The organism is Cupriavidus sp. JZ107, assembly GCF_053903255.1.
Genome location: NZ_CP096481.1, coordinates 1,837,501 through 1,950,969, shown reverse-complemented (window position 1 = coordinate 1,950,969; position 113,469 = coordinate 1,837,501). Strand labels below are relative to the sequence as shown.

The 113,469-nt window shown below is 67.2% G+C and carries 102 protein-coding genes (2 of these 102 cut by a window edge); 59 read left to right on the top strand and 43 right to left on the bottom strand.

What is annotated here, in order from left to right; genetic code table 11:
• From smc to def, 5 genes are all read left to right on the top strand, one after another.
• Window positions 1–1,478 carry the final stretch of a chromosome segregation protein SMC gene (gene smc / locus M1D55_RS18235; RefSeq protein ID WP_456281476.1) on the top strand. Its footprint begins 2,038 nt before the window's first position, so only the last 1,478 of its 3,516 coding nucleotides appear in the window; its start codon lies beyond the left edge, outside the window; the stop codon is at window positions 1,476–1,478.
• 73 nt (window positions 1,479–1,551) lie between these two features.
• A complete protein-coding gene (locus M1D55_RS18230; protein WP_456281475.1) occupies window positions 1,552–2,904 on the top strand; it encodes a cell division protein ZipA C-terminal FtsZ-binding domain-containing protein in 1,353 nt (450 codons plus the stop codon).
• 77 nt (window positions 2,905–2,981) lie between these two features.
• Window positions 2,982–5,156, top strand: coding sequence for an NAD-dependent DNA ligase LigA (gene ligA, locus M1D55_RS18225; protein WP_456281474.1), 2,175 nt, complete (start codon window positions 2,982–2,984; stop codon window positions 5,154–5,156).
• Between the two features lie 141 nt (window positions 5,157–5,297).
• Window positions 5,298–5,765, top strand: a complete 468-nt coding sequence (locus tag M1D55_RS18220) for a hypothetical protein (RefSeq protein ID WP_064577114.1) — start codon at window positions 5,298–5,300, stop codon at window positions 5,763–5,765.
• A 178-nt stretch (window positions 5,766–5,943) separates the two neighbouring features.
• Entirely contained in the window at window positions 5,944–6,480 is a 537-nt protein-coding gene (gene def / locus M1D55_RS18215) for a peptide deformylase (protein ID WP_006579164.1), read from the top strand.
• Window positions 6,481–6,546: 66 nt separating this feature from the next.
• Here the strand turns inward: def and M1D55_RS18210 are convergent, their stop codons facing one another.
• The 3 genes from M1D55_RS18210 to map form a co-directional block, all read right to left on the bottom strand.
• Entirely contained in the window at window positions 6,547–8,187 is a 1,641-nt protein-coding gene (locus M1D55_RS18210; protein WP_456281473.1) for a pseudouridine synthase, read from the bottom strand.
• A gap of 20 nt (window positions 8,188–8,207) precedes the next feature.
• A complete protein-coding gene (locus M1D55_RS18205) occupies window positions 8,208–10,793 on the bottom strand; it encodes a [protein-PII] uridylyltransferase (protein WP_456281472.1) in 2,586 nt (861 codons plus the stop codon).
• Window positions 10,794–10,933: 140 nt separating this feature from the next.
• On the bottom strand, window positions 10,934–11,752 hold the full coding sequence (gene map, locus M1D55_RS18200) for a type I methionyl aminopeptidase (RefSeq protein WP_006578104.1): 819 nt from the start codon (window positions 11,750–11,752) through the stop codon (window positions 10,934–10,936).
• A gap of 304 nt (window positions 11,753–12,056) precedes the next feature.
• Here map and rpsB point away from each other — a divergent pair, with 304 nt between their 5' ends.
• The 16 genes from rpsB (at window position 12,057) to M1D55_RS18120 (ending at window position 28,470) form a co-directional block, all read left to right on the top strand.
• The gene (gene rpsB, locus M1D55_RS18195; protein WP_006578103.1) at window positions 12,057–12,800 is read left to right on the top strand and encodes a 30S ribosomal protein S2; all 744 of its coding nucleotides are present in this window, start codon (window positions 12,057–12,059) and stop codon (window positions 12,798–12,800) included.
• A gap of 290 nt (window positions 12,801–13,090) precedes the next feature.
• On the top strand, window positions 13,091–13,969 hold the full coding sequence (gene tsf, locus M1D55_RS18190) for a translation elongation factor Ts (protein ID WP_064577112.1): 879 nt from the start codon (window positions 13,091–13,093) through the stop codon (window positions 13,967–13,969).
• 318 nt (window positions 13,970–14,287) lie between these two features.
• On the top strand, window positions 14,288–14,998 hold the full coding sequence (gene pyrH, locus M1D55_RS18185) for a UMP kinase (RefSeq protein WP_006578101.1): 711 nt from the start codon (window positions 14,288–14,290) through the stop codon (window positions 14,996–14,998).
• Window positions 14,999–15,108: 110 nt separating this feature from the next.
• Window positions 15,109–15,669 carry a ribosome recycling factor gene (gene frr / locus M1D55_RS18180; RefSeq protein WP_006578100.1) on the top strand — a complete coding sequence of 187 codons (561 nt, stop codon included), beginning with the start codon at window positions 15,109–15,111 and terminating at the stop codon, window positions 15,667–15,669.
• Window positions 15,670–15,738: 69 nt separating this feature from the next.
• Window positions 15,739–16,509 carry an isoprenyl transferase gene (locus M1D55_RS18175; protein ID WP_006578099.1) on the top strand — a complete coding sequence of 257 codons (771 nt, stop codon included), beginning with the start codon at window positions 15,739–15,741 and terminating at the stop codon, window positions 16,507–16,509.
• Window positions 16,510–16,553: 44 nt separating this feature from the next.
• Entirely contained in the window at window positions 16,554–17,375 is an 822-nt protein-coding gene (locus M1D55_RS18170; protein ID WP_064577111.1) for a phosphatidate cytidylyltransferase, read from the top strand.
• A gap of 19 nt (window positions 17,376–17,394) precedes the next feature.
• Window positions 17,395–18,609: a 1-deoxy-D-xylulose-5-phosphate reductoisomerase gene (gene ispC, locus M1D55_RS18165; protein ID WP_456281471.1), complete on the top strand. Its 1,215-nt coding sequence runs from the start codon at window positions 17,395–17,397 to the stop codon at window positions 18,607–18,609.
• Between the two features lie 14 nt (window positions 18,610–18,623).
• Window positions 18,624–20,039, top strand: coding sequence for an RIP metalloprotease RseP (gene rseP, locus M1D55_RS18160; protein WP_064577109.1), 1,416 nt, complete (start codon window positions 18,624–18,626; stop codon window positions 20,037–20,039).
• 129 nt (window positions 20,040–20,168) lie between these two features.
• Complete coding sequence (gene bamA, locus M1D55_RS18155) at window positions 20,169–22,469, top strand: outer membrane protein assembly factor BamA (RefSeq protein ID WP_043438778.1); 2,301 nt, start codon at window positions 20,169–20,171, stop codon at window positions 22,467–22,469.
• Window positions 22,470–22,482: 13 nt separating this feature from the next.
• Entirely contained in the window at window positions 22,483–23,010 is a 528-nt protein-coding gene (locus M1D55_RS18150; RefSeq protein ID WP_006577559.1) for an OmpH family outer membrane protein, read from the top strand.
• Between the two features lie 34 nt (window positions 23,011–23,044).
• A complete protein-coding gene (lpxD, locus tag M1D55_RS18145) occupies window positions 23,045–24,151 on the top strand; it encodes a UDP-3-O-(3-hydroxymyristoyl)glucosamine N-acyltransferase (RefSeq protein ID WP_456281470.1) in 1,107 nt (368 codons plus the stop codon).
• On the top strand, window positions 24,148–24,600 hold the full coding sequence (gene fabZ / locus M1D55_RS18140; RefSeq protein ID WP_006577561.1) for a 3-hydroxyacyl-ACP dehydratase FabZ: 453 nt from the start codon (window positions 24,148–24,150) through the stop codon (window positions 24,598–24,600). Before lpxD ends, fabZ begins: the two co-directional genes overlap by 4 nt.
• Window positions 24,601–24,696: 96 nt before the next feature.
• Window positions 24,697–25,500, top strand: a complete 804-nt coding sequence (gene lpxA, locus M1D55_RS18135) for an acyl-ACP--UDP-N-acetylglucosamine O-acyltransferase (protein ID WP_023264058.1) — start codon at window positions 24,697–24,699, stop codon at window positions 25,498–25,500.
• A gap of 107 nt (window positions 25,501–25,607) precedes the next feature.
• Window positions 25,608–26,741: a lipid-A-disaccharide synthase gene (lpxB, locus tag M1D55_RS18130; RefSeq protein ID WP_231906596.1), complete on the top strand. Its 1,134-nt coding sequence runs from the start codon at window positions 25,608–25,610 to the stop codon at window positions 26,739–26,741.
• A gap of 158 nt (window positions 26,742–26,899) precedes the next feature.
• A complete protein-coding gene (rnhB, locus tag M1D55_RS18125; RefSeq protein ID WP_083492605.1) occupies window positions 26,900–27,646 on the top strand; it encodes a ribonuclease HII in 747 nt (248 codons plus the stop codon).
• 44 nt (window positions 27,647–27,690) lie between these two features.
• The gene (locus tag M1D55_RS18120) at window positions 27,691–28,470 is read left to right on the top strand and encodes a TrmH family RNA methyltransferase (RefSeq protein WP_006576532.1); all 780 of its coding nucleotides are present in this window, start codon (window positions 27,691–27,693) and stop codon (window positions 28,468–28,470) included.
• A gap of 105 nt (window positions 28,471–28,575) precedes the next feature.
• On the opposite strand, the gene ppsR is transcribed toward M1D55_RS18120, so the two are convergent.
• Window positions 28,576–29,427 (bottom strand): posphoenolpyruvate synthetase regulatory kinase/phosphorylase PpsR, encoded by an 852-nt coding sequence (gene ppsR / locus M1D55_RS18115; RefSeq protein WP_064577108.1) that lies wholly within the window; start codon window positions 29,425–29,427, stop codon window positions 28,576–28,578.
• A gap of 259 nt (window positions 29,428–29,686) precedes the next feature.
• Here ppsR and ppsA point away from each other — a divergent pair, with 259 nt between their 5' ends.
• From ppsA to M1D55_RS18100, 3 genes are all read left to right on the top strand, one after another.
• Window positions 29,687–32,071 carry a phosphoenolpyruvate synthase gene (ppsA, locus tag M1D55_RS18110; RefSeq protein WP_006576530.1) on the top strand — a complete coding sequence of 795 codons (2,385 nt, stop codon included), beginning with the start codon at window positions 29,687–29,689 and terminating at the stop codon, window positions 32,069–32,071.
• A gap of 190 nt (window positions 32,072–32,261) precedes the next feature.
• The gene (locus M1D55_RS18105; RefSeq protein WP_064577107.1) at window positions 32,262–32,687 is read left to right on the top strand and encodes an NfeD family protein; all 426 of its coding nucleotides are present in this window, start codon (window positions 32,262–32,264) and stop codon (window positions 32,685–32,687) included.
• 129 nt (window positions 32,688–32,816) lie between these two features.
• Window positions 32,817–33,749 (top strand): SPFH domain-containing protein, encoded by a 933-nt coding sequence (locus M1D55_RS18100; protein WP_064577106.1) that lies wholly within the window; start codon window positions 32,817–32,819, stop codon window positions 33,747–33,749.
• A 120-nt stretch (window positions 33,750–33,869) separates the two neighbouring features.
• Here the strand turns inward: M1D55_RS18100 and smpB are convergent, their stop codons facing one another.
• Window positions 33,870–34,322, bottom strand: coding sequence for an SsrA-binding protein SmpB (smpB, locus tag M1D55_RS18095; RefSeq protein ID WP_006579356.1), 453 nt, complete (start codon window positions 34,320–34,322; stop codon window positions 33,870–33,872).
• Window positions 34,323–34,548: 226 nt separating this feature from the next.
• Between smpB and M1D55_RS18090 the strand changes: the two genes are divergently transcribed.
• Together M1D55_RS18090 and M1D55_RS18085 are read left to right on the top strand one after the other, a co-directional pair.
• Window positions 34,549–34,986, top strand: a complete 438-nt coding sequence (locus M1D55_RS18090) for a type II toxin-antitoxin system RatA family toxin (protein ID WP_006579355.1) — start codon at window positions 34,549–34,551, stop codon at window positions 34,984–34,986.
• Window positions 34,973–35,359: an RnfH family protein gene (locus M1D55_RS18085; protein WP_064577105.1), complete on the top strand. Its 387-nt coding sequence runs from the start codon at window positions 34,973–34,975 to the stop codon at window positions 35,357–35,359. The genes M1D55_RS18090 and M1D55_RS18085 overlap by 14 nt, the downstream gene beginning before the upstream one ends.
• A 16-nt stretch (window positions 35,360–35,375) precedes the next feature.
• Here M1D55_RS18085 and M1D55_RS18080 read toward each other — a convergent pair whose 3' ends face one another.
• On the bottom strand, window positions 35,376–36,434 hold the full coding sequence (locus tag M1D55_RS18080; protein ID WP_082928687.1) for a DMT family transporter: 1,059 nt from the start codon (window positions 36,432–36,434) through the stop codon (window positions 35,376–35,378).
• A gap of 136 nt (window positions 36,435–36,570) precedes the next feature.
• Between M1D55_RS18080 and guaB the strand changes: the two genes are divergently transcribed.
• The 3 genes from guaB (at window position 36,571) to guaA (ending at window position 40,392) form a co-directional block, all read left to right on the top strand.
• A complete protein-coding gene (gene guaB, locus M1D55_RS18075; protein WP_006575929.1) occupies window positions 36,571–38,034 on the top strand; it encodes an IMP dehydrogenase in 1,464 nt (487 codons plus the stop codon).
• A 149-nt stretch (window positions 38,035–38,183) separates the two neighbouring features.
• A complete protein-coding gene (locus tag M1D55_RS18070) occupies window positions 38,184–38,798 on the top strand; it encodes a hypothetical protein (RefSeq protein WP_064577104.1) in 615 nt (204 codons plus the stop codon).
• Window positions 38,773–40,392: a glutamine-hydrolyzing GMP synthase gene (gene guaA / locus M1D55_RS18065; protein WP_064577103.1), complete on the top strand. Its 1,620-nt coding sequence runs from the start codon at window positions 38,773–38,775 to the stop codon at window positions 40,390–40,392. The genes M1D55_RS18070 and guaA overlap by 26 nt, the downstream gene beginning before the upstream one ends.
• A 160-nt stretch (window positions 40,393–40,552) precedes the next feature.
• Here guaA and M1D55_RS18060 read toward each other — a convergent pair whose 3' ends face one another.
• The gene (locus M1D55_RS18060; RefSeq protein ID WP_456281469.1) at window positions 40,553–41,275 is read right to left on the bottom strand and encodes a PA1136 family autoinducer-binding transcriptional regulator; all 723 of its coding nucleotides are present in this window, start codon (window positions 41,273–41,275) and stop codon (window positions 40,553–40,555) included.
• The gene (gene hchA / locus M1D55_RS18055) at window positions 41,275–42,117 is read right to left on the bottom strand and encodes a glyoxalase III HchA (RefSeq protein WP_064577101.1); all 843 of its coding nucleotides are present in this window, start codon (window positions 42,115–42,117) and stop codon (window positions 41,275–41,277) included. Before hchA ends, M1D55_RS18060 begins: the two co-directional genes overlap by 1 nt.
• Before the next feature lie 271 nt (window positions 42,118–42,388).
• On the opposite strand from hchA, the gene M1D55_RS18050 reads away from it, so the two are divergent.
• Window positions 42,389–43,294 carry an arginase family protein gene (locus M1D55_RS18050; RefSeq protein ID WP_064577100.1) on the top strand — a complete coding sequence of 302 codons (906 nt, stop codon included), beginning with the start codon at window positions 42,389–42,391 and terminating at the stop codon, window positions 43,292–43,294.
• A gap of 42 nt (window positions 43,295–43,336) precedes the next feature.
• Here M1D55_RS18050 and M1D55_RS18045 read toward each other — a convergent pair whose 3' ends face one another.
• From M1D55_RS18045 to M1D55_RS18025, 5 genes are all read right to left on the bottom strand, one after another.
• Entirely contained in the window at window positions 43,337–44,323 is a 987-nt protein-coding gene (locus tag M1D55_RS18045) for a Bug family tripartite tricarboxylate transporter substrate binding protein (protein WP_064577099.1), read from the bottom strand.
• Between the two features lie 88 nt (window positions 44,324–44,411).
• Entirely contained in the window at window positions 44,412–45,239 is an 828-nt protein-coding gene (locus M1D55_RS18040) for an enoyl-CoA hydratase-related protein (protein ID WP_456282734.1), read from the bottom strand.
• A gap of 38 nt (window positions 45,240–45,277) precedes the next feature.
• Window positions 45,278–46,495, bottom strand: coding sequence for a CaiB/BaiF CoA transferase family protein (locus M1D55_RS18035; RefSeq protein ID WP_456281468.1), 1,218 nt, complete (start codon window positions 46,493–46,495; stop codon window positions 45,278–45,280).
• Window positions 46,496–46,641: 146 nt separating this feature from the next.
• Complete coding sequence (locus tag M1D55_RS18030; protein ID WP_456282733.1) at window positions 46,642–47,526, bottom strand: LysR substrate-binding domain-containing protein; 885 nt, start codon at window positions 47,524–47,526, stop codon at window positions 46,642–46,644.
• 60 nt (window positions 47,527–47,586) lie between these two features.
• On the bottom strand, window positions 47,587–48,966 hold the full coding sequence (locus tag M1D55_RS18025) for an NAD-dependent succinate-semialdehyde dehydrogenase (protein ID WP_456281467.1): 1,380 nt from the start codon (window positions 48,964–48,966) through the stop codon (window positions 47,587–47,589).
• Between the two features lie 239 nt (window positions 48,967–49,205).
• Here M1D55_RS18025 and M1D55_RS18020 point away from each other — a divergent pair, with 239 nt between their 5' ends.
• Window positions 49,206–50,129 (top strand): AraC family transcriptional regulator, encoded by a 924-nt coding sequence (locus tag M1D55_RS18020; protein ID WP_064577095.1) that lies wholly within the window; start codon window positions 49,206–49,208, stop codon window positions 50,127–50,129.
• On the opposite strand, the gene M1D55_RS18015 is transcribed toward M1D55_RS18020, so the two are convergent.
• The 4 genes from M1D55_RS18015 to M1D55_RS18000 form a co-directional block, all read right to left on the bottom strand.
• Window positions 50,118–50,384: a hypothetical protein gene (locus tag M1D55_RS18015; protein WP_456281466.1), complete on the bottom strand. Its 267-nt coding sequence runs from the start codon at window positions 50,382–50,384 to the stop codon at window positions 50,118–50,120. The two genes, M1D55_RS18020 and M1D55_RS18015, sit on opposite strands and share 12 nt — an antisense overlap.
• Window positions 50,385–50,466: 82 nt before the next feature.
• Window positions 50,467–50,970 (bottom strand): hypothetical protein, encoded by a 504-nt coding sequence (locus M1D55_RS18010; protein ID WP_064577094.1) that lies wholly within the window; start codon window positions 50,968–50,970, stop codon window positions 50,467–50,469.
• A 119-nt stretch (window positions 50,971–51,089) separates the two neighbouring features.
• On the bottom strand, window positions 51,090–51,671 hold the full coding sequence (locus M1D55_RS18005; RefSeq protein WP_006575943.1) for a TetR/AcrR family transcriptional regulator: 582 nt from the start codon (window positions 51,669–51,671) through the stop codon (window positions 51,090–51,092).
• A 172-nt stretch (window positions 51,672–51,843) separates the two neighbouring features.
• Window positions 51,844–52,785: a LysR family transcriptional regulator gene (locus tag M1D55_RS18000; protein ID WP_064577093.1), complete on the bottom strand. Its 942-nt coding sequence runs from the start codon at window positions 52,783–52,785 to the stop codon at window positions 51,844–51,846.
• Between the two features lie 113 nt (window positions 52,786–52,898).
• On the opposite strand from M1D55_RS18000, the gene M1D55_RS17995 reads away from it, so the two are divergent.
• On the top strand, window positions 52,899–53,219 hold the full coding sequence (locus M1D55_RS17995; protein WP_023264349.1) for a nuclear transport factor 2 family protein: 321 nt from the start codon (window positions 52,899–52,901) through the stop codon (window positions 53,217–53,219).
• On the opposite strand, the gene M1D55_RS17990 is transcribed toward M1D55_RS17995, so the two are convergent.
• A complete protein-coding gene (locus tag M1D55_RS17990; RefSeq protein ID WP_006575945.1) occupies window positions 53,216–54,184 on the bottom strand; it encodes a LysR family transcriptional regulator in 969 nt (322 codons plus the stop codon). The two genes, M1D55_RS17995 and M1D55_RS17990, sit on opposite strands and share 4 nt — an antisense overlap.
• A gap of 137 nt (window positions 54,185–54,321) precedes the next feature.
• Here M1D55_RS17990 and M1D55_RS17985 point away from each other — a divergent pair, with 137 nt between their 5' ends.
• Together M1D55_RS17985 and M1D55_RS17980 are read left to right on the top strand one after the other, a co-directional pair.
• The gene (locus tag M1D55_RS17985; protein WP_023264350.1) at window positions 54,322–55,512 is read left to right on the top strand and encodes a serine hydrolase domain-containing protein; all 1,191 of its coding nucleotides are present in this window, start codon (window positions 54,322–54,324) and stop codon (window positions 55,510–55,512) included.
• On the top strand, window positions 55,509–56,723 hold the full coding sequence (locus M1D55_RS17980; protein ID WP_232206959.1) for an MFS transporter: 1,215 nt from the start codon (window positions 55,509–55,511) through the stop codon (window positions 56,721–56,723). The genes M1D55_RS17985 and M1D55_RS17980 overlap by 4 nt, the downstream gene beginning before the upstream one ends.
• Window positions 56,724–56,738: 15 nt before the next feature.
• Here the strand turns inward: M1D55_RS17980 and M1D55_RS17975 are convergent, their stop codons facing one another.
• Window positions 56,739–57,185, bottom strand: a complete 447-nt coding sequence (locus tag M1D55_RS17975; RefSeq protein WP_232206958.1) for a winged helix-turn-helix transcriptional regulator — start codon at window positions 57,183–57,185, stop codon at window positions 56,739–56,741.
• Window positions 57,186–57,368: 183 nt separating this feature from the next.
• Here M1D55_RS17975 and M1D55_RS17970 point away from each other — a divergent pair, with 183 nt between their 5' ends.
• Both M1D55_RS17970 and M1D55_RS17965 read left to right on the top strand, forming a co-directional pair.
• A complete protein-coding gene (locus M1D55_RS17970) occupies window positions 57,369–58,562 on the top strand; it encodes an MFS transporter (RefSeq protein ID WP_064577090.1) in 1,194 nt (397 codons plus the stop codon).
• 43 nt (window positions 58,563–58,605) lie between these two features.
• Window positions 58,606–58,875, top strand: coding sequence for a hypothetical protein (locus tag M1D55_RS17965; protein WP_006579182.1), 270 nt, complete (start codon window positions 58,606–58,608; stop codon window positions 58,873–58,875).
• A 19-nt stretch (window positions 58,876–58,894) separates the two neighbouring features.
• Here M1D55_RS17965 and M1D55_RS17960 read toward each other — a convergent pair whose 3' ends face one another.
• A complete protein-coding gene (locus M1D55_RS17960) occupies window positions 58,895–59,512 on the bottom strand; it encodes a LysE family translocator (protein WP_456281465.1) in 618 nt (205 codons plus the stop codon).
• Window positions 59,513–59,591: 79 nt separating this feature from the next.
• On the opposite strand from M1D55_RS17960, the gene M1D55_RS17955 reads away from it, so the two are divergent.
• The gene (locus M1D55_RS17955; RefSeq protein ID WP_064577088.1) at window positions 59,592–60,539 is read left to right on the top strand and encodes a LysR family transcriptional regulator; all 948 of its coding nucleotides are present in this window, start codon (window positions 59,592–59,594) and stop codon (window positions 60,537–60,539) included.
• Window positions 60,540–60,595: 56 nt separating this feature from the next.
• Here M1D55_RS17955 and M1D55_RS17950 read toward each other — a convergent pair whose 3' ends face one another.
• From M1D55_RS17950 to M1D55_RS17930, 5 genes are all read right to left on the bottom strand, one after another.
• Window positions 60,596–61,432: an alpha/beta fold hydrolase gene (locus M1D55_RS17950; protein WP_064577087.1), complete on the bottom strand. Its 837-nt coding sequence runs from the start codon at window positions 61,430–61,432 to the stop codon at window positions 60,596–60,598.
• 29 nt (window positions 61,433–61,461) lie between these two features.
• Window positions 61,462–63,573, bottom strand: coding sequence for an acetate--CoA ligase family protein (locus M1D55_RS17945; protein ID WP_064577086.1), 2,112 nt, complete (start codon window positions 63,571–63,573; stop codon window positions 61,462–61,464).
• Window positions 63,574–63,635: 62 nt separating this feature from the next.
• Complete coding sequence (locus M1D55_RS17940) at window positions 63,636–64,799, bottom strand: acyl-CoA dehydrogenase family protein (RefSeq protein WP_456281464.1); 1,164 nt, start codon at window positions 64,797–64,799, stop codon at window positions 63,636–63,638.
• A 124-nt stretch (window positions 64,800–64,923) separates the two neighbouring features.
• A complete protein-coding gene (gene gcvA / locus M1D55_RS17935) occupies window positions 64,924–65,838 on the bottom strand; it encodes a transcriptional regulator GcvA (protein ID WP_456281463.1) in 915 nt (304 codons plus the stop codon).
• 58 nt (window positions 65,839–65,896) lie between these two features.
• Entirely contained in the window at window positions 65,897–67,222 is a 1,326-nt protein-coding gene (locus M1D55_RS17930; RefSeq protein ID WP_456281462.1) for an MmgE/PrpD family protein, read from the bottom strand.
• 273 nt (window positions 67,223–67,495) lie between these two features.
• Between M1D55_RS17930 and M1D55_RS17925 the strand changes: the two genes are divergently transcribed.
• Window positions 67,496–68,479 (top strand): tripartite tricarboxylate transporter substrate binding protein, encoded by a 984-nt coding sequence (locus tag M1D55_RS17925; protein WP_456281461.1) that lies wholly within the window; start codon window positions 67,496–67,498, stop codon window positions 68,477–68,479.
• On the opposite strand, the gene M1D55_RS17920 is transcribed toward M1D55_RS17925, so the two are convergent.
• The 4 genes from M1D55_RS17920 to M1D55_RS17905 all read right to left on the bottom strand — a co-directional run bounded on the left by M1D55_RS17920 (window position 68,406) and on the right by M1D55_RS17905 (window position 70,850).
• The gene (locus tag M1D55_RS17920; protein ID WP_456281460.1) at window positions 68,406–69,110 is read right to left on the bottom strand and encodes an FMN-dependent NADH-azoreductase; all 705 of its coding nucleotides are present in this window, start codon (window positions 69,108–69,110) and stop codon (window positions 68,406–68,408) included. The genes M1D55_RS17925 and M1D55_RS17920 overlap by 74 nt on opposite strands.
• Window positions 69,107–69,685, bottom strand: a complete 579-nt coding sequence (locus M1D55_RS17915; protein ID WP_456281459.1) for an HD domain-containing protein — start codon at window positions 69,683–69,685, stop codon at window positions 69,107–69,109. The genes M1D55_RS17920 and M1D55_RS17915 overlap by 4 nt, the downstream gene beginning before the upstream one ends.
• Before the next feature lie 139 nt (window positions 69,686–69,824).
• The gene (locus M1D55_RS17910) at window positions 69,825–70,148 is read right to left on the bottom strand and encodes a DMT family transporter (protein ID WP_456281458.1); all 324 of its coding nucleotides are present in this window, start codon (window positions 70,146–70,148) and stop codon (window positions 69,825–69,827) included.
• Between the two features lie 3 nt (window positions 70,149–70,151).
• Window positions 70,152–70,850 (bottom strand): glutathione S-transferase family protein, encoded by a 699-nt coding sequence (locus tag M1D55_RS17905; RefSeq protein ID WP_456281457.1) that lies wholly within the window; start codon window positions 70,848–70,850, stop codon window positions 70,152–70,154.
• Window positions 70,851–70,961: 111 nt separating this feature from the next.
• On the opposite strand from M1D55_RS17905, the gene M1D55_RS17900 reads away from it, so the two are divergent.
• Complete coding sequence (locus M1D55_RS17900; RefSeq protein WP_456281456.1) at window positions 70,962–72,137, top strand: transketolase-like TK C-terminal-containing protein; 1,176 nt, start codon at window positions 70,962–70,964, stop codon at window positions 72,135–72,137.
• A 16-nt stretch (window positions 72,138–72,153) separates the two neighbouring features.
• Here M1D55_RS17900 and M1D55_RS17895 read toward each other — a convergent pair whose 3' ends face one another.
• Window positions 72,154–72,615, bottom strand: a complete 462-nt coding sequence (locus M1D55_RS17895; RefSeq protein ID WP_456281455.1) for a MarR family winged helix-turn-helix transcriptional regulator — start codon at window positions 72,613–72,615, stop codon at window positions 72,154–72,156.
• Between the two features lie 168 nt (window positions 72,616–72,783).
• Here M1D55_RS17895 and aceE point away from each other — a divergent pair, with 168 nt between their 5' ends.
• A complete protein-coding gene (gene aceE, locus M1D55_RS17890) occupies window positions 72,784–75,456 on the top strand; it encodes a pyruvate dehydrogenase (acetyl-transferring), homodimeric type (RefSeq protein WP_456281454.1) in 2,673 nt (890 codons plus the stop codon).
• Window positions 75,457–75,504: 48 nt separating this feature from the next.
• On the opposite strand, the gene M1D55_RS17885 is transcribed toward aceE, so the two are convergent.
• Complete coding sequence (locus M1D55_RS17885) at window positions 75,505–77,748, bottom strand: TonB-dependent receptor (RefSeq protein WP_456281453.1); 2,244 nt, start codon at window positions 77,746–77,748, stop codon at window positions 75,505–75,507.
• Between the two features lie 122 nt (window positions 77,749–77,870).
• Window positions 77,871–78,782: a LysR family transcriptional regulator gene (locus M1D55_RS17880; RefSeq protein WP_064577076.1), complete on the bottom strand. Its 912-nt coding sequence runs from the start codon at window positions 78,780–78,782 to the stop codon at window positions 77,871–77,873.
• A 247-nt stretch (window positions 78,783–79,029) separates the two neighbouring features.
• On the opposite strand from M1D55_RS17880, the gene M1D55_RS17875 reads away from it, so the two are divergent.
• The gene (locus M1D55_RS17875) at window positions 79,030–80,232 is read left to right on the top strand and encodes an MFS transporter (protein WP_456281452.1); all 1,203 of its coding nucleotides are present in this window, start codon (window positions 79,030–79,032) and stop codon (window positions 80,230–80,232) included.
• 43 nt (window positions 80,233–80,275) lie between these two features.
• On the opposite strand, the gene M1D55_RS17870 is transcribed toward M1D55_RS17875, so the two are convergent.
• The 3 genes from M1D55_RS17870 to M1D55_RS17860 all read right to left on the bottom strand — a co-directional run bounded on the left by M1D55_RS17870 (window position 80,276) and on the right by M1D55_RS17860 (window position 82,676).
• The gene (locus M1D55_RS17870; protein ID WP_064577074.1) at window positions 80,276–81,322 is read right to left on the bottom strand and encodes a nucleotidyl transferase AbiEii/AbiGii toxin family protein; all 1,047 of its coding nucleotides are present in this window, start codon (window positions 81,320–81,322) and stop codon (window positions 80,276–80,278) included.
• A gap of 6 nt (window positions 81,323–81,328) precedes the next feature.
• A complete protein-coding gene (locus tag M1D55_RS17865; RefSeq protein ID WP_053821699.1) occupies window positions 81,329–81,922 on the bottom strand; it encodes a DUF6088 family protein in 594 nt (197 codons plus the stop codon).
• A gap of 121 nt (window positions 81,923–82,043) precedes the next feature.
• Window positions 82,044–82,676, bottom strand: coding sequence for a TetR/AcrR family transcriptional regulator (locus M1D55_RS17860; protein ID WP_456281451.1), 633 nt, complete (start codon window positions 82,674–82,676; stop codon window positions 82,044–82,046).
• Window positions 82,677–82,885: 209 nt separating this feature from the next.
• On the opposite strand from M1D55_RS17860, the gene M1D55_RS17855 reads away from it, so the two are divergent.
• The 6 genes from M1D55_RS17855 to M1D55_RS17830 all read left to right on the top strand — a co-directional run bounded on the left by M1D55_RS17855 (window position 82,886) and on the right by M1D55_RS17830 (window position 89,085).
• Window positions 82,886–83,629, top strand: coding sequence for an SDR family NAD(P)-dependent oxidoreductase (locus M1D55_RS17855; RefSeq protein ID WP_456281450.1), 744 nt, complete (start codon window positions 82,886–82,888; stop codon window positions 83,627–83,629).
• 317 nt (window positions 83,630–83,946) lie between these two features.
• Window positions 83,947–84,849 carry an amidohydrolase family protein gene (locus M1D55_RS17850; RefSeq protein ID WP_006578676.1) on the top strand — a complete coding sequence of 301 codons (903 nt, stop codon included), beginning with the start codon at window positions 83,947–83,949 and terminating at the stop codon, window positions 84,847–84,849.
• 55 nt (window positions 84,850–84,904) lie between these two features.
• Complete coding sequence (locus tag M1D55_RS17845) at window positions 84,905–85,819, top strand: amidohydrolase family protein (RefSeq protein ID WP_006578677.1); 915 nt, start codon at window positions 84,905–84,907, stop codon at window positions 85,817–85,819.
• A 76-nt stretch (window positions 85,820–85,895) separates the two neighbouring features.
• On the top strand, window positions 85,896–87,320 hold the full coding sequence (locus tag M1D55_RS17840) for a UbiD family decarboxylase (protein WP_456281449.1): 1,425 nt from the start codon (window positions 85,896–85,898) through the stop codon (window positions 87,318–87,320).
• Window positions 87,317–87,940 (top strand): UbiX family flavin prenyltransferase, encoded by a 624-nt coding sequence (locus M1D55_RS17835; protein ID WP_456281448.1) that lies wholly within the window; start codon window positions 87,317–87,319, stop codon window positions 87,938–87,940. Before M1D55_RS17840 ends, M1D55_RS17835 begins: the two co-directional genes overlap by 4 nt.
• 83 nt (window positions 87,941–88,023) lie before the next feature.
• Window positions 88,024–89,085 carry a CobW family GTP-binding protein gene (locus M1D55_RS17830; protein ID WP_456282732.1) on the top strand — a complete coding sequence of 354 codons (1,062 nt, stop codon included), beginning with the start codon at window positions 88,024–88,026 and terminating at the stop codon, window positions 89,083–89,085.
• A 96-nt stretch (window positions 89,086–89,181) separates the two neighbouring features.
• On the opposite strand, the gene M1D55_RS17825 is transcribed toward M1D55_RS17830, so the two are convergent.
• Window positions 89,182–90,231, bottom strand: coding sequence for an AraC family transcriptional regulator (locus M1D55_RS17825; protein WP_064577068.1), 1,050 nt, complete (start codon window positions 90,229–90,231; stop codon window positions 89,182–89,184).
• Between the two features lie 295 nt (window positions 90,232–90,526).
• Here M1D55_RS17825 and M1D55_RS17820 point away from each other — a divergent pair, with 295 nt between their 5' ends.
• Both M1D55_RS17820 and M1D55_RS17815 read left to right on the top strand, forming a co-directional pair.
• Complete coding sequence (locus M1D55_RS17820) at window positions 90,527–91,873, top strand: nucleobase:cation symporter-2 family protein (protein ID WP_064577067.1); 1,347 nt, start codon at window positions 90,527–90,529, stop codon at window positions 91,871–91,873.
• 83 nt (window positions 91,874–91,956) lie between these two features.
• Window positions 91,957–93,300: an amidohydrolase family protein gene (locus M1D55_RS17815; protein WP_064577143.1), complete on the top strand. Its 1,344-nt coding sequence runs from the start codon at window positions 91,957–91,959 to the stop codon at window positions 93,298–93,300.
• 85 nt (window positions 93,301–93,385) lie between these two features.
• Here M1D55_RS17815 and M1D55_RS17810 read toward each other — a convergent pair whose 3' ends face one another.
• Together M1D55_RS17810 and M1D55_RS17805 are read right to left on the bottom strand one after the other, a co-directional pair.
• The gene (locus M1D55_RS17810) at window positions 93,386–93,883 is read right to left on the bottom strand and encodes a hypothetical protein (RefSeq protein WP_156526604.1); all 498 of its coding nucleotides are present in this window, start codon (window positions 93,881–93,883) and stop codon (window positions 93,386–93,388) included.
• 221 nt (window positions 93,884–94,104) lie between these two features.
• Complete coding sequence (locus M1D55_RS17805) at window positions 94,105–95,310, bottom strand: MFS transporter (protein ID WP_064577065.1); 1,206 nt, start codon at window positions 95,308–95,310, stop codon at window positions 94,105–94,107.
• A gap of 183 nt (window positions 95,311–95,493) precedes the next feature.
• Here M1D55_RS17805 and M1D55_RS17800 point away from each other — a divergent pair, with 183 nt between their 5' ends.
• From M1D55_RS17800 to M1D55_RS17765, 8 genes are all read left to right on the top strand, one after another.
• Window positions 95,494–96,432, top strand: a complete 939-nt coding sequence (locus tag M1D55_RS17800; RefSeq protein WP_456281447.1) for a LysR substrate-binding domain-containing protein — start codon at window positions 95,494–95,496, stop codon at window positions 96,430–96,432.
• 180 nt (window positions 96,433–96,612) lie between these two features.
• Window positions 96,613–97,248: a 7-carboxy-7-deazaguanine synthase gene (gene queE / locus M1D55_RS17795; RefSeq protein ID WP_064577063.1), complete on the top strand. Its 636-nt coding sequence runs from the start codon at window positions 96,613–96,615 to the stop codon at window positions 97,246–97,248.
• Window positions 97,249–97,281: 33 nt separating this feature from the next.
• Entirely contained in the window at window positions 97,282–97,758 is a 477-nt protein-coding gene (gene queD / locus M1D55_RS17790; protein WP_064577062.1) for a 6-carboxytetrahydropterin synthase QueD, read from the top strand.
• Window positions 97,759–97,824: 66 nt separating this feature from the next.
• The gene (tadA, locus tag M1D55_RS17785; protein WP_456281446.1) at window positions 97,825–98,454 is read left to right on the top strand and encodes a tRNA adenosine(34) deaminase TadA; all 630 of its coding nucleotides are present in this window, start codon (window positions 97,825–97,827) and stop codon (window positions 98,452–98,454) included.
• Entirely contained in the window at window positions 98,451–99,392 is a 942-nt protein-coding gene (gene ldcA, locus M1D55_RS17780; protein ID WP_456281445.1) for a muramoyltetrapeptide carboxypeptidase, read from the top strand. The genes tadA and ldcA overlap by 4 nt, the downstream gene beginning before the upstream one ends.
• A gap of 290 nt (window positions 99,393–99,682) precedes the next feature.
• Entirely contained in the window at window positions 99,683–101,305 is a 1,623-nt protein-coding gene (locus tag M1D55_RS17775; protein WP_232206936.1) for an ABC-F family ATPase, read from the top strand.
• 307 nt (window positions 101,306–101,612) lie between these two features.
• Complete coding sequence (locus M1D55_RS17770) at window positions 101,613–103,046, top strand: aldehyde dehydrogenase family protein (RefSeq protein ID WP_006578737.1); 1,434 nt, start codon at window positions 101,613–101,615, stop codon at window positions 103,044–103,046.
• A gap of 136 nt (window positions 103,047–103,182) precedes the next feature.
• A complete protein-coding gene (locus M1D55_RS17765; RefSeq protein ID WP_456281444.1) occupies window positions 103,183–105,675 on the top strand; it encodes a penicillin acylase family protein in 2,493 nt (830 codons plus the stop codon).
• Between the two features lie 23 nt (window positions 105,676–105,698).
• Here the strand turns inward: M1D55_RS17765 and M1D55_RS17760 are convergent, their stop codons facing one another.
• Window positions 105,699–105,968: a DUF1289 domain-containing protein gene (locus M1D55_RS17760; RefSeq protein ID WP_456281443.1), complete on the bottom strand. Its 270-nt coding sequence runs from the start codon at window positions 105,966–105,968 to the stop codon at window positions 105,699–105,701.
• A 186-nt stretch (window positions 105,969–106,154) separates the two neighbouring features.
• On the opposite strand from M1D55_RS17760, the gene M1D55_RS17755 reads away from it, so the two are divergent.
• Entirely contained in the window at window positions 106,155–106,625 is a 471-nt protein-coding gene (locus tag M1D55_RS17755; protein ID WP_064577058.1) for a PaaI family thioesterase, read from the top strand.
• A gap of 149 nt (window positions 106,626–106,774) precedes the next feature.
• Here the strand turns inward: M1D55_RS17755 and prpF are convergent, their stop codons facing one another.
• From prpF to prpB, 4 genes are all read right to left on the bottom strand, one after another.
• Window positions 106,775–107,974, bottom strand: a complete 1,200-nt coding sequence (gene prpF, locus M1D55_RS17750; RefSeq protein ID WP_456281442.1) for a 2-methylaconitate cis-trans isomerase PrpF — start codon at window positions 107,972–107,974, stop codon at window positions 106,775–106,777.
• Between the two features lie 41 nt (window positions 107,975–108,015).
• The gene (gene acnD, locus M1D55_RS17745; protein ID WP_456281441.1) at window positions 108,016–110,637 is read right to left on the bottom strand and encodes a Fe/S-dependent 2-methylisocitrate dehydratase AcnD; all 2,622 of its coding nucleotides are present in this window, start codon (window positions 110,635–110,637) and stop codon (window positions 108,016–108,018) included.
• Between the two features lie 106 nt (window positions 110,638–110,743).
• Window positions 110,744–111,904 carry a bifunctional 2-methylcitrate synthase/citrate synthase gene (gene prpC / locus M1D55_RS17740; RefSeq protein WP_023263919.1) on the bottom strand — a complete coding sequence of 387 codons (1,161 nt, stop codon included), beginning with the start codon at window positions 111,902–111,904 and terminating at the stop codon, window positions 110,744–110,746.
• Window positions 111,905–111,932: 28 nt separating this feature from the next.
• Window positions 111,933–112,841 carry a methylisocitrate lyase gene (gene prpB, locus M1D55_RS17735; RefSeq protein ID WP_456281440.1) on the bottom strand — a complete coding sequence of 303 codons (909 nt, stop codon included), beginning with the start codon at window positions 112,839–112,841 and terminating at the stop codon, window positions 111,933–111,935.
• A gap of 295 nt (window positions 112,842–113,136) precedes the next feature.
• On the opposite strand from prpB, the gene prpR reads away from it, so the two are divergent.
• Window positions 113,137–113,469, top strand: partial view of a propionate catabolism operon regulatory protein PrpR gene (gene prpR / locus M1D55_RS17730; RefSeq protein ID WP_456281439.1) — the start only. It continues 1,638 nt past the right edge of the window; 333 of the gene's 1,971 nt are visible here — the first part of the coding sequence; the start codon lies at window positions 113,137–113,139; its stop codon lies beyond the right edge, outside the window.

The window sequence follows — 113,469 nt, the reverse complement described above, 5'->3', positions numbered from 1 at the left end:
CCGACGAGGCCAAGGCGCAGGCGGTACGTGCCGAGGCCGCCTATACCGAGGGCAGCCGCAAGCTGGTGGAAGCGCGCGCCGACAGCGAGCGCGTCACGCGGCGCGTCCACGGGCTGCAGATGGACGTGCTCAAGCTGTCGCAGGCGATGGAGCGCTACGCCGCGCGCAGCAGCCAGATCCGCGAGGAACTGGAGGAGATCGCCGCGCAGATCGACGAACAGCGCGCGCTGAAGGCCGAATCCGAGGCGAACTTCGAGCGGCACGATACCGAGCTGGCCGAGATGCAGGCCGCGCACGAAGACCACCAGATGGCCTACGAAGCGCTGGATGCGAAGCTGTCCGACGCGCGCCAGCAGCTGCGCGACCTGGAACGCGCCGCGCAGGAGGCCGTGTTCGCCGAGCGCAATCTGGCGGCCCGCATCGACGAGCTGCGCCGCAATATCCAGGTCGCCGGCGACCAGAGCGAGCGCATCGCCGAATCGCTGGAGAACGCGCGCGCCGAGCTGGAAACGATCAACGAGCAGACCGCGCATACCGGCCTGCAGGAAGCGCTGGAGCTGCGTGCCGAACGCGAGCAGAAGCTGGCCGCGGCCCGCATCGAGCTCGACGCGCTGTCGGGGCAGCTGCGCCAGTCCGACGAGCAGCGGCTGGCCGCCGAGCGCAGCCTGCAACCGCTGCGCGACCGCATCACCGAACTGCAGCTGAAGGAGCAGGCGGCACGCCTGGCGCAGGAGCAGTTCGCCGAGCAGCTGGCCGCGGCCGAGGTCGACGAGGCCGCGCTGGTCGGCAAGCTCAACGGCGACATGAAGCCCTCGTATCTGCAGGGCGAAGTCACGCGGATCAACAACGCGATCAACGCGCTGGGCCCGGTCAACATGGCCGCGCTCGAGGAACTGGCGGCCGCGCGCGAGCGCAAGACCTTCCTCGACGCGCAGTCGGCCGACCTGAACGACGCGATCCAGACGCTGGAAGACGCGATCCACAAGATCGATCAGGAAACGCGCGCGCTGCTGCAAGGCACGTTCGACCAGGTCAATCATCATTTCGGCGAGCTGTTCCCGCAGCTGTTCGGCGGCGGCCAGGCCAGGTTGATCATGACCGGCGAGGAGATCCTCGATGCCGGCGTGCAGGTGATGGCCCAGCCCCCGGGCAAGAAGAACTCGACGATCCACCTGCTGTCGGGCGGCGAAAAGGCGCTGACCGCGATCGCGCTGGTGTTCGCGATGTTCCAGCTGAATCCGGCGCCGTTCTGTCTGCTGGACGAGGTCGACGCGCCGCTGGACGACGCCAATACCGAGCGCTACGCCAATATGGTCGCGCGCATGTCCGACAAGACGCAGTTCGTCTTCATCTCACACAACAAGATCGCAATGGAAATGGCGCACCAGCTGATCGGCGTCACGATGCAGGAGCAGGGGGTGTCGCGGATCGTTGCCGTCGACATGGATGCGGCCGTTTCGATGGCGGAGGCGGCATGAGCGGATCGATTCGATTGACGCATGGGGTCAAGTCCCGGCAGGCGTTTCCGCTGAACCGTGGAGGGCGCGCGTAATGGATCTGCAAACCGCGCTGGTCGTCGCCGGCATCGTGCTGCTGCTGCTGGTGGTGGCCTACAACCAATGGCAGATCCGCAAGTCGCGCCGGCCACGCGCGCTGCAACCGGAGGACGACCTGCCGCCGATGCGCGAGCCGGTCGTCGGCGAGGACATCAAGCCCGAGGTCAGTGCCAAGCTGCACGAGCCGCCGCGTCCCGAAACGATCCAGCGCAAGGAGCCGAAGCTGTCGGTGCCGCCGCTCGATGACGATGCGCAGGCCGCCCAGGCCGCGTCGCCGCTGGTGGCCGGCAGCGCCGATGCCGACGAGCTGCTGGCCGAGGAGGTCGCCGACGGCATCGCGCGCAGCGCGCCGTCCGTCCGCGTTCCCGGCGCGCACGCCGCCCCGCACACCGGCCAGGATACGCAGGCCGACGCCGGCGCGGCGCCCACACCGGCTCCGGCACGGGCTTCCGCAGCGGCCGCGGCGCCGCAGCCCGAACCGGCGGCCGAGCCGATCGTGGCCGACGGCCAGCCCAGGCCCGCGGTCATCGATCCGCTGATCGACTGCATCGTGCCGCTGCATCTGGAGCGCAAGGCCTCGGGTGACCGCATCCTGCCGCTGACCGGCCGCCTGCGCCGCGCCGGCACCAAGCAGGTCCATATCGAGGGCCTGTACGAGCCGGCCAACGCCTGGGAGCCGGTGACCGCCGGCCATCAGTACGAGGACCTGCAGGTCGCGGTGCAGCTGGCCAATCGCGGCGGCCCGCTGAACGCGCTGGAGTTCTCCGAGTTCGTCAACGCGGTCGAGGCGCTGGCCGAATCGCTGGACGCATCGGCCGAACTGCCGGACATGACCGAGACCGTCGCCAACGCGCGCGAGCTCGACAGCTTCGCGGCCGCCTGCGACGTGCAGCTGGGCGTCAATGTGGTGTCCGATGGCGCGCCGTGGTCGGCCGCCTATGTGCAGAACGTCGCCACCCAGGACGGCCTGGTGCTGTCGCGCGACGGCACCCGCTTCACCCGTTACCAGGCCGGCCCCGACGGCATCCAGCGTGCGCTGTTCACGCTGCAGTTCGGCGATACCAACTTCCTGCGCGACGACCTGACGGTCAAGGCGGGCAGCCAGATCACGCTGCTGCTGGACGTGCCGCAGGCCTCGCAGGCGGTCAAGCCTCTGAAGACGATGTGCGAATACGGTGACAGCCTGGCGCAGCGGATGGGCGCGAGGCTGGTCGACGACAATCACCGGCCGCTGACCGAGACCTCGTTCGTCGCGATCTTCCAGCAGCTGCAGGCGCTGTACGACAAGCTCGAGGCGCGCGGCATGCCGGCCGGGTCGCCGGTGGCATTGCGCCTGTTCAGCAGCTGACGGGCGGATCTGCGCCGTTCTTGCGGTCCGCTTTCGCCGTCAGCCTTCCCGCCCGCTTTTTCGTACCGCCCACGCCCATGCCAGCAAAGAAACACGGCGCTCCCACTCCGGCCGGCGCGCCGCGGACCGCTGCGGCCAATGCAGCCGACGCAGCCGAAGCCGCGCGTCCCGACAATTCCGCCGACAAGCCCGATGCCCCCGCCGCGCGCGCCGACTGGCTGCGCGAGCAGATCGAGCACCACAACTACCAGTATTACGTGCTCGACGCGCCGGCCATCCCGGACGCCGAGTACGACGCGCTGTTCCGCGAGCTGCAGGAGCTCGAGGCCGCGCATCCCGAACTCTTGAGTCCCGAATCGCCGACCCAGCGCGTCGGCGGCCAGCCGCTGACGGCGTTCGCGACGGTGCGGCATCGGTTGCCGATGCTGTCGCTGAACAATGCGTTCGACGACGACGACGTGATCGGTTTCGATCGCCGCTGCGCGCAGGGCCTGGGCCGCACGGTGGCCGCCGAGGGCACCGCCGACCTGTTCTCGGCCGCCGATGCGGTCGAATACGCCTGCGAGCTGAAGTTCGACGGGCTGGCGATGTCGCTGCGCTACGAGAACGGCCGGCTGGTACAGGCCGCCACGCGCGGCGATGGCGAGACCGGCGAGGACGTGACCGCCAATGTGCGCACGATCAAGGCGATTCCGTTGAAGCTGAAGGCCGGCGCGCCGGCGGTGATCGAGGTGCGCGGCGAGGTCTTCATGTACCGGCGCGATTTCGACAAGCTCAATGCGCGCCAGGCCGAGGCCGGCGAAAAGACCTTCGTCAATCCGCGCAATGCCGCGGCCGGCAGCCTGCGCCAGCTCGATCCGCGCATCACCGCGCGCCGTCCGCTGTCGTTCTTCGCCTATGGCCTGGGCGAGCTGGATGGCGAGCCGCGTCCGGCCACCCATGAGGCGCTGCTGAAACGCTTCGCCGCGCTGGGCCTGCCGGTCTGCGCCGAGCGCGACGTGGTCAAGGGCGCGCAGGGGTTGCTCGGCTTCTATCGCGGCGTCGGCGCCAAGCGCGACAGCCTGCCGTACGACATCGACGGCGTGGTCTACAAGGTCAATGCGGTCGAGGAGCAGGAGCGGCTGGGCTTCGTTTCGCGCGCGCCGCGCTTTGCGCTCGCGCACAAGTTTCCGGCGCAGGAAATGACCACCGTGGTCGAGGACATCGAGGTCCAGGTGGGCCGCACCGGCGCCATCACGCCGGTGGCGCGGCTCTCGCCGGTGTTCGTCGGCGGCGTCACGGTGACCAATGCCACGCTGCACAACGAGGACGAGGTCCGCCGCAAGGACGTGCACATCGGCGACACCGTGATCGTGCGCCGCGCCGGCGACGTGATTCCCGAAGTGGTCGCGGTGGTGCCCGAGCGCCGGCCGGCCGATGCGCGGCCGTTCAGGATGCCGACTGCGTGCCCGGTGTGCGGCTCCAATATCGAGCGGCTCGAGGACGAGGCGATCGCGCGCTGCACCGGCGGGCTGATCTGTGCCGCGCAGCGCAAGCAGGCGCTGCTGCATTTCGCGCAGCGCCGCGCGATGGATATCGAAGGGCTCGGCGAAAAGGTGGTCGACCAGCTGGTCGAGCAGGGCATCGTCCGTACGCCGGCCGACCTGTACAAGCTCGGCGTGGCCAAGCTGGCGGCGCTGGACCGCATGGCCGACAAGTCGGCCGGCAATCTGGTTGCCGCGATCGACGCGTCGCGCGCCACCACGCTGAACCGCTTCATCTTCGCGCTGGGCATCCGCCATGTCGGCGAGGCGACCGCCAAGGACCTGGCGCGGCATTTCGGCAAGCTCGACGGGCTGATGGCGGCCGACGAGGCCGCCCTGCTGGAGGTCAACGACGTCGGTCCGGTGGTCGCGCAGTCGATCGCGCATTTCTTTGCCGAGGCGCACAACGTCGAGGTCATCGAGCAGCTGCGCGCCGCCGGCGTGCACTGGCCCGAGAGCGAGCCGGCCGCGCGCGCGCCGGCGCCGCTGGCGGGCAAGACCTTCGTGCTGACCGGCACCCTGCCGACGCTGTCGCGCGAGGAGGCCAAGGAGAGGCTGGAAGCGGCCGGCGCCAAGGTCGCGGGCTCGGTGTCGAAGAAGACCGATTACGTGGTGGCCGGCGAAGAGGCGGGCAGCAAGCTGGCCAAGGCGCAGGAGCTCGGCGTGCCGGTACTGGACGAGGCCGGCATGATGGCGCTGCTCCAGCAGCACGGGGTGGCGGGACGCTGAGGCCGAAGCGGCCGCCGGCGCCGTCCAGTGAGACGCCGGAGCGCCGGTCAGCAAAGCAAAGGGGCACGGCCGATTCCGGAAGAACCGGCCTCTGCCGCGCGGCTAACCTCGCCGGGTTCTTCCCACCACCAGGAGAGACCCATGGCTTCGATCGCAGCAAGCCACCCATCATGCGCCGATTGGCTGGCCGTCCGCGTCAAGCTCGACGGCTTGCGCGAGCGTTTCCGGCAGCAGCCGTCGCAGCGGCACGAGCAGGCCTTCGTGTTTCGCGGCCAGACGTTCCGGCTCGCGTATTTCGCCGCCGCGGATACCGGCATCCTGCACACCATCAAGTCTCGCCGGGGCAGCGTCGAGCGGCCCGCCGGACGTCTCGCGTGCCGCGTGTCGTCCGCGCCGTCGCAGGCGTCGTGGCTCGATCGCATCCGGCAGATCGTCGCGAACCTGTTTTCGCCGCTGCTGGACATGTGGGACGGCGACAAGCAGTGGACGTTCGGTTGTCCGGCGCTGGAGTCGCGCGGGCAAACGATGCTGCGCTATCTGGCGCCGCATGTGCCGCGCGAGCGTTTGCGCTCGATCGACGTCGACGTGGACCGCATCTTTGCGGCGTGAGCGCGGATCCCCGGGGGCGGGCGCCCGTGCGGCCCAATCGCCCCGATCTGCCCCATCGGTCCCATCGGTCCCATCGGCCGCCGGCAGCAGCGCTGGCTATAATCGACCGGATTCCGGTGGACCACCACCGCATGCGGCAGCCGGTACGACCCCCGGCCGCCCGAGCAGAGGACAAGCAATGATTCGCGACATTCTGAAAATGGGCGACCCCCGGCTGCTGCAGGCCGCCCGCCCGGTCCAGCGCTTCAATACCCCAGAACTCCGCACGCTGATCGAGGACATGTTCGACACGATGGACCACGCCAATGGCGCCGGGCTGGCCGCGCCGCAGATCGGCGTGGACCTGCAGGTCGTGATCTTCGGCTTCGAGCGCAACCCGCGCTATCCCGATGCGCCGCAGGTGCCCAAGACGGTGCTGATCAATCCGGAACTGACGCCGCTGTCCGACGAGATGGAGGACGGCTGGGAGGGTTGCCTGTCGGTGCCCGGCCTGCGCGGCATGGTGCCGCGCCATACCAGCCTGCGCTATACCGGCTTCGACCTGATGGGGCAGCGCATCGAGCGCGTTGCCGAGGGCTTCCATGCGCGCGTGGTGCAGCACGAATGCGACCACCTGCGCGGCATCCTGTATCCGATGCGGGTCAAGGACTTCAGCAAGTTCGGCTTTACCGAAGTGCTGTTTCCCGAGCTGAACGGAGTGCAGTCGGACGATTGACGGCGGTCGTCGCCGGGCCGGCGTTGGCGCCGGTCCCGCCGGTCCCGCCGGTCCCGGTATTGGCCGTCAGAACTTCTCGAACGGCCCGAGGAAGCGCCACTGGCCGACCGGCAGGTCGCCCAGCACGATGCGGCCCATGCGGACGCGCTTCAGTCCGACCACCTTCAGGCCGACCTGCTCGCACATCCGGCGGATCTGCCGCTTCTTGCCTTCGCGCAGCACGAAACGCAGCTGTTCCTCGTTCTGCCAGCTGACCTTGGCGGGCTTCAGCGGCTCGCCGTCGAGCGACAGGCCGTGGCGCAGCCTGTCCAGCCGCTCGGCGGGGAAGACGGCCGAGACATTGCGCTCGACCGGACCATCGGGCGCATCCTCCCAGACCACCCGCACCAGGTATTCCTTCTCGATGTTCGAGTCCTCGCCGATCAGCTGGCGGGCGATGCGGCCGTCCTGTGTCAGCACCAGCAGGCCGGTCGAATCGATGTCCAGGCGTCCGGCCGGGGCCAGGCCCTTGTGTTGCCAAGGCGCATAGCGCTTGCGGGTCGGATCGCTTTCCCACTGGTTCTCGGCGGTGAACAGCGTGGCCGCCGGCTGATAGCCTTCCTCGGCCTGGCCGGACACATAGCCGACCGGCTTGTGCAGCAGCACCGTGACACGCTCTCCTTGCTCCGAGCGGGCGGCCTGATGGATCTCGATCGTCGCGTCCGGGCGGATGCGCGTGCCGAGCTCGGTCACGGGCTTGCCGTCGACCAGCACCCAGCCGCGCGGGATCCATTCGTCGGCCTCGCGGCGCGAGCACAGGCCCAGTTCTGACATCCGCTTGGACAGGCGCACCAGGCCATCGGGCTCGTGCGCCGAGCCGGCGGCATGCGCGTTCGACGGCGGGCGGGCCGGGCTGCGCGTTGGAGCGGGGCGCCGCGCGTCGTCTCGCACACGGTCGCTGCCGGGTTTGGGCGCGCGCCCGGTGCCGGCGCCGAAGCCTGAGCGGGCCGGGCGCATGTCGCCGGCCTCGGCCTGCGGGCGGCGGGGACGATCGCGCGATTCGGCTGCGGCGAAGCGCGGCGGACGTTCGCCGCGCTCGCCCGGACGGGCACGCTGACCACGGCCGTCCCGCTCGGCGCCGAATTCGCGACGCGGGCCGGCGGCGCGCTCGGTACGCTCACCACGCTCGAAGCGCTGCGGCCGCTCGGTACGTTCGCTGCGCTCGAAGCGCTGCGGCCGCTCGGTACGCTCACCACGCTCGAAACGCTGCGGCCGCTCGGTACGTTCGCCGCGCTCGAAACGCGGTGGCCGTTCGGTGCGCTCGCCGCGCTCGAAGCGCGGTGGCCGTTCGGTGCGCTCGCCACGCTCGAAACGCTGCGGCCGTTCGGTACGCTCCCCGCGCTCGCTGCGTTCTCCCCAACGTGCCGGCCGTTCGCGCGCTTCGTCGCCGAAACGGCGCGGGCCGCGTTCGTCGCCACCGGGCCGGCGCAGGCCGCGTCCTTCCGGCGTGGGGCGGCCGGCGCCTTCCTTGCGCGGCTTGCCGCCGGCCTCGGCGCGTTGCTGCGCGGCGCGCACGCCTTCGGCGACCGTCTGGACGCGGCGCCGGTTCAGATCGGACACGCGTACCGGCCGGGTGGCGCCGCTCTTGCGGGCCGCGCCGGCACCCGTGCTGGCCGCGGCGGATTTCAGTCCCAAGGTCTTGCGCTTGGGGGAGGGTTGATCGCTCATGGTTTCAATGGTGTCGCGGCTCAGATGTCGAGCGCCGCGAGCAGGTCCTGTTCAAGCTGGATTTCGAGCCGATTGTCGGCGGCGAGGCGGCTGCCGTCGACCAGGAACATGTCCTCGACCCGTTCGCCCAGCGTGTTGATGCGTGCGGTATGCACGGAGATATGGTGGCGGCCCAGCACGCGTGCGATCGCGTACAGCAGGCCGGTGCGGTCGTTGGCCGACAGCTCCAGCAGGAAGTACTGCCCGCGCTCGTCGGGCCGCAGGTCGACCCGCGGCTTGATCGGAAAGCTGCGCGACTGGCGCGACAGCCGGCCCTGGGTCGGCTCGGGCAGCGGCGCCTGATGCGTCAGCCGCTCGCACAGCTCGTGCTCGACCAGCGCGATGATGTCGCGATAGGTGTCGCGCCCGCCGCCGACCACGCCCGGATCGAAGACCTGGAAGGTATCGAGCGCGTAGCCATGCCGCGTGGTGTGGATCTTCGCCTCCTGGATCGAGAAGCCCTTGCGCTCGAAATAGCCGCAGATGCGCGCGAACAGGTCGGGCTGGTCCTTGGCGTAGACCGCGACCTGCAGCCCTTCGCCGGCCGGCGACACGCGCGCCTTGACCACCGGCTGCTCGCTGTCGACGCGGTGGGCCAGATGGCGTGTCAGCCAGGCGATGTCGCGCGCGTCGTGGCGCAGGAAGAAGGCCACGTCGAGCCGTTCCCACAGCGCCTCGGCGCGGGCCGGATCGAATGCCTGCAGCCGCAGCGCCGCGATCGTTTCGTCACGCCGCTGCGCCCACAGCGAATGCGGATCGACGCGGGCGCCGCCGAGCACGCGCAGCGTGATGCGGTACAGGTCCTCCAGCAGCTTGCCTTTCCACGCGTTCCAGACCTTGGGGCTGGTGCCGCGGATATCGGCCACGGTCAGCAGATACAGCGCGGTCAGGTAGCGCTCGTTGCCGACCACGCGGGCGAAGGCATGGACGACCTCGGGATCGGTCATGTCCTGCTTCTGCGCGACGTGGCTCATCGTCAGGTGGTGCTCGACCAGCCAGGCGATCAGGTTGGCGTCCTCGCGCGCGATGCCGTGCTGGCGGCAGAAGCGGCGCGCATCGGCGGTGCCGAGCTTCGAGTGGTCGCCGCCGCGGCCCTTGGCGATATCGTGGAACAGCGCGGCCAGCCACAGCACCCACGGCTTGTCGAAGTTCGCCATCAGCTGGCTGCAGAACGGGAACTCGTGGGTGTGCTCGACGATCGCGAAACGGCGCATGTTGCGCACGACCATCAGGATGTGCTGGTCCACCGTATAGACGTGGAACAGGTCGTGCTGCATCTGCCCGACGATGCGGCGGAAGTTGATCAGGTAGCGGCCCAGCACGCTGGTCTGGTTCATCAGCCGCAGCGCATGCGTGATGCCCTGCGGCTCCTGGATGATGGCCAGGAACTGCTGGCGGTTGACCGGATCGTTGCGCCAGCGCGCGTCCATGACCGTGCGCGCGTTGTACAGCCCGCGCAGCGTGCGCGGCGACAGGCCCTTGACGCCCGGGGTGCGCTCGTACAGCAGGAACGTTTCGAGGATCGCGTGCGGATTGCGCTCGTACAGGTCGTCGCTGGTGATCTCGAGCATGCCCTGGCGCTCGACGAAACGCTCGTTCAGTACGCGCGTGACCTTCGACTCGCTGGGAAACAGCATCGCCTCGATATTGAGCAGCAGCACGCTGTTGAGCTGCGTCACCGCCTTGGCGGCCCAGTAGTAGCGCCGCATCAGCTGCTCGCTGGCGCGCTTGTTGGCGTTCTGCCGATAGCCGAAGGCCTCCGCCAGCGCGGTCTGCAGATCGAACACCAGCACGTCCTGGCGGCGGCCGGCCAGCAGGTGCAGGCGCGCGCGGATGGTCTTGAGCAGGCGCTCGTTGCGCGTCAGCTCCTGTGCCTCGCGCTCGGTCAGCAGGCCCTTGTCGCGCAGCTCCTTCCAGCTGTCGCCGGAGCCCGCCGCCTGCGTCATCCACAGGATCACCTGCAGGTCGCGCAGGCCGCCCGGACTCTCCTTGCAGTTCGGCTCGAGCGCGTAGGGCGTGTCCTGGTACTTGGCGTGGCGCTGGCGCAGTTCGAGCAGCTTGGCCTGGAAGAAGGCGCGCGGGTCGAGCTCGGCGCGATAGCGTGCCTGCAGCTCGGCGAACAGCGTGCGGTTGCCGGTCACCAGCCGGGCCTCGAGCAGCGCGGTGCGGATCGTCACATCCGCGCGCGCCTCGCGCATGCAGTCGTCGACGGTGCGCACCGACGAGCCGATCTCCAGCCCCAGGTCCCAGCACAGGCCGATGAACTTCTCCATGCGGCCGACGGTGTCCGCGTCCGGCTCGGCCGGCAACAGCAGCAGCACGTCGACGTCCGAATGCGGGAACAGCTCGCCGCGGCCATAGCCGCCGACGGCCACCAGCGCCATGCCGGCCGGCAGGCCGAGGCCGCGCCAGCACTCGACCAGCGCGTGGTCGACCGCCTGGCGCAGCCGCGTCAGCAGCGAGCCGACCTGGCCGCCGCCGGTGAAGGCATCGAACAGCGCCTGCTTGTCGGCCTTGAGCCGGTCGCGCACGCGCGTGGCGAGCAGCAGTTCCGGAGAGGTATCCATGGCTGGGACGGGTTGGGTCGACATGGGGGGCAGGGTGGGCGGCGAGAAGCTGCGAGGGCTGCGAGGGTGCGGTCAGTCGGCGAACGGGCGCGATCGGCGCGGCCCCAAACGACAGGGGCGCCTCCCGGCGCCCCCTGCGATCAGGCCGCGAGCGTGTCGGTGATGAAGGCGGGCGGCGCCTGCGTGCCGGCCGACACCGTCAGCACCTCGTAGCCGGTGTCGGTCACCAGCACCGTGTGTTCCCATTGCGCCGACAGGCTGCGGTCGCGCGTCTTGACGGTCCACTGGTCGGGCATCGTGCGGATGTCGCGCTTGCCCGCGTTGATCATCGGCTCGATCGTGAAGATCATGCCGGCCTGCAGTTCCATGCCGGTGCCGGGGCGGCCGTAGTGCAGGATCTGGGGATCCTCGTGGAAGTTCTTGCCGATGCCGTGGCCGCAGTATTCGCGCACCACGCTGTAGCCGGCCGCTTCCGCATGCTGCTGGATCACGTGGCCGATGTCGCCGAGCTTGGCGCCCGGGCGGACCTGGGCGATGCCCTTCCACATGCATTCGAAGGTCACCTGGGCCAGGCGCTTGGCCAGGATCGAGCCCTCGCCGACGATGAACATGCGGCTGGTGTCGCCGTAATAGCCTTCCTTGGTGATCACGGTGATGTCCAGGTTCACCGCGTCGCCGTTCTTCAGCACGCGGTCGCCCGGGATGCCGTGGCAGATCACGTCGTTGACCGAGGTGCAGATCGCGCCGGGGAAGGGCGGGTAACCCGGGGGCGCATAATTCAGCGGCGCAGGGACCGTGCCTTGTACGTCACGCATATAGGCGTGGCACAGACGGTCCAGCTCGCCGGTGGTGACGCCGGGCTTCACGAACGGCGTGATGTAGTCGAGGACTTCGCTGGCCAGCCGGCAGGCGACGCGCATCTGGGCGATGTCTTCGGCGGTCTTCAAATGGATGCTCATGCTGCGACGCGGAAAAAGTGTAACGAGCGGCACGTGGGGCCGGCGCCCGTTTCTGGATTGGCAAACCGGGATTATCGCACCATCGGCAGCCTGCCGCACCCCGCCGCGGCGACAAGCCCGCGCCGCACCGGGACGGTGCCCCCCGAACGGCCGGCCTGCGGCGGGCTTGAGCGATGGCCGGGATGTTGCTACAATCGCAGGCTCGCTTGGTTTTGCCTTGCGAAATCGCGAGTCCGCCCATCCGGGGTGTTCCTGTTCAGGAATGTCGGGGCGGACTTCAGACCGAACCCTTTTGGAGAATTCAATGTCCGTCACCATGCGTGAAATGCTGGAAGCCGGTTGCCACTTTGGCCACCAGACCCGCTTCTGGAACCCCAAGATGGCCCCGTTCATCTTCGGCCATCGCAACAAGATCCACATCATCAACCTGGAAAAGACGCTGCCGATGTTCCAGGACGCGCTGAAGTATGTGCGTCAGCTGGCAGCGAATCGCGGCACCATCCTGTTCGTCGGCACCAAGCGCCAGTCGCGCGAGATCCTGGCCGAGGAAGCGGGCCGCGCCGGCATGCCCTACGTCGACGCCCGCTGGCTCGGCGGCATGCTGACCAACTTCAAGACGGTCAAGATCTCGATCAAGCGCCTGAAGGACATGGAAGCCGCCAAGGAAGCCGGCGCGCTGGACACCATGAGCAAGAAGGAAGCGCTGATGTTCGAGCGCGAGATGGAAAAGCTCGAGAAGTCGATCGGCGGCATCAAGGACATGGGCGGCATTCCTGACGCGATCTTCGTGGTCGACGTCGGCTACCACAAGATTGCCGTGACCGAAGCCAACAAGCTGGGCATTCCGGTGATCGGCGTGGTCGATACCAACCACTCGCCGGACGGCATCGACTATGTGATCCCGGGTAACGACGACTCGAGCAAGGCGGTTGCGCTGTACGTGCGCGGCGTCGCCGACGCGATCCTGGAAGGCCGCGCCAACGCGGTGCAGGACGTGGTCGAAGCGGTCCGCGGCAGCGACGACTTCGTCGAAGTCGAGGAAGCCTGAGGCCAGCCCCGCCCGCAGGCGGGACGGCCCGGACGGCCCTGACAGACCCGTGGCGCGCGCCGGCATCGCCGGCCGCGTGACCACCAGAAAAGGGGGCGACATGGTACGCCCCCTTTTTTGAATGCGCGCGGTGCGCGCGCAGCAAGCAGAGAAGAAGCAAGCAGGAATGATTGTCATCCGATGTGGCTACGATCACGGCGGGTGAGTCTTTGAACACCACGCGGCTGGCCGCGGCGCGGGACACCCAGGTCCGGCGGGCGGCGGTGCGTGAACCAATCAAGGAGTGACAAATGGCGGCAATTACCGCAAGCATGGTGGCTGAACTGCGCGCGAAGACCGACGCGCCGATGATGGAGTGCAAGAAGGCCCTGACCGAAGCGGACGGCGACCTGGCCAAGGCCGAGGAGCTGCTGCGCGTCAAGCTGGGCAACAAGGCCAGCAAGGCCGCCTCGCGCGTGACCGCCGAAGGCGTGGTCGCCGCCTTTATCGACGGCACCACCGGCGCGCTGGTCGAGCTGAACTGCGAGACCGATTTCGTCTCGAAGAACGACGACTTCCTGGGCTTCTCGGCCAAGGTCGCCGAGCTCGTTGCCAAGCAGAACCCGGCCGACGTGGCCGCGCTGTCGGCGCTGCCGCTGGACGGCCAGACCGTCGACCAGGTCCGTGCCGCGCTGATCGGCAAGATCGGCGAGAACATGACGATCCGCCGTTTCGCCCGCTATGCCGGCGGCGGCAAGCTGGTCTCGTACCTGCACGGCACCCGCATCGGCGTGATGGTCGAGTTCGACGGCGATGAAGTCGCCGCCAAGGACGTCGCCATGCACATCGCCGCGATGAAGCCGGTTGCGCTGTCGTCGGCCGACGTGCCGGCCGACCTGATCGCCAAGGAGCGCAGCATCGCCGAGCAGAAGGCCGCCGAGTCGGGCAAGCCGGCCGAGATCACCGCCAAGATGGTCGAAGGCTCGGTGCAGAAGTACCTGAAGGAAGTCTCGCTGCTGAACCAGCCGTTCGTGAAGAACGACAAGCAGACCGTCGAGCAGATGCTCAAGGCCGCCAACACCACGGTCAAGGGCTTCACGCTGTACGTGGTCGGCGAGGGCATCGAGAAGCGCCAGGACGACTTCGCCGCCGAAGTGGCCGCGCAGGTCGCCGCCGCGCAGAAGGGCTGATATCCCGGGCGGGAGGCAGGCGCCGGTCTGGCGCGATGACGGCCCGCCGTATAATCCCGAGGGGCACCGCGAGGTGCCCCTCGGCACAAGAAGAGAGAACAATGGCGCGTGCCGCCCGAACGGCCGGTGCATGCGTCCAGCGTGCCGGCCCGCGAGCCGGACGCGGAGCCCGTTTTCGCCGTCGCCCGTTTTGACTGGCATCGCCCTCCGGGCCCTGCCGACGCGCCCGGGCCACGGGGAAAGCCGGCTTGGTCCCGGCGGCATCCGCCCTCCGGGGCGAGGCCCAGATCGAAGACTCGAACCAGCCCGAGGGTGAATATGCCAGCCTACAAGCGCGTCCTTCTGAAACTGTCCGGTGAGGCCCTGATGGGCGATGATGCCTTCGGCATCAACCGGTCCACGATCGAAGGCATGGTCAATGATATTGCCGAGATCGTGAAGCTCGGCGTGCAGGTGGCAGTGGTGATCGGCGGCGGCAACATCTTCCGCGGCGTCGCCGGGGGCGCCGCCGGCATGGACCGCGCGACCGCCGACTACATGGGCATGCTGGCCACGATGATGAACGCGCTGGCGCTGCAGGACGCGATGCGGCACGCCAATATCGAAGGCCGGGTGCAATCGGCGCTGCGCATGGACCAGGTGGTCGAGCCCTATATCCGCCCGCGCGCGATCCGCCAGCTGGAAGAAGGCAAGGTCGTGATCTTCGCCGCCGGCACCGGCAACCCGTTCTTCACCACCGATACCGCGGCCGCGCTGCGCGGCTCCGAGATCGGCGCCGAGGTGGTGCTCAAGGCCACCAAGGTCGACGGCGTCTATACCGCCGATCCGAAGAAGGATCCCAGCGCCACGCGCTACACCACGATCAGCTTCGACGAGGCGATCTCCCGCAATCTGCAGGTGATGGACGCCACGGCCTTCGCGCTGTGCCGCGACCAGAAGCTGCCGATCAAGGTGTTCTCCATCGTCAAGCCGGGCGCGCTCAAGCGCGTGATCCTGGGCGAGGACGAGGGTACGCTGGTCCACGTTTGAGGCGCCGGGCGGGCCCGCCGCGAGGTGGCGCACGCAACGGCACAGAGTAGAATGATTCGTTTTCGGCCCCGTCCGCCGGGGTCATGGCAGCCAGTTTTCCGGAGGTTATGATGAGCGTCGCCGACATCAAGAAGAGCGCCGAGCAGAAGATGCAGAAGACCATCGAAGCGTTCAAGGCCGATCTGGCCAAGATCCGCACGGGTCGTGCGCACACCGGTCTGCTCGACCATGTCCAGGTCGAATACTATGGCTCGCCGGTGCCCATCAGCCAGGTCGCCAATATCGGCCTGGCCGATGCCCGCACCATCAGCGTGCAGCCGTGGGAAAAGAAGATGGTCGGCGCGGTCGAGAAGGCCATCCGCGACGCCGACCTGGGCCTGAACCCCGCCACCATCGGCGAGGTGATCCGCGTGCCGATGCCCCCGCTGACCGAGGAGCGCCGCAAGGAGCTAACCAAGGTGGTCAAGGGCGAGGGCGAGAGCGCCAAGGTGGCGGTGCGCAATCTGCGCCGCGACGCGAACGAACAGTTCAAGAAGCTGGTCAAGGACAAGAGCATCTCGGAAGACGACGAGCGTCGCGGACAGGACGAGGTGCAGAAGCTGACCGACCGCTATGTCGCCGAGATCGACAAGCTGGTCGCCGAGAAGGACAAGGAGATCATGACGGTCTGAGCCGCGGCGCCGCTCGCCGGTCCCGCTGCGGACTGGCGCGATGACGCCGCCGGGGACCCGTCCACCATCATGCACATCAGTTCCACACTCGCCATCCCCGAGACCGGTTACGTACCGGCCCACGTCGCCATCATCATGGATGGCAACGGGCGCTGGGCCACGCAGCGGCATCTGCCGCGGGTCGCCGGCCATAGCCGCGGCCTGGATGCGGTACGTACCGTGGTGGAGGCGTGCGCGGTGCGAGGGGTCAAGTACCTGACGCTGTTCGCCTTCAGTTCGGAGAACTGGCGGCGGCCGGCCGACGAGGTCACCTTCCTGATGCGGCTGTTCATGATGTCGCTGCGGCGCGAAGTGGTGAAGATGCACGCCAACAATATCCGCCTGAAGGTGGTTGGCGACCTGACGCGCTTCAGCCCGCGCATCCAGCAACTGATTGCCGACGCCGAACGCCGCACCGCGGGCAATACCGGCCTGACGGTGACCATCGCCGCCAACTATGGTGGCCGCTGGGACCTGCTGCAGGCGGTGCGCAAGATGCTGCTGCAGCAGCCGATGCTCGACCCCTCGACGATCGAGGAATCGACGCTGGCGCCGCACCTGGCGATGGCCTACGCGCCGGAGCCGGACCTGTTCATCCGCACCGGGGGCGAGCAGCGCATCAGCAATTTCCTGCTGTGGCAGCTCGCCTATTCCGAGCTCTATTTCACCGACGTGTTCTGGCCCGACTTCGACGCGGCCGAACTGGACAAGGCGTTCGCCTCGTACCGGCAGCGCGAACGGCGTTTCGGCCGCACCAGCGCGCAGGTCGTGGCGCCGTCCGGCCTGTCCGGCACCGCTTGAACGCGCCGGCCGCTCGCCATCGAACCAACCCGGACTCGCAGCGCATGCTTCTTACCCGTGTCATCACCGCCCTGTGCCTGTTGCTGCTGATCCTGCCGATCCTGTTCCTGGCGCCGCCCGCGGCGCTGGCCGGCCTGATGGCGGTGATCGTGGCGCTGGCCGCCTGGGAATTCGGCCGTCTGCTCGGCCTGCGCGGCGCGGGCCCGTGGATCTACGCGATCGCCTGCGTGGTCGCGATGATCGCCTGGCATGACCTGCCGGCGCGCGGCGCGATGCTGTGGCTGCTGCAGGCCTCGGTGGTCGCCTGGGGCGTCGCCATCGTGCTGCTGGCGCGCGGCGTGCGCAAGGCCACGCCGGCCTTCGCGATCGTCGCCGGCCTGGTCGGCCTGGTGATCCTGCCGGCGTTCGGCCACGCCGCGATGCTGCTGCGCGGCCTCGGCGTCGGCGTGCTGCTGTCCGCCGCGGCGCTCGTCTGGGCCGCCGATATCGGCGCCTATTTCGTCGGCAAGGCGATCGGCCGCCGCAAGCTGGCGCCCAGCATCAGCCCCGGCAAGTCATGGGAAGGCGCGATCGGCGGCTGGCTGTTCGCGCTGGCCGTGGCGCTGTCGCTGGCGGCCACCCATGCGTTCGCGCCGACCTGGTTCGACCGGGTGGCGGACCGCAACGGCCTGCTGATGGTGGCGCTGCTGACCACGCTGATGGTGATCGCCAGCGTGGTCGGCGACCTGTTCGAATCGCTGCTCAAGCGGCAGGTCGGCAAGAAGGACAGCAGCCGGCTGCTGCCCGGCCACGGCGGCGTGCTGGACCGCATCGATGCGCTGCTGCCGGTGTTGCCGCTGGCCGCGCTGCTGATCCTGTATCTCTGATTTTCCCCAGGCCTTTTTCATGCGTCGCATTACCGTCCTTGGCGCCACCGGCTCGATCGGCGACAGCACGCTGGACGTGATCCGGCGCCATCCCGAGCGCTACGCCGTGCATGCGCTGACCGCGCATCGCCAGATCGACAAGCTGGCCGAGCGCTGCGCCGAGTTCCGTCCAGCGCGGGCGGTGGTCGGCAGCGACAGCGCCGCGGCCGAGCTGCGCGAGCGGCTGCGCGTGGCCGGCGTCGGTACCGAGGTGCTGCACGGCGACGCCGCGCTGGCCGAGGTCGCCACGGACGCCGAGGCCGATACGGTGATGGCGGCGATCGTCGGCGCCGCCGGACTGCGGCCGACGCTCGCCGCGGCGCAAGCCGGCAAGCGCGTGCTGCTGGCCAACAAGGAGGCGCTGGTGATGTCCGGCGCCATCTTCATGGACGCGGTGCGCGAGCACGGCGCGACGCTGCTGCCGATCGACAGCGAGCACAACGCGATCTTCCAGTGCCTGCCGTTCGACGATCCGCGCTATCGAGCCGGCGTCGCCCGCGTGGTGCTGACAGCGTCCGGCGGGCCGTTCCGCACGCGCGATCCGGCCTCGCTGCACGACATATCCCCGGACGAGGCCTGCGCCCATCCGAACTGGGTGATGGGGCGCAAGATCTCGGTCGATTCGGCCACGATGATGAACAAGGGCCTGGAGGTCATCGAGGCCCACTGGCTGTTCGGCGCGCCCGCCGAGCGCATCGACGTGCTGATCCACCCGCAGAGCATCGTCCATTCGATGGTCGCGTATGCCGACGGCTCGGTACTGGCGCAACTGGGCAACCCCGACATGCGCACGCCGATCGCTTACGGTCTCGCCTATCCCGAACGGATCGATGCCGGCGTCTCGCCGCTCGATCTGGTCGCGGCCGGCACGCTGGCCTTCGAGACGCCGGACCTGCAGCGCTTCCCATGCCTGGCGCTCGCCTTCGACGCGCTGCGCGCCGGCGGCGTCGCGCCCGCGGTGCTGAACGCCGCCAACGAGATCGCGGTCGACAGCTTCCTGCACGGCGCGATCCGTTTCACCGATATCGCCAACGTGGTCGCGCGCGTGCTCGAGCAGGGCCCGCGCCATGCGGCCGACTCGCTCGACGCGGTGCTGCAGGCCGACCAGCAGGCCCGCGCGCTGGCCCGGACGCTGGTGCAAGCGGGCAGCCAGGCAAGCGCCGGCGCCAGCGCCGGCGCGGCCACGCCAAGCTGAACCTGACCGCCGCCATGCAGACCATTCTCGCCTTCATCGTTGCGCTCGGCATCCTGATCTACGTGCACGAGATGGGCCACTACCTGGCCGCGCGCGCGTGCGGCGTCAAGGTGCTGCGCTTCTCGATCGGCTTCGGCCGTCCGCTGCTGCGCTGGGTATCGCGCCACCGAGATCGCACCGAATGGACGCTCGCGGCGATTCCGCTGGGCGGCTACGTCAAGATGCTCGACGAGCGCGAACGCGATCCCGAGCGCGACCCTCCCTACGACCCCGCCGACCTGCCGCGCGCCTTCAACCGGCAGCCGGTCGGCAAGCGCATCGCCATCGTCGCGGCCGGGCCGGTCGCCAACTTCCTGCTGGCGATCGTGCTGTATTTCACGCTGTTCGCCGGCGGCATGCAGGAGCCAGCGCCGGTGCTGGCAACCCCGGTGGCCGGTACCGCCGCGGCCCAGGCCGGCGTGCGCGACGGCGACCGCGTACTCTCGCTGACCGCCAACGACGAGACCGAGACGGTGCGCTCGTGGAACGACCTGCGCATGGCCGTGATGGCGCAGGGATTCGACGGCGCCGGCGCGGTGCTGCGCGTGCGCGGTGCCGACGGCGCCGAACGCGACCTGACCATCGCGCGGCTGCCCAGCACCGGCGGCGATCCCGAGCGCGATCCGCTGGCCACGCTGGGGCTCGCGCTCAAGGGCGGGCCGGTGACGATCCGCGAGGTGCTGCCCGATTCGGCCGCCGAACGCGCCGGCCTGCGCGCCGGCGACCGTGTGCTGGCGTGGCAGGGCGAGCCGATCCGCCAGGCCGATCAGCTGATCCGCGCGGTGCGCGCCAATCCGGGCGCGCAGGCGACGCTGTCGATCGAGCGCGAAGGCAGCACGCTGCAGGTGCCGGTCAAGGTCGACGCGGTGCCGGACGACAGCGAAGGGGCGCAGCAGAAGACGAAGGAGGGCGGCGGCAAGGCGGCGACCGCCGGCAAGCTCGGCGCGGCGCTGACGCAGGCCGTGCAGATGGAGACCGTGCGCGATGCCCCGCTGCAGGCGCTGGCCCGTGCCGGACAGCAGGTATGGGACACCAGCGTGCTGTCGCTCAAGCTGCTCGGCCGCATGCTGATCGGCCAGGCTTCGCTGCAGAACCTCAGCGGTCCGCTGACCGTCGCCGATTACGCGGGCAAGGCCGCGAACCTCGGCTGGCAACCGTTCGTCGGCTTCCTGGCGCTGGTCAGCGTCAGCCTCGGCGTATTGAATTTGTTACCCATTCCGGTATTGGACGGGGGGCATTTGCTGTATTATTGCGTTGAATTTTTGACTGGCAGGCCCGTTCCAGACCACTGGCAGGCTGTGCTGCAGAAGGTCGGCATTGCCTGCATCTTGCTCCTGACTTCGCTCGCCTTGTTCAACGACGTCAGCCGCCTGTTTCTCGCGCGCAGCTAGAATCCGGTGCGCAACGACGTAGCGGCGTGCCGCGGCACCGGCCACGGCGACCGTTGCGGACCTCGTCGCGAGGCCGCCCGGCGAAGCATCAGAGCCCAATCCTGCATGGAATCAAAGAGGGGATCAAGATTGATCAGACATAAGCGCATCTCGCTTAGCATGCTGGCGAGTGCCATCATCGCGGCCTGGGCACCGGCGGGCTGGGCCGCGGATCCGTTTGTGGTCAGGGATATTCGGGTAGAAGGGCTGCAACGGGTCGAACCCGGTACGGTCTTCGGCTATCTGCCAGTCAAGGTAGGCGAGACCTTCACCGACGACAAGGGCGCCGACGCGATCCGCGCGCTCTACAACACCGGCTTCTTCAAGGACGTACAGATCCGCGCCGAGGACGGCGTGCTGGTGGTCCATGTCGAGGAACGCCCGGCCATCTCGCAGCTCGAGTTCGTTGGCATCAAGGAATTCGACAAGGACACGCTGCGCCGTTCGCTGCGGGCCGTCGGCGTGGCCGAGGCGCGCTACTACGACCGCGCGCTGATCGACAAGGCCGAGCAGGAACTGAAGCGCCAGTACGTCGCGCGCGGTTACTACGCGGCCGAGGTGCAGACGACGATCACGCCGGTGGACCGCAATCGCGTCTCGGTCGTGTTCAACGTCGACGAAGGCCCGATCGCCAAGATCCGGCAGATCAATATCGTCGGCAACAAGGCCTTCAAGGAAGGCACGCTGCGCGACGAGATGCAGCTGTCGACGCCGAACTGGCTGTCCTGGTACACCAAGAACGACCTGTACTCGAAGCAGAAGCTGACGGCCGACCTCGAGGCGCTGCGCTCGTTCTACCTGAACCGCGGCTATCTCGAGTTCGCGATCGAATCGACCCAGGTGTCGATCACGCCGGACAAGAAGGACATCTACCTGACGCTGAACATCAAGGAAGGCGACCAGTACAAGGTGTCCGACATCCGCCTGGCGGGCGAGCTGCTCGGCAAGCAGGAAGAAATGGAGAAGCTGCTGACCCTGAAGAAGGGCGACATCTTCTCGTCGGAAAAGCTGACGCAGAGCACCAAGGCCATCACCGACCTGATGGGCACCTACGGCTATGCGTTCACGACGATCAATCCGCAGCCGCAGATCGACCGCGAGAAGCGCGAGGTCGCGCTGACGCTGATGGTCGACCCGGGCCGCCGCGTCTACGTGCGCCGCGTCAACGTGGTCGGCAACAGCAAGACGCGTGACGAGGTGGTGCGCCGCGAGATGCGCCAGATGGAAAGCTCGTGGTTCGACAGCGAGAAGCTGACGCAATCGCAGGCCCGCATCAACCGCACCGGCTACTTCACCGACACCAACATCACCACCGAGGACGTGCCCGGCGCGCCCGACCAGGTCGATGTGAACGTCAACGTCACCGAGAAGCCGACCGGCCAGATCAGCCTGGGCATGGGCTTCTCGTCGACCGACAAGCTCGTGCTGCAGGCCGGCCTGCGCCAGGACAACGTGTTCGGTTCGGGTACCAGTCTGGGCCTGGACGTCAACACCGCGAAGTCGTTCCGCACGATTGCCCTGACGCAGTACGACCCGTATTTCACCGTCGACGGCATCAGCCGCTCCACCGACATCTACTACCGGACCTCGCGCCCGCTGTACTACATCGGCGACCAGGACTACCGGATCGTGTCGACCGGCGGCGGCTTCAAGTTCGGCGTGCCGTTCTCCGAGAACGACACGGTGTTCTTCGGCATCGGCTACGAGCGGACCGAGCTGACGGTGTCGAACAACACGCCGATCCAGTACCAGCGCTGGGTGCGCGAGAACGGCGACGTCACCAACAACTTCCCGTTCACGATCGGCTGGGCGCGCGACCGCCGCGACAGCGCGCTGATCCCGACCAAGGGCCCGTACACGCAGGCCAACCTTGAAGTCGGCCTGCCCGGCATCGGCGACACGCAGTACTACCGCGCCACGCTGCAGCAGCAGTACTACTATCCGCTGTCGAAGGCGTTCACGCTGGCGTTCAACGGCGAAATCGCCTACGGTCACGGCTATGCCGGCAAGGACTTCCCGGTCTTCAAGTACTTCTACGCCGGCGGTATCGGCTCGGTGCGCGGCTACCAGACCAGCACGCTGGGCCCGAAGGACCAGAACGGCAACCCGATCGGTGGCGCGTCGAAGGTGATCGGCAACGTCGAGTTCATCTTCCCGCTGCCGGGCTCCGGCGTGGACCGCACGCTGCGGCTCTTTACGTTCTTTGATTTCGGTAACGTGTACCAGGAAGGCGAGGCGCCGCGCTTCAGCGACCTGCGGTATTCGACCGGTCTCGGCCTGTCGTGGCTGTCGCCGATCGGTCCGCTGAAGGTCAGCGTGGGCTTCCCGCTCAAGCGCGAAGAGGGCGACCGCACCCAGCGCTTCCAGTTCCAGATCGGTACCGCGTTCTGACAGAGGTCGATTCATGAAAAATACAACCCGCATCATCCAGTCGTTCGCCGTCGCCGCCGCAGCGGCGGCCGCGCTGACGGTGGCCGCGCCCGCCGGCGCGCAGGAAACCCGCATTGCCGCCGTCAATTCCGAACGCATCCTGCGCGATTCGCAGCCGGCCAAGCAGGCCCAGGTCAAGCTGGAGCAGGAGTTCTCCAAGCGCGACCGCGAGCTGCAGGACATGGCCCAGAAGATCAAGGGCATGGCCGACCGGCTCGACAAGGACACCGCCGTGCTGGCGGACGCCGACCGCCAGCGCCGCCAGCGCGAGCTGGCCGACCTGGACCGCGAATTCCAGCGCAAGCAGCGCGAATTCCGCGAGGACCTGAACCAGCGCCGCAACGAGGAACTGGCGCAGGTGCTCGAGCGCGCCAACCGCGTGATCCGGCAACTGGCCGAGCAGCGCAAGTACGACCTGATCGTGCAGGAAGCCGTCTACGTCAATCCGCGCATCGACATCACCGACGATGTGATGAAGGCCCTGAACGCCGGCGGCAAGTAAGCCGTCCGCGTTCGTCGTTCCAGGAAGTACCGCGATGAAGACACCCACACTGGGTCAGCTCGCCACGGACACCGGCGCGCAAGTTGTGGGTGATCCCACGCTGGCCGTGCGCGGCCTCGCGCCGCTCGATCAGGCAGGGGAAGGGCAGCTGTCCTTCCTGTCCAATCCGCTGTATCTGCCGCAGGCACTGACCTCGTCGGCCACCGCGGTGATCGTCTCGCCGGCCGACCTCGACCGCATTCGCGAGCAGGGCCGCGCCGACGGCCGCAACTGGCTGGTCGCGCGCAATCCCTATGTCTGCTTCGCGCGCATCGCGCAGCAATTCGACCGCGCCGCCAACCACGACCCGCGCACCGGCATCGATCCGCGCGCCAGCGTCGCGGATGATGCGGTGGTGCCCGCCTCCTGCTATATCGGCCCCAATGTCGTGATCGAAGCCGGCGCCCGGCTCGGCGAGCGCGTGCGCGTGCTGGCCAATACCTATATCGGCGCGGGCGCGCAGGTCGGCGACGATACGCTGCTGTACGCCAACGTGTCGATCTACCACGGCTGCGTGGTCGGGCAGCGCTGCATCGTCCACAGCGGCGCGGTGATCGGGGCCGACGGTTTCGGTTTTGCGCCGGACATTCGCCCCGACGGCGTCGAATACGTCAAGATTCCGCAGACCGGCCGCGCCGTGCTCGGCGACGATGTCGAGATCGGCGCCAACACCGCGATCGACCGCGGCGCGATGGGCGATACCGTGGTCGAGGACGGCTGCAAGATCGATAATCAGGTCCAGATCGCGCATAACGTGCGCGTCGGCGCCCATACCGTGATCGCCGGCTGCGCCGCGATCGCGGGCAGCACCAAGGTAGGCCGCTTCTGCGTGATCGGCGGCTCGGCCAATTTCGCCGGCCATCTGCAGATCGCCGATCGCACCACGGTATCGGGCGGGACCTCGATCACCAAATCGATCGCGAAGCCGGGCCAGCATTTCACCAGCGTGTTTCCCTTCCTGCCGCATGGCGACTGGGAGCGCAACGCCGCCATCGTGCGGGGGCTGTCGAAGCTGCGCGAACGTGTGGTGCAGCTGGAGAAGCGCCTGCGCGGGCAGGGCCCGGACGCCACGACAAAGAATACGGAAGAGAAATCATCATGACCGCCACCGACATCGACATCCGCCAGATCCTGAAGCTGTTGCCGCATCGCTATCCGATCCTGCTGGTGGATCGCGTGCTCGAATTCGAACCGCAGAAACGGATCAAGACGCTGAAGAACGTCACCATCAACGAGCCGTACTTCCAGGGCCATTTCCCCGGCGCGCCGGTGATGCCGGGCGTGATGATCCTGGAGGCGCTGGCGCAGTCGGCCGGCCTGCTGACCTTCGGCGCGGACATGGAGCGCAAGGAAGGCTCGCTGTACTACTTCGTCGGCATCGACGGCGCCCGCTTCAAGCAGGTCGTCTACCCCGGCGACCAGCTGCATATGCATGTCTCGGTCGAACGCTATATCCGCGGCATCTGGAAATTCAAGGCCCACGCGACCGTCGACGACAAGGTCGCCTGCGAGGCCGAGCTGATGTGCACCGTCAAGCAGGCCGACGCCTGACGCCACGGCGCCAGGCGCCGTCTTGACGCGGCGCCCGCGAACGTAGAAGCGAACGCGGGCGCGCCGCCCACCACAAGATCGATAGGACTTTCACGCATGACGCAAATCCATCCCACCGCCCTGGTCGACCCGAAGGCCGAACTGGCGGCCGACGTCAGCGTCGGACCGTTTTCCATCGTCGGTCCCCATGTACGGATCGGCAGCGGTACCGTGATCGGTTCGCACACCACGATCGAAGGCCACACCACCGTCGGCGCGGACAACCGCATCGGACCGTACGCGTCGGTCGGCGGCGCGCCGCAGGACATGAAGTACCGCGACGAGCCGACCCGGCTGGTGATCGGCGACCGCAACCGCATCCGCGAATTCACGACGATCCATACCGGCACGGTGCAGGACGAGGGCCTGACCAGCATCGGCAACGACAACTGGATCATGGCGTACGTGCATATCGCGCACGATTGCCGCGTCGGCAACCACACCGTGTTCTCGAGCAATGCGCAGATCGCCGGCCACGTGCAGGTCGGCGACTGGGCCATCCTCGGCGGCATGAGCGGGGTGCACCAGTTCGTGCGCATCGGCGACCACGCGATGCTGGGCGGCGCCTCGGCGCTGGTGCAGGACGTGCCGCCGTTCGTGATCGCGGCCAGCGACAAGAACGGCAACAAGGCCACGCCGCACGGCATCAACGTCGAAGGGCTGCGCCGGCGCGGTTTCGATGCCGGCCAGATCGCCGCGCTGCGCCAGGCCTACAAGCTGCTGTACAAGTCGGACCTGGGCTTTGACCAGGCCCAGGCCGAGATCGGCCAGATGCTGGCCCAGGCCGACGCGAGCACCGCCGTGCCGCTGCGCGCCTTCCTCGAATTCATCGCCGCGACCAAGCGCGGCATCGTGCGCTGAAGCCCGGCGTCGCCATGGCCGACGCGAAAATGCAGCCGATTCCGGTCATCGAACCCCAGGCCGCCGCCGCGCCGTCGGCGCTGCCCGGATTGCGTGGCGAGATCGCGATGGTGGCCGGCGAGGCCTCGGGCGATCTGCTGGCCTCGCTGCTGTTGTCGGGGCTGCAAGCCCGGCTCGGCGACGCGGTGTCCTACTCGGGCATCGGCGGGGCCCGCATGATGTCCCAGGGCTTTGTCTCGCATTGGCCGATGGAGACGCTGTCGGTCAACGGCTATGTCGAGGTGCTGGGCTCGCTGCGCGAGATTCTGGCGACGCGGCGCGCGATCCGCGACCGCCTGCTGGCCGATCCGCCGCTGTGCTTCATCGGCGTCGACGCGCCGGACTTCAACTTCGGCCTGGAAGTGCCGCTGCGCCGCGCCGGCATTCCGGTGGTCCACTTCGTCAGCCCCTCGATCTGGGCCTGGCGGGGCGGGCGCATCCGCACCATCGCGAAGGCCGTCGACCATATCCTCTGCCTGTTCCCGTTCGAGCCGGAGATCTACGCCAAGGCCGGCATTGCCGCGACCTATGTCGGCCACCCGCTGGCCGACGTGATTCCGATGGTGCCCGACGTCGAAGGCGCGCGCGCGAAGCTGGGCCTGCCGGCGGGGCGCCGCGTGGTCGCGGTGCTGCCGGGCAGCCGGCAGTCCGAAGTCCGGCACCTGGGCGCGACGTTCTTCGCCGCGATGGACCAGATGCGGCAGATGGACAACGCGCTGGCCTTCGTGGTGCCGGCGGCCAATGCGTCGCTGCGGGCCGTGATCGAATCGCATGCCAGCGAGTATCCTGAACTCGACGTGACCATCGTCGACGGCCAGTCGCATCTGGCGATGGAGGCGGCCGACGTGGTGCTGCTGGCCAGCGGCACCGCGACGCTGGAGGCGGCGCTGTACAAGAAGCCGATGGTGATCTCGTACAAGGTGCCCTGGCTGACCGCGCAGATCATGAAGCGGCAGGGCTATTTGCCCTATGTCGGGCTGCCGAATATCCTGTCGGGACGCTTCGTCGTTCCCGAGCTGCTGCAGGACGACGCCACGCCCGAGGCGCTGGCGCGCGAGACGCTGCTGCAGCTGAACGACCAGGACAACACCGCCTTCCTGTACGAGCACTTCACGCAGATGCACCAGACCCTGCGCCGCAATACCGCCGATATCGCCGCCGACGTGGTGGTCGATCTGCTGCGCAGCCGGAGGGCCGGCTGATGGCGCGGCTGCCTGCGCGCAAGCCCGCCACCGCCGCCGGTGTCGCCAGCGGGAAGGGCGGCAAGACGACGGCCGCCAAGGCGGGCAGGGCGGGCAAGGCCGCCCGCGCGGCCGCCGCCGAGGCGCAGCTGGGCCTGTCGCTGTCGCCTGCCGCCGCGATGGCGCAGCGGCTGTGCGGCGTCGACGAGGCCGGACGCGGGCCGCTGGCCGGCCCGGTGTTCGCCGCGGCGGTGGTGCTCGATCCGGCCCGGCCGATCGAGGGCCTGGCAGACTCCAAGATCCTGACCGCGGCCCGGCGCGAGGCGCTGTTCGACGAAATCTGCTCGCGCGCGCTGGCCTGGCATATCGCCTTCGCCACGGTCGAGGAAATCGACACGCTGAACATCCTGCACGCGACGATGCTGGCGATGCAGCGCGCGGTGCACGGCGTCGCCGCCTGCGGCATCGCACCGGACCTGGTGCAGGTCGACGGCAACCGCTGTCCGCACGTGCCGTATCCGGTCGAGGCGGTGATCAAGGGCGATGCCACCGTGCAGGCGATTTCCGCCGCATCGATCCTTGCCAAGGTCGCGCGCGATCGCGAACTGGTCGCGTTGCACGCCCAATTTCCCGAGTACGGTTTCGACAGCCACGTCGGCTACGGCACGCCGCAGCATCTGCTGGCGCTGGCGCGCTTCGGCGCCACGCCGCATCACCGCCGCTCGTTCGCGCCGGTGCGCGAGGCGCTGGTGCGTGGACCGCTCGGGCCCGACGCCTTGCTGCCGGCCGGCGCGCTGGATGGCGCCGCGGCGGGCTTGGGGCCTTCGCCGGACGAACTGGCCGAGACCATCGATGCCTTCGATGCGCTCGATGCGATCGAGGACGCCATCGGCGCGGCCATCAGCCCCGGGCCGGCACTGTCCTGAGCCGCTGCATCCTTGCGGCATAACGTAGAACAACGTGGATTAACGTGAAGCACGTCAGCTCGCGCGACAACGCGCTGTTCAAGCATCTGAAGGCCCTGACCGGCTCGACCCATCAACGGCGCAAGGCCGGGCAATCGGTGCTCGACGGGGTCCATCTGGCCGACGCCTATCTGGCCGCGCTGGGCCAGCCGGTCAGCTGCGTGGTGTCGGAGCGCCATCTCGACCATCCCGAGGTCGCCGCGCTGCTGGCCCGCATCGACGATCAGCGCATCGTGGTGCTGGCCGACGCGCTGTTCGCGCAGATCACCGGCGTGGTCAACGGCATCGACCTGATGCTGGTGATCGACACCCCGGCGGGCCATCTGCCGGCCAGCATCGACACCGACTGCATCGTGCTGGACGGCGTGCAGGACGCCGGCAACGTCGGCTCGATCCTGCGCAGCGCCGCGGCGGCCGGCATCCAGCATGCGTTCCTCGGTACCGGCTGCGCGTTCGCGTGGTCGACCAAGACGCTGCGCGCCGCGATGGGCGCCAACTTCCACCTGAATATCGTCGAGCACTGCACGGTCGAGATGCTGGCGCCGCGGCTGGCGGTGCCGCTGCTGGCCACCTCGTCGCACGCGGATGCCGCGCTGTTCGACACGGACCTGCGTGGGCCGGTCGGCTGGGTGGTCGGCAACGAAGGGGCAGGGGTCAGCGCGGAATGGATGGCGCACGTGCAGCGCACGGTCGGCATTCCGCAGCCCGGCGGCCTCGAATCGCTGAACGTGGCCGCGGCTACCGCGGTGTGCCTGTTCGAGGCGGTACGGCAGCGGCGGGGGTAGGGCTCTCGCCCGCGACAGGTCTCGTAGACCGGCATCCCGCTCCCGTCTCCCGCCCGGCGGGAGACGGGAGAAACCAGGGAGGGGGGCCAGCGAAGGAAACGCCCCTCAATAATTGTCCCGATCGACCTTGATCTCCTGCAGGATCGTCGTGGCGATTTCCTCGATCGACTTGTGCGTCGACGACAGCCATTTGATCCCTTCGCGCCGCATCATGATCTCCGCTTCATTGACCTCGTAGCGGCAATTTTCCAGCGACGCGTATTTGCTGCCGGGCCGGCGCTCATTGCGGATCTCGGACAGACGCTGCGGATCGATCGACAGGCCGAAGATCTTCGCCTTGAAATCGTACAGCGCCGACGGCAGCTTGCCGCGTTCGAAATCGTCCGGAATCAGCGGGTAATTGGCCGCCTTCAGCCCATATTGCATCGCCAGGTACAGGCTGGTCGGCGTCTTGCCGCTGCGCGACACGCCCACCAGGATCACGTCGGCCTCGGCCAGATTCTTGTGCGACTGGCCGTCGTCGTGGGCCAGCGAGAAATTGATCGCCTCGATGCGGTTCTTGTACGCCTCGGTATCCGCATTCTGGTGAAAGCGTCCGATCGCATGGGTCGATTTCAGCCCCAATTCCTTTTCGAGCGGCTCGATAAAGGTCTGGAACATGTCCAGGATCATGCCCTTGGCGCGGCGCAGCGCCTTGTTCGACTCGGCATTGACCAGCGTGGTGAAGACGATCGGCGGGACCCCTTCGGCATAGAAGGCCTCGTTGATCTTGCCGACCGCCATATGCGCCTTTTCCGGCGTATCGATAAAGGGCATTCGCACCTTTCGAAAGCGCATCTCGAACTGGGCCAGGATCGAATGACTGAAGGTTTCGGCGGTGATCCCGGTGCCGTCCGAGACGATAAATACGGTGCGGACGGCCGGCTTGTCGGCGCGCGGCGCGGCGGGGGAATCCATGTCTGAACAATTATTTTGGGGCCTGCCGCACGCGAAAGTGCGGTGCGGCACGGTAGAATAGCGGCGATCTTTTCGCTAAGCAATTGCACGGCGCGCCACGCGCGGGACGATTCGGCGCGGGATTGTCGACAAATGGGCTCGACAGCATTCCGCCATTCCCAGGCGCCCGGATTGTTTAGCAAAGCGATCCGCCCGGTAGCAGAACTCCAACGACATTCCGGCGTGAGCGACAGGTTTCCTACTTTGTTTTGAGGCTTTTATGACCAACCTGGCAAATGACGGCGCCTACGTGCTGCCGTTCGAGCAGCTGCGCATGGCGGATGTGGAAGTGGTGGGGGGCAAGAATTCGTCGCTCGGCGAAATGATCTCCCAGCTGGCAGGCGCCGGCGTGCGCGTGCCCGGCGGCTTCGCCACCACCGCGCTGGCCTTCCGCGACTTCATCGCCCACAACAACCTGACCCAACGCATCTCCGACCGCCTGAAGGCGCTCGACGTCGACGACGTCAAGGCGCTGGCCGAGGCCGGCGCCGAGATCCGCAACTGGGTCGCCACCGCACCGTTCCAGCCGCGCCTGGAGCAGGAAATCCGCGAACACTACGCACGCGTCGCGGAGCGCGAGGGTGCGGAAGCCTCGTTCGCGGTGCGCTCGTCGGCGACCGCCGAAGACCTGCCCGACGCCTCGTTCGCCGGCCAGCAGGAGTCCTACCTGAACGTCAGCGGCATCGACGACGTGCTTGACAAGATCAAGCACGTGTTCGCCTCGCTGTACAACGACCGCGCGATCTCGTACCGCGTGCACAAGGGCTTCGCCCACGATGTGGTGGCGCTGTCGGCCGGCGTGCAGCGCATGGTCCGTTCGGACCTGGCCGCGTCGGGCGTGATGTTCACGATCGACACCGAATCGGGCTTCCCCGACGTGGTCTTCATCACCTCCAGCTACGGCCTGGGCGAAACGGTGGTGCAGGGCGCGGTCAATCCGGACGAGTTCTACGTGTTCAAGCCGACGCTGCAGGCCGGCAAGTATCCGATCATCCGCCGCTCGATCGGCTCGAAGCTGATCAAGATGGAATTCACCGCGCCGGGCGAAGCCGGCCGCGTCAAGACCGTCGACGTGCCGAGCGAACTGCGCAACCGCTACTCGATCACCGACGAGGACGTCAGCGAGCTGGCGCGCTACGCGATGATCATCGAGAAGCATTACGGCCGCCCGATGGACATCGAGTGGGGCAAGGACGGCAAGGACGGCAAGATCTACATCCTGCAGGCGCGTCCGGAGACCGTGAAGAGCCAGTCGGCCGGCAAGGCCGAGCAGCGCTTCAAGCTCAAGGGCACGTCCGCGGTGCTGGCCACCGGCCGCGCGATCGGCCAGAAGATCGGCACCGGTCCGGTCCGCGTGATCAACGACCCCAGCGAGATGGAGCGCGTGCAGCCCGGCGACGTGCTGGTCGCCGACATGACCGACCCGAACTGGGAACCGGTGATGAAGCGCGCCTCGGCCATCGTGACCAACCGCGGCGGCCGCACCTGCCACGCGGCGATCATCGCGCGTGAGCTGGGCGTGCCGGCCGTGGTCGGCTGCGGCGACGCCACCGATGTGCTGAAGGACGGCACGCTGGTCACCGTCTCGTGCGCCGAGGGCGACGAGGGCCGCATCTACGATGGCCTGCTGGAGACCGAGGTCACCGAGGTGCAGCGCGGCGAGATGCCGGAGCTCGACGTCAAGATCATGATGAACGTCGGCAATCCGCAGCTGGCCTTCGACTTCGCGCAGATCCCGAACAGCGGCGTGGGTCTGGCCCGTCTCGAATTCATCATCAACAACAACATCGGCGTCCACCCGAAGGCCATCCTCGACTATCCGCAGGTCGACTCCGACCTGAAGAAGGCGGTCGAGAGCGTGGCCCGCGGCCATGCCAGCCCGCGCGCGTTCTACATCGACAAGCTGGCCGAGGGCATCGCCACGATCGGCGCCGCCTTCTATCCGAAGCCGGTGATCGTGCGCCTGTCGGACTTCAAGTCCAACGAGTACAAGAAGCTGATCGGCGGTTCACGCTACGAGCCGGACGAGGAAAACCCGATGCTGGGTTTCCGCGGCGCCTCGCGCTATATCGCCGAGGACTTCGCCGAAGCGTTCGAGATGGAATGCAAGGCCATGAAGCGCGTGCGCGACGAAATGGGCCTGACCAACGTCGAGATCATGGTGCCGTTCGTGCGCACGCTGGGCCAGGCCGAGAAGGTCATCGACCTGCTGGCCAAGCACGGCCTGAAGCGCGGCGAGAACGGCCTGCGCGTGATCATGATGTGCGAGGTGCCGTCCAACGCGATCCTGGCCGAGGAGTTCCTGCAGTACTTCGACGGCTTCTCGATCGGCTCGAACGACCTGACGCAGCTGACGCTGGGCCTGGACCGCGATTCGGGCATGGAACTGCTGGCCAAGGACTTCGACGAGCGCGACCCCGCGGTGCGCTTCATGCTGTCGCGCGCGATCTCGACCGCGCTGCGGCTGAACAAGTATGTCGGCATCTGCGGCCAGGGCCCGTCGGACCATCCGGACTTCGCCGCGTGGCTGGCCAAGGAAGGCATCAAGTCGATCTCGCTGAATCCCGATTCGGTGATCGACACGTGGCGGCAGCTGGCGTCGTAATTTGAAACGACGACAGGCTCGGTGCCGTCCGCTGCGCCCTACCTCGGTAGGGCGTGGCCATGCCCCCGCAGGTGCTTCGGCGCCGCGGGGGTTTTTCGCTTTGGCAGGGCGCGGCCGCGGTCGACACAAGAGGCCCGCGCCTGCGGATCAGAACTAAAACAGCAACAACGAGATCGAGGGGTGAATCGCCATGGCGGACTACCACATCTGGTTCGGCCTTGCGGTACTGCTGGTCATCGCCGAACTGGCCAGCCTGACGCTGTATCTGCTGATGGTCGCGCTGGCGGCCGTCGCCGCGGGCATCGCGGCGCTGTCGGGGTTGGGTATCGCGGCGCAATTCGGCGTCGCGGCGGTGATCGCGCTGGTGGGCTTCGCGGCGCTGCGGCGCTCGCGCTATGGCCGCGCGCGGCGGGGTGCGGCTGCCACCGATCCGAACGTCAACCTCGATATCGGCCAGGAGCTCGATGTGCCGGCCTGGGGCGCCGATCGCCGCGCGCGTGTGCCGTACCGGGGCGCGCAGTGGCAGGTCGAACTGGGCGCGCCCGGCGAGGCCTTGCCGGGCCGCTATCGCATCGTCGAGGTCCGCGGTAACACGCTGGTCGTGGTGCCGCGCTAGCCTGTCGCCGGCGCGGAGCCGCGCCGCCTCGTGCAGGCCGTGGCACGGCCTGCCGTGGGCGCAAAGCCGCGCGCGGCTTCCTTCCTTTGTCCTTCTGTCCTTTTCCCTGCAACAACCGATGGAGTCCCCATGCTAGATGTCGCCGGCAGCGTGCTGCCTCTCCTGGTCCTGATCGCCGTGATCGTGCTGCTCGCGCAGAGCTTCAAGATCGTGCCGCAGCAGCACGCCTGGGTGCTGGAGCGCCTGGGCAAATACCGCGCGACGCTGACGCCCGGGCTCAACGTGGTGCTGCCGTTCATCGACCGCGTGGCCTACAAGCACATCCTGAAGGAAATCCCGCTCGACGTGCCCAGCCAGGTCTGCATCACCAAGGACAACACGCAGCTGCAGGTCGACGGTGTGCTGTACTTCCAGGTCACCGACCCGATGAAGGCGTCGTACGGCTCGAGCAACTTCGTCGTCGCGATCACGCAGCTGGCGCAGACCACGCTGCGCTCGGTGATCGGCAAGCTGGAACTCGACAAGACCTTCGAGGAGCGCGAGTTCATCAATCACAGCATCGTCAATGCGCTGGACGAGGCGGCGTCGAACTGGGGCGTCAAGGTGCTGCGCTACGAGATCAAGGACCTGACCCCGCCGAAGGAAATCCTGCACGCGATGCAGGCGCAGATCACGGCCGAGCGCGAGAAGCGGGCGCTGATCGCGGCCTCCGAAGGCCGCCGGCAGGAACAGATCAACCTGGCCTCGGGCGCGCGCGAGGCGGCGATCCAGCAATCCGAGGGTGAACGCCAGGCCGCGATCAACAAGGCGCAGGGCGAGGCCGCCGCGATCCTGGCCGTGGCCGAGGCCAATGCGCAGGCGATCGAGAAGATCGGGCGCGCGATTCGCGCCGAGGGCGGTGTCGAAGCGGTCAATCTGAAGGTCGCCGAGGAATATGTCGGCGCCTTCGGCAATCTGGCCAAGACCGGCAATACGCTGATCGTGCCGGGCAATCTCGGCGAAATGAGCTCGATGGTCGCGTCGGCGCTGCAGATCGTCAAAAGCCAGAAGGGCGCGGGCTGAGCGATCGCGCTTGGTGTCCCGTCGTCCCCGCGGAGGCGGGGACCCAGCGGCTTTGAACCACCCCTGAAAGACGCTGGATTCCCGCATTCGCGGGAATGACAGCCTGGCGCAGCGGGGGCGTTATTCCTTGCCGCCGCTCTTGATGATCCGCGCCTTTTCGCGCTGCCAGTCGCGATCCTTCTCGGTCTCGCGCTTGTCGAACAGCTTCTTGCCCTTGGCCAGGCCAATCTCGCATTTGACGCGGCCGCGCGTGTAATGCAGGTTCAGCGGCACCAGCGTATAGCCGCGCTGCTCGACCTTGCCGATCAGCTTGCGGATCTCGTCGGCCTTGAGCAGCAGCTTGCGCGTGCGCACGGGGTCCGGCTTGACGTGCGTGGAGGCGCTCTGCAGCGGGCTGATATGCGCGCCGATCAGGAACAGCTCGGCGTCGCGCACCACCACATAGCCTTCCTTGATCTGCACGCGCCCGGCGCGAATCGCCTTGACCTCCCAGCCTTCGAGCACGATGCCGGCTTCGTATCGCTCCTCGATGAAATAGTCGAAGAAGGCCTTCTTGTTGTCTGCGATGGTCATGCGTGGTGGTGGATGGTAGGGTGCGGCGGCGCCGTCGTGCGGCCCCGCCGGTTCGGCGGACGCCGGTGGCGGCCGCTGGTACGATGACTGGCGCCGGGCTAGATGCCGGCGTCCCGGCCGGAGCGTGCGCCAGGGCAGGCGCGCGTCGGCTAAAATCCGGATTCTAGCAAACAGACCGGCCCCGGTTGTCGCCCGTGGACAGCCATCGGCCCAGAATCGTCAACTCATGGCAGACGTCCATAAAACCGTGCTGCTCGGTTATTCGGCCGAGCGAATGTACGACCTGGTCACGCGCGTCGAGGACTACCCCAAGTTCCTGCCCTGGTGCGGCGGCGTGGAAGTGTTCGAGCAGACCGAGACGTTGCTCGACGCCAAGCTGCATATCCATTTCAACGGCATCAAGCAGTATTTCCATACCCGCAATACGCAGCATCGGCCGACCCGCATCGACATGAATTTCGCCGATGGTCCGTTCAAGACCTTCAACGGCTACTGGAATTTCATTCCGCTGCGCGAGGACGCCTGCAAGATCGAATTCCATCTGCATTACGAGTTCTCCAGCATCATCCTCGAGAAGATCATCGGGCCGGTGTTCAGCATGATCGCGAATACCTTCGTCGACGCCTTCGTCAAGCGCGCCGAGGTCGTCTATGGCAACAGCTGAAACAGCTGAAACGGCTGGGCAGGAGGTGGCCACCGTGCGCGTGGCCGTCTGCCACGCGAAGCCGGACACGGTCTTCCTGAAGGAAATCGAACTGCCCGCCGGCGCCACGATCGCCGCGGCGATCGAGGCCAGCGGCGTGCTGTCGGCCCATCCGGAGCTCGATCCGGCGACGCTGCGCGTCGGCATCTTCGGCAAGCTGAAGACGCTGGAGACGGTGGTGCGCGCGGGTGACCGCATCGAGCTCTACCGGCCCCTGGTGGCCGATCCCAAGACCGCGCGGCGCCGCCGCGTGCAGAAGGCGCGCGAGGCCGGCACGCGCGAAGGGCAGAAGTGGATGCGCGGCGGCGGCGACAGCGAGGCCGGGGACCGCTGAGCCGTCGATCGGCGCGTCAGGCCGGCCGCTTGCCCGCCTGGCCAGGCTCGGTGGCCGCGGTGGCTGCGGTCGCTTCGATGGCTTCCGCGTTCGCCGGCTCGTCCGCCGCTGGCGCCGCGCGCTTGTCGCCGGCATGCAGCCGCACCGACCAAGCCACGCCGATCATCAGCAGCACGATGGCCGCCAGTTCGAGGCCGCGCGGCCAGCGCTGCTCGTAGAGGAAGCCGTAGGCCAGCGCGAACAGCGTCTCGAACACGATCATCTGGCCCGACAGCGTCAGCGGCAGCCGCCGGCTGGCGATATTCCACAGGTTGTTGCCGATCAGCGAGGCGCCCAGCGCCACCGCCGCATTGACCCACCAGAACCATTGCCAGTCGCGCCCGCTGCCCGGGGCGGTCAGCACGTCGCGGAACAGCAGCCAGCCGATCAGCGCCAGCAGCGCGGAGACGATGCCGGTCGACAGCCCGTACAGCGCCGACCATTCGTTGCCGCTGTATTGCGGATTGCGCTGCAGGTAGCGGGCATTGTCGACCGCGTACAGCGTCCAGCAGACCAGCGCGCCCGCCGCGCAGACCACGCCGGCCAGCTTCTGCCAGACCGGCCGCGCTGCTTCGGCGGCGGCCGCGCCATGGGCGCCGTGGCCGCCGCCGGCGAACAGGTCCAGGTTGATGCAGGCGATGCCGACCGCGACCACCAGCAGCGGCAGCAGCAGCCGCGACAGCGGCACCGCGCCGTGGTCGCGCCGGCCCATCACCGTGACGGAAATCGGCAGGATGCCGATGATCAGCGAGGTCGGGCCGACGCCGGCCAGCTGCACGCCGAAGGCCAGCAGCACGTAGTACAGCAGGTTGCCGGTGAAGGCCTGGCGCAGCAGGGCGATGCAGTCGGCGCGGGTCAGCTTGCGGGCGATGCGGCGCATCAGCGGCGCCGCGGCGATCGCGGCGACCAGCCCGTAGGCCAGGTAGCGGCCGATCGCCAGCTCCCACGGCGAAAACACCGGCAGCAGCTTGGGCGCGATGAACACCATGCCCCAGAACGCGCCGGCCAGCAGGCCGCACAGTACGCCGATCCCCATCCGTTTTGCCGCGCTGGACGCGCCTCCGCTCAGAAAAGCCTCAAAGGATAGCATTGGCCAGGCAGATTCCGAGCACGCGCCCATCATGAAAGGGGCGGTTCCTGTATAATTCGATTTTGCGCCTAGAGGAATCGCTATGCGTCTTGTCCAGAAAGCACTCACGTTCGATGATGTGCTGCTCGTCCCGGCCTATTCGGCCGTCCTCCCCCGGGATGTCTCCCTCCGCACCCGCCTGACCCGCTCGATCGAATTGAACATTCCGCTGGTTTCCGCCGCCATGGATACCGTGACGGAGGCGCGTCTGGCCATCGCCATGGCACAGGCGGGCGGCATCGGCATCGTTCACAAGAACCTGAAGCCGGCCGACCAGGCGCGGGAAGTGGCGCGCGTCAAGCGCTACGAATCGGGCGTGCTGCGTGATCCGATCACCATTTCGCCGGACATGAAGATCCGCGACGTGATCGCGCTGTCGCAGCAACACGGCATTTCGGGCTTCCCGGTGCTGGAAGGCAAGACCGTCGTCGGCATCATCACCAACCGCGACCTGCGCTTCGAGGAAGAACTCGACGCCCCGGTGCGCGCCAAGATGACGCCGCGCGAGAAGCTGGTCACGGTGGCCGAGGGCGCCAGCCTGGACGAGGCCAAGCGCCTGATGAACCGCCACCGCCTGGAGCGCGTGCTGGTCGTCAACGAGGCCTTCGAACTGCGCGGCCTGATCACCGTCAAGGACATCCAGAAGGCGGTCGAACACCCGCTGGCGAGCAAGGACGACCACGGCCAGCTGCGCGTCGGCGCGGCGGTCGGCGTCGGCCCGGACAACGACGAGCGTGTCGAGCTGCTGGTCAAGGCCGGCGTCGACGTGATCGTGGTCGACACCGCCCACGGTCATAGCCAGGGCGTGCTGAACCGCGTGCGCTGGGTCAAGGACAACTTCCCGCACGTGCAGGTGATCGGCGGCAACATCGCCACCGGCGAAGCCGCCCGCGCGCTGGTCGAGCATGGCGCCGATGGCGTCAAGGTCGGCATCGGCCCGGGCTCGATCTGCACCACGCGTATCGTCGCCGGCGTCGGCGTGCCGCAGATCACCGCGGTGTCGAACGTGGCGGAGGCGCTGGCCGGTACCGGCGTGCCCCTGATCGCCGATGGCGGCGTGCGCTATTCCGGCGATATCGCCAAGGCGCTGGCCGCCGGCGCCCATACCGTGATGATGGGCGGCATGTTCTCGGGCACCGAGGAGGCACCGGGCGAAGTGTTCCTGTATCAGGGCCGCTCGTTCAAGAGCTACCGCGGCATGGGCTCGGTCGGCGCGATGAAGGACGGCGCGGCGGACCGCTACTTCCAGGAAGACAACACCGCCAACGTCGACAAGCTGGTCCCCGAAGGCATCGAAGGCCGCGTGCCCTACAAGGGCTCGGTGATGGCCATCATCCACCAGCTGACCGGCGGCGTGCGCGCGTCGATGGGTTATTGCGGCAGCAGCTCGATCGCCGAATGGCACGAGACCGCCCAGTTCGTGCAGATCACCGCCGCCGGCATGCGCGAGTCGCATGTCCACGACGTGCAGATCACCAAGGAAGCACCGAACTACCATATCGACTAACGTCAGCGACGGACCGGCGAGCGCCGCGCCATGCGCGATGCCGGTGATGCGCGGCTGCACGGCTTCAGGGCGGTGCGGCCGCGCTTCATATCGGGGCCGCGTATCGGCTCCGGCCGTCGGTGCACCCCTCAGTCCGCCAAGGAGATTCGATGAAGGTCCTGCTCCGCGCCGTGTTGTTCTTCGACGCCCTGTTCGATCTCGCGCTCGGCGCCGTGCTGCTGCTCGCGCCGTTCGCCACCTTCTATGCCGCGCTGCAATTGCCGCAGCCGCAGCCGGCGCTGTACGGCCAACTGCTCGGCTTCACGCTGCTCGGCGTGGCGTGGCTGCTCGCTCAGGCCGCTTTCCGCGGTCAGCTGACCGTACCGGTGGCCCGCATGGCGGGGCCCGTCAATCTGGCGTGCGCGTTGCTGATCGCCGCGTGGCTGATCTTCTTCGATCTGCCGGTGCAGGGCGCCGGCAGAATCTGGCTCGGGCTGCTGGCGGCGATGCTGGCCTTCTTCGCACTGGTGCAGATTCCGCTGGCCAAGCGCATCCGCAATCGCGAGCGCGAGGAACTGCTGCGCCGCGAGTCCGAGCTGGCCGCGGCCAACCGTCCGGCTCCCGCTACGCCGACCGTTCACCCATCCCCATCCCCCGAAGTCCGGCGCGAGCCGGTCATCACGCCGCCGCCCGGCTACGGTCCCGGCACCGAAGTGGTGACCGATGTCGAACCGGTCGACACGTCAATCGCTCCCCATCATGCACGACAAAATCCTCATCCTTGATTTCGGCTCGCAGGTTACGCAGCTGATCGCGCGACGCGTCCGCGAGGCGCACGTCTATTGCGAGATCCATCCGAACGACGTGTCGGACGAATTCGTGCGCGAGTTCGCGCCGAAGGGCATCATCCTGTCGGGCAGCCACGCCAGCACCTATGAAGACCATCAGCTGCGCGCGCCGCAGGCGGTGTGGGACCTGGGCGTGCCGGTGCTCGGCATCTGCTATGGCATGCAGACCATGGCCGTGCAGCTGGGCGGCAAGGTCGAGTGGAGCGATTCCCGCGAATTCGGCTACGCCGAGGTGCGCGCGCACGGCCATACCGAGCTGCTGAAGGACGTGCAGGATTTCGTCACGCCGGAAGGCCACGGCATGCTGAAGGTCTGGATGAGCCACGGCGACAAGGTCACCGAACTGCCGCCGGGCTTCAAGCTGATGGCTTCGACGCCAAGCTGCCCGATCGCCGGCATGGCCGACGAAGCGCGCGGCTACTACGCGGTGCAGTTCCACCCCGAGGTCACGCATACGGTCAAGGGCCGCGACATGCTGGAGCGCTTCGTGCTGAAGATCGCCGGTGCGCGCCCGGACTGGGTGATGCGCAATCATATCGACGAGGCCGTCGCGAAGATCCGCGAGCAGGTCGGCGACGAAGAGGTGATCCTGGGCCTGTCGGGCGGCGTCGATTCGTCGGTCGCCGCGGCGCTGATCCATCGCGCGATCGGCGATCAGCTGACCTGCGTGTTCGTCGACCACGGCCTGCTGCGCCAGGACGAGGGCAAGCTGGTGATGGAAATGTTCGCCGGCCGCCTGCATGCCAAGGTCGTGCATATCGACGCGTCGGAACAGTTCCTCGGCCACCTGGCCGGCGTCACCGATCCCGAGCAGAAGCGCAAGATCATCGGCCGCGAATTCGTCGAGGTGTTCCAGGCCGAGGCGAAGAAGCTGACCCGCGCCAAGTGGCTGGCCCAGGGCACGATCTATCCGGACGTGGTCGAATCGGGCGGCACCAAGACCAAGAAGCAGACCACGATCAAGAGCCACCACAACGTCGGCGGCCTGCCCGAGACGCTGGGCCTGAAGCTGCTCGAGCCGCTGCGCGACCTGTTCAAGGACGAAGTGCGCGAACTCGGCGTCGAACTCGGCCTGCCGCCCGAAATGGTCTACCGCCACCCGTTCCCGGGCCCGGGCCTGGGCGTGCGGATCCTCGGCGAGGTCAAGCGCGAATACGCCGACCTGCTGCGCCGCGCCGACGCGATCTTCATCGAAGAACTGCGCGGCACCATCGCCACGGCGCAGGACGCCGCCGCGGGCCTGTGCACCGAAGACCAGGTCGGCAAGAGTTGGTACGACCTGACCAGCCAGGCCTTCGCGGTCTTCCTGCCGGTCAAGTCGGTCGGCGTGATGGGCGACGGCCGCACCTACGACTACGTCGTCGCGCTGCGCGCGGTGCAGACCACCGACTTCATGACCGCGCACTGGGCGCACCTGCCCTATGCGTTGCTGGGCCGCTGCTCGAATCGGATCATCAATGAAGTGCGGGGTTTGAACCGCGTCGTCTATGACGTTTCGGGCAAGCCGCCGGCGACGATCGAGTGGGAGTGATTTGGTATCTGGCACCGGCAGGTGCCAGATAGCACCAGGACCAGCTAGGCTCGCGTCACTGCGGGCTTTTTTTTGCCGAGAAACGTGGCCAACGCGAACCCGGCCGTTGCGCCGGTGCAGAGAGCGGTCTTGCCCAAGCGCGATTGCCCGAACGAAATCCTTACGCGACGATCTCGCCGTTTCGGATCGCCACTCGGATCGCCTGCGCTGTCGTTGCGACGCCGAGGCGTTTGCGTATGCGGCGCAGATGGTTCTCCACCGTACGTTCGGAAAGACCAAGGGTCGCGGCGATGTCGACCTGCCGTCGGCCGGCAGCCGTCCACGCGAGCACTTCGCGTTCACGGTCGGACAGCGATCTGTTGCCATGATCCTGGGGCAGCTCCAGCAGTCTACGCGCTGCCAGAAACGCCGATTCGGCAATGAGCCGGAAGGCGAGACGCGCCAGCGGTGAAGCATCGATCCGCTCCCCGCCAAGGCTCATCGCGCCTTCCAGGCCCAACGGGCCGAATATTGGAACCTGTAGTCCGTGAATGCCACGGCCCATGGGCGTACGGACAACCCGATAGCGTTCGCCTTCTCTTCCTGTCGTCTTGGTCCAGAAGAATGGCTCGTTGGTATCCAGAATGTGACGCGTCACCGGACAGCGCCGCACATAGGTCTCGGCATTGATCGGCTCACCGGTGCCGAACCAGTCGCCTTCCACCCAATAGATGCGGTCGACAATCTCATCCCGCGCGGCGGACGCCGAGAACAGCATGAAACGGTCGTAACCGAGCGGACCGGCAAGCGCGCGAACCTCGTTCTTGATCGCCGCAAGGGATCTGGCGCCCTCGATGGTCAGGGCGCTCCGGAAGGCCGCTTCCATCACGACCGTATTGGCCATCAGGCCGTGACTTCGTTGAGCAACGTCTGCGCTGCGAGCTTGCCCAGGTTGTTGCCCGCCAGCGGGCTGTCACCGGTCAGCAGCTTGCGATCCCTGTGCACTGCACCCGAGATGTTGTCATTGATGATTTCGAAGCCGAGGGATTTCAGCTTCTCGCCGAACTTCCAGGTCAGGTGGCCAGGCATGTACCCGATATCCGGTGTCTGCGCGTCCATGGCATCAGGGAACGCGCAGATCTTGTAGCCCCTATAGATGTCGCTGTCACCGACCGCGAGAAAGCCTGCGGGGCCGTGGCAGAGCGAGATCACGAACTTGTCGTTCGCTGCCGCACACTTCAACGCGTCGCCAACGTCCTTGCTCTCCGGAATGCCGATCAGCGCACCATGCCCGCCAGGAATGAAGATCGCCGCATAGGTATCAAGGCCGCCGGCGACCACATCGGCTAGCTTGAGGGGCTTCTGGAACTGGGGGTGGTACTTGTCGAAAAAGCCGTTCACCGCCTCGTCCTCGGACGGCATCGCCCAGAACTCGAACTTGACCGGATTGCCCGAAACGGTCGCCACATCGAAGGCGAAGCCTGCCTTGTCAAGGTGATACATCGGCAGCAGCGTTTCTACCGGATGGTTGCCGGTCGAGAAGAAGGTGCCGTTGTCGGTCAGCAGGTAGCGCTCGTCGGCACCGATCATCAGGATCTTCTTGCCGCCCGTGTAGGTCGTGGGGTAATCGGCCCCGCTCAGATCGGACTTCGGCGAAGTGAATTGGCTCAGAGAATAGCTCGAGGGAAAGAATGCATTCCTCTCCGCTGGATCGGGTTGCGGCTTCCTGGCGGTTTGATCGGACATGTCGAACCTCCTTGTTCGTTTGTTGACAAGCTCAAAAATAGCTTCTCCAGAAAGCCCGATGCAATGAGGGATTTCCGTCAACGCCATACGCAATCCAGGTACTGTAGATACCGGCGCGGTGGCCGACCGTCGATGTGTCCCCGCTGAACCAGCTTGTCCAGGACCGGGGTCAACTGCCCGGTATCGGCTGCGTGCGGGCCGGACGTTAAGGCAGCCGTCCAGGACCGCGCGACCTCGCTGCTCATCGCGATCAACCCGGACGGAGGCCCCCATGCCGACCTTTCCCTATGCAATTCTCGAAGCCCCTTCCACGTTGGGCCTGGCGACGGACGGCGTGGAGCGCTTGCCCGATCGGCTGCTGGATCACGGTCTTGCGCAGCGCATCCATGCGCGCGGCGCCGGGCGGCTGGCGGTGCCCCCGAAGGATCCGGCGCGCGATCCCGAGACAGGCATCCTGAATGCCGCCGCTATTGCCGCATGGTCACCCAGGCTCGCCGATGCGGTGGAAGCGGTGCTCGATGCGGGTGAATTTCCGGTAGTCCTCGGCGGCGATTGCACGATCGTGCTGGGCTCGATGCTCGCGTTGCGACGGCGCGGCCGCTATGGCTTGCTTTTCATCGACGGCAACGCCGATTTCTTCCAGCCGGAGGCGGAACCCAATGGGGAAGGCGCTTCGATGGACCTGGCCCTGGTGACCGGCCACGGTCCGTCGCTGCTGACCGACCTCGAAGGCCGCGGTCCTCTGGTCCGTCCCGAGGATGCTGTCGCGTTCGCCTATCGGGATCACGAAGATCAGCAAGAGTACGGAAGCCAGCCGCTTCCCAAGACGCTCAGGGCGATTGACCTTCCCGCCGTGCGGGCGATGGGCATCGAGGCCGCCGCGCGCGCAGCGGTCGACCACCTGACCCGAGAGGAACTGGACGGCTTCTTCATCCATGTGGACGCCGACTGCCTCGACGACGCGATCATGCCGGCTGTCGATTTCCGCGTACCGGGCGGGTTATCGCGGGACGAGCTGGGGACCGCGCTGCGGGTAGCGCTGGCGAGCGGCAAGGCAGTCGGCATCGAGATCACCATCTACAACCCGCGCCTTGACGAGGACGGCAGCGCCGGTCGCGGGCTGACCGACGTACTATCCAACGAACTGGCCGCGGCGCACGGAACAGCAGCGCCCTGATACGGGCGCAACTGCTTTTCAGCGTGACTGTTGCTCCGGCTGTCACTCCGGCTCAATCCCAGCCCCCTTGACGACACGGCCCCATTTCTGGATTTCGGCGTTCTGGAATGCCCGCAGCTCCGAGGGCGTCGTAGTCCAGGCCTGTGTCGCGGAATTGCGGTAGAAGGCGCGGGCTCCCGGGCTGTCGACCGCGGCAATCAGTAGCTGTCGCAGCCTGGCAGCCGCCGGGGCAGGCGTTCCTGCCGGCACGTAGGCGGCGAACCAATACCCCATGTCGTAGCCTCTGATGCCGGCCTCATCCAGGGTCGGGACGTCCGGAAGCTCGGGCAGCCTTTCCCTGGTGGACGCGCCTAGCGCGCGGAGCTTGCCCGATTTGATCTGCGACAGGCCGGTGACCGTGTCGATGACCATCATGTCGATGTGGCCGCCAAGCAGATCGTTAAGGGCGTTCGGATTGCTGTTGTATCCGACCCAGACGATGTCCGTACCGGTCAGTTGCTTGAGCATTTCGCCGGCGATTCGGCTGGTCGAATTCCCGCTGCCGAAGCTCAGTTTTCCTTTCGCCTTCCTGGCGGCCTGCACCAGATCATCGACGGTGCGGAAAGGCGAGTCGGCGCGCACGACGAGCACCTGACCGCCACGCCCCAATGCTGTCAACGGCAGGAAATCCGTGATGGGGTCGTAGTGCAGTTTCTTGAACAGGTGCGGATTGGCGGCTTGCGTCGTGTTGGTGGTAATCAGCACGGTGTAGCCGTCCGCAGCGGCCCGGGCCACATGCTGCGCGGCGATCATGCCGCTGGCACCTGGGCGGTTTTCGACGACGACGGCCTTCCCGGTCTGCTGTGCCATCGACGCCGACAGCGCGCGCGCGAGCAGATCGGTCGCGCTGCCCGCGCCGAACGGCACGACAAAGGTGATTGGCTTTTCCGGAAAACCTGCCGCCGGTGCCGATATGGCCCAGATCAGGCCAATGACGGCCGATGCCATCGCCGCTGCCAGACGGGCGATGCGCGTTGTAGTTCCGATCATGGTGTTTGTCTCCTGTCATATGGGGACGTGGCGTCAAGCGGCTTCACTGGCCATGCCACCGTCCCGGGCGAGCGCTGTGGCCGCGCCTTCAGCCGGGTTGGGCCTGGAAGTCGCGTCGCGCGCGGCGCTCCAGAAAATGGCGCACGGCAGCCTTGTGTTCGTCCCCGCAAAGCAGGATCGCCTGCATGGCGGCCGCAGTCTCCAGCGCCACGGGCAACGTCGTCTCTGCCGCATCCAATACCAGGCGCTTGGCCATGCGCAGGGCCTGGGGTGGGTTGGATGCGATGCGGCGTGCCAGGGCGGTACTTGTTTCGTCCAATGCCTCGGGCGAAACGACACGGGACACCATGCCCAGCTGCAAGGCGGTGGCGGCATCGATAAATTCGCTGGTCAGCGTCAGTTCCAGTGCCTTTGCCGTTCCGACGAGCCGGGTCAGGAACCATGCGCCGCCGATGCCGGACACCAGCCCCAGGCGTAGAAAGCTCTCGGCGAAGGTGGCCTGCTCGCTCGCGATGCGCAGATCGCACATCAGTGCCAGGTCGCAGCCGGCGCCGATCGCTGCCCCATTGACTGCGGCAATCGACGGCACCTGCAGTGCCAGCAAGGCATGGGTGATTCGGTGCAACGTTGTCTTCAGCCGAACCCGTACCTGTGCCGCGGAACCCTGCATCAGATCCGATCCGCTCTCCATGTCCTTGACGTTGCCGCCGGTGCAGAAGTACTTGCCGGTGGAGCGCAGCAATACGCAATGGACGTCTGGCAGGCGATTGGCCCTCTCCAGTGCCTCGGCTAGCGCCTCGGCCATGGACACCGACATGGCATTGCCCGTGCCCGGGTCATTGAGGCTCAACGTGAGGACGCCTTCGACGATGTCTTGTCGGACCAGCGTGTCAGGCTGGTCAGTGGCGGGGCGCATTGCGCCGGCTTCATCAGGTTTCATCGACGTATCCTGGGTCAGGTAGATGGGTTTGGAGGAACGACGAGGACGCCGCGTTCGAGCATGGCGTCGATTTGCGGCCGGCTATAGCCGAATTCCTCAAGGACTTCGCGGCCGTGCTGGCCCAACGCAGGCGCGGGCATATCGCGATCCTGCGCACTCGTCGCGTGAGTCGGTCCGGGTGCGAAGCCTGGCATGCGCACCTTTCCGGCGAGCGGGTGGTCAACCCAGCTGTCGATGCCGCTGGCCGTGTACTGCGGGGATCGGAGGACATCCTGGTAGCTGGCAATGGGCGCGCACAGGATGTCGTGCGCGGCCAGCCGCTGTATCCACGCTTCGGTGGAGCGCTGTTGGAACAACGGCGTCAGTGCCTGGCGCAGCGCGTCGCGGTGGGCGACGCGGTCGGCGTTGCGGGCGAAGCGCGGATCGTGCTCCAGGTCCGGTGCACCCAGCACGGCGCATAGCGCTTGCCAACGCTTCGGCTGGTAGGCAGCTACCATGAGCCAGCCATCGCGCGTCTGGTACGCTTCATTGGGCGCGGCGTACGGGGCTGCGCTGCCCGTCCTGGCAGGCACGGCATTGGTGGCGAAGTAGGACGCGTAGCCGATCTGCTGCAGCATCAGCGTGGCGTTGTACAGACTGATGTCCAGGTACTCACCTTGTCCGCTTTGCCGAGCGGCGTTGGCCGCGGCAAGGATCGCGATCGTCGCCAGATAGCCGGCCACCATATCCGCGACCGGAATCGCGACTTTGATGGGCTCGCTTTGCGCTGTGCCAAGCGTACTCATCAGGCCGCTGGCTGCCTGGATGATCCCGTCCACACCGGCGCGCTCGCGCATCGGCCCGGTTTGGCCATAGGCGGAGATGGAGCAATACACCAGCTTGCGATTGCTGCCAGCCAGCGTGTCATAGTCCAGGCCCAATGTCCGCATGACGCCTGGCCTGAAATTCTCGACCACGATGTCCGCGTCCTGAATCAGTCGACGGGCGACTTCGCGGCCGTCCGCGCATTTCAGATTCAGTGCGATGCCGCGCTTGTTGCGGTTGACGCTCAGGTACACCGCGCTTTCGCCGGCGATCCACGGCGGGCCGATCTGCCGCGCCAATTCGCCATCGGGCGGTTCGACCTTGATGACATCGGCACCCATGTCCGCAAGCATCATGGTGCAAACGGGCCCCGCGAGTACATGCGAAAAATCGATTACCCGCAGTCCTCTCAAGCTGCGCTTCAACATATTCCGGCTCCCGGATGACGCGGCTTCGCTGGTGGCCGCGATCACTTGTCATGGGCGCAGAATAGGCAGGGGCACCCGAGCCGGCAATCGACTTTATGGGCCGTACGCTTTGACTTTTTGTAAAAGGGGTCGATCGCTCGAGCGGATCAGATCGCGACGAGCGTCGACAGCCAATCGCGAAATGCGCGCAATGCGCTCGACTGCGGTTTGCTCGTCGGCCACGCGAAGTAGTATGTGTAATCACCGCGATCGAGCGTCGGACCGAGTGGCGCCACCAGCGTCTGGTCCGCCAGTTCCTTTTCGATCAATGCTTTCTGCGCGATGGCGACGCCATGCCCCTCGATCGCCGCTTGATAGGCAAGCAACGATGTTTCGTATTTCATGCCATCGGTGGGACTGACATTGCGCAAGCCTGCTGCGCGCAGCCAAAGCATCCAGTCGTCGGGGCGCGCCATCGAATGCAGCAAGGTTTGCGTGGCCAGCTGCTTCTTGTGCGTCAGGTGCACGGCAGGCGAGGCCACGGGCACAAGCTCGTTGCGAACGAGCTGCAACGTTCGCATTCCCGGCCAACGGCCATCGCCCAGCTGTATGCCTGCGTCAATATCCTCGTGCTCGAAGTCCAGCGGCGCGAACGAGGTCATGACCTGAACGTCGATGTCCTTGTGCAACCGGTGAAAGCTCGCCAGCCGGGGGATGAGCCAGCGCACGGCGAACGTGGCGGGCGATCGTAATCGCAAGGTGTTTCGGCCGGGGCTGCTGTTGGTCACCGCCAGGGTGGCTTCCCGCAATGTCTCGAACAGGGGGATCAAGTCGGAAAGGTAACGCGCGCCGGCCGGGGTCAGCTCCAGGCCGCCGTGTGCGCGGACGAACAGCGGCGTTCCCAGGTAGCTCTCCAGCGCGCGCACCTGCCTGCTGACCGCGGCGGGCGTGACGCACAACTCATCGGCGGCCTTGGAAATGCTGAGCAGCCGTCCGGTCGCTTCGAATGCTCGGGCGGGATTCAGTGGGGGGAGTAGGGCGCGACGCACCATGGCAATAACAGAAGGCGTAGGCTGGGTGGACGTCGCCATGATGCCCTATCTCCGATGGAGTCAGCGTGCCAAGCCCCCCATCAGTACGTACTTGACCTCGACATACTCCTCGATCCCGTAGTAGCTGCCTTCGCGCCCGTATCCCGAATGCTTGACCCCGCCGAATGGCACCGAGGCGGTGCCGACTGAACCGGAATTCAGGATCACCATGCCCGCCTCGATATCGCGGGACAAGCGAAACGCTCGGCCAAGATCGCGCGTGTAGGCGTAAGCCACCAGTCCGTATTCGGTGTCGTTGGCCCTGTTGACGACTTCGGTTTCATCACGGAAGCGGTAGAACGCGAAGACTGGCCCGAAGATTTCGGTTTTGGCGATCGGCATCTCTTCATCGAGATCGGCGAGGACGGTCGGTTCGTAGAACAGTCCGCCTTTCTCGTGCGGTTTGCCTCCGAGCAACACTTTCCCACCGCGCCGCTTCGTGTCTTCGACGAGCTGAACGACCTTGTCGAAGCCCGCTTGATTGATCAGCGGCCCCACGACGAATCCGGGCTGCAGTCCCTGGTCCACGCGAAATTCGGAGACCCGTTCAACGACGGCCCGGACAAGGCGATCGTAAATCCCATCCTGCACGTAGATGCGGTTGGGCGAAATGCAGACCTGGCCGGAATTTCGCAGCTTGGCGGCCACCAGGCCGGTGACGGCCTGATCGAAATCGGCATCATCGAACACGATGAACGGGGCATTGCCTCCCAATTCCAGTGTCATCTTTTTCAGCGCGCGTCCGCTGGCTTCGGCCAGCAGTTTGCCGACGGCGGTGGAGCCGGTGAACGAGATCTTCCGGATCCGATCGTCGCCGGTAAAGAGCGCACCGATCTGTTGTGGGTTGCCGGTGACCATCTCGAACACGCCCTCGGGAATGCCTGCCCGGCGCGCGTACTCGAGCAGCATGTAGGCAGTCAGCGGCGTCTCTTCGGATGGCTTGATGACCATGGTGCAACCGGCCGCCAGTGCGGTCGCGACTTTGCGCGTGATCATCATGAAGGGGAAATTCCAGGGCGTGATGGCCGCAGTCGGTCCAACGGGCTCCTTGACGACGATCACGGCGGCATGATCGGCGTGGGACGGGATGGTGTCGCCATAGACCCGCCTGGCTTCCTCGGCATACCACTCGATAAAGCCAAGCCCGTAGTCGATTTCGCCCAGCGCTTCGGCCAGGCACTTGCCGTTTTCCTTGACCATCAGTTCGGCAAAGACCTGCTTGTCGTCTCTGACGAGTTCGAACCAGCGGCGAAGCAGCTCGCTGCGTTCCTTGGCGAGTTTGCGCGACCATGCCGGAAATGCGTTGCAGGTTCTGTCTATCGCCGCTTTCACCTGGGCTTCGTTCATCTGGAGCGCCGCCCCGATGCGCGATCCGTCTGCAGGGTTCAGTACGTCAATCATGGATATTTACCGCTCCAGTTGGGTGCAATGCGCGCCGTGTCACCACGACAGGGCTTTGCGCTGCGGATTGAATAATGGAATCCAATCCTGCATGCCACCATGGCAACGGGTCTCAAATGTTTGCCTGATCCTATGAGCGGCAAGAACTCCGGTAATGGTGCTGGTAAGCTACGCCGCAGTGCAGACAAGAGGGCTCGGCCATGACTCGATCTGGCAAAAACGAGGCGCCAAGCCAGGCGATGCTGGCGCGGCGCATGGTGTCCATGCTGGCAGCGTTGGCGCCGCGCGAGGGATATAACTTGTCGGCGTTGCCCGATGTCAGATTCCTGCGTTCGAATCGCCCGTTGAAAGCGGTGCCGGTGCTCTACGATCCCGGCATCGTGATCGTTTGCCAGGGCAGGAAACGTGGGTACTTCGGCGATCAGATTTACCTGTACGACGACCGGCATTACCTCGCGGTTTCGGTGCCCGTGCCATTCACCATGGAAACGGACGCCAGCGAATCCGAGCCGCTGCTGGCCATTTACATGCACCTCGATTTCAAGCTCGCTGCCGATCTGATGCTGCAGATCGACCAGCATGGCGGCATGGAGCCGACCGAGCCGCGCGGCATGATGTCCACCCCGATGGACAGCCGGCTATGCGAATCGCTGGTTCGATTTCTCGAGGCGATGAGCCGCCCTGTGGAAGCCCGGATTCTTGGCCCGGCGCTGGTGCGGGAAATCTACTTCCATGTTCTGACGGGCGAGCAAGGGGCATCGATGCGCGCCGCGCTCGCCATGCATGGGCAGTTCGGCAAGATCGCGCGCGCGTTGCGCCGGATCCATGCGTCCTTTCATGTCGACGTCAGTGTCGAACAACTGGCGCGCGAAGCCGGGATGAGTGTGCCCAGCTTCCACGCCCACTTCAAGGCCGTCACCAAGACCTCGCCGGTGCAGTACCTGAAGTCGATACGATTGCATCAGGCACGCCTGCATATGGTCCGTCACGGCATGACCGCGGCCGCTGCAAGCGCCGAAGTTGGCTATGACAGCCCCTCGCAGTTCAGCCGGGAATTCAAGCGCCTTTTCGGGCGAAGCCCGATCGAAGAGGTCAAGCGGATGAAGGCGGAATTTGCCGTGCCGCCTCCGCATGCCGCCTCGCCGTTCGTGTCATCGCACTGACGCCACTGATCGCCCTTGTTTGGGCGCCACCATCGCCGAGCGCGCATGGCGGACCAGGCGTAGCAGCCAACCGGCCGACGTTTCGATCGTCGCGCCGCCTGCAAGGTCCTGTCCGCGCGGGCCGGCATGGACCGTCAGTTGCTGTCGGCTGAGCCAGGCCTCGATGCCCTCCAGGGCTTCATCGTCGGCCAGCATGTTCTCCAGATCCTCGACGCTCGATTCTGTTTCGGAAAAAGTGTCCAGCGGGAATGCCATGCTCCGTCTCTCCTGATTTGCACAGTAATGCCGAGGCGGGCGAGCGCGGCCCACGCGACATCCGCGGGCCGCGTACCCGGAATCAGGGGAGGGGCGCGCGCCGCCGTTGCAAATGCATCCACCGGGCCTGCAATGCGGAGCCGAGCAGAAAGACGACCAGCCACGCGGCAAGCGTGCCGCGTACCACAGGCGATTGCGGGCCGTCGGCGAGAGGATGGGCCACGGGCAATCGTGTCAGCGTTTCGTTGATTCCGGGGACGAGCAGCAGGAAGAAGCTGAACGTGAATCCGAACTGGGACAGGTAGGGCTGGGCACGGGGAAAGACCGGGACCCGTGGCAGCACCAGCGCGCCGAAGATGGCGAGCAGCGCCACGATGCCGAGCGCATGGCCGACGTTGAAGCCCCCGCTGCTGGACAGCCCGAATGACGTCAGCACCGACAACAGCAGCCCACCGAGGTAAATCCGGCCGGCATGCGTGTCGCTGTCGATCCTGAAGTAGCGCGCAAAGCTATAGACGCCCGCGATGACGGGGACGATGCTGATCAGGGTGTGCCCGGATCCCAGGGCGGAAATCGGATGCGGCATAGGACGATGGCTCCTTCAAACCATGGGTTGAAACAACGGGATTTCACATGCGTGGCAACCAACTAGTTGGTCGGTATCCCGGTGAAAAAATAGCCGGCTCGCGGCCGGTAAAAAAGCGATTAGTTCGACCCGGTCAGCCGTCTGATCGCCGCTTGCGAGATGGAGGCAAATGCCTCGGGATTGTCGAAAGCCCGTGCGGTCAACATTGCGCCGTGCACCGTGGACATGAAGGTCTGTGCCTCGACAAGCGCCGTATCGCGCAGATGCAATTGTCCTTTCCCGGCACCTGCCTCCAGGACCGTGGCCAGCCATGCGGTCAGGTCCTCGAAGTAGGCTCGAACCTCGTTCGCGATCTCTTGCGGGATGATCGGCAATTCGGCAGCCAGCATCGCGCAAATACACATCGATGACGTGCCGTCGCGTATGCACCGCGACCAGTAATCGATATAGGCCGTCAGCCGCGCCAACGGATCGCCGATCTGGCCATCGAGTGCGGCCAGGCCTTGCCGCGTCTGCGCGCGGTGTAGCGCGACCACGGTCAGGACCAGGTCCGCCTTGCTCGGAAAATGATGATGGATGCTCGGCTTGCCGATACGCACGCGCTCGGACAGATCCGCATAACTGAATCCGTGATAACCGCCAGCGGCCAGCAACAGCTTCGTATGCTCGGCGATTTCGGCCGCGCGGGGGGAAAGTTCCATAGATATCAATAAGCGGGATTGCGGCCCACGCATGCAAGACATCGCTCGTGCAACTGCCGGGATGCCGCGCGTGGCACTCAATACGTTGACCAATCTACTAGTTGGTCGGTTGTGTTGTCAAGAATTTCCGCTTGCGACATGGCATCACGCATTCGGCAACGCGATCGGCTGCTCAATGCCGACGGCGGTTTCGTCCGGCAGGCGATTGGCGGTCCGGCTCCCGCTCGGCCACCTCACGGGCCAACGCGAGGAATGCCTTCATTCCGGCAGAGTGGTGGCGCCGGCCCGGGTAATAGAGGCAGAGCCCGGGCAAAGGCGGTGTCCAATCCGCCAGCACGCGAACCAGGCGTCCTGCCTCGATATCGGGCAGCACGTCCTGCTCCATGAAATAGCCCAGGCCGATATTCCCGATCACGGCGGCCCGCGCCAGGCTCGCTTCGTCGAGCGTGATCGGGCCGCGCACGTCGATCTGCGCTGTCTCGCCGGCCTTCTCGAATTGCCACCGATACAGCGTCCCGTCGGGCAGGCGGACACGCGCGCACTGGTGCTTCAGCAGATCGGGTGGGACGCGAGGCTTCCGATGGTTCTCGAAGTACACGGGCGATCCCACGACGGCATAGCGTTGGGGCCGGCCGAGCGGCACGGCGATCATGTCGCTGGGAACGAGGTCGGCGACTCGAACGCCGAGATCGAAACCCTCGGCGACGATATCGACCAGCCGTCCTTCGGTCACCAGGTCGACATTCATGTCCGGGTAGCGGCGCAGGAATTCGAGCACCAGCGGGGACATGATGTCTCGCGCCGCAAATGCCGCGGCATTGATCCGCAGTGTTCCGGATGGCGTTTCCTGCTGCGACCGCACTGCCTCCAATGCGCCGTGAATATCGTGAAGCGCGGGCCCGACCTGCTCGACAAACTGTCGACCGGCATCGGTCAGCGAGACACTGCGCGTCGTGCGATTGAACAGGCGGATGCCAAGATTGGTCTCGAGCTTGCCAATGGCATGGCTCAGGGCCGTGGTCGACATCCCGAGATCGATCGCCGCTGCGCGGAACGTTCCACGGCGGGCAATCGCGATGACGGCTTCGAGGTCGTGAAGGGAGGTTTTTTCCATTGTCCTGTTTTTTTCATCGACACATCCAGCGTTATCGTGTTTATCAGGACAATGGTCAAGCTTAAACTGGCGCTGCAACATTGCCAGGCAAGCACAGATCAGGAGCAGAAGGAATGGATATTCCGACCGTTGTGGACGCGTATTTCGAAGCAGACAAGGGCGACGATGCCGATGCGCTTGTTTCGCTTTTTCTACCCAATGCCGGGGTCAACGATGAGAGTGCGCGGCATCAGGGAAGGGAGGCGATACGCGCGTGGTGGCAGGCGGCCAAGGAAAAATACCGCCACGTCGCCGAGCCAGTCGAAGCCGCTGGCAACGACACCGAGGTCCGTGTTCGCGCCAGGGTGAGCGGGCAGTTCCCGAATAGTCCTGTCACGCTGCAATTTGTCTTCACGATCGAGAAAGGCAAGATCGCCGAATTGAGCATCCATTAAGCGCGGCGAACGTGCGATTGCGCCTGGCGCCGCGGGCCTTTCGCCGGCCGCTGGCGCTTCGCGGCACGCCGTGTTTCCGCCGAAGGAAATACGCGCGCACTAAGAAAATCGACAAATGCGCGCACCTTGGGAGAGGGGTGCTTGCTGGCCGGCCACAGCACGTAGAACGGGTTTTCCCACTCCAGATGGCTGTCCAGCACGCGTGTCAATTGACCGCTGGCGACCAGGTCCGTGACCGAAAAGTCCGGCACGAACGCGACGCCCAAGCCTTGCAGCGCAAAGCAAACGCGCGTCTCGATGTTGTTGCAGATCATCGATGTTGGAAGCTGCAATTCCGGTTGGCCTGGCGCGCGACGGAGCGGCCACGGTTCCAGCTTGCCGCTGTTGGGGAAGCGATAGTGCAGGCAGGCATGGTCCAGCAGATCGGCGGGTACTTTGGGTGTGCCGCGTCGCCCCAGATAGTCTGGTGAGGCCACCAGCATCCCTTCGAAGATGCCGAGCCGGCGGGCTGACAGGCGGGAATCGGTCGGTTCGCCGGTTCTGACCACCGCGTCGAAGCCTTCCTCGATCACGTCAACCATCCGGTCGGTGAAATCCAGATCGAGCTCGATGTCGGGGTAGTCGCGCATGAAGTCCGCAAGCACCGGCAGCAGCAGCGAACTGACCAGCGGCAGGCTGACGCGTAGCCGGCCTCGCGGCGCCTTCGTCGCTTCTGACAACTCCGATTGCGCGGCTTCGATCTCGGCGAGGATGCGGCGGCTGCGTTCGAGGAACCGTGTGCCTTCGGCCGTCAGCGTGATACTGCGCGTGCTGCGGTGGAACAGGCGTACTCCAAGCTTGTTTTCCAGCCTGGCCACGGTTTTGCCGATGGCGGAAGCGGATACGCCGAGCATTCGCCCGGCCGCGACAAAGCTGCGCGTTTCGGCGACCTGCACGAAGACCATGAAGCCGTTCAGACTGTCCATGTCGCGATCTCCATCCTTATCCTGATCTTCATCCGATTGCGGACATATTTGTCCGCATAAACCGGAAATCTACCCCACTTTTTCTTCAATGCGGGGCTCTCTATCGTGACAGCGTCATTCCTCCAAGGAGAATTGCGTTGTCCGATTCCACACTTGCATGGCGCCAGGAGGCTGGTGCAGCGTGCCTTTCCGAATGCGTCGACACGGTTGTCCAGCAGGCGCTGGACGAACGCCGCCTAGTTGGTGCTGTCGTGCTGGTCGCCAGAGACGGCGAGCTCGTCTACCGCAAGGCGGCTGGCCTGGCCGATCGTGAAGGCCAGCGGCCGATGGCGGTCGATACGGTGTTCCGCCTGGCTTCTGTCAGCAAGCCCATTGTTTCCGCCGCAGCGCTGGTCCTGGTCGCGCGTGGGCAGATCGACTTCGATGCGAGTCTCGACCGCTGGCTGCCGGAATTCCGGCCACGCCTGGCCGATGGACGCGTGCCGCGGATCTCGATCCGCCAGTTGTTGAGCCACACCGCGGGCCTGGGCTACCGCTTTCTCGAGGCTGATGACGATGGGCCGTATGCGCGGGCTGGCGTATCGGATGGCATGGACGAAGCGGGCATCGATCTGGACGAGAACCTGCGGCGCATTGCCAGCGTGCCGCTGCTGTACGAACCCGGCACGGGTTGGGGCTACTCGGTGGCGATCGACGTGCTCGGCGCCGTCATCGAGCGGGCCCATGGCGCTGCGCTTGGCGAGGCGGTGCGTCAGCTCGTGACAGGGCCGCTCGGCATGGTCGATACCGACTTCGTCGTCCGCGATGCGCAGCGGCTTGCCACCGCCTATGTCAACGACCGCCCGCGGCCGCATCGCCTACGCGAAGGCGAGATCGCGCCGGTCTTCGACGGTACGGTCGGCATTCGGTACAGCCCCGCGCGCATCTTCGACTCACAGGCCTTTCCGTCGGGCGGTGCCGGCATGGCGGGCACCGCGGAAGACCTGATGCGCTTGCTCGAGGCGTTGCGTCAGCGGAACGGCAAGCTATTGCCTGCCGAGCTGGTTGCCGAAATGGCCCGCGACCAGACCGGTGGTTGCGAACTGCCTGGCGCGCCGGGGTTCGGCTTTGGACTCGGCTTCTCGGTCCTGCGCGATCCGGCGCGCGCGGCGTCTCCGGAATCGGCGGGGACGTGGCGCTGGGGAGGCGCCTATGGTCACGCGTGGTTTGTCGATCCGCTACAGCGGCTCAGCGTGGTGGCATTGACCAATACGCTGTACGAGGGCATGACAGGCCGATTCGTCAACGATTTGCGCGACGCGATCTATGGCGCGCTGGAGTCCGTATGAGCGCGCATGGCGAAGGCCTTTCTCTCGATGCGGGCGCGGCCACGGTGCGTGCGAGCGAGAAATTACCGCTGGGCGCGCTGTTGGCGCTTGCGATGGCGGCGTTCATCACCATCCTGACCGAGGCGCTGCCGGCCGGACTGTTGCCGCAAATGGCCGGGAGCCTGGCGGTTTCCGAAGCCATGGTCGGGCAACTCGTCACGGCCTATGCGGTGGGCTCGCTGGTCGCCGCGATGCCGCTGACCGCCGCCACGCAAGGGGTTCGGCGCCGGCCGCTGTTGTTGTTCGCCATTGCGGGCTTCGCCGCCGCCAATACGGTCACGACCTTCTCGGCAAGCTATGCATTGACGATGGTGGCGCGGTTCCTGGCCGGCGTGTCTGCGGGGCTGCTATGGGCGCTGTTGGCAAGCCATGCGGCGCGCATGGTGCCCGAGTCCCAGAAAGGACGCGCCATTGCGGTCGCGATGGTTGGTACGCCATTGGCGCTGTCGCTCGGCGTCCCGGCCGGCACCTTGCTCGGCACGCTGGTGGGATGGCGCGTCTGCTTCGGCATCATGAGCCTGTCGGCCTTGATCCTGATGATCTGGGTGCGGTTCAAGGTCCCGGACTTCGCCGGGCAGGCCAGCGGCAAGCGCTTGCCGCTGGCAGCCGTGATTGCAATCCCGGGCGTTGGCGCCGTGTTGATCGTGGTGCTGGCGTTCGTGCTGGCGCACAACATCCTCTACACCTATATCGCACCATTTCTCGCCACGGCCGGCATGGTGGCGAGCACCGGCCGCGTGCTGCTGGTGTTCGGCATTGCGTCGCTGATCAGCATCTGGATCGTGGGTGTTCTGATCGACCGTCATCTGCGCGCGCTGACGCTTGCCAGCACGCTGCTTTTCGGTCTGGCTGCAGCGGTGCTCGGCGCGGCCGGACAGACGCCGCTCGTGGTGTATGCCGCGGTCGGTGTCTGGGGACTCGCGTTCGGCGGCGCAGCGACGCTGTTTCAGACCGCGTTGGCAAAGACGGCCGACGACGCGGTCAACGTAGCGCAGTCGATGTTGGTGACCGCGTGGAATGCAGCGATCGCGGGGGGCGGCCTCATCGGTGGCGTGCTGCTCGACCGGTTTGGCACCGGCGCTTTCTCGGCCGCCTTGCTGGTGCTGCTCGGTACCGCGCTGACGGTGACGTGGAGGGCCAGGGAGCGGGGCTTTCCGGCATCGGTGAACTGATGCGCGAAGACCGGCTTACCGCGGCAGCTTCACCGTGGTCTCCCATGGCCGCACGACCTTGCCGTCGGCGGAGCGGGGCTCCATCACCGTGAGCGGTTTTCCGGAGCCCTTGTCCACCAGCACCGAATGCGCGTCCCGCGGACCGAACAGATGCTGCTCGCCCCATTGCCGGAAGGCCACGATCACGGGAAACAGCCGCTCTCCCTTGGGCGTCAGCACATATTCCTGATACGACGTGCCGTCCGATGCCGGGCTGATCTCGAAGATGCCGGCTTCGACCAGCAGGCGCAGGCGGTCGGCCAGGATACTGCGGGCCACGCCCAGGCGCCGCTGGAATTCGCTGAAGCGGCGCACGCCATCGAAGGCATCCCGCACGATCAGCAGGCACCAGCGGTCGCCGATCAGGTCGAGCGAGCGGGCGACCGGACAGGTTTCCGTCTCGTTGTCGCGACGTTTTGCCATCAATGCTCCTTTGGTAATGGCATGAGCCAGATGTGGGTTTGTCTTGGTGGTTTCATTTTAAGACCAGTTTGCCTACAATCAAACCGGTCTTGATTTGAAACTACTTTGATGAAGGGAAAATCCATGCCAGGCGAATCATCGACAGGGCCCGTGCCCAAGCACCCAACGCCGTCCGCGGGCTCGATGCCCGGCGCACTGGTCGCGCTGTTCGCCTGCGCCTGCGGGCTCAGCGTGGCGAACGTCTACTACGCGCAGCCCTTGCTCGACGCGCTCGGCGGGGAGTTCGCGCTGGACCATGCCGCGGTAGGGGGCGTGATCACGGCCACGCAGGTCGGCTGCGCGCTGGCCTTGCTGCTACTGGTGCCGCTGGGCGACCGCATCGATCGGCGGCGCCTGATGCTGTGGCAGGCCGCTGCACTCGTTGGGGCGCTGATCGGCGTGGCCGCGGCGGCGTCGGCGCCGGCCTTGCTGCTCGGCATGCTCGTCGTCGGTTTGCTCGGTACCGCGATGACGCAGGGGCTGATCGCCTACGCGGCGACCGCCGGCGCGCCATCGGAGCGCGGACGGGTGGTCGGTGCCGCGCAGGGCGGCGTGGTCATCGGCCTGCTGCTGGCGCGCGTGCTGGCCGGTCTGATTGCCGATATGGCCGGATGGCGCGGCGTGTATCTGTTCTCGGCGCTGGCGATGCTGGTGCTGTCGCTGGTGCTGTGGCGCCGTCTGCCGGCACAGACTCCGGCGATTCCACGGCTGAGCTATCCGAAGCTGATCCTGTCGATGCTGACGCTACTGCGGCAGCAACGCGTGCTGCAGATCCGCGGCACGATCGCGATGCTGATGTTCGCGGCGTTCAGCGTGTTCTGGAGCGCGCTGGTGCTGCCGTTGAGCGCGCCGCCGTACGCGTTCTCGCACACGGCGATCGGGGCATTCGGGCTGGTCGGCGTGGTCGGCGCCTTGGCGGCCGCGCGCGCCGGGCGGCTGGCCGACCGCGGCCTGGGGCAGCGGGTCACCGGCGGCGCGCTGCTGGTGCTGCTGGCCTCGTGGCTGCCGCTGTGGTGGTTCGATGCGCACGGGCTATGGTGGCTGGTGATCGGCATCATCGCGCTGGACCTCGGCGGCCAGGCCATCCATGTCGCCAACCAGAGCATGATTTTCGCGGCGCAGCGCGATGCGCACAGCCGGCTGGTGGGTTGCTACATGCTGTTCTATTCGGTGGGCAGCGGGATGGGCGCCATCGCGTCGACATGGGTCTATGCGCTGGCCGGATGGCAGGCGGTCTGCCTGCTCGGCGCCGGCATCAGTGCCGCCGCGCTGGCGTTCTGGGCGCTGACCCTTCGCCATATGCCGAAGATCTCCGCAGCTTGCGCGCAGCCCGCCTAAGCTGAAGGTTTCGACAAAGCCAACCGACACGCAGGAGGGCACCATGGACGACGACGTCGACACGATGAGCCACGAACAACTGGTTGAGGAAGTAAAGCGCTTGCGCGCCGGCATCCGCCGCCATCGGGATGCGTCGGGCCACGATCTGTGCTGGCATCACCCGGACCTGTGGGCCTTGCTGCCCGACGCGGCCACGCACACGCCGGCGGTGCCGGACTGGCCGCAGTTTCTGCGCGGCTGCGTCAAGTATCGGGAGTCGCTGGATCGGCAGTGTCCGCAGGCGCCGCGCATCCAGCAGGAATTCGGCGAGTAGTCCGGCGCAGGATTGCGCCTCAACGCGCGCCGCGCGCCGCCGCCAGCAACACGCCAAACGAGACCAGCAGCCCGCCGAAAATCCGATCGATCCAGTGCCGCACCGACAGCAGCCGCTCGCGTACGGCGCCCGTCGACAGGCACACCGCGACCAGGCTGAACCAGCCGATATGGGCGGCTGCGATGAAGGCGCCGTAGCCGATCTGCGTGGCCAGCGGCGTATCGGGGCGCACTACTTGCATGAACAGGCTGACGATAAAGACGGTGGTCTTCGGGTTCAGCGCATTGGTCAGCAGGCCGGTGCGCAATGCGGCGAGATCCGACAGCGGGGCGGTGCGGCCTTCGGCCAGCGAGCCGCCCGGCCTGGCGCGCAGCATGACGATACCCAAATAGACCAGATAGATCGCGGCAATCCATTTGGCCGTGTGGAACAGCCATAGCGACTGCTGGATCAGCACGCCGACGCCGAGGATGGTGTAGCCGACGTGGATCAGTACGCCAAGTCCGATCCCCAGTGCCGTCAGCACGCCGGCGCGGCGCGACAGCACCAGGCTGTTGCGGGTCACCATGGCAAAGTCCGGTCCAGGGCTGATCACGGCGAGCAGCGTGATGGTGATCACGGCTAACAGTTCGGTCATGGTTTACTCTGTCGATTCCTGTGGCAAGCACCACGAATGGTTGCCCTATGTTAGGGGACCTGACGATCGACGAATAGCGATGTTTACTGACCACCATGGTGAGTCCCACTCACCATCGGGCGACGCCCGTCTGCCTTCACTGCTGGCACTGCGCTGCTTCGAGGCGGCGGCGCGGCTCGAGAACTTCAGCCGCGCCGCCGACGAATTGCACCTGACGCATGGCGCGGTCAGCCGCGCGGTGCGTACGCTTGAGGACGACCTTGGTGTGGCGCTGTTCGAACGGCGCAGCCGCCGCGTCTTCCTGACCGATGCAGGGCGCAGGCTCGCGCAGGCGGTGCGCGATGGTCTCGGCGTGATTCGGCAGGCCACACGCGAGCTGCGCGCCAGTGCGAGGCAAGCGCGGCAATGGGTGCTGTCGTGCGAGCCGACGTTGCTGATGCGCTGGCTGATTCCGCGCTGGCCCGATTTCAAGGCGCGGCATCCCGAATTCGACGTGCACCTCGTTGCCGGCGGCGGGCCGGTCGAATTCGACAGCGGCATCGATCTCGCGCTTCGGCGCGATGACTTCGCCTGGCCCGACAGCGTCCACGCGGTGCCCTTGTTCGTCGAACGGATCGGTCCGGTGTGCCGGCCGGACCAGGCCGGCGCGTGGTTTGCGGCACGCAAGGGCAAGGCATCCTTGCGTCCTTCCGCACCGCGCCTGCATACGCGGACAAGGCCGAACGCCTGGCGGACCTGGGCCGACATCACGGGACAGACGCTATCGCGCGCGCCGGAGCAGGGCTTCGAGCATTTCTACTTCAGCCTGCAGGCAGCGGTGGCGGGCCTTGGTGTCGCCATCGGGCCCTGGCATCTGGTGCAGGACGATATCGCCAACGGCATGCTGGCCGCGCCGATGGGCTTTGTCGAGGACGGTTCACGCTATTGTCTGTTGTCTCCGGTGCCCATCCAGGCCGGCACGCCCGCCGCCGCGGTGCTCGAGTGGTTGAAGACAACGGCGGCGCTCGACCGGTTGCGTGCGGATTGAGCAGCCGCAACGCCAACGCCTACGTCCAGAAGCAACTCGGCGAGTAAATCCGGGCGTCAGCGAGGTTCCGAGCCGAACCAGCGTGCCAGCAGCGTATTGATATCGCGATGGCGCTCGTACTGGACCCAGTGCCCGGCGCCGGGCACCAGGCACCAATCCCGGTGCGTCGCGGGCCCCGCGATTCGATTTGCCACATCGATCGGCGAGGCGGTGACGTCGTGCTCGCCCCAGATCAGCAGCGTGGGACCATTGAACCTGTCCAGCGCGGTTTCCAGCAGCGCCTGTCGCGAGATCGCCTTGCTCCGAAATCGCGTCGCCCGGCACGCGAGCTCGTGCACCAGCATGGCGGTCTCATCGATGCTGGCTTCCTGGTGCAGCATCAGCGCGAGCAGATTGTGCCGCAGTGCGCTTCGCATGGCGTGAGGGTCGTCCTTGCGCCAGTCGATCATCTCCATGCGCTGGCGTCGTGTACCGCCGTGTCCCGCGGGCCCCAGCAGTGCGAGCCGGGCTGTGCCGCCGCGCCGGGCCGCAACGTGGGCGGCTACCAGTCCGCCGAACGAAAAGCCGGCGAGCGAGACGGTTGCGTCCACACCGACCAGAAGGTCCAGCGTCGCGATGACGGTGCCGACCAAGCGATCGAGGCGGTCGGCCGCGTGCGGATCCCCGGGCAGCGCGTCGGACTCTCCGAATCCCGGCAGATCGGGAATCCACAGCGTATGCGTTGCCGACAAGGGCTCGATGTTGCGGGTCCAATGCAACCAGTTGCCATGGCCGCCATGAATCAGCACCAGCGGCGGCCCGCTGCCGAACTTGCGCCAGACCATCGCGCGGTCCCCGTCACGTACGACGCAGGTCTGCGCGCGTCGGTCCAAGGCGGCCAGTTCGGCGTTCATCGGGGGGGCTGGGGGCAGGGCAGGCGTCTTCACGATGTCAGCACGAGGGCATCGACGGCGAGCACACCTTGCCCCTCGGGCAACACCATCATCGGGTTGACCTCCGCTTCGGCGATGCCAAGCTCGGGGCGTACCGCGAGCTGGGACAACGCAGAGATGGCCCGTGCCAGCGCTTCGAGGTCGCCACGAGTCCTGCCGCGCAGTCCCGACACCGTCTTCAGCGCCTTCACTTCGACGATCATCTCCCGGGCGGCATCGACGGTGACCGGTGCCAGCCGGATGCTTCGATCGCGTGCGACTTCGGCCCAGATGCCGCCGGCGGCCAGCATCACGATCGGACCGGCGTCCGGATCGATGCGGTAGCCGATCAGCACCTCGGTCAAGCCCCTGGTCATCGGCTGCACCAGCACTTCATCGCATCGCACGGTAGGCGCGCGCTCGGCCAGGTTGGTCTTCAGCGTCGCCAATGCGCTGTTCAACTGTTCGGCGTCACGAATGCCCAGTACGACGCCGCCCACTTCCGTCTTGTGCGGAATCTCGGGCGAGCAGACCTTGGCGACCACCGGATAGTCGAACGGCAGCGCAGGGATGGGAGCGGCGATCGGGAGTGTGATCGCCGGCGCGTAGGGCACACCGAGCTGTTCCAGTACGGCGTATGCCTGCGCCTCGCTCAGCGCGCGGGGCGGCCGCTCCCGGAGCAGTCGCACCGCCGGTTGCGTGCCGGGTGGGCGGCGTGCCAGCACGGCGGCAATGGCATCGGCGCACGGTTCTGGCGAACGGAAGCAGGGCACCCCGGCGGCCGTCAGCGCGGCCAGCGCTTCGGGTGCGTCGGGCACCAGCATCGCGGCCATCGGCTTGGCGCTGTCTGCGCTGTCGATGATCGGCTTGACCGCGAGCTGCGGCTGGAACCGTGCGGAAGAACCAACGACGGCAAGCACGATATCGAACTCCGGCGCCTCGAACATGATGTCTAGCGCGGTCTTCATGACGTTGTAGTTGGTGCCGGCCAGCGTCAGGTCCAGTACGCGCCCCGGCGATACCGCGATACCGGCGGCCGCGAGCCTGTCGAGCGTCGCCGGCGAGGCGGCTTCCACCGCGACATCGCGAATGCCCAATTGGTCGACGACCATCGCCGCGCCACCGCCCGTGGTAGTGACCACGCCCACGCGGCGCGGCGGCAAGTGTGGCTGGCCGCCCGGCTGCGCCAGCGGTATCCGCCGTGCCAGCGGGAACGCTTCCAGCAGTGCTTCGAGCACGCCGACGCGCGCAATGCCGAGATCCTTGAGAAAGGCGTCGGCGATATCGTCCTCGCCGGCCAGTGCTCCGGTGTGGGTGGCGGCCATCTCGGCGGCGACGGCCGATCGCCCCAGCTTGTATGCGATCACGGGTTTGCCGCGCCGGGCGGCCTCGATTGCGAAGGCGCGCAGCTTGTCGCCGTGGCGCAGACTTTCGAGGAACAGCAGATAGCCGTCGATGGCGGGATCGTCGAGCGTGGCCAGGCAGATTTCGCCAATGGACAAGTCGGCTTCGCCGCCGACCGACACCAGCCCCGCAAAGCCGACGCCACGCGCCTTGCCGCGCGAAACGAGCGAGCCGATCATGCTGCCGCTGTGCGAGGCGACGAAGACGCGCCCTTGCGGCAGTTCCGGCTCGGCGAAGGCGGCATTGGCGGTCAGCACGAGGTCCGCCTGGGGATGGATGACGCCGAGGCTGCTGGGACCGAGCACGCGGATGCCGGTCTGCCGGCTCAGGGCTTGCAGTTCCGCCTCCCTGGCCGCGCCTTCCGGCCCAGACTCGGCAAAGCCGCTGGCGAGGATGGTCACGACCTTGACGCCGAGGCGGGCGCTCTCGCGCACGACATCGAGCACGGTATCGGTTGGCGTCAGCACGAAGACATGGTCGGGGACTTGCGGCAGCGATGCGAGGCTGGGGTAGGCGGTTTCACCCTGCACGGTATCCCGGTTCGGATTGACCGGATAGATCGTTCCGCGATAGCCGCCCGCACGCAGGAATTTCAATGGCCGTCCGGCGGTCTTGGCCGGATCATCCGACGCGCCGAACAGTGCCACGCTGCGTGGAGACAGCAGCGCCCGCGCGAGCGCCGAGTCGATGGGGCCGGATGCTGGAGAAGTCGAGTTCATTGAGGCTGGGAACAAGGAGCAGGGAACAGGGAAAGTCGGGGAGCTCGGCCGGCGTTGCATGCTCAGTTCGAGGCCGGCCTGGGAGGACGCTGGGGAAACGATCGGCCAAACACCCCTTCCGCAATGCGGTTCTTCAGCATTTCGATCGAGCCGCCAGCGATCATCCAGCCGCGGATGCGGCGCAGGCAGTATTCAACGATCGATTCCTGGCTGTAGCCCATGCCGCCCATTATCTGCAGCGCTTCGTTGGCGACGTCCCAGCCCGCCTGGTTGCACGCGAGCTTGGCCATCGCCGTGCTATGCGCGGACGGCAGGCCGTGCTCGCCCTCCATGGCCGCGCGATAGAGCAACAGCTGCGCGGATTCGAGCTTCAACGCCATCTCCGCGAACTTCCATTGGATCCCCTGGAATTCGCACAATTCGCGGCCGAACTGCTTGCGGACCATCGCGTGCTCGCGGGCCACGTTGAAGCAATGACGGCCGAGCGCGAGGGCGCGCGACGAGTTGCCCAGCCGCTCGACATTGAAGCCGGCGATCTGGCGCTTGAAGCCGCCTTCGCCGAGCAGCAGGTTGTCGGCGGGAATGCGGCAGTCCTCGAAATACAGCTGGCACCATTGCTCGCCGCTCATGAACTTCGAGGGCTCCCCAATCTGAAAGCCCGGCGCGCCGCGCTCCACCAGCACCGAGCCGATGCCGTTGACGCCCGGGCCGAAGCGCACGTAGATCAGGAACAGCTCGGCCTCGGGGCTATGCGTCGAGAAGATCTTGCTGCCGTCGATCACGTAGTGTTCGCCGTCGCGTCGCGCGGTGGTGCGCAGCTCGGTGACGGCGGAGCCGGCCTCGGGCTCCGTCATGCCCAGCGCGATCAGCTTGCGTCCTGCCAGCAGATCGGGCAGGAAGCGCGCCTTCTGTTCGGGCGTCGCGTATTCGACGAAGGTCCGGATCGGTCCGAAATTGCCCGCCTGCACGATATCCGCGCTCTTGGGGCAGACCAGCGCGATCTCCTGGATCGCGATGACGGCGTGCATCAGCGTGCCGCCCTGGCCGCCATCCTCTTCCGGGAAGGCGATGCCAAGCAGTCCCTGCTCGGCCAGCATGCGTGCCGCATCCCATGGGTACTGCGCGGAGTGCGCGCGCTGCAGTGCGCCGGGCGCGAGCTTGTCCTGGGCGAACCGGCGCACCGATTCCGCAAATGCCTGATGTTCTTCGCTGAGTTCAAAGTTCATGTCGAAATCTCTGGGGGGCAGAAGTCAGGCATCAGCTTCCGCTATCCCGAGACGGTTGTGAACTTCGCGTTTGGAGAGCAGGTAGAACCTATCGTCATACCTGAGCCCGCCGCATCTCGCATCCTCATTTCGCCGCGCGCTGTTCGCGTGCCACGGTGTCGAGCAGCCAATCCCGGAATGCCGTGACCTTGCGGGACTCGCGTTGGACGGCGGGTCTGACCAGGTAGTAGGACTTGCTGCGTACCAGTGGTCGCGCGAACGGCCGAACCAGGCGGCCGGAAGCGAGCTCGGCCTGCAGCATGGCGGCCTGTCCAATCGCGATACCAAGGCCATCGAGGGCCGCCTGCCAGGTCAGCACCGAGCTGCCGAAGCTCATGCGCTCGGTGCGGTCGGCCATCTCGGCCAGTCCGGCGAAGGCCAGCCAATCGTCCCAGTCGGCGCGGCGATAGTGCGACACCAGCAGTCGGTGGCGCAGCAGCGCTTCGGGCCGGCCGCGGCCGCCGCCGCGATGCGTGCGCAGGTATTCGGGCGTGCAGACCGGTTCGATCTCGTCGTGGAACAGGAAGTCGGCGCTGACACGGGGCCAGCGGCCATCGCCAAACTGGATGGCGAGATCGGCGGGATCGCGATCGAAGTCGACATCGGGAATCGCGTTGTCGATGCGCACTTCGATGCTGGGATACTGGGCCTGAAAGTCGGGCAGTCGCGGGATCAGCCATTTCGCCGCGAAGGTGGTGTAGGTGCGCACCCGCAGCGCGCCTTGCGAGGTGTTCTTCAGCAGTCGGGCGGTGGCAGTGGCAATGGCATCGAAGGCCGGAACGACTTCCTCGGCGTAGGCCTGGCCGACGCGCGTCAGCGAAACGCCGTGGCGTTCGCGACGGAACAGTTCGATGCCCAGATAGCCCTCGAGCACCGCGATCTGCCGGCTGACCGCCGACTGGGAAACATGCAGTTCCTGCGCGGCGACGGTCAGGTTCTGACTGCGCGCCACGACTTCGAAGACCCGCAACGGGTTCAAGGGGGGAATACGCCGAGCCATGTTGTTGCGTCCGAGCAATGACTTTTCATTATATCTATGCTCTCGGACGCACCGCCCCTCAGGGCAATGACGCCGCGCTGTCGAGCGACCACAGCCGCTGCAGCAGCGCCCGCGTACGGGCTTGACCCAGCACCGGTTCCACCAGCTCGACGAACTTGTCATCGAGGTCCGCATCGCTCAGCGGCTCCTCCGGGTCGCCCTTGCGGTTCGGTTGCAGATGGGTCAGTTCGCGTCCATCGCGCAGAAGCACGGTGATGCGCGCCGCGCGTTGTCCGGGGAAGGCGGCATCGAGCTGGCCGTCGACCGACAGTTCGATGCGCGCCATCAGGGCGCGGATTGCGGGGTCGGCCAGCCGATCCGGGGAGAAGGCGGCGAGCCGCACGCTGCCATGGATCAGCGCGGACGCCACGGCGAACGGTACGCTGAAGCGAGCCTCGGCGGCGGTACGCGGGTCGGAGTTGCCCGCCACGTCCAGCGCCGGACGATAGGTGCCGATTCGCACGGCGGCGATATCGTCGACCGCAAAGCGGTGCGCCCGCTGCAAGGCTTGTGCGCCGTCGATCGCGGCGAAGGTGTGCCCGCAGCAGGCGTGATTCTTGAAGGTGATCTGCATGATATGGAAGTCCCGGCCCAGCGTTGCGGCAGCGGCCTGCCAGTCCGGGCCATCGCTCATCGCGCGTCCCAATCCCGCCTCGCCGTCAATCACGTCGAGCGAGCCGGTGACGCCGGCCTCGGCAGCCAGCGCTGCCAGCAGTCCCGCCTCGGCGGCTCGGCCCGAGTGCAGCGGCTTGGACATCGAATCCATGCGGAACGCCTGCTGCAATCCCGCGGCGAAGGTGGCGCTGGTGGCGAGCGCATGGGCGAAGCGCGTGGCATCGAGCTTGAAGAGGGCAGCGGCGGCCGCGGCCGCGCCGAAGGTACCGACGGTGCCGGTGTTGTGCCAGTAGCGGTAATGAGTGCGTCCGAGCGCCGCCCCGATGCGGGTCGAGATCTCGTAGCCGATCACGACCGCATGCAGGAAAGCCGCACCGCTTGCGTTGCGCTGCTGGGCGGCGGCAAGGGCGGCGGCAATCGTCGGTGCGCCCGGATGGTAGATCGCGTGCTTGTAGATGTCGTCGACCTCGACCGTATGCGCGGCGGTGCCGTTGATCAGGGCGGCGGTGCGTGCGGTGGCCGGGCGGCCGAGCGCGAGACGGGCATCGCCGCGATCGAGATCGTCCGCGCATGCGCGCTCGAGCAGCGTGCATGGCGCGACGATCGCGCCGGGCAGCAATGCCGCATACCAGTCGATCACCGCGCGCTTCGCATGATGGACGACTTCGCTGGAGTGTGCACCCGGGCCGGGCTCCTGGGCGAAGGCGGAAAACGTCTCGATGATGGTCATGGTGTCGGTTTCACGTTGGCAGGCTGGCGCCGATGCTCGCCCACGGCGGTGCCGCTGGCAACTTCCAATTCATTGTGCAGGTATGAGATATCGGAATGCCAGGCGAGTGCGGTGGCAGCGCCGCTGCGTTGAGTTTTTGTCATGGCAGCGGCCCGAATCGGAAGTTCTCATCGGCGAGCGGTTCGCAGACCATGGCAAGGCAACAGAGCATTTCAGCCAAAGAGCGCAGCCATACGGAACGCGCCATCCCCAGATGCCATGACGGAGACATCCATGAAGACTTTCGGTCCGGTCGCCGGCGCTCTCGCCGCCGGTGCGCTGATCCTGTCCCTTGCCAGCGCGGCCCATGCCACGCCGTCCAGCTATCCCACCAAGCCGATCCGCATCATCGTTGGTTACCAGGCCGGCGGTCCTACCGATCTGACGGCGCGGCTGTTGGCGAGCAAGCTGCAGGCGGGGCTCGGCCAGCCCGTCATCGTCGAGAACAAGGTCGGCGCGGGCTCCAATATCGCCTCGGACTATGTCGCGTCCGCGCCTGCCGATGGCTACACGCTGCTGCTGGCGGCGGCGCCGATCACGATGACCAAGTATCTCTACAAGGGTCTGAAGTTCGATGTGCTCAAGAGTTTCGAGCCGATCGCCAATGTGATGACGGCACCTGCAGTGCTGGCGGTTTCGACCAAGCTGCCGGCGCACGACTTGCGCTCGCTGATCGCGCTGGCGAAGAAGAAGCCAGGTACCTTGACGTTCGGCTCGACCGGCGCCGGAGGGTCGCAGCACCTCGCTGGCGAACTGCTGAAGCAGCGCGCGGGCATCGACATGCTGCATGTTCCGTACAAAGGGGCCTCGGCCGCGCTGACGGATCTGATGGCCGGCACCGTCGACATGGTCTTCATGACGTCGATGTCGGCGTTGCCCACGCTGAAGTCCGGCAATCCGCGCGCGATCGCGGTGGCCTCGAAGAAACGGATGCCACAGATGCCGCAGTTGCCGACGATGGAGGAAGCCGGGCTGCCCGGTTTCGAGGCCGATTCATGGAACGGCCTGCTGGCGCCGGCCGGAACACCGAAGGAGGTGCTCGACCGGCTCAATAGCGAGGTGAACAAGGCGCTGGCCTCGCCCGACGTGCGCGACACGCTGGTATCGCAGGGGGCCATTGTGGTCGGCGGCTCGCGCGAGCAGTTCAGGCAATACCTGGTCGAAGAGGTGGATCGATGGGGCAAGGTATTCCAGACGGTGCAGCTTTCTGTGCAGTGAGCGCCGGCGGGTTCAGCGACAGCGCCGCGATCTGCTGCGCGATCCAGGCATCGGCCAGGGCCTGCGCGCGCTCGAGATAGGCCGGTCCGCGCCGCAGATTGTCGAGCCGCAACACCGACAGGTCGTGAAGACCCGCGGTCGTCAGCGCGTGACGCAGATAGGGCGTCAGAAAGTCCGGCTGGCCCTTGCCGTCATCGTCGAGCGGTCCGCCGCTGCCGACGATCAGATAGACGGGGCGGCTGGCCAGCAGCCCCGTCTTGCCTTCCGGCGTGCGCGCGAACGTGCGGCCGGGGCGCAGAATCTGATCGATCCACGCCTTCAGCGTCGCCGGCACCGTGAAGTTGTGCATCGGCGTCGAAATCACGATGCGGTCCGCGGCCTGCAGTTCGGCGATCAGCGAGGCCGACAACGCGAGCACGCCCGTGTCGCTGGCAGCGTCGGCCGACTCCGCCGCGAGGCTGGCGTGCGCGAACGCCTCGTCGACGAGCGGCGGCGGCCGGCGCGCCAGGTCTCGGTCGATCACGCGCAGCGCTTCGCGCTGGCCCATCCGTTCGATCAGCGCGGCGGCCGTGCGCCGGCTGTTCGAGGCCTCCCCATTGGGACTGGCGCTGATATGGAGTACGGTTTTCATCGTTGTTCACGCCCGCCGATGCGAGCGCGCGTGTCTTCGTCGATCAGATCGCGCATCGCCCGGAACAGCGCATGCGTATCGGTGTGCCGCTTGCCGTAGTCAAGGTTGAAGCGATAGTCGAAGTCCGGCGGATTGTTACCCTGGTTGTGCTGGAGCAGCGTTTCCAGCTTGTCGAGCGCCTTGACGGCCTTGGCTTCCGGCGATGCCGCGGCTTCGTATTCGTCCCACAGTGACAGGATGCTGTCCCGCATCGAGGCATCGAGCACGCACGTCAGCGCCAGCAGATCGTGCCGTTCCTGTTCGCTCTTGCCGGGGCTCGCCGACTGTTCGGTGGCGGGAATGTCCCCGTGGATCGCCTCGCCAAGGTCGTGGACGATGCAGAGCTTCAGTACCTTCAGCCAGTCGAGTTCGGGAAGCTGATCGGCGAACACCATGGCCATCAGGCATAGCCGCCAACTATGTTCGGCGGTGCTTTCGGGGCGGCCCGACGACGTGCGCGCGCTGCGCAGCACGTCCTTCAGCCGTTCGGCCTCGCGCAGGAAGTCGAGCCTGCCCTCGATCAGTGCGGTATCCATCTGTTGCGGTGTCCTGATGCAGTGTCCTGATGCAGTGCCGGCGCTCAGCGTAAGGGGAGCCCGTGGCGCGGTCTACGCATCCATTATGCGTCGTGCCTACTATAGCGCCATGGCGTAGGCGCGTGACCGTAGCTCTTCGTCAGCCCACCGCCTCCGAAAACCGCAGCCCGATGATGCCGACCACCGTCAACGTCAGGAACAGCACCCGCTGCCACTGCACGCCTTCGCCGAAGCTGACGATACCGATGGCGACGAGGCCCAGCGTTCCGATGCCGGTCCAGATCGCATACGCGGTGCCGACCGGCAGGTTGCGCAGCGCCTTGGCCAGCAGGTAGATGCTGGCCAGTCCCGCGGCCACCGCCACCACGCTGGGCAGCAGCCGTGTCCAGCCCTGGTTCAGCTTCAGCGCGACGCCCATGACGATCTCCAGCGCGGCGGCGATAAATAGAAAGGTCCAGGCCATCGCTCAGGCCTCCGCCGCGTCCTGCGTGGCGTCCTGGCTCGTACCCAACGGCGGACGCAAGGCCGCCAGACCGCGCTGCACCGCCGGACGCTCCGCGATGCGATCGAGCCAGCGCAGCACGTGCCGGTATTCGGCGATGTCGAGCTGCAGTTCGTCATGGGTACGCAACCAGGGAAACGCGGCGATGTCGGCAATGGTGTAGCGGTCCAGCGCCAGGTATGCCGATCGGGACAGCTGGCGCTCGACCACGCCGTAGAGCCGATGCGCCTCCTTGGCATAGCGTTCGATTGCCTCGCGATTGCCGCTGCGCGAGCCATGCCGGAACCACCATAGCTGCCCCAGCATCGGCCCAATGCCGCCGATCTGGAAATGCAGCCATTGCTGGATCTGCCATTGCTCGCGAGGGTCCGCCGGATGCAGCGCGCCGTAGCGGCTGGACAGATAGCTGAGGATGGCCCCGGATTCGAACACCGTGATGTTTTCGCCGTGATCGACCAGCGCCGGGATCTTGCCGTTCGGGTTGATCGCCAGATATTCGGGGCGCTTCTGCTCGCCCTTGTTCAGGTCGATGTCGACCTGCCGGTAAGGCAGTCCCGCTTCCTGCAGATAGATGCTGACCTTCTGGCCATTGGGGGTATTGGCCGTATAGAAGGTCAGGGCGGGGCTGGCGGTGTCGTTCGCGTTGGCTGACTCGGCTGACATGATGGATTCCCTCCGATAGAATGCCGATGAATTGCAATTGCAATCGTTGCTGTTGCAACTCTAATCGACGGCGCGGCATTCGGCAAGCGCCGCCATTACTGGAGCGAATCCATGGGCCATTCAAGGACGCCGGCCGCCTTTGGTTCCATCGCCGCGACGCGAGCGGCGGCGATGGCCTGCATCACACGGATCGAAGCGGAAAGTGGGGCGAAGGCGGGTGCTTCGCCCGCCGCGACGGTCGCTCAAATTGCTGGCCAGCTGGCCGAGGCCGCGGCGGCCACGACCGGCGCGGCTTCGCCCGCATGGGTCGTGCGCGGGCCCGACGCTATCGACATCGGCGATGCCGGCGAACACAGCGCGGACGGGGCAGGAGGCGGCCGCTACGAGGCCAGTGCCTGGCGCTACTGGCTCGGCGCGCGGCGCCAGGCCGCACAATGGCCGCTGTTGTACCTGCTGCGCAGCGGCCGCGCGGATGCCGTACGGGCATCGGCTCTGGAGACAGGGGAACGCGGCATCTTCTGCAACGACATCGAAACGCTGCCGTCGCCGTGGCCCAAGGGCGCGCGGCCCGAGCTGCCGCTATGGCTGGCGTCGCACGGCCGCTGCCTGCCCTATGACCCGGCTTCGGGCGAGGAGGCGAGGGCCATCGTGCTGCATGCGCTGCGCAGCCTGTATCTGCAGGGGCGTTCCGGCTTCGTCTACCTGAGCGCGCACGGCGAGGAGTGGCCGGCATGGCCGCAACTCGATCGCCGTCGCGCGGTGGCTGCGGCCAAAGGGATGTATCTCCTCGAGACGGCACGTGAGCGGCAGGGGCCGTGCGTTCGGCTGCTTGGCGCCGGCAAGGCGTTGCGCACGATGTCGGAGGCGGCGCAGCGCTTGCGGGCAGACTGGCACGTCGAGGTCGAACTATGGAGCTGTCCGAGCTATACCCGGCTGGCACGCGACGCCGAGGCGGCGGCACGCTGGAACCGGCTGCATCCGCTCGCGCGGCCGCGGTCGAGCCATCTGCAGCGTTGCCTGGCGGCGGGCGGCGGTCCGATCGTCGCGCTGACCGGCTATGGCGCGCCGATTGCGCAGCAGATCGGCCCCTATCTTGCGGATCGCTTCATCGCGCTCGGCGTGGAGGCGGGGACCGGGGCCAGGACTAGCCATCACGCCGGCGCCGTCGACGTACAGGATCCGCGCTGGATCGCGGTGATCGCATTGAAGGCGCTGGCCGACGAACAGGTGTTGCGGGCCAGCGTGGTGGCGGAAGCGATGCGGCGGTATCGGCTGGTCGGCGATTGAAGCGAGGGCCGCGGCGTCAGGACGGCCGTGGCGCCACGGCGGCCTGGCGCACCGCCTGCGCGGCGCGATCGAGCGCGTCGGCGAAGCGCTGCTCGTCGGCCGGGTCGAACTGGGTCAGGAACAGGTCGGCGATCGTGGCCTGATAGACCTTCCACATCTTCTTGCGCAGCGCGCGGCCCTCGCGCGTGATCGTGACGAAGGCGGCGCGGCCGTCGTCCGCCGATCGCGTGCGCGTGACCAGGCCCTCGCTCTCGAGCCGATCGACCAGGCGCGTCAGGTTGTACCGCTCGATCGCCAGCGCATCGGCCAGCTCGTGCATGCGGCGAGCGCCGCCCGGGCCGCTCTCGAGGCCCCATAGCACGTCGTACCAGGCGTAGCTCGGCAGCCCGGCGTCGGCCAGCCGCCGTTCCACCTCGCGAATCATCAGCCGATGCGCTCGCACGAACGAGAACCAAAGGTCTGGTGCGTCCGTCGTCATGGTCATTCTCCGAATTCGTTGCAGTTGCAATTATGCCGGCGATCGCTACAATGCGCCAGATACGATTGCAATTGCAACGAATGACTACGAGTGCCGATGCAATCCGCTGCGCGGCACGCCCGCGATCCCACCTATCTGACTCGCACCTATCTGACCTGGAGCCACGCCATGCCAACCTCTTCCTTACTCCAAGACGTCGATCCGCTCGAAACGCGCGAATGGCTCGAATCGTTGCAGGCCGTCGTGCGGGTCGAGGGCCGGCCACGCGCTCACTATCTGATCGACCAGCTGCTCGACTTCGATGGTTCGATGCATGGCGACTTCCACGGCCGTGTCAATACGCCGTACGTCAACACGATCCCCGCCGACCGCGAGTTGCCGTATCCGGGCGACGCTGTACTGGAGCGCGAATTGAATGCGCTGATCCGCTGGAACGCGATGGCGATGGTGCTGCGCGCCGGCAAGCATTCGAACGTGGGCGGGCATATCGCCACCTATGCCTCCGCGGCGGTGCTGTACGACGTCGGCTTCGATCATTTCTTCCGCGGCCGCACCGATACATTCGCCGGCGACATGGTCTATATCCAGGGCCATTCGGCGCCGGGCATCTATGCGCGCGCCTATCTGGAGGGCCGTATCGACGAAGCGCAGCTCGACAATTTCCGCAGGGAAGCGGGGCGCCGCGGCCTGTCGTCGTATCCGCATCCGCGCCTGATGCCGGACTTCTGGCAATTCCCCACCGTGTCGATGGGGCTCGGGCCCATCATGGCGGCCTATCAGGGCCGCTTCCTGCGCTATCTGGAAAATCGGGGCCTGCAGCAGCACCAGGGCCGCAAGGTCTGGGCCTTCCTCGGCGATGGGGAAATGGACCAGCCGGAGTCGCTGGCCGCGATCTCGATGGCGGGGCGCGAGAAGCTCGACAATCTGATCTTCGTCGTCAACTGCAATCTGCAACGGCTCGATGGTCCGGTGCGCGGCAACGCGAAGGTGATCCAGGAATTCGAGGCGCTCTATCGCGCCGCGGGCTGGAACGTCATCAAGGTGATCTGGGGCGGCGGGTGGGACCGGCTGCTGGCCAGGGACCATACCGGGCTGCTGCGCCAGCGGATGATGGAGTGCGTCGACGGCGAATACCAGACCTACAAGTCGCAGAACGGCGCCTATGTGCGCCAGCATTTCTTCGGCAAATATCCGGCGCTGCTCGAGATGGTGGCCGACATGAGCGACGACGAGATCTGGGCGCTGTCGCGCGGGGGCCATGATCCGGTCAAGGTCTACAACGCCTATGCCGCCGCAGTGCGGCACACCGGTCAGCCAACCGTGATCCTCGCCAAGACCGTCAAGGGCTTCGGCATGGGCGAGGCCGGCGAGGGCCAGAACATCAATCACCAGCTCAAGAAGCTGAACGCGGACGCGGTACGGGCTTTCCGCGACCGCTTTGCGCTGGATCTGCCCGACGCGCGCCTCGACGAGATGCCGTACCTGAAGCCGGCGCCGGACAGCGAGGCGGCGCGCTATTTCGCGTCGAGGCGCCGGGCGCTGGGCGGCCATGTGCCGGCGCGCTTCGGCGATTGCGCGCCGTTGCCGGCGCCGCCGCTGTCGACCTTCGCGACGCAGCTGCAGGACTCCGGCGAGCGGGAGTATTCCACCACGATGGCCTTTGTGCGCATGCTTGGCGCGCTGCTGAAGGTGCCGGAGATCGGCAAGCGTATCGTGCCGATCGTGCCGGACGAGTCCCGCACGTTCGGCATGGAAGGGCTGTTCCGCCAGATCGGCATCTATTCGCATGTGGGGCAGCTGTACACGCCGCAGGACGCGGGCCAGTTGAGCTACTACAAGGAGAGCCGGGACGGCCAGATCCTGCAGGAAGGGCTGAACGAAGCCGGCGCGACCTCATCGTGGATCGCGGCCGGCACCTCGTACAGCAATCACGGCGTGATGACGGTGCCGTTCTACATCTTCTATTCGATGTTCGGCTTCCAGCGGATTGGCGATCTGGCGTGGGCCGCTGGCGATGCCCGCACGCGGGGCTTCCTGCTGGGCGCGACCTCCGGGCGCACGACGCTGATGGGCGAGGGATTACAGCACGATGATGGGCACAGCCATGTGCTGTCGTCGGTGATCCCGTGCTGCGTGTCGTACGACCCCACCTTTGCCTACGAGCTGGCGGTGATCGTGCAGGACGGCATGCGCCGGATGTTCACCGAGCAGCAGGACATCTTCTACTACATCACGCTGCTCAACGAGAACTATCCCCATCCGGCGCTGCCGGCCGGGGCGGAACAGGGCATCCTGAAGGGCTTCTATCGGCTGAAGGCGGTCGGCGAGGCCAGCCAGCGCATGCCGAGCGTGCAGCTGGCCGGCAGCGGCGCGATCCTGAACGAGGTGATTGCCGCCGCCGAGCTGCTGGCGGACGATTTCGGCATCGCCAGCGAGATCTGGAGCGCGACGAGCCTGACGGAGCTGCGCCGCGACGGGTTGGCTGCCGAACGCTGGAACACGCTGCATCCGGGGAGCGAGCCGCGCGTGCCCTACGTCCAGCAATGCCTGGCCGGACACCAGGGCCCGCTCGTCGTGGCGACCGATTACATGAAGATCGTCGCCGACCAGATCCGGCCCTTCGTGACGGACCGCCGGCTGGTTGCGCTGGGCACCGACGGTTTCGGCCGTTCGGACACGCGTGAATCGTTGCGGCGCTTCTTCGAGGTCGATCGGCACTTCATCGCGGTCGCCGCGCTGAAGGCGCTGGCCGACGATGGTGCGTTGCCGGTCGCCAGGGTCGCCGAGGCCATCGCGCGCTACGGCATCGACGCGGACGGCGCGGACCCGGCCGCGGCTTGATCGAGTGGCAGGCGCCGCGGGAACGCACGCTCCCGCGGGCCGCGCGGCTTACCAGCGGTGCTGGTACATCGCCGTCAGCGTGATGCCCGCCGCCGGCAGCCGGCTGGTATTGCTGCTGTTGCGCAGCAGCTGGCTGTACAAGGGGTAGTAGTCGCGATTGAGCAGGTTCTCGATGCCGATCGTGATCGTGTCCTTGCGCGTCAGCTGGTAGCGGCTGATCAGATCGAGCGTCGTATAGCTGCCGGTATCGCGCCGGCCGAAGCTGTTCTGGCCGTTCAGGCGGTAGTCGCGCCCGGCGTAATAGCTGACCTGCAGGCGGTTGGTCCATTGGCTGATCGGCCGGTATTGCAGGTAGCCGGTCAGCTTCAGCGGCGGAATGCGGTAGCCCGTCATGTTCTGGAAGCTGCTGCTGCCTTGCGGCTGCTCGCGGCCGCGCATCCAGGTGAAGGTCCCGCCGACGCCCCATTTCTCGTCGTCGGTCAGATAGTCGGCCGCCGCCTCGACGCCGAAGATACGCTCCTTGGTGCGGGTCAGGATCAGCCCGTTGTTGAAGCTCTGCACGTCGCCGAGCTTCGAGGTGGTGTAGAACACCGCCACGTTGGCCAGCGTGTTGCTGCCCAGCGCACCGCGCCAGCCGAGCTCGTAGTTGTTGGTCTTGACCGGCTCCAGGCTCGACGAGTTGATGTCGAACCCCGGCCGCGCATTGCGGATCTGCAGGCCGATGTCGGGCAGCTGGAAGCCCTGGCTGAAGGCGCCATAGAACTCCTGGCCCTTGACCGGCGCAAACGCGGCGCCGATGTTGAACAGCCAGGCGCCGTAGTCGACGGTGCCTCCCTTGACGCCGACCGGGTTGGCGACCTTCGACTGCGACAGCGGCACGAAGTCGTCGAAGCTGGCGCTGGCGCGCTCGTAGCGCGCGCCGCCTTCCATCGACCAGCGCTCGTCGAACTTGTGCTGCAGCTGGCCGAACACGCCGCCGCTGCGCGTGGTCAGCGGCGGCATATAGGTCAGCTCGCCGGTGCGCTGGAACACCAGGCCGCCGCTGGCGTCGTAGCGCGCGGCGTCGAACACGTCGAGCGGCATGTCGCTGCGTTCCTGGTTGTAGTCCGCGCCCCACAGCAGCTTGGTCTGCTTGCTGGTGCCCAGCGGCGTGCCGACGGTCAGCCGGCCGCCGAAGACGCTGCTGTTCTGGGTGATCTGGTCGACGTTGCCGCCGCGCGTGGCCACCGCGCGCGCGTCGAACGGGGGAAAGCGCGTGAAGTAGTCGCGATAGTAGAACTGCGTCGATACGGTGCTGCCGTAGAAGTCCTGGTGCTGGTAGTCCAGGTTCAGCACCGTGTTGCGCAGCGCGTTCTGGTTTTCCAGCTGCAGGCCGCGAATCGCGCGCGCCGTGGCCGAACCCGGAGGCAGCCGTCCGACCGACGGGTCGGAGGCGTAGTCGGTGTTCTGCCTGGCGTGGTAGCGGCTCAGGCTCAGCTGCACGCGCTGCTGGCCGTCGATGCGCCAGCCGAGCTTGCCGCTGACGTTGTAGACGTTGGAATCGAACAGATCGCCCTGGCTCGGCTCGGGCGCGATCCGATGACCGTGCGCGTCGTAGGGGCTGCCGATGCGCTGCGCGCCGACATGGAAGGCGTAGTCGATCGGCCCCTGGCTGCCCGAGAAATGCTGCTGCACGTTGGCGCTGAGGCCTTCCTTGCTGAGCCGCGTCAGCGGCGTGCCCAGCGTCACGGTGGTGTCGGCGCTCGGCGGACCGCCCGCGGTGCGGGTCGTGATCGAGATGATGCCGCCGCTCGCGCCGGCGCCGTAGAGCGCGCTGCTGCCGCGCAGCACTTCGATCCGCTCGATGTTGCTCGGATCGATGGTTGCCAGGTTGCGGGCGGAATCGCGATTGGTATTGAGCGGAATGCCGTCGACCAGCACCAGCGCGCTGCGTCCGCGCAGCGTCTGGCCGAAGTCCGTCACGGTGCGGCTCGAATCGGCCATGCCCGGAATCAGCTTGCTCAGCATCGTCGCCAGATTGGTCGAGCCGGTCTTCAGCTCCTCGATCTGCTCGCGCTCGATCACGGTGACCTGCCGCGTCGGATTGACCAGATCGCTCTTGATCCGGTCGACCCGCACCTCGACGGTACTGAGCTCATGCGCGGGCGCCGTGCCCTGGGTGGCGGATGATGCCTGCTGCGCCAGCGTGGAAAGCGGGGCGCCGCCAGCGATGGCGGCGAGGATCAATGCCGACGGCGTCAGGGCCGGTGGCGTCGGCCGCGACGGTTGCGAACAGGCTGGTTTTTGTCTCATGGCGCGTGGCTCGGGCTCTCTCGTAATCTGCGGTTACAAAAAACCGTCAATCTTATTGATAACCATTCCTGTTTGCAACATAACGCGCGCTTCATTGGCGCTTCGCAACATAACGAGCGGGGTCAGCCTTGCGCGGCGATGCGTGTCAGCGCTTCCCGGAACGCCTGCGCGGCCGGACCGAACGGCTGGTCGACGCGATAGGCCAGGTAGGCCTCGTACAGAACGCGCGCATCGCGGCCCAGTGAGGGTGTGGCGACGCGCACCAGCCGGCCTTCGCGCAGATCGCGTTCGACCAGCCAGCGCGGCAGTCGGCCCCAGCCGAGGCCGGACAGGATCAGTGCGTACTTGGTGTCCTGGGTGTTGACGCGGCACGTCTGCGGCGACAGCACGCCGAAGTCGCGGCCGGCGGACAGCGGCGTGGGATCGGACTGCACGATCTGCAGGTGATCGGCGAGGTCGGCCACGCCCAGCGGCGGGCCGCGCCGCCGCGATGCCAGCGGATGGCGCGCGGACACGACCGCCACCACCTCGGTCGACGACAGCGCCTGCAGCGCGACGCGCGGATCGCGAAAACCCTCGCCGACCATCACCGCCAGCGTGGCGCGTTGCTCCAGCAGGGCTGCCAGCGGCCCGCCCAGCGGTTCGACCGCGACGCGGATCGCCACCGACGGATAGCGGCCCCGCATCGCTTCCAGCGCGGCGCTGATCTGCGCCAGCGGAAACAGCGTATCGACGACCACCGACAGTTCGAGCTCCAGTTGCTGGCCAAGGCCGCGGGCGCGCGCCCGCATCGCATCGACGCGCAGCAGGATGTCGCGCGCGTTGACCAGCAGGGCCTGGCCCTCGGCCGTCAATACCGGACGCCGCCGGGTGCGGTCGAACAGCGCGACGCCGAGCTGCGCCTCCAGATTGGCGATCGCGTGGCTGACCGCCGATTGCACGCGGCCGAGCTTGGCCGCCGCCGCGCGGAAACTGCCGGCGTCCGCGACGGTGGCGAAGGTGCGCAACTGGTCGAGTGTCAGGGCGTCGAGCATGAGTTGGGTAGCCGGAAGCCGTCGCTCCAATGATCTATTGGATCGATCGTTTGGATCGAACTTATATCACTTCCGTCGATGCCCCGCCGATGCGATGCTGTGCCCCATTTCGAGGGTTCCAGGGCAGGAGAACGAGATGACCGATTGTGCGAACGGGCGGCGGGGGTGGTCCGCCCGCAGAGGACAGGCAGTGGTACCGCGGACGCCCACGACACTGACGACGTCCGCGCCTTCCGGTAATGCTGCGATGTGGCTGACGGTGGCGGTCGTGGTCGGCGCCGGCGTCGTCGCGGCGCTGCAGGTCGGCAAGGCCGCGATCGCGACGCCGATGCTGCGGGCAGACCTTGGCGCGAGCCTGGCGCAGGCGGGCTGGCTGATGGCGATCGTCGCGGTGCTCGGCTCGCTCGGCGGGATTCCGGCCGGTGCCCTGGTTACCGCCTTCGGCGACCGGCGTGTGCTGCTTGGCGGTCTGCTCGCGGTGGTGGCCGGCGCTGGCGCCGGCGCGCTGGCGCCGACGCTGCCTGCGCTGATGGCGTCGCGTTTTGTCGAAGGACTGGGCTTCCTGCTGATCGCGGTGGCGGGGCCAGCGGTGCTGCAGCGCGTCGTGCCGCCGCAGCGGCGCGATATCGCCTTTGCGCTGTGGAGTTGCTTCATGCCGGCCGGCATGGCGCTGGCGATGGTCGCCGGTCCGCTGTTCGGCACCTGGCGCGGACTATGGTGGGGCAGCGCGGCGCTGGCCGTGGTCGCGACAGTGGCGACGCGGCTGGCGATACCGGCTGCGGCGCAGCGGCCGGCATCGCCGCAGCCGTCCTCGCGAGCGCAAGGCGTCGCGGGCGCTGCCGCAACCATGCGCGCCGATATCGTGTCCGTGCTGCGCGCCTCGCAGCCGCTGCGGCTCGCCGCCTGCTTCGCGCTGTACAGCCTGATGTTCTTTGCGTTGTTCAGCTTCCTGCCGGTGCTGCTGATCGAACGGATCGGCGTCTCCCACCGCATGGTCGGGCTGCTGACGGCGCTCGCGATCGCCGCCAACATGATCGGCAATCTGGCCGCCGGCTATCTGCTGGCGCGCGGCGTATCGCGGTCCCTGGTGATGGGCGCTACCTGCCTGACCATGGGACTGGCCGCGCTCGGCATCTTCCTGCCGCTCTTCGGCGATGTGCCGATCTTCCTGCTGTGCCTGCTGTTCTCGGCGGTGGGCGGGCTGATTCCCGCGACCTTGCTGTCGAGCGCGTCCATCGTCGCCCCCACGGCGGGGCTGTTGCCGGTCGTGATCGGCCTGCTGATGCAGGGCAGCAATGTTGGGCAAGTGGTCGGACCCGTTACCGTCGGCGCGGCCATCGAGGCCTGGGGCTGGCACGCCGCCGCGGCCGTCGTGGCGCTATCGGCGTTGGCTGCCATGCTGCTGGCGCGCGGCATGCGGTTTGGGGCCGAGCAGTGTGAATCGGCGTGAACCGGAGCTTTGAACCGCCCTTCGCCATAGCGCGAGCCGCGGATCAGAACGTCTTTTCGGGCAGTGGTTCTGTACCTCGGGCCAGGTCGTTCGCTCTGCGTTCGATGGTGGCGCAGCGCTCCAGCAGTATTTCAAAGGGCTCGCCATCGTCAAGCAGCAGGCCGTCGTCGATCATGTGCTGATAGTCGGAGGCCAATGCGCTAAGCGCCTTGTCGTCAGGGACCAATCGCAACCCTCCGGACACCGCCACGCCATAGTCGATCGGTTCGCCGCCAGGAAATTTCTCGGCGAAGAAAATCCCCTTGTGCTTCGCGACGGCGTGGGCAAGACCGCGATCGGCAAGGGCGGCATCGGCGAGTCCGACGTCGTCGAGGCGCACCAGATCGTGCCAATGCCGGGCGAAACGCGCGCTGCCACGGAACTCACCCTGTGCGCAGTAGACATGAATCGCCGTGGCCTTTTCCCAGAACGTGCGTTCGGCGCGCATGACGCGCGCGGTAGTGTCTGGAAACGCGATCTCGCGAAGATGCGCGGCCGCATCGCAGTGGATCCGGCGCAGATGACTTGGCTCGCCCGTACATCGGGCACCGAACTCGAGCATGACGACCGGGGAAACGTAGCCGGTTCCACAGGACAGCGGCTCGTACGCAATTAAGACCTTGTCACCGTCCACGCTGGCGGCCGCCGGCAGCCGTTGCCTCCCCAATTCGTCTTGAATCGACGGAAGCATCTCGGTCATGACCCAAGCCGACAGGCGCGTGCGGATGGCCTTGGTCCATCGCTTCTCCTGACTACGGTTAGGCGGCAGCGGTTCGCCGGTGTCCCCGATCAGGTCGCCGGCGATCGCCCTGATGTCATAGGTCAGGTCGATGTCTTCTGAGAAGCGGCGGATCGCGCCATACGCCTTGGACAGAGAAGTACCGCCCTTGAAGACCAGATGATCGGCATGAGGGCCGGCAAAGAGATGGCGCAGCGACCATACCACCCATAGATCCTTTTCGAGCAGATGCGGCGGCCGGCCGGATCGCGTCGCGACCACTTCGAGAGCATCCCGTTGTTCCGCCCGGGACAGGCTGAAGAACTCGGTCACGTTGCGTCAATGCTGCAGCAAGGTACTCACTTCCTTGGCCATCCACGTGGGCAGCTGACCGCGTGAAGACGCGACTTCGGCAAGGTCGGATGCCGAGAGCCGGGCGCGCAGTTTTGCGATCGCTTCGTTGGCATGTTGGGGGCCAAGCCATGTCAGCGCGCGCAGGACCTTTCCGGCGTGGCGGCCGGCCAATGCCAACTGCCATCGCGGTGCGTGCCGGAACTCAATCACTTGAGCGCCCAGCGTAAGCAGGCGGCTGCGGCCGGAGGTCAAATACACGGCGCGCACGGGAACTTGCGTCGTCAGCCCCAGTTCGTTGGCCGCCGCGGCACCATGAGGCACGACCGTTTCCCCACGCTGCCGGGCAAGACCCTCGATCAATGCCGAGGCGGCCGGCGCCCGGTTGCCGAAGCGGGTAGGCACGGGAACGGCATAAATACCGCGTTCGATGCGAAGCAATGCGCCACGGCGCGCCATACGGCTGAGCGCCTGGTCGACGGCGGCGCGATTTCCCAGATGCAGCAAGCCCTTGGCGACCAAGGGCGTGCCTTCCGGTAGTCCGGCTGCGTATTCGGTGATCTGTTGGGCAAGGGTTCGCATCGTTCCTCCTTGAACTGTCGGAAGTTTATATCGATTTCTGACACAAGGCAACGACGGTGGCATCCGGCGACCTGCATCGCGCTCGTTTGGTCGTCAGGGAAGAAGGTCTTGAAGAGGCGTATCAGGCACTACGCTGCCGCGCGGGGCGTTTCTGCGGCTCGCCGGATAAGCTATCCCACACCCGCATCGCGCAGTCCACCACCCGGTGCAGCCGCTGGCGCGAAGCCCCGGTGCGGGCCTGGATCGACAAGCCCTGCAGCACCGTCTCGAAGTAAGCCGCGAGGGCGCCGATGTCCGTGTCGGCCGGCAGTTCGCCGGCCTCGACGCCTTGCTTCAGGCGCTGGCGCACCGATTCGCCGACCGTGCGCAGCTTGCTCGACAGCATCGTCTTCATCTCGCTGTCGTCGTCGGGACAGGCGGCGGCGATCGACACCACCAGGCAGCCGCGCGGCGTCGTCGGGTCGCAATAGGCGTCGACGTTGTCACGCAGCATCGCCTCGATCGCCGCGCGCGCGGCCGGGCGGGCCAGCGCCGGCGTGGTGAAGTTCATCGTGCGCTGATACAGCGCCATCGCTTCCTGAAACAGCTGCGCCTTGTCGCCGAAGGCGGCATAGAGGCTGGGGCGGTTGATCCCCATCGCGGCGGTCAGCTCGCTCAGCGACGCCTGTTCGTAGCCGCGCTCCCAGAACACGCGCATGGCCGCCTGCAGGGCGGTGTCGCGGTCGAAGGCGCGGGGTCTTCCTCGTTGGCTCATGGATGGAACGGTGAATTCTGTACTGACCGGATAGTAAATCCCTTGACCGTCGGCGACAACGTGCCAATAATGCCATTCAAATTTGTACCGACCGGTATGAATTGCGGGCGCGGCGATCGATACCGGCGACACCTGTGTGGCAACCCGGTTCAAACCACGCCGAACGACGCGTTGAAACCACGTTGAATACCAACTTCAAGGAGCAAGACATGGCATCCCTGCAAGGAAAAACGGCCCTGGTCACGGGCGGCAGCCGCGGCATCGGCGCCGCGATCGCGCGCCGGCTGGCCGCCGATGGCGCGGACGTTGCACTGACCTACGCCAGTTCGGAGCAGCAGGCCGAAGAGGTTGCCGCCCAGGTGCGGGCGCATGGCCGGCAGGCACTGGCAATCCGGGCCGACAACAGCGATCCGGGGGCGGTGGCCGATGCGGTCGCGCGGGCCGCGGCGGCGTTCGGCAAGATCGACATCCTGGTGAACAACGCCGGCATTTTCCGCGCGGGTTCGCCGACGGAAGCGACCGTCGAGGACTTCGACGTGACGATGGCCGTCAACGTCCGTGCCGCCTTCGTTGCGATCAAGGCGGTGGCAGCGGTCATGCCCGATGGCGGCCGCATTATCTCGATCGGCAGCAACCTCGCGGTGCGCGTGCCGGGGCAGGGAATGGCGATCTATAGCGCGAGCAAGGCGGCGCTGGTCGGCATGACGCAGGGCCTGGCGCGCGATTTCGGTCCGCGCGGCATTACCGTCAATGTGGTGCATCCCGGCTCGACCGCCACCGACATGAACCCGCCCGATGGGCCGCATTCCGACTGGCAGCGCTCGCTGATGGCAGGGCAGCAGCGTTACGCCTCGCCGGACGAGGTGGCCGCCGTGGTGGCGCTGCTGGCCTCGCCGGAGGCGCAAGCGGTGACCGGCGCAGCATGGACCATCGATAACGGCACCAACGCCTGATCGCACGCCGCATCGATCGATCCGAGCGCGGGAGCGTGGGCACCGCAACATCGGCGTCCACGCTTCCCGCTTGACATCCGAATTTCCACGGCGGTATAAAGGCGCCGTGGGTAGAAGCGGTCGATTGAACAAGCAGCGGCGCAATGCCGCGATCGTTCAACTGGAGATTGCTCACTGACGGAGTACCGTCGGTGGCGCATTCTTCCAACGCTCCCCCTCGACAGTGCTCCCGAACGCAACGCGCGCCTGGCCCGTCCCGCAATGACCGGCCCGGTCCCGCATGCCTTCAACCTGCAGCATTGCGAGGAGACACCCGCATGATCATCGACACCAGTTGCTATCCGACCAATCTGGTCGATCTGGCATGGCGGCACGATGGCGAGCCCTTTACCGGCGAGCGCCTGATCCAGATGATGGATGGCCCATTCCTGATCAACGGCAAGCCGCGCCGCATCGATCGCGCCTTCATCCAGCCGCCGCAAGGCAACACCATCTACACGTGGACCGACGGCACCAGGTCGGGCAGCGAATCGATCGACGCCTATATGGCCTACACGGTCGAGATGGTGCGCAAATATCCCGACCGCTTCATCGGCTGTTTCGTCTACAACCCGCGTTGCGGCGTCGAAAACGGCGTCAATGCGATCGACCATTACGTGCGCAAGCTCGGCTTCAAGATGGTCCAGTTCCAGGCCAACATGCACGCCTATCGGCCCGACCGCGCGCTCGACTGGCTGCGTCCGGCGCTGCAGAAATGCGCGGAACTGGGCGTGCTGGTCAAGCTGCATACCGGCGACGGCCCCTACAGCATCCCGACCGAATGGGTGCCGATGATCAAGGAATTCCCGACGGTCAATTTCATCATGGCCCACTTCGGCGTGCAGACCGGCGGCGTCTATTGCTTCGAGCCGTTCCAGATGGCGATGGACATGCCGAACGTCTATTGCGAATCGGGCTGGTGCCTGCAATCGCGCATCGTCGAATTTGCCAAGGTCTTGCCCAGGCACAAGATCCTGTTCGGGTCCGATACGCCGCCGAACGAGCCGGGCATGTGGCTGCGCCTGCTGGAGGTGCTGTGTTTCGAGCCGCCGCAGGGGCTCAATCTGGACGAGGACACGCTGGAGGACTACCTCGGCAACAACGTCGCGCGGATGATCGGGCTCGAACCGACGCCGGTGCCGCGCACGGTCGAAGAGGCCCGCGCCAGGCTCGCCGCCTGAGCCGCGCCGCCCACGACCGCTTCCAGACAACGCAGCCCCGCACGGAGCCACTGCAATGATCATCGACACCCATCTGCATCCCACCAACCTCGTCGACGAGGCCTGGCGCCATACCGGCGAACCGTTCACCGGCGAGCGCCTGCTCAAGATGATGGACGGCCCCTACATCATCAACGGCAAGCCGCGCCGCATCGACATGGGCTTCATCCAGCCGCCGCCCGGCAATACCGGCTATCGCGACGGCAATCGCCGCGGCCGCGAAGGCGTGCGCGACTACATGGCCTATGTGGCCGAGCTGTGCCAGAAATATCCGGACCGCTTCATCGGCAATTTCACCTTCAATCCGCGCTGGGGTCCGGAAGAGGGCGCGCTCGAGCTCGAATACCACGTCAAGGAATACGGCTTCAAGATGATGAAGCTGCATGCCAACATGCACGGCTATCGCCCCGACCGCGCGCTCGACTGGCTGCGGCCCGCATTGAAGATGTGTGCCAAGTACAACGTCGTGGTGCTGATCCACACCGGCGACGGGCCGTACACGATTCCGACGATGTTCTATCCGATCATCCGCGAATTCCCGATGGTCAATTTCATCATCGGCCATTTCGGCATCCAGACCGGCGGCAATTATTCGTTCGAGGCGTTCTGGATGGCGATGGACACACCGAACGTCTATTGCGAATCGGGCTGGTGCTTCCAGTCGCGCATCGTCGAATTCGCCCGCCAGTTGCCGCGCAACAAGATCGTGTTCGGCACCGACACGCCGCCGAACGAGCCCGGCATGTGGCTGCGCGAGCTGGAGATGCTGTGCGGCCCCGCGCCGCAGGGGATGGATCTGGACGAGGACGGGCTGGAGGACTACATGGGCAACAACATTGCCCGCCTGATCGGCCTGGAGACCACGCCGCCGCCGCGCACGATGGAAGAGGCGCAGGCCCGGCTGACCGATACCTACGCCGGTCTTCGCTGAACCGTCCCACACGGCGGCCGGCCGGGCCCGGCACCTTCGCGTGCCGCGGCCCGGCCGGCGTGACAAGGAGAGAACGATGACATCGTCGCTCAATTCGGGGCGGGATTCGGGGCGCGATTCTGGGCGCTACTCGTCGTCGCAGGATTTCCGCGACTTTCTGTCGGCCTATCGGGCCGCGCATCCCGATGATGTGCTGGTGATCGGCGACGAGGTCGGTGCCGATCAGGATGCGACCGCCGTGGTCTGGCAACTGGCCGCGCAGGGGCGCCATCCGATGCTGGTGTTCGAGCGCGTGCGGGGTTTGGGGACGCCGCTGGTGACCAATGTGTTCGCCTCGCGCGAGCGCGTCGGCCGGCTGCTTGGCGTCGGCGCCGACGGCATCCACGCCGAATATCAGGCGCGCAGCCGCCGCCTGGTGCCGCCGCGCGAGGTCGACAACGGGCCGGTGCTCGAGGTCGTGCAGAGCGAGGGCATCGACCTGCGGACGATCCCGGCGATCCGGCATTTCGCCACCGATCGCGGGCCCTATATCACCAACGCGATCCTGATCGCGCAGGACCCCGAGACCGGCATCGGCAATGCCAGCTACCACCGCTCGATGGTGCACTCGCCGACCGGCATCGCCACCAGCCTGCATTCGCGCGGCCACCTGTGGCGCATGCAGCAGCAGGCCGCCGTGCGCGGGCAGCCGTTGCCGGTGGCGATGGTGATCGGCGCGCATCCGCTGTTCATGCTGGCGGGCGCGGCACGGCTGCCGTACGGCGTCGACGAGCGCCACGTTGCGGGCGGGCTGTTCGGCGCGCCGCTGGAGGTCGTGCGCACGCCGCGCCATGGCATCGCGGTGCCGGCCAGCGCGGAGATCGTGCTGGAAGGGGTCATCGATCCGGAGGCGCGTGTCGACGAGGGGCCGTTCGGCGAGTTCACCGGCTATTCGTCGGACCGCTCGACCAACAATCTGCTGCGCGTCGAGACGATCCTGCGCCGGCGCGACGCGATGCTGATCGACGTGGTCGGCGGCAATTCGGCCGAGCACCTCAATCTCGGACGGATTCCGCGCGAGTCGGAGATGGTCGAGAAGCTGAAGGAGCGTTTTCCCAGCGTCACCGCCGTGCACTACCCGAGTTCGGGCACGCACTTCCATGCCTATGTCGCGCTCAAGCCAATGCGTGCCGGCGAGGCGCGCCAGGTCATGCTGGGACTGCTCGGCTGGGATCCGTACCTGAAGACGGTGATCGCGGTCGACGAGGATGTCGACGTCACGCGCGATGAAGAGGTGCTGTGGGCCGTCGCCACGCATCTGCAGCCGCATCTGGACGTGGTGGTCGTCGACGGCCTGCCCGGCAGCGCGCTCGATCCGTCGGCATCCGGCGTCGGTACGACGTCGCGCATGGGGCTCGATGCGACACGCGGCCCGCAGTTCGATGGCATCCGCGCGCGCATCGGCGACGACGCGATGGCGCGGGCCGCGCGGCTGCTCGGCGATGTGCTGGGGCGCCCATGAGCCGCCGCCTCGTGGTCGCCATCACCGGCGCCAGCGGCGCGATCTACGGCGTGCGCCTGCTGCAGTGGCTGGCGCAGCAGCCGGACTGGCGCACCGACCTGGTGGTGACGCCGTCCGGCTGGCTGACTATCCGGCACGAGCTCGGCCTGTGCCGCGCCGAGGTCGAGGCGCTGGCCGACGTCGCCCACAACGTCCGCGATATCGGCGCCACCATCGCCAGCGGCTCCTATCGCTGCGCCGGGATGGTGGTGGCGCCGTGTTCGATGCGGACGCTGGCGGCGATCGCGCATGGCCTCGCCGACAACCTGGTCACGCGCGCCGCCGACGTGATGCTGAAGGAAAGGCGCCGGCTGGTGCTGCTGCCGCGCGAGACGCCGCTGCATCTGGGCCATCTGCGCAACCTGACCGCGGTCACCGAGATGGGCGCGATCGTGCTGCCGCCGGTGCCCGCGTTCTACCACCGGCCAGGCTCCATCGACGATCTGGTCAACCATACCGTCGGGCGTACGCTCGACCTGTTCGATATCGACCATGCCGGTCTGGTCGCGCGTTGGCAGGGGATGCGTCCCGTGCCGGGCGACGCGATGCCGACTGCCATGGCGGAGGAGGAGACACGATGAATGCCCTAACGTCCCTTACCCATGAAGCGATACGTTCGACTACGGTCCAGCAGGCCGCCGGAGATCATGCCGAGCGCGCCGCGGTGCCGGTCCCCGTGACGATCCTCACCGGCTTTCTCGGCGCCGGAAAGACCACCCTGCTGAACTACATCCTGACCGAGCGGCACGGCCATCGCATCGCGGTGATCGAGAACGAGTTCGGCGAGGTCGATGTCGATTCGGACCTGGTGCTGAGCTCGGACGAAGAGATCTACCAGATGACCAACGGCTGCATCTGCTGCGTGGTCGACGTGCGTACCGATCTGGTCCGCATCCTACAGAAGCTGCTGGCGCAGCCCGAACGCTTCGACCATATCATCGTCGAGACCAGCGGCCTCGCCGACCCGACCCCGGTCGCGGCGACCTTCTTCATGGACCACGAGGTGGCGCGGGAGGTCGCGCTCGACGGCGTGGTCACGCTGGTCGACGCGCTGCATATCGAAAGCCATCTGGACGATCCGCGGCTGCGCGGCTTTGACAATCAGGCGGTCGACCAGATCGTCGCAGCCGACCGCATCGTCATCAACAAGACCGACCTGGCCGACCCGGCGGCGGTGGACGCGCTGGAGGCGCGGCTGCGCCGGCTCAACGAGGGCGCGCAGATCCTGCGTTCGAACTATGCACGCATCGATCTGCGGAACATTCTGGGAATCGGCGGGTTTACGCCGGGGCTGGCGGTGCTGGACGACAGCGGGGACGAGCACGATCACGGCCACGGTGATGATCATGGCGAAGGGCACGTCTGCGACGAGCACTGCGGACACGACCATGACCATGATCATGATCGGGAGCATGCCCACCGCCACGATCCGTCGGTCTCGTCGGTCTCGCTGGTATTCGACCGGCCGTTTGACGGAGACCGCCTCGCCAGCGCGATCCGGGCCTTGCTGGCGGCGCAGGGCGACGACCTGTTCCGCATCAAGGGCATCGTCGCCGTCGCCGGCAGCGAGCGGCGCCATGTGCTGCAGGCCGTGCACCGGCAGCTCGACCTGCATGCGGGCGATCCATGGCTGGACGCGCCGCGCGACAGCAAGCTCGTCTTTATCGGCCGCAATCTGGACCGCGGCCGATTGCAGACAATGCTGGGGATCTGCCTGGCACGTTGAGGCGAGGGCGCAGCGTCGCATCGGCGCCGTGGCGGCGGGGGCGGCGGGGCGGAAAACCCGCGCCGCCACGGCTGGGATCGCTGGATAAAACTGCCGCTATCCTTCGCGCCGCTGCGCGCGGCGCAACGTGTCCGACGGCAGTTCTCCGAATTCGCGCCGGTATTCGCGCGAGAACATACTCAGATGCGCGAATCCGTGCCGCAGCGCGATCGCGGTGACCGCGCCGGGCTGCTGCGGCGCGCGCAGCAGGCTGTCGCGCGCGCCCTGCAGCCGCAGCAGCCGCAGATATTCCATCGGTGTCGCGTTCTTGCTGCGCCGGAAACCGACCTGCAGCGAGCGCTCCGACACGCCGCAATGGTCGGCGAGTTCGCGCATCGTGATCGGACGATCGAGATTGCGCCGCAGATACTGGATGGCCCGGCGCACATAGGCCGGCAGCGTCGGCTGGAAGCGCCGCGGCAGCGTGGCGCCGTCGCCGGAGAACTGGTCGAACAGCAGCGTCGACACCACCATATGCTCGATGCTGGCGTCGATGGTCGGATTGGCGGTGCCGGCCCGGCGCGTGCGCATTTCCGCGCGCAGATAGCCGACCAGCGCCTGCCAGCGCTCGGCCACACCATTCAACGCATTGGACCCATTCAACGCATTGCCGCTGGCTAGCCGTGGCGCAAACGCGATCGGCGCCGGCGGCTCGAAGCCGAAGTGCTCGCGGAACGCGTGTTCGATCGCGCGCCGGCGCAGCACCACGCAGAAGCGTTGGCAAGCCGCATCCAGCAGCAGCCGCGTGCGCAGTGTCGGCGAGGCAATCAGCGTGCTGCCGTGCGGGAACTGCTGCAACTGGCCATCGGTGAACGCCTCGCAATGGCCAGCCACCGTGGTTTGAATCACGTACTCGTCCTTGCCGGGCCGCGGCTCGATCTCCATCGCGGTGCTGTAGCGGATATCGACCAGCGACAGCTGGCCGATATGGCATTGCTCCACCTCGACATGCAGCGGCGCCGCGGCGTCGAGCGGCCGCACGCGCGTGGGCCCGAACAGCCGCGTGCACAGCGTCTGCACATGCGGCAATTCGCTGGCATGGAATCGATGGACGGCGCCGAGGGCCGGCGTTGAAACGTCCGCGGGAACGTCGGAAAGCGGCTGCATGGAAGCGCGGAGCTGAGAATGCGATGGCAGGCACCCGGAACGGCGGTGCGCGCGCTATCGTAAGGGCCGCCATTGCCGACGGCAAAGCCGGGACAAACCCGCAGCACCGCTGCGATCGCCATCGGCATCGCGAACGTTCGCACGACCACCGCACGACTATCGCACCGCGCGGCTCACATCGCTGCGCTTTGCGCCTATCGCCTTCGCAATTGCGCTATGACGGCGCCGGCGCGGCCGCTACTGTGGCTGCAGGCGCCGCCTCGAGCGCCCTTCAGCCACCACCAAGGAGACGACGATGGCTTCGCCCCAACACCCGGTCGACGCGGTGCTGCCGCCGCGCGCCATGCTCACGCTGGGCTTCCAGCACATGCTGGTCAGTTATCTGGGCGCCATCACGGTGCCGATGATCGTCGCCGCCGCGTTGAAGATGACGCCGGCGCAGACGACGCTGCTGATCAGCACCGCGCTGTTCACCTCGGGCATCGCCACGCTGCTGCAGACCGTCGGCTTCTGGAAGTTCGGCGTGCGGCTGCCGATCATGCAGGGCGTCGCGTTCAGCTCGGTCGGTCCGGTGATCGCGATCGGCACCGATCCGTCGCTGGGTTTCCAGGGCGTTTGCGGCGCCATCATCGGCGCGGGCGTGATCACGCTGCTGCTGGCGCCGGTGATCGGCCGGTTGCGGCAGTTCTTCCCGCCCGTGGTGACCGGCTGCATCGTCACCGCGATCGGCCTGTCGCTGTTCCCGGTCGCCTACCAATGGCTGGGCGGCGGGCGCGGTGCGCCCCAGTTCGGGGCACCGGTGTTCTTTGCGGTCGCGATCGGCGTGGTCGCGCTGATCCTGGCGATCAACCGCTACGGCAGCGAGTTCCTGCGCAACCTGTCGGTATTGATCGGCCTGCTGGCCGGCGCGGCGGTCGCGACCGCGCTCGGCATGGGCGACTTCGCCGAGGTGCGTCGCGCGCCGTGGTTCACGATGGTGCAGCCATTCGCCTTCGGCCTGCCGGTGTTCGATATCGGGGCGATCGTCACGATGACGATCGTGATGCTGGTGCAGATGGTCGAGTCGATGGGGCTGTTCATCGCGATCGGCGATCTGGTCAAGCGCCCGGTCAACGAACGCGAGGCGACCAACGGCCTGCGCGCCAACGGCCTGGCCAGCGCGATCGGCGGCATGTTCGCGGCCTTTCCGTATATCGCGTTCATGGAGAACGTGGGGCTGGTGATCGTGACGGGCGTGCGCAGCCGTTGGGTCGTGGCGAGCTGCGGCCTGATGCTGTGCGCGGTCGCGCTGGTGCCGAAGATCGGCGCGCTCTTTGCTTCGATTCCGGCCGCGGCGCTCGGCGGCGCCGCGCTGGTGATGTTCGGCGTGGTCGGCGCGGCGGGCATCAAGACGCTGGGCCAGGTCGACTACGAGAACAACCGCTCGAACCTGACCATCGTCGCCATCACGCTGGCCTGCGCGCTGATGCCGGTGATCATGCCGTCCGTGCTCGAGAAGCTGCCCGAAGCGCTGCAGCCATTCGTGCACAGCAGCGTGATCATCGCCTGCGTGGTGTCCGTCTTCCTGAACCTGCTGCTCAACGGCGTGCCGCGCCGTGACGCACCGCTGGCGCACGCCGGCGAACATGCCCCGGAGATCTGATCTTGACCGAAGTCCAATGCAACAACGAAGACTCGCGGGACAACCCGCGCGAGAACCTGCTGATCCGCGGCGCCGCTGCGGTCATGACGGGCCTGGCCGGTCCGGCGGCGCGCGCCGGCGCGGCCGATATCCGCATCCGCGACGGCCACATCGCCGAGATCGCGCCAGGGCTCGCGCCGCTGCCCGGCGAACGCGTGCTCGACGTCCAGGGCGCCGTGGTGTATCCCGGCTGGATCAATACGCACCACCATCTGTTCCAGAACCTGCTGAAGGCCGTGCCGGCCGGCATCAACGCCGATCTGCAGGCCTGGCTCGCGGCGGTGCCGTATCCGCGCCTGGCGGCCTTCACGCCCGAGGTACTGCGCGCCGCGGTGCGGCTCGGCATGGCCGAGCTGCTGCTGTCGGGCACCACCACCTGCGCCGATCATCACTACCTCTATCACCACGGCCATGGCGCCGAGACCGGCGACCTGCTGTTCGAGACGGCCGCGGATATGGGGCTGCGGCTGGTGCTGTGCCGCGGCGGCGCGATCCAGTCGGCGGCCGACCATCCCGGCATGTCCAAGACCGCGCTGGTGCCGGAGACGCTCGACGAGATGGTGGCCGACATCGAACGGCTGAAGGCGCGTTATCACGACCCCGCCGGCGATGCGATGCGCCGCGTCGCGGTGGCGCCGACGACGCCGACGTTCTCGCTGCCGCCCGCGATGCTGCGCGAGCTGGCGGAGTTCGGCCGCGGTCTCGGCCTGCGCCTGCATACGCATCTGTCGGAGACCGACAACTACGTGCGCTTCTGCCGCGAGAAATATCGCTGCGCGCCGGTGGAATTCGTCGGCGAGCACGGCTGGCTGGGCCCGGACGTCTGGTTCGCGCATCTGGTCACGTTGTCGCCGGACGAGATCCGCATGCTGGCCGCGACCGGTACCGGCATGGCGCACTGTCCGGTCAGCAACGCGCGGCTGGGCAGCGGCGTGGCGCCGGTGCGCGCGCTGGCCGATGCCGGCGTGCGCATCTCGCTCGGGGTGGACGGCGTCGCCTCCAATGAGTCGGGCAGCATGGTCCACGAGGCCAACTTCGCCTGGCTGGTGCACCGCGCGGTCGGCGGCGCCGCACAGACGACGGTGGAGGAGGTGATTCACTGGGGCACGGCCGGGGGTGCCGCGGTGCTGGACCTGCCGCGGATCGGCACGCTGGCGCCGGACCAGTCGGCCGACCTGGCGATCTACGACGTCAGCGGCCTGCGCTTCCACGGCTTTCACGACGTCGCCGCCGCGCCGGTGGCGGCGGGCGAACCGACGCCGGTGCGCCACGTCTTCGTGCGCGGACGCCAGGTCGTGCAGGACGGTGCGATCGTGGGACTGGATCTTGAGGCGCTGCGCCGCGAGGCGGCCGAGGCGATGCGGGTGTTGCAGCTGGCCGCGGCCTGAGCGAGACCTGAGCGAGACCTGAGCGAGACCTGAGCGCGGCCCAAGGACAAGCCAGCGCGCCGTTGCCGGCGCGCTGGCGTCTGGCTTAGCGGCCGCCGGAGCCGCCGCTGGTCCCGCCCGAGCCGCCCGCGCCGCCGGAACCCATGCCGCCGGTGCCAAGCCCGCCGCTACCGGTACCGGTACCGCCCGAGCCCGAGGTGCCCGTGCTGCCGGAACTGCCGGAACTGCCGGGGCTTCCCGGGCTGCCGGAGCCCATTCCTGAGCCGGTGCCGGTGCCACCGGTCCCACCGCTGCCGCTGCCGGAACGCCCGCGCGGGGCACTGGCGCCGCTCTTGCTGCCCGAACCGCCGCCGGACTGATAACCCGAGGTGCCACCGCTGCCGCTGGTGCTGCCCGAGCCTGTGGCGCTGGTCCCCGTGCCGGGGGTCGTGCTCGGTCCGGCGCCGGCACTGCCGCCACCGCTGCTGCTGCCGCCGCTGCCGCCGCCACTGCCGCTTCCCGCCCCGCCGCCTTGCGCGAGGGCCGCGCCGGTCGCGAGCGCCAGGCAAGCAGCAAGCGCTGCTGCCAAGGTCGTTGCTTTCATGCTGTCTCTCCAGGATGTGTGATATCGCCGGGCGTCGCCCGGCGTTCGTTCTGTCTTGCGCGCAGACGGGCTAGCGCGACGCAAGTTGCATGCCGTGATGGCATGCGTCACATCCGCGGGGAAGGGCAGAAGAGGCTTGCAGCATTGGCCGGGAAGCGGTGCAGATTTGGCGTGTGCGGCGGCGTTTCGATTGGCGCCGCCCCGCCAGTTCGCGCGGCCGGTCAGTGCGACATCGCACCGGCGGTGCCGCCGCCGCGATGGACCACGCCATCGGCGCGATCGAGGCGGCCGCTCCAGACCGTCAGGCCCAGCGCGACCAGCACCACCAGCGCGCCGATCCACGGCGTATGCATCAGGCCCAGGTGCGTCACGATCAGGCCGCCGGCCCACGCCGCGCCGGCGATGCCGAGATTGAACGCGGCGATATTGAGGCCGGAGGCGACGTCGACCGCCTGCGGCGTGAAACGCTCGGCCTGCTTGACGACATAGACCTGCAGGCCCGGCACGTTGCCGAACGCAACCGCGCCCCAGGCCAGCACCGTCGCCACCACCAGCCAACGGTGCGGCGCGGTGAAGTTCAGCACCAGCAGTACCGCGGCCAGCAGCACGAACATCGTCTTCAGCGCCGGAATCGGACCGTGGCGGTCGGCCAGGCGGCCGCCCCAGATATTGCCCGCGGCGACGGACAGGCCGTACACCAGCATCACCAGGCTGACCGCGCCCGCGTCAAAGCCGGACACGTCCTGCAGGATCGGTGCGAGGAACGTGAAGGGGATGAACGAGCCACCGTAGCCGATCGCGGTCTTCGCATAGACCAGCAACAGCCGCGGTTCGGCCAGCACGCGGGCCTGCTGCATCAGCGACGCGGGCGGCGTATGGCGGATGCCGGACGGCACGAACAGCAGGCTGCCGACGAAGGCGACCACACCGAGCGCGGAGACGGCGAGGAAGGTCTCGCGCCAGCCGAAATGCTGGCCGATGAAGGTGCCCAGCGGCACGCCGGTCACCAGCGCGACGGTCAGGCCGGTAAACATGATCGCAATCGCGCTGGCGGCCTTCTCGCGCGGCACCAGTCCGGTCGCGATGGTCGAGCCGATCGAAAAGAACACGCCGTGGGCGAGGCCGGTCAGCACGCGGGCCAGCACCAGGGAGCCGTAGCCCGGCGCCTGCCATGCCAGCAGATTGCCGAGCGTGAACAGCGCCATCAGCGACAACAACAAGGTCTTGCGCGGCAGGCGGCCGGTCAGCGCGGTCAGCAGTGGGGCGCCGACGGCGACGCCGAGCGCGTACAGGCTGACCAGCAGGCCGGCGGAAGGCAGCGACACGTGCAGGTCGGCCGCGACGGTGGGAATCAGGCCGACGATGACGAACTCCGTCGTGCCGATGGCGAATGCGCTGATCGTCAGCGCCAACAGGGCAAGGGGCATGATGGCCTCCAGGTATCAGGGATCGGGTATGGGGGAGTGGAATGGCCCGCATTGTGACCCTCGCCGGCTTGCCGATTAATCCGTTAATATGCAGAAAATATTTGATCGGTAGTCAATAATCGCGGCAAACCCGGATCGGCCCGGCTGGGAGCGGGTGCGATTCGATCCCGCAGGAAACCCGACATGAAAATGACCCTGGAAGAATTGCTGGCCTTCGTCACCGTGGTCGACAGCGGTTCGATCACCGCCGCGGCCGACCAGCTCGGCCAGACCGTCTCGGGCGTCAGCCGGGCGCTGGCCCGGCTCGAGGACAAGCTGTCCACCGCGCTGCTGCGGCGGACCACGCGCCGGCTGGAGCTGACCGAGGAGGGCGCCGCGTTGCTGGCGCATGCCCGCGCGATCCTCGGCGCGGTGGACCAGGCCGAGGACCAGATCGCGCTGCGGCGGCAGAAGCCGGCTGGCAAGCTGCGCATCAACGCCGCCTCGCCGTTCATGCTCCATGTGGTGGTGCCGCTGGTCGACGACTTCCGCCGCGCCTATCCCGAGATCGAGCTGGAGCTGCACAGCAGCGACCAGATCATCGATCTGCTGGAGCACCGCACCGATGTCGCGATCCGCATCGGCGCGCTGCGCGATTCGACGCTGCACGCGCGGCCGCTGTGCCACAGCCGCTTGCGGGTGCTGGCCAGCCCCGCCTACCTGAAGGCGTACGGGCGGCCGCGCTCGGTGGACGAGCTGGCCGGCCACAGCCTGCTTGGCTTCACGCAGCCCGACAGCCTGAACCGCTGGCCGCTGCGCGACGAGGCCGGCAACGATGTCGAGATCACGCCGGCGGTGTCGGCCTCCAGCGGCGAGACGCTGCGGCAGCTGGCGCTGGCCGGCCAGGGCGTGGTGTGCCTGGCCGATTTCATGACGGCGCAGGATCGGGCCCGCGGCGACCTGGTGCAGCTGTTTCCGCGCGAGACCCTCGACGTGCGCCAGCCCATCCATGCGGTCTACTATCTGAACACCCAGCTGTCGGCGCGCATTGCCTGCTTTCTGGACTTTCTGTCGGCGCGGATGCAGGACGACGCCCCGCGCCAGCCCTCGGACCGCCCGCCGGCCAGGCGTGTGCGGCATTGAGACGTCTTTGGTATACTGTCGCGTTTCCCCGCGCGACCGGAAACGCCTCCGCCAGGGCCAGCCGCACCGGCATCCGCCCCTGCATGGCAGCAGAAGGGCTGGCATAGCCAGGGCACCATCCGACGCCACCATCCAGTTCGAAACCATCGGTCGAACAGACAGGTCGAAACGACCCCGAGCATGACTTACGCCGTCAAGGAAATCTTCTACACGCTGCAGGGCGAGGGCGCCAACGCGGGCCGCGCCGCCGTGTTCTGCCGCTTCGCCGGCTGCAATCTGTGGACCGGCCGCGAGCAGGACCGCGAGCAGGCGATCTGCCGCTTCTGCGATACCGATTTCGTCGGCACCGATGGCACGCTGGGCGGCAAATACCGCAGCGCCGAGGAACTGGCCGCGCAGGTGGCCTCGCAGTGGCCGCAAGGCGCGGGCGGCCGCCCGCTGGTGGTCTGCACCGGCGGCGAGCCGCTGTTGCAGCTCGATGCGCCGCTGATCGACGCGCTGCACGCGCAGGGCTTCGAGATTGCGATCGAGACCAACGGCACGATCGCGGTGCCGGACGGCATCGACTGGGTCTGCGTCAGCCCGAAGATGGGCGCCGAGCTGGTGGTCACGCGCGGCGACGAGCTCAAGGTCGTGATTCCGCAGCCCGGCCAGGACTTCGCGGCATACGAGGCGCTGGATTTCCGCTATTTCCTCGTGCAGCCGATGGATGGCCCGCTGGCGCGCGAGAATACCGCCCTCGCGGTCGATTTCTGCCAGCGCCATCCGCGCTGGCGTCTTTCGCTGCAAACCCACAAGCTGCTGGGCATCCGCTAGGCATTCGCCGCACGGGTCCCGGCACCGGCCTTCATGAACAAGCAAGTCTCGATCACGCGCCGCCTCGAATTCGACGCCGGCCACCGCATCCCCAACCATGGCGGCCAATGCCGCAATATCCATGGCCACCGATATCGGCTCGACCTGACGCTGTCGGGGGAGGTGCTGCATCGCGAGGGCGCGGCCGACGAAGGCATGATCCTGGATTTCAGCGACATCAAGGCGCTGGCCAACCAGCATCTGGTCGACAAGTGGGACCACGCCTTCCTGATCCATCGCGGTGACACCGCGCTGCTCGAATTCCTGCGCGGCATGGAGGGGCACAAGACGGTGGTGCTCGACGCGATTCCGACCGTCGAGAACCTGGCGCAGATCGCCTTCGACATGCTGGCGCCGGTGTTCAAGGACTGCTTCGGCCACCATCTGCAGCTGACCCGCCTGGTGCTGTTCGAAACGCCGAACTGCTGGGCCGAGGTCACCGCGCCCGCCATCGCGCCGGCGCAGGATTGATCCGGCTTGATCCGACCGCCTAGGTGCCGACAACCGACTCGACGATGACCCGCCGATGACCCGCCGATGACAGACACGCCGCCGCCATCGCCTATCGCCGCTACCGGAGCCATCGCCACGCCGCCGTTCGAGGGCCCGCTGGCCGATGCGCGCGACCAGCGCTTCATGCGCGCCGCGCTGGAGGAGGCCCGCCTGGCCGAGGCGGCCGGCGAGGTGCCGGTGGGCGCGGTGGTGGTCTGGAACGACGCGATCATCGCTCGCGGCCACAACCTGCCGATCCGTTCGCGCGATCCGTCTGCCCATGCCGAAATGCAGGCGCTGCGCGCGGCCGCGCAGGTGGTCGGCAATTACCGGATGCCGGAGTGCGATCTGTACGTGACGCTCGAACCGTGCGCGATGTGCAGCGGGGCAATGCTGCACGCGCGGCTGCGTCACGTGGTGTTCGGCGCCACCGATCCGAAGACCGGCGCCGCCGGCAGCGTGCTCGACCTGTTCGCCGAGGCGCGGCTCAATCACCAGACCACGATCCGCGGCGGTGTGCTGGCCGACGAGTGCGGCCAGCTGCTGCGCGACTTCTTCCGGGCGCGGCGGCGCGCGCAGAAGGCCGACCGCGCCGGCGGGCAGGCTGTCACCGAGCCTGGCAACGGCTCCGCCACCGACCCGTCATCCGATCCGCAGGGAACGCCCGACGCATGAACGCGCCCATCGAAGTCCGCCTGATCGCACCCTCCGGCTATCCCCACGACATGGCCGTTGCCGCCCGCGGGTGCGACTGGCTGCAGGCGCACGGCTACCGCGTCGCCAACCCGGAGGTGCTGGACCGCCGCCATCAGCGTTTCGGCGGCACCGACGACGAGCGGCTGGCCGACCTGCATGGCATCGGTACCGGGGCTTCCGGCGCGCTGACGCTGGCGGTGCGGGGCGGCTACGGCCTGGCGCGTCTGCTGCCGCGCATCGATTTCGGCCGCATCGCCGCGCAGGCGCGCCGCGCGGCCACGCCGATCGTCGGCCACAGCGATTTCACGGCATTCCAGCTGGCGTATCTGGCCAAGGCGGGCGGCATCAGCCTGGCCGGTCCGATGCTGCTGGCCGACTTCGGCGCCGAGCCGGTCGATGCCTTCATGTGGCGGCATTTCGAGGGCCTGCTGCGCGCGTCGTCCTATACCGTCGACATCGACGCGCCGCAGGACGGCGGCCAGCCGTTCTCCGGCGAGGTCGCGGGCACGCTGTGGGGCGGCAATCTGGCGATGCTGTGCAGCCTGCTGGGCACGCCGTACCTGCCGCAGGTCGATGGCGGCATCCTGTTCCTCGAGGACGTCAACGAGCCGCCGTACCGCGTCGAGCGCATGCTGCTGCAGCTGGAGCAGGCCGGCGTGCTCGCCGCGCAGCGCGCGATCCTGCTGGGCGATTTCTCCAGTTACCGCGTCAGCGACTACGACAATGGCTACGACCTGCCGGCCGTGGTGGCCTATCTGCGCGAGCGCCTGCCGGTGCCGATCGTCACCGGGCTGCCGTTCGGCCACTGCCCGCGCAAGCTGACGCTGCCGGTCGGCGGGCAGGGCGCGCTGCGGGCCACGGCGGATGGCTTCACGCTGACGATGTCGGGGCACCCGTTGCTGGCCCGTCCGGCCTGAGCGTCCCGCCGAGCGCCCGCAGCATCGCACCCGGCACCCGGCGCGGGTCGCAGGCTCCCTCGCAGCCCGGCCTCGCCACTCGCCGCCGTCCTCGCGCCCGATGGCGCGAGGAATGGTAAAATCTCCGATTCTTCGCGAGGTGAAGGGCCCAGGCCTGTCCGGCCACGCGCCACGGTCGCTCCGTTGGCCCAGCCCGCCGCGCCATGCGGCACGCCGTCGGCAGCTTCGCCGATTTGCCGCCTTCACCGGCCGCCATCACCGCTACACCGCATTCCAAAAGGTTCTTCGACGTGCTATCTACCGCAAACATCACCATGCAGTTCGGCCCCAAGCCCTTGTTCGAGAATATCTCGGTCAAGTTCGGCGAGGGCAACCGCTACGGCCTGATCGGCGCGAACGGCTGCGGCAAGTCCACCTTCATGAAGATCCTCGGCGGCGACCTGGAGCCGAGCGCCGGCAACGTGATGCTGGAACCGGGCGTGCGCCTGGGCAAGCTGCGCCAGGACCAGTTCGCCTATGAAGACATGCGCGTGCTCGACGTGGTGATGATGGGCCATACCGAGATGTGGGCCGCGGCGCAGGAGCGCGACGCGATCTACGCGAACCCGGAAGCGACCGACGAAGACTACATGAAGGCCGCCGAGCTTGAGGCCAAGTACGCCGAATACGACGGCTACACGGCCGAGGCGCGCGCCGGCGAGCTGCTGCTGGGCGTCGGCATCCCGACCGACCAGCATCAGGGCACGATGAGCAATATCGCGCCGGGCTGGAAGCTGCGCGTGCTGCTCGCGCAGGCGCTGTTCTCGAATCCGGACGTGCTGCTGCTGGACGAGCCGACCAACAACCTGGACATCAACACGATCCGTTGGCTGGAACACGTGCTCAACGAGCGCAATTCCACCATGATCATCATTTCGCACGATCGCCACTTCCTGAACTCGGTCTGTACGCACATGGCCGACATGGACTACGGCACGCTGAAGGTCTACCCGGGCAACTACGACGACTACATGGAAGCGTCGATGCAGGCCCGCGAGCGCCAGATGGCGGCCAACGCGCGCGCCAAGGAGCGCATCACCGAGCTGCAGGACTTCGTGCGCCGCTTCTCGGCCAACAAGTCCAAGGCCCGCCAGGCCACCTCGCGCCTGAAGCAGATCGACAAGATCAAGGTCGAGGACATCAAGCCGTCGTCGCGCCAGAACCCGTTCATCCGCTTCGAGTTCGAGAAGAAGCTGCACAACCTGGCGGTGACCGCGGAGAACATCAGCAAGGCCTACGACCGCCAGATCCTGAACAACCTGTCGCTGTCGATCCAGGCCGGCGAGCGCGTCGCGATCATCGGCGAGAACGGCGCGGGCAAGACCACGCTGCTGCGCTGCCTGCTGGACGGCGCGGTGCAGACCGGCGTGCAGCGCGGCATCGAGGTCGACCACGGCAGCGTCAAGTGGGCGGAGAACGCCAACGTCGGCTACATGCCGCAGGACACCTACGAGGAATTCCCGGAAGACACCAACCTGATGGACTGGATGACCCAGTGGACGCAGGCCGGCGACGACGACCAGTCGCTGCGCGGCACGCTGGGCCGGCTGCTGTTCTCGGCCGACGACATCAAGAAGTCGGTCAAGGTGCTGTCCGGCGGCGAGAAGGGCCGCATGATCTGGGGCAAGCTGATGCTGGGCCGCCATAACGTGCTGGCGCTCGACGAGCCGACCAACCACATGGACATGGAGTCGATCGAGTCGCTGCAGATCGCGCTGGACAAGTTCACCGGCACGCTGATCTTCGTGTCGCACGACCGCGAATTCGTCAGCGCGCTGGCCACCCGGATCATCGAGATTCGCACCGACGGTACGGTGACCGATTATCTGGGCACCTACGACGAATACCTGGAGTCGCAGGGTATCGCCGGCTGATCGGGCTTCCGTTTCTGCCAGCGAGCCGATGAAGGCCGCAATGCGATTGATGCGTTGCGGCCTTTTTTCATGGCCGGGTTGCCGGGGCGGTGGCCTGGCCCGAGTCCTGAGCGCGCGCGATGATCGGCGGCATATTGGCGCGCGCCTGGCGAACGCGATGCGGCGAAGCGATATCGGCCGACAAAATCGGTTTTACAATGTCGGCACAGAAAAAATCGATAACAACGGCAAAGGCCCTGAAACACCTGAATCAGGTTGGAAACACCGAAGGGCAATACGCCTGACGGCTCACCGAGGAATTGTGGCTATGCAGCAACGAGACAAACTGTTTATCAACGGCGCATGGGTGACCCCGCACGGCACCGGGCAGATCGACGTCATCCACTCGACCACCGAAGAGGTGATGGGCCGGATTCCCGAGGGCCATGCGCGCGATGCGGAGGACGCGATCCAGGCCGCCCGTGCCGCCTTCGACGGCTGGGCCGCGACACCGCCGCAGCAGCGCGCCGACTATATCCGCAAGATCGCCGAGGGCCTGAAGGCGCGCACCGAGGAGCTGGCGCAGCTGATCGCGGCGGAGGTCGGCATGCCGATCAAGCTGGCCCGCGCGATCCAGGTCGGCGGCCCGGTCTTCAACTGGAGCCAGGCCGCCAAGCTGGTCGAGTCCTTCACCTTCGAGGAGGAGGTCGGCAATTCGCTGGTGGTGCGCGAGCCGGTCGGCGTGGTCGCCGCCATCACGCCGTGGAACTACCCGCTGAACCAGATCACGCTGAAGGTCGCGCCGGCGCTGGCCGCCGGCTGCACCGTGGTGCTCAAGCCGTCTGAAGTGGCGCCGCTGAACGCCTTCGTGCTGGCCGAGGTCATCGAGGCCGCCGGCCTGCCGCCGGGCGTGTTCAACCTGGTGACCGGCTACGGCCCGGTGGTGGGCGAGGTGCTGGCCAGCCATCGCGAGGTCGACATGGTGTCGTTCACCGGCTCGACCCGCGCCGGCAAGCGCGTGTCCGAGCTGGCCGCGCAGACCGTCAAGCGGGTCGCGCTGGAACTGGGCGGCAAGTCCGCCTCGGTGATCCTGGACGACGCTGACCTGCCGGCCGCCGTCAAGGGCACGATCAACGCCTGTTTCCTGAACTCCGGCCAGACCTGCTCGGCGCATACGCGGATGCTGGTGCCGCGGGCCCGCTATGACGAGGTCAAGGAAATCGTCAAGAAGGTGGTGGCGGGCTTTACCGTCGGCGATCCGCTGCAGGAAACCACCAGGCTGGGTCCGCTGATTTCGGCCGCGCAGAAGGACCGCGTGACCGGCTACATCCAGCGCGGGCTCAACGAGGGCGCCGAGCTGGTGGCGGGCGGCACCGAGCCGCCGGCCGGGCTGGACAAGGGCTTCTTCGTGCAGCCGACGGTGCTGGGCAACGTCGATCCGAAGGCGACCGTCGCGCAGGAGGAAATCTTCGGCCCGGTGCTGTCGATCATCTGCTACGACACCGAGGAGGACGCGGTGCGCATCGCCAACGACAGCGTCTATGGTCTCGGCGGTGGCGTGTGGTCGGGCGACGAGGCGCGGGCGATCCGCGTCGCGCGCCGCATCCGTACCGGCCAGGTCGACATCAATGGCGGCCCGTTCAACATGATGGCGCCGTTCGGCGGCTACAAGCAGTCGGGCAATGGACGCGAGGCCGGCAAGTATGGCCTCGAGGAGTTCCTCGAGTACAAGGCGCTGCAGCTGAAGAAGCCCGCGGCCTGAGCGCCGACCGCCTTGGAAATGCCCGGCCTGTCCGGGCATTTTTGCGTCGACGATAATCAACGATAGCACGTCGGCAACGGCACATCGACAACAGCACGACACCGCAACGAACGGTTGGACGGGGGAGGGACAGGCGATGCATTGGCTCAAGCGGCTGGCATGGCTGACGGTGATCCTGGCGGGTCTGGTACTGGCCGCGGCGATCGGCGGCTATGCCTGGTATCGGCAGGCGTCGCAGCCGGCGGTGGCGGGCACCGTCGCGCTGGCGGGTTTGCATGGGCGCGTCACGATCGTGCGCGACCGCCACGCGATTCCGCGCATCGAAGCGGGCGATCCGCTCGACGCCTATTTCGGACTCGGCTTCGTCCATGCGCAGGACCGGCTGTGGCAGATGCAGATGAACAAGCGCATCGCGTCGGGCCGGCTGGCGGAGATCCTCGGGGCCAGCGCGCTGCCGACCGATCGCTTCCTGCGCACCATCGGCGTACGCCGCAACGCCGAGGCCGCCTTCGCCGCCAGCACCCCCGAGACGCGCGCCGCGCTGCAGGCCTATGCCGACGGCGTCAATGCCGGCATCGCCAGCCACAAGGGCCCGCTGCCGCCCGAATTCGCGATCCTGCGCACGGTGCCGGAGCGCTGGGAGCCGGCCGATACGCTGGCCTGGCAGACGATGATGGCCTGGGACCTGAGCGCCAACTGGAGCCGCGAGGTGCTGCGCATGCGGCTGGCGCAGACGCTGCCGCTGTCGCGCATCAACGAACTGCTGGCGCCGTATCCGGGCGAGCAGCCGTTGCGCACGCCCGACTATCCGGCGCTGTATCGGCAGCTGGCGCCGTTGACCACGGCGATGGCGAGCGTCGAGGCCGCGGCGCCGCCGGGGCTGGTCGAGGGCATGGGCTCGAACAACTGGGTGGTATCCGGCGCCCATACGCGCTCGGGCAAGCCGCTGCTGGCCAACGACCTGCATCTGGGCCTGCAGGCGCCGGCGTTGTGGTATTTCGCGACGCTGCGCGCGCCGGGACTCGACGTGACCGGCGCCACGCTGCCGGGCATGCCGGTGGTCGTGATCGGCCATACGCCGCGCATCGCCTGGGGCTTCACCAATACCGCGCCGGATCTGCAGGACCTGTATATCGAACGGCTGCGTCCCGGCCGGCCCGAGCAGTACCAGACGCCCAACGGCTGGGCCGATTTCGCGGTGCGCGAGGAGACCATCCGGGTCAAGGACCAGTCCGACGTGACGATCCGCGTCCGCTCGACGCGCCACGGGCCGGTGATTTCCGATGTCGCCGAGCCGCTTGCCGCCGCCGTCGCGCCGCTGGGCGCGCAGTATGTCGTGTCGTTCCAATGGGTGGCGCTGCGGCCGGACGATCGTACCGTGCAGGCCGGGCTGAAGCTGAACCGCGCGCACGACTGGGCCAGCTTTACCGAGGCGCTGCGCGACTTCCACACGCCGCAGCAGAGCGCGGTCTATGCCGATGTCGACGGCAATATCGGCTTTCTCGCGCCGGGCCGCGTGCCGCTGCGCAACGCCGCCAACGATCTGAAGGGGCTGGCGCCGGCGCCGGGCTGGGACGCGCGCTACGACTGGAGCGGCTTCATCCCGTTCGAAAAGCTGCCGCGCAGCTTCAATCCGCCCGGCGGCGTGGTGGTGACCGCGAACCAGAAGATCGTGCCGGACGACTATCCGTTCTTCCTGACCAGCGAATGGACGGTGCCGTATCGGCACGACCGCATCCGCGCCTTGCTGGCCGCGCGGCGGCCGCACACGCTGGACACGTTCGCGGCGATCCAGAAGGACGAGTTGTCGCTGGCGGTCAAGGACGCGTTGCCGCTGCTGCTCGGCGCCTCGATTGCCGCCGACGACTCGCGTCCGGCCCGAGAGCGCGAGCTGTTTGCCGCGCTGGCGCGCTGGGACGGCACGATGTCGGCGGACCGCACCGAGCCGCTGGTCGCCACCGCGTGGCTGCGCGAGCTGTCGCGCGGCATGTTCGAGGGCAAGGTCGGCGACGGCGTGTTCGCGCGCATGTGGGAGCAGCGCAATGTGCAACAGGCCATGCTGAACATCCTGCGCAGCTCGCGCGGTCTCGGCCGCTTCTGGTGCGACGATCCGAAGACGCCTGCCCCCGAGGACTGCAACGACCAGATGGGTGCGGCGTGGAAACGTGCGATCGCCGATCTGCAGCAGCGCTATGGCGACGACCCGCGGCGCTGGCGCTGGGGCCAGGCCCATGCCGCACGCGCCGAGCACCGCCCGTTCGCCAGGGTGCCGTCTCTGGCGGGGTTCTTCAATGTCAAGGTGCCGACCGGCGGGGATACCTATACGGTCAATGCCGGGCGCCACAATATCGGCGACGAGCAGGCGCCGTTCGAGAACGTGCATGGCGCCAGCGTGCGCGCGATCTACGACCTGGCCGATCTGTCCGCCTCGCGCTTCATCACGCCGACCGGGCAGTCCGGCAACGTGTTGTCGCCGCACTATCGCGACTGGACCGAGCAATGGGCACGCGGCGAGTACGTGACGATCCGGGGTGCCGGGCATCCGGCTGGAGCAAAAGCGTTCGAGACGCTGGTGCTGACGCCCGCGGCGGGCGATGGCGGCCGCCGGACCAGCGGGGCGAGCCGGTGAGGGCGCTTCGACGCGTCTGGCGCTCAGTCGCGCTGGAAACGGCGCGCGGTGCCTTCGCGCGTGATGCGCTCCCACACCGCCTGCTTTTCCGCGTCGCTCATGAAGACCCAGTTGCTGACCTCCATCGCGGTGCGGCCGCAGCCCTGGCAGATCTCGTCGAACAGCGTCGAGCAGATGCCGATGCAGGGGCTGTCGGGGCGGTCGAACAGGCTGTCGTCGGTGGTGCCGGTGGTGTCGGCGGTGTCCGGCAGGGCGAGCGGGTTTGACGCGGTGTCGGGGCGGGTAGGCGGCATGGCGGCTGGGCGAGGCAAAGGCGGCCATTATAAGCGGCGGGGTGAGGCGGTGCCGGCGCGCTGGGCTGCGATTCAGTCGGGCGCGTCGTCCAGCGGATTACCTGTCGGGTAATTGAACGTGCGCCGCGCCGGCTGCCATCATCGACTCACCACGACAGGCCAACGATTTTCTTTTCAGGAGCCCGCATGATGTCTTCGCTGCCCCCACTCTCCGCTGCCGGGACCTACGCCGAGGTCGCCCCCCGCGTTCGCGCGATGGTCGAGGAAATCCTGATCGGCTCGCCGGTCGCCCGCACGCTCGGCGTCGCGCTCGACGTGCTGGCGCCCGAGCATGTCGAACTGGTGCTGCCGTTCAGCCCGGGCAATGTCACGGTCGGCAGGACGGTGCATGGCGGCGTCATTGCGACGCTGATCGATATCGCCGGCGCGGCGGCCGCGGCGTCCGGCGCGGACCCGGACAAGGTCCGCGGCGGGGCGACCAGCGCGCTGTCGATCCAGTATGTCGCGCCGGCCGAGGCGGCCGCGTTGCGCGCCGTCGCGACCGTGGTGCGCCGCGGCCAGCGGCAGATCGCCACGGAAATCACCGTCTATGCCGAGCAGCCCGAAGCGGGCACCGTGGTGGCCAAGGCGTTGATGAACAGCGTGCTGTTTGGTTGAGTCCTGCGAGGTCTGGGCAGGCGTGGTTTGCCGCTATGGCGATGGACGCCCGCCTGCCGGTCATCCCAATGAAACGCAATTAACGGCCAGGATATGGCTTGCCACCCATGACATGCCGGGGCCGGCCAGCGGCCCCGGCATTACTGCGATCAGGCAACGGGGTTCCAGTCGCCCGGTACGCGTACCCAGCCTTCCATCAGGATCCGCGCGCTGCGGCTCATGATGGCTTTCTTCACGACCCATTCGCCGTCGACCTGGGCCGCTTCGGCGCCGACGCGCAGCGTGCCCGACGGATGGCCGAAGCGCACCGCCTGGCGTTTGCCGCCGCCGGCCGCCAGATTGACCAGCGTGCCAGGAATGGCCGCCGCGGTGCCGATTGCCACGGCCGCCGTGCCCATCATCGCGTGGTGCAGCTTGCCCATCGACAGTGCGCGTACCAGCAAGTCGATGTCTTCGGCGCGCACCGGCTTGCCGCTCGACGCGGTATAGCTGGCCGGCGGGGCGACGAAGGCCACCTTGGGCGTGTGCTGGCGCCGCGCGGCCTCGTCGACGTTCTGGATCAGGCCCATGCGCACGGCCCCGTAGGCGCGGATGGTCTCGAACATCGCCAGCGCCTTCGGATCGCCGTTGATCGCTTCCTGCAGCTCGGTGCCGGTGTAGCCGATCGCATCGGCGTTGACGAAGATGGTCGGAATGCCGGCATTGATCATCGTCGCCTTCAACGTGCCGACGCCCGGCACCTCGAGGTCGTCGACCAGGTTGCCCGTCGGGAACATCGCGCCGCCGCCGCCTTCCTCCTCGGCGGCCGGGTCCATGAACTCGAGCATGATCTCGGCGGCGGGGAACGTCACGCCGTCCAGCTCGAAGTCGCCGGTTTCCTTGACCATGCCGTCGACGATCGGCACATGCGAGACGATGGTCTTGCCGATATTGGCCTGCCAGATGCGCACGGTCACGACGCCCTCGCGCGGGATGCGCGCCGGGTCGACCAGCCCGGCGCCCATCGCGAAGGGGCCTACCGCGGCCGACAGGTTGCCGCAGTTGCCGCTCCAGTCGACGAAGGGCTGGTCGATCGCGACCTGGCCGAACAGGTAATCGACGTCGTGGTCGGGCCGGGTGCTGGGCGACACGATCACCGTCTTGCTGGTGCTCGAGGTGGCCGCGCCCATGCCGTCGATCTGCTTGCCGTAGGGGTCGGGGCTGCCGATCACACGCATCAGCAGCGCATCGCGGGCAGGGCCGGGCGACTGCGCGGCCTCGGGCAGGTCCTGCAGCCGGAAGAACACGCCCTTGCTGGTGCCGCCACGCATATAGGTGGCGGGGATGCGGATCTGGGGAAGGGAAACCATGGGTACCTCGTGCTGATTCAGGGTGGGGCGCCGAGCCGCGTTCATGCCGCCGATGCGGCGGACGCCGCCTGGGCCGCCTTGGTCGAGTCCAGGAAGTCCTGCGCGAAGCGCTGCAGCACGCCGCCGGCCTCGTAGATCGACACCTCCTCGGCGGTATCGAGCCGGCAGGTCACCGCGATCTCGACGCGCTCGCCGTTCCTGCGGTGGATGACCAGCGTCAGGTCCGCACGCGGCTTGCGTTCGCCGATCACGTCGAAGGTCTCGGTGCCGTCGATCTGCAGCGTCAGCCGGTTGGTGCCGGGCTTGAACTCCAGCGGCAGCACGCCCATGCCGATCAGGTTCGTGCGGTGAATACGCTCGAAGCCTTCGGCGACGATCGCCTCGACGCCGGCCAGCCGCACGCCCTTGGCCGCCCAGTCGCGCGACGAGCCCTGGCCGTAGTCGGCGCCGGCGACGATGATCAGCGGCTGCTTGCGCTCCATATAGGTCTCGATCGCTTCCCACATGCGCACGACCTTGCCGTCCGGCTCGATGCGCGCCAGCGAACCCTTCTTGACCTTGCCGTCGACCACCGCCATTTCATTGACCAGCGTCGGGTTGGCGAAGGTCGCGCGCTGCGCGGTCAGGTGGTCGCCGCGGTGCGTCGCGTACGAGTTGAAGTCTTCCTCGGGCAGGCCCATCTTCGCCAGGTATTCGCCGGCGGCGCTGTCGGGCAGGATCGCGTTGGACGGCGACAGATGGTCGGTGGTGATGTTGTCGCCGAGCACCGCGAGCGGACGCAGGCCCTTGAGCGTGCGCTCGCCGGCCAGCGCGCCTTCCCAGTACGGCGGGCGGCGGATATAGGTGCTCTGTGGCCGCCAGTCGTACAGCGGACTGATGGTCTCGGCGTTGCCGGCCTGCACCGCGAACATCGGCTCGTAGACCTTGCGGAACTGCTCGGGCTTGACGCTTTGCGCGACGATCGCGTCGATCTCCTCGTCGCTCGGCCAGATGTCCTTCAGCGTCACCGGTTGGCCGTTCTGGTCGTGGCCCAGCACGTCGCGCTCGATATCGAAGCGGATGGTGCCCGCGATCGCGTAGGCCACCACCAGCGGCGGCGAGGCCAGGAAGGCCTGCTTGGCGTAAGGGTGGATGCGGCCGTCGAAATTGCGGTTGCCCGACAGCACCGCGGTCGCATACAGATCGCGTTCGACGATCTCCTGCTGGATCGCCGGGTCGAGCGCGCCGGACATGCCGTTGCAGGTCGTGCAGGCGAACGCGACGATGCCGAAGCCCAGCTGCTCGAGCTCGGGCAGCAGGCCGGCTTCCTCCAGATACAGCTGCACGACCTTGGAGCCCGGTGCGAGCGAGGACTTGACCCACGGCTTGCGCGTCAGGCCGCGCGCGTTGGCGTTGCGTGCAAGCAGGCCGGCGGCGATCACGTTGCGCGGATTGCTGGTGTTGGTGCAGCTGGTGATGGCGGCGATGATCACGGCGCCGTCGGGCATCTGCCCCGGCACCGCTTCCCGCCTGGCGGCGATGCCGCGTTCGGCGAGCGCGGTGGTCGGCAGGCGCTTGTGCGGGTTCGACGGGCCGGCCATGTTGCGGACCACGGTCGACAGGTCGAACTCCAGCGTGCGCTCGTATTCGGCGTGCTGCAGCGTATCGGCCCACAGGCCGGCGGTCTTCGCGTAGCTCTCGACCAGGCGCACCTGCTCGTCGCTGCGCCCGGTCAGCCGCAGATAGTCGGTGGTCTGGCCGTCGATGAAGAACATCGCCGCGGTGGCGCCGTATTCGGGCGCCATGTTCGAGATCGTCGCGCGATCGCCCAGTGTCAGGCTGGCCGCGCCTTCGCCGCGGAATTCGAGATAGGCGCCGACCACGCGCTGGCTGCGCAGGAATTCGGTCAGGGCCAGCACGATATCGGTCGCGGTGATGCCCGGCTGCGGTTTGCCGCGCAGCTCGACGCCGACGATATCGGGCAGCCGCATCCACGAGGCGCGGCCCAGCATCACGTTCTCGGCCTCGAGGCCGCCCACGCCGATGGCGATCACGCCCAGCGCGTCGACATGGGGCGTGTGGCTGTCGGTGCCGACCAGCGTGTCGGGGTAGGCGACGCCGTCGACCGCATGGATCACCGGGGACATCCGTTCCAGATTGATCTGGTGCATGATGCCGTTGCCCGGCGGGATCACGTCGACGTTCTTGAACGCCTTCTTTGTCCACTCGATGAAGTGGAAGCGGTCCTCGTTGCGGCGCTCCTCGATCGCGCGGTTCTTGGCGAAGGCGTCCTTGTCGAAACCGCCATGCTCGACCGCCAGCGAATGGTCGACGATCAGCTGGACCGGCACCACCGGATTGACCTGGGCCGGATCGCCGCCCTGGTCCGCGATCGCATCGCGCAGGCCGGCGAGATCCACCAGCGCGGTCTGGCCGAGGATGTCGTGGCAGACCACGCGCGCGGGGAACCACGGGAAGTCCAGTTCGCGCTTGCGTTCGATCAGCTGCGTCAGCGCGGCGGTCAGCAGCGACGGGTCGCAGCGGCGCACCAGGTTTTCGGCGAGCACGCGCGAGGTGTAGGGCAGCTTGTCGTAGGCGCCAGGCTGGATCGCATCGACCGCGGCGCGTGCGTCGAAATAGTCCAGGCCCGTGCCGGGCAGCGGTTTGCGGAAGGCAGTATTCATGGGGAGGGGATCGATACGGGGTCGTGCTCGGCGCGCCGTGGAATGTCTTGGGACTGCGGGGCGGAAGCGGCGCGTGGCGCGGCCGCTTCCGTTTGCGTCTGCCGGATCAGCGGCGCTTCTCGATCGGCACGAACTTCAGGTTGTCCGGGCCGATGTAGTTGGCGCTCGGGCGGATGATCTTGTTGTCGATGCGTTGCTCGATGATGTGCGCGGCCCAGCCCGAGGTCCGCGCGATCACGAACAGCGGCGTGAACATCGCGGTCGGCACGCCCATCATGTGGTAGCTGACCGCGCTGAACCAGTCGAGATTGGGGAACATCTTCTTGATGTCCCACATCGTCGTCTCCAGCCGCTCGGCGATGTCGAACATCTTCATCGAACCGGCGTCCTTCGACAGGCGGCGCGCGACTTCCTTGATCACCTGGTTGCGCGGATCGCCGGTCGTGTAGACCGGATGGCCGAAGCCGATCACGACCTCCTTGTTCTCGACGCGGCGGGTGATGTCGGCCTGGGCCTCGTCGGGCGTGTCGTAGCGCTTCTGGATCTCGAACGCGACCTCGTTGGCGCCGCCGTGCTTCGGGCCGCGCAGCGCGCCGATCGCGCCGCAGATCGCCGAGTAGATGTCGGAACCGGTGCCGGCGATCACGCGGCCGGTGAAGGTCGACGCGTTGAATTCGTGCTCGGCGTACAGGTTCAGCGAGGTGTGCATCGCGCGTTCCCACAGCTCGCTGGGCTTGCGGCCGTGCAGCAGATGCAGGAAGTGGCCGCCGATCGAATCGTCGTCAGTCTCGACCTCGATGCGCCGGCCGTTATGGCTGTAGTGGTACCAGTACAGCAGCATCGAGCCGAGCGAGGCCATCAGGCGGTCGGCGATGTCGCGCGCGCCCGGCAGATTGTGGTCTTCCTTCTCGGGCAACACCGTGCCCAGCACCGACACGCCAGTGCGCATCACGTCCATCGGGTGGGCCGAGGCCGGGACCCATTCGAGCGCCGCCTTGACGTTGGCGGGCAGCCCGCGCAGCGCGCGCAGCTTGGCCTTGTAGCCGGTCAGTTCGGCCTGGGTCGGCAGCTTGCCGTGCACCAGCAGATAGGCGATCTCTTCGAACTCGCAGGTCTCGGCGACGTCGAGGATGTCGTAGCCGCGATAGTGCAGGTCGTTGCCGCTGCGGCCGACCGTGCACAGTGCGGTATTGCCGGCGACGACGCCGGACAGCGCGACGGATTTCTTGGGCTTCGGGGTGGCTTGCGCCGGAGTGGCTTCGGACATGTCGTCTCCTTGCTTCGCTCTGTTCTGGTTACTTGGCCTTGGCTTGCGCGAACAGCGCATCCAGCTTCTGTTCGTATGCATGGTAGCCGATGCTCTCGTAGAGCTCGGCGCGCGTCTGCATGGTGTCCAGCACGTTCTGCTGCGTGCCGTCGCGGCGGATCGCCGCGTAGACGTTCTCCGCGGCCTTGTTCATCGCGCGGAACGCCGACAGCGGGTAGAGGATCATCGCGACGCCGGCGCCGGCCAGCTCGTCGCGCGTAAACAGCGGCGTGGCGCCGAACTCGGTGATGTTGGCCAGCACCGGGACCTTCACTGCGTCGACGAACTTGCGGTACATCGACAGGTCGGTCATCGCCTCGGGGAAGATCGCATCGGCGCCGGCCTCGACGCAGGCCACCGCGCGTTCGATCGCCTTGTCCAGCCCCTCGACCGCCAGCGCATCGGTGCGCGCCATGATGACGAAATGCTCGTCGGTACGGGCATCGACCGCGGCCTTGATGCGGTCGACCATCTCGTCCTGCGAGACGATCTCCTTGTTGGGCCGGTGGCCGCAGCGCTTGGCGCCGACCTGGTCCTCGATGTGCATCGCGGCCGCGCCGAACTTGATCAGCGAGCGGGTGGTACGGGCCACGTTGAACGCCGAGGCGCCGAAGCCCGTGTCGACATCGACCAGCAGCGGCACGTCGCAGACGTCGGTGATGCGGCGGATGTCGGTCAGCACGTCGTCGAGGTTCGAGATGCCGAGGTCGGGCAGGCCCAGCGAGCCGGCCGCGACGCCGCCGCCGGACAGATAGATGGCGCGGTAGCCGGCGCGCTTGGCCAGCAGCGCGTGGTTGGCGTTGATGGTGCCGACGACCTGCAGGGGCTTCTCGTCGGCCAGGGCCTGGCGGAAACGGGCGCCCGCCGAGCGGGCCAGGTCTTGGGAAGTCAGGGTCATGGTGGCGTCCTGGTGAGCGGAATGCCGGCAGCGCGCAAGCGGCGTGCCAGCAGGGCGGCGCGGTGCGGGATGGCCTGGTCGGGCCAGTCCGGACAAGGGATTGTGGGAAGTCTGGTCGATACAGGTGGCGTTATGGGCGCTTGCGTTGCATTTCAATGTTGAAATTCATGGTCGCCGATTGAAATGCAACGCCGCGCGGCGCAGAATGCGTCGTTGGCGCGTCAACGTCCTATTGTGGCCGCTTTTGTTCGTCCGCTCGCTGCGGCTTGCGGCATTCGCCTTCATCTTTCCATCGATGACTCCCACTACCCCCGCCACCCCGATCCCCCCTGGCCGGCCTCGCATCTGGGCGGTCGGCATCAGCCGGCTGTCGCGCGCCTTTGCCGATCTGATCCCTTCCTATGCGGCGCAGGCCGACTTTCGGCTGGTCGGCAAGGGCTATGAGGCGGCCGCCACCGCGATCACGCGGGAGGCCAGGGAAGGGCGGCTCGACGCAGTGGTCGCCGCGGGGTCGAATGGGGCCTATCTGCGACAGCATGTGGACGTGCCGGTCACGCTGGTGAAGGTGACGGGGTTCGACGTGCTCAGCGCGCTGGCCACGGCGCGGCGCATCTCGCCGCGGGTCGCG

Coding starts and splice junctions, on each gene's coding strand:
- M1D55_RS17925 (WP_456281461.1), top strand. CDS start 67,496: ATGAAGACTTTCGGTCCGGTCGCCGGCGCTCTCGCCGCCGGTGCGCTG.
- rpsB (WP_006578103.1), top strand. CDS start 12,057: ATGTCCGTCACCATGCGTGAAATGCTGGAAGCCGGTTGCCACTTTGGC.
- M1D55_RS17845 (WP_006578677.1), top strand. CDS start 84,905: ATGATCATCGACACCCATCTGCATCCCACCAACCTCGTCGACGAGGCC.
- M1D55_RS17835 (WP_456281448.1), top strand. CDS start 87,317: ATGAGCCGCCGCCTCGTGGTCGCCATCACCGGCGCCAGCGGCGCGATC.
- ldcA (WP_456281445.1), top strand. CDS start 98,451: ATGAACGCGCCCATCGAAGTCCGCCTGATCGCACCCTCCGGCTATCCC.
- ppsR (WP_064577108.1), bottom strand. CDS start 29,427: ATGGATTCCCCCGCCGCGCCGCGCGCCGACAAGCCGGCCGTCCGCACC.
- M1D55_RS18080 (WP_082928687.1), bottom strand. CDS start 36,434: ATGGGGATCGGCGTACTGTGCGGCCTGCTGGCCGGCGCGTTCTGGGGC.
- lpxA (WP_023264058.1), top strand. CDS start 24,697: ATGACGCAAATCCATCCCACCGCCCTGGTCGACCCGAAGGCCGAACTG.
- M1D55_RS18000 (WP_064577093.1), bottom strand. CDS start 52,785: ATGGAAAAAACCTCCCTTCACGACCTCGAAGCCGTCATCGCGATTGCC.
- map (WP_006578104.1), bottom strand. CDS start 11,752: ATGAGCATCCATTTGAAGACCGCCGAAGACATCGCCCAGATGCGCGTC.
- M1D55_RS17920 (WP_456281460.1), bottom strand. CDS start 69,110: ATGAAAACCGTACTCCATATCAGCGCCAGTCCCAATGGGGAGGCCTCG.
- M1D55_RS17820 (WP_064577067.1), top strand. CDS start 90,527: ATGGCTTCGCCCCAACACCCGGTCGACGCGGTGCTGCCGCCGCGCGCC.
- M1D55_RS17880 (WP_064577076.1), bottom strand. CDS start 78,782: ATGCTCGACGCCCTGACACTCGACCAGTTGCGCACCTTCGCCACCGTC.
- M1D55_RS17860 (WP_456281451.1), bottom strand. CDS start 82,676: ATGAGCCAACGAGGAAGACCCCGCGCCTTCGACCGCGACACCGCCCTG.
- M1D55_RS17805 (WP_064577065.1), bottom strand. CDS start 95,310: ATGCCCCTTGCCCTGTTGGCGCTGACGATCAGCGCATTCGCCATCGGC.
- M1D55_RS17955 (WP_064577088.1), top strand. CDS start 59,592: ATGTTTACTGACCACCATGGTGAGTCCCACTCACCATCGGGCGACGCC.
- frr (WP_006578100.1), top strand. CDS start 15,109: ATGAGCGTCGCCGACATCAAGAAGAGCGCCGAGCAGAAGATGCAGAAG.
- queE (WP_064577063.1), top strand. CDS start 96,613: ATGACTTACGCCGTCAAGGAAATCTTCTACACGCTGCAGGGCGAGGGC.
- prpB (WP_456281440.1), bottom strand. CDS start 112,841: ATGACCCTGACTTCCCAAGACCTGGCCCGCTCGGCGGGCGCCCGTTTC.
- M1D55_RS18105 (WP_064577107.1), top strand. CDS start 32,262: ATGGCGGACTACCACATCTGGTTCGGCCTTGCGGTACTGCTGGTCATC.
- M1D55_RS18100 (WP_064577106.1), top strand. CDS start 32,817: ATGCTAGATGTCGCCGGCAGCGTGCTGCCTCTCCTGGTCCTGATCGCC.
- M1D55_RS18230 (WP_456281475.1), top strand. CDS start 1,552: ATGGATCTGCAAACCGCGCTGGTCGTCGCCGGCATCGTGCTGCTGCTG.
- M1D55_RS17840 (WP_456281449.1), top strand. CDS start 85,896: ATGACATCGTCGCTCAATTCGGGGCGGGATTCGGGGCGCGATTCTGGG.
- gcvA (WP_456281463.1), bottom strand. CDS start 65,838: ATGGCTCGGCGTATTCCCCCCTTGAACCCGTTGCGGGTCTTCGAAGTC.
- pyrH (WP_006578101.1), top strand. CDS start 14,288: ATGCCAGCCTACAAGCGCGTCCTTCTGAAACTGTCCGGTGAGGCCCTG.
- M1D55_RS18085 (WP_064577105.1), top strand. CDS start 34,973: ATGGCAACAGCTGAAACAGCTGAAACGGCTGGGCAGGAGGTGGCCACC.
- M1D55_RS17900 (WP_456281456.1), top strand. CDS start 70,962: ATGGGCCATTCAAGGACGCCGGCCGCCTTTGGTTCCATCGCCGCGACG.
- M1D55_RS17855 (WP_456281450.1), top strand. CDS start 82,886: ATGGCATCCCTGCAAGGAAAAACGGCCCTGGTCACGGGCGGCAGCCGC.
- M1D55_RS18220 (WP_064577114.1), top strand. CDS start 5,298: ATGGCTTCGATCGCAGCAAGCCACCCATCATGCGCCGATTGGCTGGCC.
- M1D55_RS18170 (WP_064577111.1), top strand. CDS start 16,554: ATGCTTCTTACCCGTGTCATCACCGCCCTGTGCCTGTTGCTGCTGATC.
- M1D55_RS18045 (WP_064577099.1), bottom strand. CDS start 44,323: ATGATCGGAACTACAACGCGCATCGCCCGTCTGGCAGCGGCGATGGCA.
- M1D55_RS17950 (WP_064577087.1), bottom strand. CDS start 61,432: ATGAACGCCGAACTGGCCGCCTTGGACCGACGCGCGCAGACCTGCGTC.
- M1D55_RS17755 (WP_064577058.1), top strand. CDS start 106,155: ATGATGTCTTCGCTGCCCCCACTCTCCGCTGCCGGGACCTACGCCGAG.
- M1D55_RS17905 (WP_456281457.1), bottom strand. CDS start 70,850: ATGTCAGCCGAGTCAGCCAACGCGAACGACACCGCCAGCCCCGCCCTG.
- M1D55_RS17910 (WP_456281458.1), bottom strand. CDS start 70,148: ATGGCCTGGACCTTTCTATTTATCGCCGCCGCGCTGGAGATCGTCATG.
- M1D55_RS17975 (WP_232206958.1), bottom strand. CDS start 57,185: ATGGCAAAACGTCGCGACAACGAGACGGAAACCTGTCCGGTCGCCCGC.
- smpB (WP_006579356.1), bottom strand. CDS start 34,322: ATGACCATCGCAGACAACAAGAAGGCCTTCTTCGACTATTTCATCGAG.
- guaA (WP_064577103.1), top strand. CDS start 38,773: ATGCACGACAAAATCCTCATCCTTGATTTCGGCTCGCAGGTTACGCAG.
- M1D55_RS17915 (WP_456281459.1), bottom strand. CDS start 69,685: ATGGATACCGCACTGATCGAGGGCAGGCTCGACTTCCTGCGCGAGGCC.
- M1D55_RS17810 (WP_156526604.1), bottom strand. CDS start 93,883: ATGAAAGCAACGACCTTGGCAGCAGCGCTTGCTGCTTGCCTGGCGCTC.
- M1D55_RS17865 (WP_053821699.1), bottom strand. CDS start 81,922: ATGCGAACCCTTGCCCAACAGATCACCGAATACGCAGCCGGACTACCG.
- tadA (WP_456281446.1), top strand. CDS start 97,825: ATGACAGACACGCCGCCGCCATCGCCTATCGCCGCTACCGGAGCCATC.
- M1D55_RS18060 (WP_456281469.1), bottom strand. CDS start 41,275: ATGGCCAATACGGTCGTGATGGAAGCGGCCTTCCGGAGCGCCCTGACC.
- M1D55_RS17850 (WP_006578676.1), top strand. CDS start 83,947: ATGATCATCGACACCAGTTGCTATCCGACCAATCTGGTCGATCTGGCA.
- M1D55_RS18005 (WP_006575943.1), bottom strand. CDS start 51,671: ATGGAACTTTCCCCCCGCGCGGCCGAAATCGCCGAGCATACGAAGCTG.
- M1D55_RS17940 (WP_456281464.1), bottom strand. CDS start 64,799: ATGAACTTTGAACTCAGCGAAGAACATCAGGCATTTGCGGAATCGGTG.
- M1D55_RS17885 (WP_456281453.1), bottom strand. CDS start 77,748: ATGAGACAAAAACCAGCCTGTTCGCAACCGTCGCGGCCGACGCCACCG.
- M1D55_RS17960 (WP_456281465.1), bottom strand. CDS start 59,512: ATGACCGAACTGTTAGCCGTGATCACCATCACGCTGCTCGCCGTGATC.
- M1D55_RS17930 (WP_456281462.1), bottom strand. CDS start 67,222: ATGACCATCATCGAGACGTTTTCCGCCTTCGCCCAGGAGCCCGGCCCG.
- M1D55_RS18015 (WP_456281466.1), bottom strand. CDS start 50,384: ATGGCATTCCCGCTGGACACTTTTTCCGAAACAGAATCGAGCGTCGAG.
- prpF (WP_456281442.1), bottom strand. CDS start 107,974: ATGGTTTCCCTTCCCCAGATCCGCATCCCCGCCACCTATATGCGTGGC.
- M1D55_RS18030 (WP_456282733.1), bottom strand. CDS start 47,526: ATGGTGCGTCGCGCCCTACTCCCCCCACTGAATCCCGCCCGAGCATTC.
- M1D55_RS17990 (WP_006575945.1), bottom strand. CDS start 54,184: ATGGACAGTCTGAACGGCTTCATGGTCTTCGTGCAGGTCGCCGAAACG.
- M1D55_RS17945 (WP_064577086.1), bottom strand. CDS start 63,573: ATGAACTCGACTTCTCCAGCATCCGGCCCCATCGACTCGGCGCTCGCG.
- M1D55_RS18205 (WP_456281472.1), bottom strand. CDS start 10,793: ATGGATACCTCTCCGGAACTGCTGCTCGCCACGCGCGTGCGCGACCGG.
- acnD (WP_456281441.1), bottom strand. CDS start 110,637: ATGAATACTGCCTTCCGCAAACCGCTGCCCGGCACGGGCCTGGACTAT.
- M1D55_RS18175 (WP_006578099.1), top strand. CDS start 15,739: ATGCACATCAGTTCCACACTCGCCATCCCCGAGACCGGTTACGTACCG.
- ppsA (WP_006576530.1), top strand. CDS start 29,687: ATGACCAACCTGGCAAATGACGGCGCCTACGTGCTGCCGTTCGAGCAG.
- hchA (WP_064577101.1), bottom strand. CDS start 42,117: ATGTCCGATCAAACCGCCAGGAAGCCGCAACCCGATCCAGCGGAGAGG.
- M1D55_RS18210 (WP_456281473.1), bottom strand. CDS start 8,187: ATGAGCGATCAACCCTCCCCCAAGCGCAAGACCTTGGGACTGAAATCC.
- guaB (WP_006575929.1), top strand. CDS start 36,571: ATGCGTCTTGTCCAGAAAGCACTCACGTTCGATGATGTGCTGCTCGTC.
- M1D55_RS17875 (WP_456281452.1), top strand. CDS start 79,030: ATGTGGCTGACGGTGGCGGTCGTGGTCGGCGCCGGCGTCGTCGCGGCG.
- rnhB (WP_083492605.1), top strand. CDS start 26,900: ATGGCGCAGCGGCTGTGCGGCGTCGACGAGGCCGGACGCGGGCCGCTG.
- M1D55_RS17965 (WP_006579182.1), top strand. CDS start 58,606: ATGGACGACGACGTCGACACGATGAGCCACGAACAACTGGTTGAGGAA.
- M1D55_RS18010 (WP_064577094.1), bottom strand. CDS start 50,970: ATGCCGCATCCGATTTCCGCCCTGGGATCCGGGCACACCCTGATCAGC.
- def (WP_006579164.1), top strand. CDS start 5,944: ATGATTCGCGACATTCTGAAAATGGGCGACCCCCGGCTGCTGCAGGCC.
- queD (WP_064577062.1), top strand. CDS start 97,282: ATGAACAAGCAAGTCTCGATCACGCGCCGCCTCGAATTCGACGCCGGC.
- M1D55_RS17895 (WP_456281455.1), bottom strand. CDS start 72,615: ATGACGACGGACGCACCAGACCTTTGGTTCTCGTTCGTGCGAGCGCAT.
- lpxD (WP_456281470.1), top strand. CDS start 23,045: ATGAAGACACCCACACTGGGTCAGCTCGCCACGGACACCGGCGCGCAA.
- M1D55_RS17760 (WP_456281443.1), bottom strand. CDS start 105,968: ATGCCGCCTACCCGCCCCGACACCGCGTCAAACCCGCTCGCCCTGCCG.
- M1D55_RS18150 (WP_006577559.1), top strand. CDS start 22,483: ATGAAAAATACAACCCGCATCATCCAGTCGTTCGCCGTCGCCGCCGCA.
- M1D55_RS17815 (WP_064577143.1), top strand. CDS start 91,957: ATGACGGGCCTGGCCGGTCCGGCGGCGCGCGCCGGCGCGGCCGATATC.
- M1D55_RS18020 (WP_064577095.1), top strand. CDS start 49,206: ATGCTGGCGCGGCGCATGGTGTCCATGCTGGCAGCGTTGGCGCCGCGC.
- prpC (WP_023263919.1), bottom strand. CDS start 111,904: ATGTCCGAAGCCACTCCGGCGCAAGCCACCCCGAAGCCCAAGAAATCC.
- aceE (WP_456281454.1), top strand. CDS start 72,784: ATGCCAACCTCTTCCTTACTCCAAGACGTCGATCCGCTCGAAACGCGC.
- rseP (WP_064577109.1), top strand. CDS start 18,624: ATGCAGACCATTCTCGCCTTCATCGTTGCGCTCGGCATCCTGATCTAC.
- M1D55_RS17970 (WP_064577090.1), top strand. CDS start 57,369: ATGCCCGGCGCACTGGTCGCGCTGTTCGCCTGCGCCTGCGGGCTCAGC.
- M1D55_RS17825 (WP_064577068.1), bottom strand. CDS start 90,231: ATGCAGCCGCTTTCCGACGTTCCCGCGGACGTTTCAACGCCGGCCCTC.
- fabZ (WP_006577561.1), top strand. CDS start 24,148: ATGACCGCCACCGACATCGACATCCGCCAGATCCTGAAGCTGTTGCCG.
- M1D55_RS18090 (WP_006579355.1), top strand. CDS start 34,549: ATGGCAGACGTCCATAAAACCGTGCTGCTCGGTTATTCGGCCGAGCGA.
- M1D55_RS17995 (WP_023264349.1), top strand. CDS start 52,899: ATGGATATTCCGACCGTTGTGGACGCGTATTTCGAAGCAGACAAGGGC.
- M1D55_RS17980 (WP_232206959.1), top strand. CDS start 55,509: ATGAGCGCGCATGGCGAAGGCCTTTCTCTCGATGCGGGCGCGGCCACG.
- M1D55_RS18050 (WP_064577100.1), top strand. CDS start 42,389: ATGCCGACCTTTCCCTATGCAATTCTCGAAGCCCCTTCCACGTTGGGC.
- lpxB (WP_231906596.1), top strand. CDS start 25,608: ATGGTGGCCGGCGAGGCCTCGGGCGATCTGCTGGCCTCGCTGCTGTTG.
- ligA (WP_456281474.1), top strand. CDS start 2,982: ATGCCAGCAAAGAAACACGGCGCTCCCACTCCGGCCGGCGCGCCGCGG.
- M1D55_RS18025 (WP_456281467.1), bottom strand. CDS start 48,966: ATGATTGACGTACTGAACCCTGCAGACGGATCGCGCATCGGGGCGGCG.
- M1D55_RS18070 (WP_064577104.1), top strand. CDS start 38,184: ATGAAGGTCCTGCTCCGCGCCGTGTTGTTCTTCGACGCCCTGTTCGAT.
- M1D55_RS18040 (WP_456282734.1), bottom strand. CDS start 45,239: ATGCGCCCCGCCACTGACCAGCCTGACACGCTGGTCCGACAAGACATC.
- tsf (WP_064577112.1), top strand. CDS start 13,091: ATGGCGGCAATTACCGCAAGCATGGTGGCTGAACTGCGCGCGAAGACC.
- M1D55_RS17765 (WP_456281444.1), top strand. CDS start 103,183: ATGCATTGGCTCAAGCGGCTGGCATGGCTGACGGTGATCCTGGCGGGT.
- M1D55_RS17770 (WP_006578737.1), top strand. CDS start 101,613: ATGCAGCAACGAGACAAACTGTTTATCAACGGCGCATGGGTGACCCCG.
- M1D55_RS18035 (WP_456281468.1), bottom strand. CDS start 46,495: ATGTTGAAGCGCAGCTTGAGAGGACTGCGGGTAATCGATTTTTCGCAT.
- ispC (WP_456281471.1), top strand. CDS start 17,395: ATGCGTCGCATTACCGTCCTTGGCGCCACCGGCTCGATCGGCGACAGC.
- M1D55_RS17800 (WP_456281447.1), top strand. CDS start 95,494: ATGAAAATGACCCTGGAAGAATTGCTGGCCTTCGTCACCGTGGTCGAC.